91 protein-coding genes and 4 pseudogenes (1 of these 95 only partly in view) are annotated in these 114472 nt (G+C 75.0%); 40 read left to right on the forward strand and 55 right to left on the reverse strand.

Going from position 1 to position 114472, the window contains the following annotated elements; all coding sequences use genetic code 11:
* The 3 genes from ACIF8T_RS22430 to ACIF8T_RS22440 form a co-directional block, all read right to left on the reverse strand.
* On the reverse strand, positions 1-288 hold the start of the coding sequence (locus tag ACIF8T_RS22430; RefSeq protein WP_400037678.1) for a helix-turn-helix domain-containing protein. Its footprint begins 1380 nt before the window's first position; the window shows 288 of its 1668 coding nt (coding positions 1-288); its start codon is at positions 286-288; its stop codon lies off the left edge, out of view.
* Between the two features lie 183 nt (positions 289-471).
* Entirely contained in the window at positions 472-1608 is a 1137-nt protein-coding gene (locus ACIF8T_RS22435; protein ID WP_400037999.1) for a phosphatidylserine/phosphatidylglycerophosphate/cardiolipin synthase family protein, read from the reverse strand.
* Between the two features lie 487 nt (positions 1609-2095).
* The gene (locus ACIF8T_RS22440; protein WP_400037680.1) at positions 2096-2836 is read right to left on the reverse strand and encodes a PP2C family protein-serine/threonine phosphatase; all 741 of its coding nucleotides are present in this window, start codon (positions 2834-2836) and stop codon (positions 2096-2098) included.
* 499 nt (positions 2837-3335) lie between these two features.
* On the opposite strand from ACIF8T_RS22440, the gene ACIF8T_RS22445 reads away from it, so the two are divergent.
* The 3 genes from ACIF8T_RS22445 to ACIF8T_RS22455 all read left to right on the forward strand — a co-directional run bounded on the left by ACIF8T_RS22445 (position 3336) and on the right by ACIF8T_RS22455 (position 6130).
* Positions 3336-3623, forward strand: a complete 288-nt coding sequence (locus ACIF8T_RS22445; protein ID WP_400037682.1) for a hypothetical protein — start codon at positions 3336-3338, stop codon at positions 3621-3623.
* A complete protein-coding gene (locus ACIF8T_RS22450) occupies positions 3620-5167 on the forward strand; it encodes a polysaccharide lyase family 1 protein (RefSeq protein WP_400037684.1) in 1548 nt (515 codons plus the stop codon). The genes ACIF8T_RS22445 and ACIF8T_RS22450 overlap by 4 nt, the downstream gene beginning before the upstream one ends.
* A gap of 147 nt (positions 5168-5314) precedes the next feature.
* Positions 5315-6130 carry an SAM-dependent methyltransferase gene (locus ACIF8T_RS22455; RefSeq protein WP_400037686.1) on the forward strand — a complete coding sequence of 272 codons (816 nt, stop codon included), beginning with the start codon at positions 5315-5317 and terminating at the stop codon, positions 6128-6130.
* 91 nt (positions 6131-6221) lie between these two features.
* Here the strand turns inward: ACIF8T_RS22455 and ACIF8T_RS22460 are convergent, their stop codons facing one another.
* Both ACIF8T_RS22460 and ACIF8T_RS22465 read right to left on the reverse strand, forming a co-directional pair.
* The gene (locus ACIF8T_RS22460) at positions 6222-6491 is read right to left on the reverse strand and encodes a hypothetical protein (RefSeq protein WP_400037688.1); all 270 of its coding nucleotides are present in this window, start codon (positions 6489-6491) and stop codon (positions 6222-6224) included.
* A 169-nt stretch (positions 6492-6660) separates the two neighbouring features.
* Positions 6661-9609 (reverse strand): ABC transporter substrate-binding protein, encoded by a 2949-nt coding sequence (locus tag ACIF8T_RS22465; protein ID WP_400037690.1) that lies wholly within the window; start codon positions 9607-9609, stop codon positions 6661-6663.
* A gap of 336 nt (positions 9610-9945) precedes the next feature.
* Here ACIF8T_RS22465 and rox point away from each other — a divergent pair, with 336 nt between their 5' ends.
* Positions 9946-11373, forward strand: a complete 1428-nt coding sequence (gene rox / locus ACIF8T_RS22470; RefSeq protein WP_400037692.1) for a rifampin monooxygenase — start codon at positions 9946-9948, stop codon at positions 11371-11373.
* A gap of 50 nt (positions 11374-11423) precedes the next feature.
* Here the strand turns inward: rox and ACIF8T_RS22475 are convergent, their stop codons facing one another.
* On the reverse strand, positions 11424-12146 hold the full coding sequence (locus ACIF8T_RS22475; protein ID WP_400037694.1) for a DUF6250 domain-containing protein: 723 nt from the start codon (positions 12144-12146) through the stop codon (positions 11424-11426).
* The gene (locus ACIF8T_RS22480; protein WP_400037696.1) at positions 12130-14043 is read right to left on the reverse strand and encodes a hypothetical protein; all 1914 of its coding nucleotides are present in this window, start codon (positions 14041-14043) and stop codon (positions 12130-12132) included. The genes ACIF8T_RS22475 and ACIF8T_RS22480 overlap by 17 nt, the downstream gene beginning before the upstream one ends.
* A 245-nt stretch (positions 14044-14288) precedes the next feature.
* Between ACIF8T_RS22480 and ACIF8T_RS22485 the strand changes: the two genes are divergently transcribed.
* The 3 genes from ACIF8T_RS22485 (at position 14289) to ACIF8T_RS22495 (ending at position 17040) form a co-directional block, all read left to right on the forward strand.
* Complete coding sequence (locus ACIF8T_RS22485; protein WP_400037698.1) at positions 14289-15086, forward strand: glutaminyl-peptide cyclotransferase; 798 nt, start codon at positions 14289-14291, stop codon at positions 15084-15086.
* A gap of 105 nt (positions 15087-15191) precedes the next feature.
* Positions 15192-15641 (forward strand): spore-associated protein, encoded by a 450-nt coding sequence (locus ACIF8T_RS22490; protein ID WP_400037700.1) that lies wholly within the window; start codon positions 15192-15194, stop codon positions 15639-15641.
* A gap of 172 nt (positions 15642-15813) precedes the next feature.
* Entirely contained in the window at positions 15814-17040 is a 1227-nt protein-coding gene (locus ACIF8T_RS22495; RefSeq protein WP_400037702.1) for a cytochrome P450, read from the forward strand.
* A 54-nt stretch (positions 17041-17094) separates the two neighbouring features.
* Here the strand turns inward: ACIF8T_RS22495 and ACIF8T_RS22500 are convergent, their stop codons facing one another.
* The 6 genes from ACIF8T_RS22500 to ACIF8T_RS22525 form a co-directional block, all read right to left on the reverse strand.
* Positions 17095-18357 (reverse strand): cytochrome P450, encoded by a 1263-nt coding sequence (locus tag ACIF8T_RS22500; RefSeq protein ID WP_400037704.1) that lies wholly within the window; start codon positions 18355-18357, stop codon positions 17095-17097.
* Positions 18354-18971, reverse strand: coding sequence for a GTP-binding protein (locus ACIF8T_RS22505; protein ID WP_400037706.1), 618 nt, complete (start codon positions 18969-18971; stop codon positions 18354-18356). Before ACIF8T_RS22505 ends, ACIF8T_RS22500 begins: the two co-directional genes overlap by 4 nt.
* Positions 18952-19308: a DUF742 domain-containing protein gene (locus ACIF8T_RS22510; RefSeq protein WP_400037708.1), complete on the reverse strand. Its 357-nt coding sequence runs from the start codon at positions 19306-19308 to the stop codon at positions 18952-18954. Before ACIF8T_RS22510 ends, ACIF8T_RS22505 begins: the two co-directional genes overlap by 20 nt.
* Complete coding sequence (locus tag ACIF8T_RS22515; protein ID WP_400037710.1) at positions 19305-19724, reverse strand: roadblock/LC7 domain-containing protein; 420 nt, start codon at positions 19722-19724, stop codon at positions 19305-19307. The genes ACIF8T_RS22510 and ACIF8T_RS22515 overlap by 4 nt, the downstream gene beginning before the upstream one ends.
* Before the next feature lie 125 nt (positions 19725-19849).
* Complete coding sequence (locus ACIF8T_RS22520) at positions 19850-21622, reverse strand: sensor histidine kinase (RefSeq protein ID WP_400037712.1); 1773 nt, start codon at positions 21620-21622, stop codon at positions 19850-19852.
* A gap of 449 nt (positions 21623-22071) precedes the next feature.
* The gene (locus tag ACIF8T_RS22525) at positions 22072-23499 is read right to left on the reverse strand and encodes an MFS transporter (RefSeq protein WP_400037714.1); all 1428 of its coding nucleotides are present in this window, start codon (positions 23497-23499) and stop codon (positions 22072-22074) included.
* A 97-nt stretch (positions 23500-23596) separates the two neighbouring features.
* On the opposite strand from ACIF8T_RS22525, the gene ACIF8T_RS22530 reads away from it, so the two are divergent.
* The gene (locus ACIF8T_RS22530; protein ID WP_400037716.1) at positions 23597-24109 is read left to right on the forward strand and encodes a MarR family winged helix-turn-helix transcriptional regulator; all 513 of its coding nucleotides are present in this window, start codon (positions 23597-23599) and stop codon (positions 24107-24109) included.
* 201 nt (positions 24110-24310) lie between these two features.
* Here ACIF8T_RS22530 and ACIF8T_RS22535 read toward each other — a convergent pair whose 3' ends face one another.
* The 3 genes from ACIF8T_RS22535 to ACIF8T_RS22545 all read right to left on the reverse strand — a co-directional run bounded on the left by ACIF8T_RS22535 (position 24311) and on the right by ACIF8T_RS22545 (position 26920).
* Positions 24311-25240, reverse strand: coding sequence for an alpha/beta hydrolase fold domain-containing protein (locus ACIF8T_RS22535; protein ID WP_400037718.1), 930 nt, complete (start codon positions 25238-25240; stop codon positions 24311-24313).
* Between the two features lie 16 nt (positions 25241-25256).
* Positions 25257-26222, reverse strand: a complete 966-nt coding sequence (locus tag ACIF8T_RS22540; protein ID WP_400037720.1) for an amidohydrolase family protein — start codon at positions 26220-26222, stop codon at positions 25257-25259.
* A 137-nt stretch (positions 26223-26359) separates the two neighbouring features.
* Entirely contained in the window at positions 26360-26920 is a 561-nt protein-coding gene (locus ACIF8T_RS22545; protein ID WP_400037722.1) for a quercetin 2,3-dioxygenase, read from the reverse strand.
* A gap of 206 nt (positions 26921-27126) precedes the next feature.
* Between ACIF8T_RS22545 and ACIF8T_RS22550 the strand changes: the two genes are divergently transcribed.
* Entirely contained in the window at positions 27127-28032 is a 906-nt protein-coding gene (locus ACIF8T_RS22550; RefSeq protein WP_400037724.1) for a helix-turn-helix domain-containing protein, read from the forward strand.
* 123 nt (positions 28033-28155) lie between these two features.
* On the opposite strand, the pseudogene ACIF8T_RS22555 reads toward ACIF8T_RS22550, so the two are convergent.
* The 3 genes and pseudogenes from ACIF8T_RS22555 to ACIF8T_RS22565 form a co-directional block, all read right to left on the reverse strand.
* Positions 28156-28647: pseudogene (locus ACIF8T_RS22555) on the reverse strand (pentapeptide repeat-containing protein); the annotation flags it as partial.
* Between the two features lie 414 nt (positions 28648-29061).
* On the reverse strand, positions 29062-29676 hold the full coding sequence (locus tag ACIF8T_RS22560) for a hypothetical protein (protein ID WP_400037726.1): 615 nt from the start codon (positions 29674-29676) through the stop codon (positions 29062-29064).
* Between the two features lie 417 nt (positions 29677-30093).
* A complete protein-coding gene (locus tag ACIF8T_RS22565) occupies positions 30094-31473 on the reverse strand; it encodes a diacylglycerol/lipid kinase family protein (RefSeq protein WP_400037728.1) in 1380 nt (459 codons plus the stop codon).
* A 253-nt stretch (positions 31474-31726) separates the two neighbouring features.
* On the opposite strand from ACIF8T_RS22565, the gene ACIF8T_RS22570 reads away from it, so the two are divergent.
* Positions 31727-33499 carry a hypothetical protein gene (locus tag ACIF8T_RS22570; RefSeq protein ID WP_400037730.1) on the forward strand — a complete coding sequence of 591 codons (1773 nt, stop codon included), beginning with the start codon at positions 31727-31729 and terminating at the stop codon, positions 33497-33499.
* Between the two features lie 136 nt (positions 33500-33635).
* Complete coding sequence (locus ACIF8T_RS22575) at positions 33636-34379, forward strand: class I SAM-dependent methyltransferase (RefSeq protein WP_400037732.1); 744 nt, start codon at positions 33636-33638, stop codon at positions 34377-34379.
* 54 nt (positions 34380-34433) lie between these two features.
* Here ACIF8T_RS22575 and ppk2 read toward each other — a convergent pair whose 3' ends face one another.
* The 4 genes from ppk2 to ACIF8T_RS22595 all read right to left on the reverse strand — a co-directional run bounded on the left by ppk2 (position 34434) and on the right by ACIF8T_RS22595 (position 37088).
* Positions 34434-35393, reverse strand: a complete 960-nt coding sequence (gene ppk2 / locus ACIF8T_RS22580) for a polyphosphate kinase 2 (protein WP_400038001.1) — start codon at positions 35391-35393, stop codon at positions 34434-34436.
* Positions 35394-35511: 118 nt separating this feature from the next.
* Positions 35512-35754, reverse strand: coding sequence for a DUF6411 family protein (locus tag ACIF8T_RS22585; RefSeq protein WP_400037734.1), 243 nt, complete (start codon positions 35752-35754; stop codon positions 35512-35514).
* A 649-nt stretch (positions 35755-36403) separates the two neighbouring features.
* The gene (locus ACIF8T_RS22590; RefSeq protein WP_400037736.1) at positions 36404-36790 is read right to left on the reverse strand and encodes an SRPBCC family protein; all 387 of its coding nucleotides are present in this window, start codon (positions 36788-36790) and stop codon (positions 36404-36406) included.
* Positions 36791-36833: 43 nt separating this feature from the next.
* Positions 36834-37088 carry an HU family DNA-binding protein gene (locus tag ACIF8T_RS22595; RefSeq protein ID WP_400037738.1) on the reverse strand — a complete coding sequence of 85 codons (255 nt, stop codon included), beginning with the start codon at positions 37086-37088 and terminating at the stop codon, positions 36834-36836.
* 345 nt (positions 37089-37433) lie between these two features.
* Between ACIF8T_RS22595 and ACIF8T_RS22600 the strand changes: the two genes are divergently transcribed.
* A complete protein-coding gene (locus tag ACIF8T_RS22600; protein ID WP_400037740.1) occupies positions 37434-38423 on the forward strand; it encodes a Gfo/Idh/MocA family protein in 990 nt (329 codons plus the stop codon).
* Positions 38424-38573: 150 nt separating this feature from the next.
* On the opposite strand, the gene ACIF8T_RS22605 is transcribed toward ACIF8T_RS22600, so the two are convergent.
* The 4 genes from ACIF8T_RS22605 to ACIF8T_RS22620 all read right to left on the reverse strand — a co-directional run bounded on the left by ACIF8T_RS22605 (position 38574) and on the right by ACIF8T_RS22620 (position 43423).
* Positions 38574-40016: a GH1 family beta-glucosidase gene (locus tag ACIF8T_RS22605; protein ID WP_400037742.1), complete on the reverse strand. Its 1443-nt coding sequence runs from the start codon at positions 40014-40016 to the stop codon at positions 38574-38576.
* Between the two features lie 59 nt (positions 40017-40075).
* Complete coding sequence (locus ACIF8T_RS22610) at positions 40076-40996, reverse strand: carbohydrate ABC transporter permease (RefSeq protein ID WP_400037744.1); 921 nt, start codon at positions 40994-40996, stop codon at positions 40076-40078.
* Between the two features lie 13 nt (positions 40997-41009).
* Positions 41010-42005 carry a carbohydrate ABC transporter permease gene (locus ACIF8T_RS22615; RefSeq protein WP_400037746.1) on the reverse strand — a complete coding sequence of 332 codons (996 nt, stop codon included), beginning with the start codon at positions 42003-42005 and terminating at the stop codon, positions 41010-41012.
* A 92-nt stretch (positions 42006-42097) separates the two neighbouring features.
* Complete coding sequence (locus ACIF8T_RS22620; protein WP_400037748.1) at positions 42098-43423, reverse strand: ABC transporter substrate-binding protein; 1326 nt, start codon at positions 43421-43423, stop codon at positions 42098-42100.
* A 319-nt stretch (positions 43424-43742) separates the two neighbouring features.
* Between ACIF8T_RS22620 and ACIF8T_RS22625 the strand changes: the two genes are divergently transcribed.
* Positions 43743-44759, forward strand: a complete 1017-nt coding sequence (locus tag ACIF8T_RS22625) for a LacI family DNA-binding transcriptional regulator (protein WP_400037750.1) — start codon at positions 43743-43745, stop codon at positions 44757-44759.
* Positions 44760-44825: 66 nt separating this feature from the next.
* Here ACIF8T_RS22625 and ACIF8T_RS22630 read toward each other — a convergent pair whose 3' ends face one another.
* Together ACIF8T_RS22630 and ACIF8T_RS22635 are read right to left on the reverse strand one after the other, a co-directional pair.
* On the reverse strand, positions 44826-45371 hold the full coding sequence (locus ACIF8T_RS22630; protein ID WP_400037751.1) for a tellurite resistance TerB family protein: 546 nt from the start codon (positions 45369-45371) through the stop codon (positions 44826-44828).
* 612 nt (positions 45372-45983) lie between these two features.
* A complete protein-coding gene (locus ACIF8T_RS22635) occupies positions 45984-46361 on the reverse strand; it encodes a hypothetical protein (RefSeq protein ID WP_400037753.1) in 378 nt (125 codons plus the stop codon).
* 505 nt (positions 46362-46866) lie between these two features.
* Here ACIF8T_RS22635 and ACIF8T_RS22640 point away from each other — a divergent pair.
* Positions 46867-47580 (forward strand): hypothetical protein, encoded by a 714-nt coding sequence (locus ACIF8T_RS22640; protein WP_400037755.1) that lies wholly within the window; start codon positions 46867-46869, stop codon positions 47578-47580.
* A gap of 38 nt (positions 47581-47618) precedes the next feature.
* Here ACIF8T_RS22640 and ACIF8T_RS22645 read toward each other — a convergent pair.
* The 3 genes and pseudogenes from ACIF8T_RS22645 to ACIF8T_RS22655 form a co-directional block, all read right to left on the reverse strand.
* A pseudogene (locus ACIF8T_RS22645) lies at positions 47619-48653 on the reverse strand (zinc-binding dehydrogenase).
* An 89-nt stretch (positions 48654-48742) separates the two neighbouring features.
* Positions 48743-49231: pseudogene (locus ACIF8T_RS22650) on the reverse strand (flavodoxin domain-containing protein); the annotation flags it as partial.
* A 252-nt stretch (positions 49232-49483) separates the two neighbouring features.
* A complete protein-coding gene (locus tag ACIF8T_RS22655; protein ID WP_400037757.1) occupies positions 49484-50389 on the reverse strand; it encodes a universal stress protein in 906 nt (301 codons plus the stop codon).
* Between the two features lie 362 nt (positions 50390-50751).
* Here ACIF8T_RS22655 and ACIF8T_RS22660 point away from each other — a divergent pair, with 362 nt between their 5' ends.
* Positions 50752-51777: an alpha/beta hydrolase gene (locus tag ACIF8T_RS22660; protein ID WP_400037759.1), complete on the forward strand. Its 1026-nt coding sequence runs from the start codon at positions 50752-50754 to the stop codon at positions 51775-51777.
* 121 nt (positions 51778-51898) lie between these two features.
* Here the strand turns inward: ACIF8T_RS22660 and ACIF8T_RS22665 are convergent, their stop codons facing one another.
* Both ACIF8T_RS22665 and ACIF8T_RS22670 read right to left on the reverse strand, forming a co-directional pair.
* On the reverse strand, positions 51899-52828 hold the full coding sequence (locus ACIF8T_RS22665) for an RNA polymerase sigma-70 factor (protein WP_400037761.1): 930 nt from the start codon (positions 52826-52828) through the stop codon (positions 51899-51901).
* A gap of 112 nt (positions 52829-52940) precedes the next feature.
* Complete coding sequence (locus ACIF8T_RS22670) at positions 52941-54245, reverse strand: DUF3500 domain-containing protein (RefSeq protein WP_400037763.1); 1305 nt, start codon at positions 54243-54245, stop codon at positions 52941-52943.
* A 159-nt stretch (positions 54246-54404) separates the two neighbouring features.
* Here ACIF8T_RS22670 and ACIF8T_RS22675 point away from each other — a divergent pair.
* A pseudogene (locus ACIF8T_RS22675) lies at positions 54405-54638 on the forward strand (helix-turn-helix domain-containing protein); the annotation flags it as partial.
* 93 nt (positions 54639-54731) lie between these two features.
* Here the strand turns inward: ACIF8T_RS22675 and ACIF8T_RS22680 are convergent.
* Positions 54732-57116 carry a SpoIIE family protein phosphatase gene (locus ACIF8T_RS22680; protein ID WP_400037765.1) on the reverse strand — a complete coding sequence of 795 codons (2385 nt, stop codon included), beginning with the start codon at positions 57114-57116 and terminating at the stop codon, positions 54732-54734.
* Between the two features lie 697 nt (positions 57117-57813).
* On the opposite strand from ACIF8T_RS22680, the gene ACIF8T_RS22685 reads away from it, so the two are divergent.
* Both ACIF8T_RS22685 and ACIF8T_RS22690 read left to right on the forward strand, forming a co-directional pair.
* Positions 57814-58002 (forward strand): hypothetical protein, encoded by a 189-nt coding sequence (locus tag ACIF8T_RS22685; RefSeq protein ID WP_400037767.1) that lies wholly within the window; start codon positions 57814-57816, stop codon positions 58000-58002.
* Positions 57999-59060 carry a LacI family DNA-binding transcriptional regulator gene (locus ACIF8T_RS22690; protein WP_400037769.1) on the forward strand — a complete coding sequence of 354 codons (1062 nt, stop codon included), beginning with the start codon at positions 57999-58001 and terminating at the stop codon, positions 59058-59060. Before ACIF8T_RS22685 ends, ACIF8T_RS22690 begins: the two co-directional genes overlap by 4 nt.
* A 179-nt stretch (positions 59061-59239) precedes the next feature.
* On the opposite strand, the gene ACIF8T_RS22695 is transcribed toward ACIF8T_RS22690, so the two are convergent.
* The 4 genes from ACIF8T_RS22695 to ACIF8T_RS22710 form a co-directional block, all read right to left on the reverse strand.
* On the reverse strand, positions 59240-59854 hold the full coding sequence (locus ACIF8T_RS22695) for a cellulose binding domain-containing protein (RefSeq protein ID WP_400037771.1): 615 nt from the start codon (positions 59852-59854) through the stop codon (positions 59240-59242).
* A gap of 339 nt (positions 59855-60193) precedes the next feature.
* Positions 60194-61390 carry a mannose-6-phosphate isomerase, class I gene (manA, locus tag ACIF8T_RS22700; protein WP_400037773.1) on the reverse strand — a complete coding sequence of 399 codons (1197 nt, stop codon included), beginning with the start codon at positions 61388-61390 and terminating at the stop codon, positions 60194-60196.
* Between the two features lie 98 nt (positions 61391-61488).
* Positions 61489-62541, reverse strand: coding sequence for an ROK family protein (locus tag ACIF8T_RS22705; RefSeq protein ID WP_400037775.1), 1053 nt, complete (start codon positions 62539-62541; stop codon positions 61489-61491).
* A 290-nt stretch (positions 62542-62831) separates the two neighbouring features.
* On the reverse strand, positions 62832-63551 hold the full coding sequence (locus tag ACIF8T_RS22710; RefSeq protein WP_400037777.1) for a DinB family protein: 720 nt from the start codon (positions 63549-63551) through the stop codon (positions 62832-62834).
* A 307-nt stretch (positions 63552-63858) separates the two neighbouring features.
* Between ACIF8T_RS22710 and ACIF8T_RS22715 the strand changes: the two genes are divergently transcribed.
* The 6 genes from ACIF8T_RS22715 to ACIF8T_RS22740 all read left to right on the forward strand — a co-directional run bounded on the left by ACIF8T_RS22715 (position 63859) and on the right by ACIF8T_RS22740 (position 77944).
* On the forward strand, positions 63859-64596 hold the full coding sequence (locus tag ACIF8T_RS22715) for a S1 family peptidase (RefSeq protein WP_400037779.1): 738 nt from the start codon (positions 63859-63861) through the stop codon (positions 64594-64596).
* Positions 64597-64769: 173 nt separating this feature from the next.
* Positions 64770-65624 carry a DUF4132 domain-containing protein gene (locus ACIF8T_RS22720; protein WP_400037781.1) on the forward strand — a complete coding sequence of 285 codons (855 nt, stop codon included), beginning with the start codon at positions 64770-64772 and terminating at the stop codon, positions 65622-65624.
* Entirely contained in the window at positions 65621-70738 is a 5118-nt protein-coding gene (locus ACIF8T_RS22725; RefSeq protein ID WP_400037783.1) for a hypothetical protein, read from the forward strand. Before ACIF8T_RS22720 ends, ACIF8T_RS22725 begins: the two co-directional genes overlap by 4 nt.
* A 35-nt stretch (positions 70739-70773) precedes the next feature.
* Complete coding sequence (locus ACIF8T_RS22730; protein WP_400038003.1) at positions 70774-71949, forward strand: AAA family ATPase; 1176 nt, start codon at positions 70774-70776, stop codon at positions 71947-71949.
* A gap of 5 nt (positions 71950-71954) precedes the next feature.
* Complete coding sequence (locus tag ACIF8T_RS22735) at positions 71955-76124, forward strand: DUF5682 family protein (protein WP_400037785.1); 4170 nt, start codon at positions 71955-71957, stop codon at positions 76122-76124.
* On the forward strand, positions 76121-77944 hold the full coding sequence (locus ACIF8T_RS22740) for a hypothetical protein (RefSeq protein ID WP_400037787.1): 1824 nt from the start codon (positions 76121-76123) through the stop codon (positions 77942-77944). The genes ACIF8T_RS22735 and ACIF8T_RS22740 overlap by 4 nt, the downstream gene beginning before the upstream one ends.
* A gap of 82 nt (positions 77945-78026) precedes the next feature.
* Here the strand turns inward: ACIF8T_RS22740 and ACIF8T_RS22745 are convergent, their stop codons facing one another.
* Positions 78027-78536, reverse strand: a complete 510-nt coding sequence (locus tag ACIF8T_RS22745) for a serine hydrolase (RefSeq protein ID WP_400037789.1) — start codon at positions 78534-78536, stop codon at positions 78027-78029.
* An 87-nt stretch (positions 78537-78623) separates the two neighbouring features.
* Between ACIF8T_RS22745 and ACIF8T_RS22750 the strand changes: the two genes are divergently transcribed.
* The gene (locus ACIF8T_RS22750) at positions 78624-79181 is read left to right on the forward strand and encodes a DinB family protein (protein WP_400037791.1); all 558 of its coding nucleotides are present in this window, start codon (positions 78624-78626) and stop codon (positions 79179-79181) included.
* 511 nt (positions 79182-79692) lie between these two features.
* Positions 79693-80115 (forward strand): DUF350 domain-containing protein, encoded by a 423-nt coding sequence (locus tag ACIF8T_RS22755; protein ID WP_400037793.1) that lies wholly within the window; start codon positions 79693-79695, stop codon positions 80113-80115.
* A gap of 129 nt (positions 80116-80244) precedes the next feature.
* Here the strand turns inward: ACIF8T_RS22755 and ACIF8T_RS22760 are convergent, their stop codons facing one another.
* A complete protein-coding gene (locus ACIF8T_RS22760; protein WP_400037795.1) occupies positions 80245-83619 on the reverse strand; it encodes a pyruvate carboxylase in 3375 nt (1124 codons plus the stop codon).
* Positions 83620-83924: 305 nt separating this feature from the next.
* On the opposite strand from ACIF8T_RS22760, the gene ACIF8T_RS22765 reads away from it, so the two are divergent.
* From ACIF8T_RS22765 to ACIF8T_RS22780, 4 genes are all read left to right on the forward strand, one after another.
* Positions 83925-85391, forward strand: a complete 1467-nt coding sequence (locus ACIF8T_RS22765) for a serine/threonine-protein kinase (RefSeq protein WP_400037797.1) — start codon at positions 83925-83927, stop codon at positions 85389-85391.
* Positions 85392-85727: 336 nt separating this feature from the next.
* The gene (locus ACIF8T_RS22770; protein ID WP_400037799.1) at positions 85728-86918 is read left to right on the forward strand and encodes a glutamate--cysteine ligase; all 1191 of its coding nucleotides are present in this window, start codon (positions 85728-85730) and stop codon (positions 86916-86918) included.
* Between the two features lie 274 nt (positions 86919-87192).
* Complete coding sequence (locus ACIF8T_RS22775; protein WP_400037801.1) at positions 87193-88977, forward strand: N-acetylglutaminylglutamine amidotransferase; 1785 nt, start codon at positions 87193-87195, stop codon at positions 88975-88977.
* Positions 88950-91415, forward strand: a complete 2466-nt coding sequence (locus ACIF8T_RS22780) for a prolyl oligopeptidase family serine peptidase (RefSeq protein WP_400037803.1) — start codon at positions 88950-88952, stop codon at positions 91413-91415. The genes ACIF8T_RS22775 and ACIF8T_RS22780 overlap by 28 nt, the downstream gene beginning before the upstream one ends.
* A 24-nt stretch (positions 91416-91439) precedes the next feature.
* Here ACIF8T_RS22780 and ACIF8T_RS22785 read toward each other — a convergent pair whose 3' ends face one another.
* Complete coding sequence (locus ACIF8T_RS22785; RefSeq protein ID WP_400037805.1) at positions 91440-92267, reverse strand: transferase; 828 nt, start codon at positions 92265-92267, stop codon at positions 91440-91442.
* Positions 92264-93535, reverse strand: coding sequence for a glycosyltransferase (locus tag ACIF8T_RS22790; RefSeq protein ID WP_400037807.1), 1272 nt, complete (start codon positions 93533-93535; stop codon positions 92264-92266). The genes ACIF8T_RS22785 and ACIF8T_RS22790 overlap by 4 nt, the downstream gene beginning before the upstream one ends.
* Before the next feature lie 202 nt (positions 93536-93737).
* Between ACIF8T_RS22790 and ACIF8T_RS22795 the strand changes: the two genes are divergently transcribed.
* The gene (locus ACIF8T_RS22795) at positions 93738-95216 is read left to right on the forward strand and encodes a glutamate-cysteine ligase family protein (protein WP_400037809.1); all 1479 of its coding nucleotides are present in this window, start codon (positions 93738-93740) and stop codon (positions 95214-95216) included.
* Positions 95217-95233: 17 nt separating this feature from the next.
* Here the strand turns inward: ACIF8T_RS22795 and ACIF8T_RS22800 are convergent, their stop codons facing one another.
* The 4 genes from ACIF8T_RS22800 to ACIF8T_RS22815 form a co-directional block, all read right to left on the reverse strand.
* Positions 95234-96091: an MBL fold metallo-hydrolase gene (locus ACIF8T_RS22800; protein WP_400037811.1), complete on the reverse strand. Its 858-nt coding sequence runs from the start codon at positions 96089-96091 to the stop codon at positions 95234-95236.
* Between the two features lie 143 nt (positions 96092-96234).
* Positions 96235-96735: a GNAT family N-acetyltransferase gene (locus tag ACIF8T_RS22805; protein WP_400037812.1), complete on the reverse strand. Its 501-nt coding sequence runs from the start codon at positions 96733-96735 to the stop codon at positions 96235-96237.
* A 79-nt stretch (positions 96736-96814) separates the two neighbouring features.
* Positions 96815-98017, reverse strand: a complete 1203-nt coding sequence (locus ACIF8T_RS22810; RefSeq protein WP_400037814.1) for a glycoside hydrolase family 64 protein — start codon at positions 98015-98017, stop codon at positions 96815-96817.
* Positions 98018-98885: 868 nt separating this feature from the next.
* Positions 98886-99851 (reverse strand): YihY/virulence factor BrkB family protein, encoded by a 966-nt coding sequence (locus ACIF8T_RS22815; protein ID WP_400037816.1) that lies wholly within the window; start codon positions 99849-99851, stop codon positions 98886-98888.
* Positions 99852-100068: 217 nt separating this feature from the next.
* Here ACIF8T_RS22815 and rpmG point away from each other — a divergent pair, with 217 nt between their 5' ends.
* From rpmG to ACIF8T_RS22845, 6 genes are all read left to right on the forward strand, one after another.
* Complete coding sequence (rpmG, locus tag ACIF8T_RS22820; protein WP_400037818.1) at positions 100069-100233, forward strand: 50S ribosomal protein L33; 165 nt, start codon at positions 100069-100071, stop codon at positions 100231-100233.
* Positions 100234-100288: 55 nt separating this feature from the next.
* A complete protein-coding gene (locus ACIF8T_RS22825) occupies positions 100289-100549 on the forward strand; it encodes a type B 50S ribosomal protein L31 (protein WP_400037820.1) in 261 nt (86 codons plus the stop codon).
* Positions 100550-100584: 35 nt separating this feature from the next.
* Positions 100585-100707: a type B 50S ribosomal protein L36 gene (ykgO, locus tag ACIF8T_RS22830; RefSeq protein ID WP_365833344.1), complete on the forward strand. Its 123-nt coding sequence runs from the start codon at positions 100585-100587 to the stop codon at positions 100705-100707.
* A gap of 207 nt (positions 100708-100914) precedes the next feature.
* Positions 100915-101142: a DUF2945 domain-containing protein gene (locus ACIF8T_RS22835; RefSeq protein ID WP_400037822.1), complete on the forward strand. Its 228-nt coding sequence runs from the start codon at positions 100915-100917 to the stop codon at positions 101140-101142.
* Between the two features lie 7 nt (positions 101143-101149).
* Positions 101150-101485 (forward strand): DUF3140 domain-containing protein, encoded by a 336-nt coding sequence (locus ACIF8T_RS22840; protein WP_400037824.1) that lies wholly within the window; start codon positions 101150-101152, stop codon positions 101483-101485.
* Positions 101486-101629: 144 nt separating this feature from the next.
* On the forward strand, positions 101630-101890 hold the full coding sequence (locus ACIF8T_RS22845) for a GlsB/YeaQ/YmgE family stress response membrane protein (protein WP_400037826.1): 261 nt from the start codon (positions 101630-101632) through the stop codon (positions 101888-101890).
* An 85-nt stretch (positions 101891-101975) separates the two neighbouring features.
* Here ACIF8T_RS22845 and ACIF8T_RS22850 read toward each other — a convergent pair whose 3' ends face one another.
* Positions 101976-103154, reverse strand: coding sequence for a spore photoproduct lyase family protein (locus ACIF8T_RS22850; protein ID WP_400037828.1), 1179 nt, complete (start codon positions 103152-103154; stop codon positions 101976-101978).
* Positions 103155-103504: 350 nt separating this feature from the next.
* Here ACIF8T_RS22850 and ACIF8T_RS22855 point away from each other — a divergent pair, with 350 nt between their 5' ends.
* Positions 103505-104383 carry a hypothetical protein gene (locus ACIF8T_RS22855; RefSeq protein ID WP_400037829.1) on the forward strand — a complete coding sequence of 293 codons (879 nt, stop codon included), beginning with the start codon at positions 103505-103507 and terminating at the stop codon, positions 104381-104383.
* Positions 104384-104470: 87 nt separating this feature from the next.
* On the opposite strand, the gene ACIF8T_RS22860 is transcribed toward ACIF8T_RS22855, so the two are convergent.
* Positions 104471-104647 carry a hypothetical protein gene (locus tag ACIF8T_RS22860; RefSeq protein ID WP_400037831.1) on the reverse strand — a complete coding sequence of 59 codons (177 nt, stop codon included), beginning with the start codon at positions 104645-104647 and terminating at the stop codon, positions 104471-104473.
* Positions 104648-104980: 333 nt separating this feature from the next.
* Between ACIF8T_RS22860 and ACIF8T_RS22865 the strand changes: the two genes are divergently transcribed.
* Positions 104981-105403 carry an ATP-binding protein gene (locus ACIF8T_RS22865; RefSeq protein WP_400037833.1) on the forward strand — a complete coding sequence of 141 codons (423 nt, stop codon included), beginning with the start codon at positions 104981-104983 and terminating at the stop codon, positions 105401-105403.
* An 888-nt stretch (positions 105404-106291) separates the two neighbouring features.
* On the opposite strand, the gene ACIF8T_RS22870 is transcribed toward ACIF8T_RS22865, so the two are convergent.
* From ACIF8T_RS22870 to ACIF8T_RS22885, 4 genes are all read right to left on the reverse strand, one after another.
* Positions 106292-106738, reverse strand: coding sequence for a hypothetical protein (locus ACIF8T_RS22870; protein ID WP_400037835.1), 447 nt, complete (start codon positions 106736-106738; stop codon positions 106292-106294).
* Positions 106739-106972: 234 nt separating this feature from the next.
* Positions 106973-107590 (reverse strand): lipoprotein, encoded by a 618-nt coding sequence (locus tag ACIF8T_RS22875; RefSeq protein WP_400037837.1) that lies wholly within the window; start codon positions 107588-107590, stop codon positions 106973-106975.
* A gap of 363 nt (positions 107591-107953) precedes the next feature.
* Complete coding sequence (locus ACIF8T_RS22880) at positions 107954-108976, reverse strand: zinc-dependent alcohol dehydrogenase (protein WP_400037839.1); 1023 nt, start codon at positions 108974-108976, stop codon at positions 107954-107956.
* Between the two features lie 33 nt (positions 108977-109009).
* Positions 109010-109915, reverse strand: a complete 906-nt coding sequence (locus ACIF8T_RS22885; protein ID WP_400037841.1) for a universal stress protein — start codon at positions 109913-109915, stop codon at positions 109010-109012.
* A gap of 533 nt (positions 109916-110448) precedes the next feature.
* On the opposite strand from ACIF8T_RS22885, the gene ACIF8T_RS22890 reads away from it, so the two are divergent.
* On the forward strand, positions 110449-112191 hold the full coding sequence (locus ACIF8T_RS22890) for a VanW family protein (protein ID WP_400037843.1): 1743 nt from the start codon (positions 110449-110451) through the stop codon (positions 112189-112191).
* Between the two features lie 554 nt (positions 112192-112745).
* Here the strand turns inward: ACIF8T_RS22890 and ACIF8T_RS22895 are convergent.
* Entirely contained in the window at positions 112746-113102 is a 357-nt protein-coding gene (locus ACIF8T_RS22895) for a hypothetical protein (protein ID WP_400037845.1), read from the reverse strand.
* Positions 113103-113170: 68 nt separating this feature from the next.
* Entirely contained in the window at positions 113171-114232 is a 1062-nt protein-coding gene (locus tag ACIF8T_RS22900; RefSeq protein WP_400037847.1) for a hypothetical protein, read from the reverse strand.
* Between the last annotated feature and the right edge of the window lie 240 nt (positions 114233-114472).

Below are 114472 nucleotides of genomic sequence, written 5' to 3' on the forward strand. Positions count from 1 at the left end.
GGTGCCCGGGCCGAAGACCACTCCGGTGGCGCCTTCCTCGCCGGCCCGCCGTAAGACGTCCACGGCGTGCGCCGAGCGCGCGTCGACACCGACCGCGAGGAGCAACTGCCCTGGCCGGACGCCGGGTTCCAGCGGGTCGAGCACGGTCACGCCGGTGACGGGCGCCCCGAGGCCGCCCGGCGCGACGTGCAGTTCCAGCGATCCCGCCCCGACCACCGACAGCAGGCTCTCCAGCGTCACCTGTGCCGACGCCGCGGCCCCCCACTGCGCCCACGCGTCCGTTCTCATCGGCGATCCCCCTGTCCGCCGTGGCTTCCGCCGTCGGCGAGTGTCCCGCACCGCCCGCGCGCGGTGCCCGAGGACCGTACGACACCACACGGGTGCCCGGCGCTCAACGGCGCACGGCGGCGCGGACGGGGGCGGGGGCGGGCGCTCGGACCCGGGTGGCTCGGCGGGGCACCTGCCCGCGGGTCACAGGAAGCGGCGGATGGGGATGACGGCCGCCTCCCACAGGCGCCGCGAGACGGAGCGGCGGGCCCAGCGGCCCTTCTCGATCCGCTCGCTGACCCGCAGGTCCTCGTCGAAGTGCCGGTCCAGGGTGGCGGTGAAGTCCTCGTCCAGCACGGCGAGCATGACTTCCTCGTCGTGGTCGAGGGAGCGGCGGTTGAAGTTGGTGGACCCGATGAGGGCGGCGAACCGGTCGACGGTGATGACCTTGGCGTGCATCATCGTCGGCTGGTACTCGTGGATGCGCACGCCGCAGTCCAGCAGGTCCTCGTAGAAGTGCTGGCCGGCGAGCCGGCAGACCCGCTTGTCGGTGTGCGGGCCGGGCAGCAGGATCTCCACCTCGACGCCGCGCCGGGCGGCCGCGCACAGCAGGTCGACGAAGTAGGCGTCGGGGGCGAAGTAGGCGGTGGCCAGGCGGAAGCGGGTCTGGGCGGACTCGATCATGACCCGCAGCAGGGTCTGCATGTCCTGCCAGCCGAGGCTGGCGGAGCCGCGGACGACCTGGACGACCGCGTCGCCCTGCGGCGTGTGGCCGGTGAACCGGTCGCGCTCGTCGAAGAGGGTGTCGTGGCACTCGGCCCAGTTCTGCGCGAAGGCCGCGGCGATGCCGTCCACCGCGGGCCCGCACACCTGGACGTGGGTGTCGCGCCACTCGCTCTCGTCGCGGGCGTCCCCGCACCACTCCTCGGCTATGCCCACTCCCCCGGTGAACGCCGTTCTCTCGTCCACGACGAGCACCTTGCGGTGGCAGCGGTGGTTCTGCTTGAACGGGGTGAGGTACAGCGGCTTGCGGAACCACGCCACCTCGACCCCGGCCCGGGCCATCAGCTCCAGCAGGTCCCGTTCGATCAGGCGGCTGCCGAACCCGTCCAGCAGCAGCCGCACGCGCACCCCGTGGCGGGCCCGGTCGGCCAGCGCGGTCGCGAACCGGCGGGCTATCTCGCCGCGCCAGTACACGAAGGTCATCATGTCGACGGTGTGCTCGGCGCCGCGGATGCTCTCCAGCATGGCCGGGAAGATCTCGTCGCCGTTGCGCAGCGGCAGCAGGGCGTTGCCCTCGGTGGCCGCGATGCCGATCAGCCGTTCCAGCCGGCGCCGCATCCGCTGCTTCTGCTCCTCCACCGGCGAGGACGGCCCGGCGATCACCCGGGAGCCTTCCGACTCGCTGCACGCACTCGTCATGGTTCCCCCCTCGCTGCTCGAAAAAGGCGCCGCGTGCATCCGGCGCCGAGGCGACTGTACCCACGGACAACGGACTGGAACAGCGCGGAGGGGACCTGCCGCACCGGCGGCCGTCCGGGCCGCCCGGCCCGCCGCGCCGGCCACGGCCCGGCTCACGGCGGCGCGTTCTCCGTGACTACGGGCAACTCGCCGATCCGACAGGGTCGTTCGCGTCGGTGCACCGGCCTGCGGGGCGCACGCGTCACCGGCGCCCTCCGCCCGCCCGGAGCCGCGGGTGTTCCTCGCATCACGCCCGTCGCAGCGCCCCGGCGCAGCCCTCGCGCGCCGCCCCGCCGGTCGCCGCCGGCGCGGGCTTCCTCACCATCGCCGGCGCACGCGGCACCGGCCCCCTCCCTCGCGTGCGCGGTCAGCCGACGCGCACGAGCGCCATGGTGATGTTGTCGGGGCCGCCCGCCTCGATGGCGGCCTTCCACAGTTCGAAGACCGCCCGGCCGTCGTCGTGCTCCCGCAGCACCTCCTCCAGGGCCTCCGGCGGGACCGGATCGGTCAGACCGTCGGTGCAGACGAGGTACCGCTCGCCCGCCCGCAGGGGCTCGGACGTCACGTGCGGGCTGACGGAGCGGTAGCCCGGGCTGCCGCCCAGGCACTGCGTGACCAGGGACGTGGTGCGCTGCCCGGGTTCGAGGGGCGGGCTGTCGTCGACGCTCACCTGGCGCAGCCCGTCGCGGGAGTGGGCCAGGACACGGCTGTCGCCCACGTTGAACACCATGAGCGAGCCGGGCCCGACGACGACACCGGCCACGGTCGTCCCCATGGCGGCGAGCGCGCCGTCCGCGTCGCCGGCCGCCTGGTACACCGCGTGGTTGCAGGCGTGCAGGGCCGCGCGGACGGCCTCCTCGTCGGTCAGGGCGGAACCGATCGACGCGATCCGGCGGGCGGCCACCGCACTGGCCACGTCACCGCCGGGATGCCCGCCGAGCCCGTCGGCGACGGCGACGGCGAGGGGCGTACCGAGGGGGAAGACCAGGGTCTGGGGGCTCTCGGTCACGGTGGCGCACAGGGTCCACGGCCCGACGACGAGACTGTCCTCGTTCCGCTCGCGCAGCAGCCCGGGATGGCTGAGCGCGCTCACAGCGACGTAGGGCATGGAGCGCCACCGCCTTCCCGTACGGGACGTGCCACCGGGGCCGGGCACGGTCCCCAGTCTAGGAACCGACCGGAAAACGGCCGGAGTACGGCACACCACGCAAAGCGCTTTCTACGTTGCTGCACGAGTCTTGTCAGCCCGTCAGCAGCCGCCCTATTCTCACGCTCGGGACCCAGGGAAAGCGCTTTCTCACATGCGACAACCCGGCGGGGACGAACACCCCGGCGCCTCCCGCGCCGGTGTGCTCGCGCCGCCACCACCCCGGCGCGGGGCTTCACCCGGAAGCCGGCGCGCCCTGCACGACGGGCGCGCGGCGCGACGGCGCACCGCGCCCGCGCACCGCGCGGTCCACGGGTGACGGCCGCCAGGGACGGGGGGCCGTCACCCGGACGGCGCCACCGGTCCTGCCACGGACCGGCGCTGGCACCGCTCCGCACCACCCCGCACCGCTCCGCACGACCCGGCGACGGGGGCACCACCCGCTCACGGCGGTCCCGCCGTGAGCGGGCACCGGGTGCTCCCGGCGTCCGACCGCGTCCTCGCCGGGGTCTCGTACGACGGCGAGCACGGCACCCGCAGCACGGCCGGCCGGCGATCTGCCCTGCGGCAGGTCGGCCACCTCGACGGCCCGCCGAGCAAGTACAGCACGGAGTACGGCGCCCGGCACGACCACGGCCGGCGCCACCGCACCACCCCCGGTGTCACGGCCGGGCGGCGCCGCCCGCACCGGACCCGGCACCCCACCGGCACCACTCAGCAGGCTCGACGAAAGGGCAGACGAGGATGAGACGACCCAGGACGCTGCAGCTCTCCGCGGGGGCGGCCACGCTGGCCCTGGCAGCCGCGACCGGGGTGCTGCTGTCGACGCCCGAGGCGTCGGCGGCGGCCGGCGGCGCCACCGGCTACGCGACCCAGAACGGCGGCACCACCGGCGGCGCGGGCGGACAGACGGTGCGCGCCACCACGGGCACCGCGATCCACGCGGCCCTGTGCGGCCGCGCCAGCAGCAGCACCCCGATCACCATCCAGGTCGAGGGGACGATCAACCACGGCAACACCAGCAAGGTGTCCGGCGGCAGTTGCAGCACCGCCGACGGCGTGATCGAGCTCAAGCAGATCAGCAACGTCACGATCGTCGGGGTCGGCAGCGGAGCCGTCTTCGACCAGTTGGGCATCCACATCCGCGACTCCCGCAACATCATCATCCAGAACGTGACGGTCCGGAACGTCAAGAAGTCGGGCTCCCCCACGTCCAACGGCGGCGACGCCATCGGCATGGAGAGCAACGTCCGCAACGTGTGGGTCGACCACGTCACCCTGGAGGCGTCGGGCGGGGAGTCGGAGGGCTACGACGGCCTGTTCGACATGAAGGACAACACGCAGTACGTGACCCTGTCCTACAGCACCCTGCGCAACTCCGGCCGCGGCGGGCTCATCGGCTCCAGCGAGAGCGACACCTCCAACGGCTACGTCACCTTCCACCACAACCTGTACGAGAACATCGACTCCCGCACCCCGCTGCTGCGCGGCGGCATCGCCCACATCTACAACAACCACTACAAGAACCTCAACGAGTCGGGCATCAACTCCCGGGCCGGCGCCCGCGCCAAGGTGGACAACAACTACTTCGAGGACTCCAAGGACGTCCTCGGCACCTTCTACACCGACGCGGCCGGCTACTGGCAGGTCAGCGGCAACGTCTTCGACAACGTGACGTGGTCCGCCCGCAGCGGCGACCACAACCCCGCCGGGCCGAACCCGCAGTCCAACACGACGGTCGGCATCCCGTACGCCTACACCCTCGACGCCGCGGCCTGCGTACCGGACGTCGTCGGCCGGACCGCCGGCGCCGGCAAGGGCCTCCAGGTGTCGGACGGCAACTGCTCGCCCCAGACGCCGGCGCCGACCCCGACGACCCCGGCCCCGACGCCCACCACGCCCACCCCGACGCCGACCCAGCCCAGCGGAACCAACCTCAGCATCGGGGCCGGCGCCGACGGCTCCAGCAAGGCCGACGGGACGAGCTACGGCAACGTGCGCGACGGGAACATGAACACCTACTGGTCGCCGTCCGGTTCGACCGGTTCCGTCTCCGTCAAGTGGGGCTCCCCCACCGCGGTCTCCCGCGTCGTCATCCGCGAGGCGGCCGGCTCCACGGGCGGCATCGGCTCCTGGCGGCTGCTGAACGCCGACACCGGTGCCGTCCTGGCCTCGGGCAGCGGAGCGGGGACCATCTCCTTCGCCCGGACCTCGCTGCAGAAGATCACCTTCGAGATCACCGGCTCGAACGGCACGCCCCGCGTCGCCGAGTTCGAGACCTACGCCGGGTAGCCCGGCGCCCCGCCCGGGCAGCCGGGCCGCGGCGGCACCGCCCCGCGGCCCGGCTGCCCGGGCGCACCTGCGCGCGAAGGCCCGTGGCGCTCAACTCCTTGCTATAGGTTGCCGCTTGACACGCGCATACCGAACTGGAGTGCCCGCATGACCGACACCCCCACCTCCGACGACCCGTACGACCGGATCAGGACCGATCAGCCGCACACCGCACGGATCTGGAACTACTGGCTGGGCGGCAAGGACAACTACGAGGTGGACCAGCAGGCGGGCGAGCAGATCCGCGCGCTGCACCCCGGTATCGGCGAGTACGCCCGCGCGGACCGGCAGTTCCTCGGACGGGCGGTCGAGTACCTGGTGACCGACTGCGGCATCCGGCAGTTCCTGGACATCGGCACCGGGCTGCCCACCGCCGACAACACCCACGAGGTCGCCCAGCGCCTCGCGCCGGACTCCCGCGTCGTGTACGTCGACAACGACCCGATCGTCCTCGCGCACGCCGAGGCCCTGCTCTACAGCACGGCCCAGGGCCGCACCGCCTACCTCGACGAGGACCTGCGCAACGTCGACACCATCCTGGAGCAGGCCCGGGAGACCCTCGACCTCAGCCGGCCCGTGGCCCTGATCCTGCTCGGCGTCGTCATCTTCATCGAGGACGACGAGGAGGCCCACGGGATCGTGCGGCGCCTGATGGACGCCCTCCCGAGCGGCAGTCACCTGGTGCTGTCCCACACGATCACCCGGCCGGACCTGCCCGACGTCGACGCCGCGGTCGCCTTCTGGAACGAACACGGCACCCCCAGGCTGACCCAGCGCACCCCCGACGCGGTCCGCCGCTTCTTCGACGGCCTCGACCTCCTGGAGCCCGGCGTGGTCTCCTGCAACCGCTGGCGCCCCTCCGACGGCGGCGCCGAGCCGGCCGAGGAGGTCGCCATGTTCGGCGGTGTGGCCCGCAAGCCCTGACCGCACCCCGCCCCGGCCGGCGGCCCGGACCGGCCGGGGCCCGCTCCGTGCGGAGGTCCCGGCGCCGGCGGTCCGCCGGCCGGGCCGTGGCTCAGTCGGGCCCCTGCGGGAGGTAGAAGGTCTGCCGCAGGAAGGCGGCCATGTCCTCCAGCGCCTGCACGTAGCCGGACGTGTAGCGGGGGTCCGTGTCGGTCCGCCGGCTCTCGGCCCGCGCCCAGCGGTCCAGGTGGAGCGCGATCCGCAGGTGGTTGCGGTAGAGCACGCCGTACCGCCCGTCCAGCGCGGCCCGTGCGCGGTCCTCGTCCCAGTCCTCCAGGGCGCGGGTGTCGAAGTCCAGCAGTTCGTCGTCCGACGGCTCCACCGGTCTCCTCCTCCGCACTCCCCCGCCCGTGCCGCGATCGGTCCCTGTCTCCACGATGCCCCACGGACGGTGTTCCCTCAGCTCGGGAGCGGCCGGGCGGGGACCCGCCCACGGCGGTCCCCGCCCAGGGCGGTGCCGCCCGCCGCCCCCGGCCGTCGTCCGGCCGGACTCACCCGGCGTCGCACACCGTACGCGGATCGGCGCCCTTGGGTGCCGGTGGTGCGACCAGCGGATCGTCACTGCCCGCCGGGCGTCCGCACACGGTTTCCGACCGCACCTTGTGGCCCCGGTAGGTCACCCGCACGATCTTGTACCCGTGTCCTCGCTGGGGGGCGTACGGCTGGCTCCCGGCGAAGCTGACCGTGCCGACCGGCAGGTTGGGGTTGGGGCGCCAGCGCAGGTCGGCCCAGGTCTCCGGGGCCGTCTGCGGGGCGTCGCCCTTCTTCGCCGCCCGGTACAGCACGGCGGTGGCGCTGTACGCCATGACCGACTGGCCGCTGGAGAACAGCGCGTCGTTCCAGGGCCGGGCGGGGTCGGCGAGCGCCGGCGGCGTCACGCCCTCGGGGAGCAGCGCGGCGAGGGCCCGGCGGGCGTCCTCGTAGAAGCCGGTCGTGCCGACCAGGTCCATCGGCGCCAGGGCGAAGTGGTAGAGGGTGACCTCCTCCGGGATGCGCAGGCTCTCGCCCTCGTCGTAGTTGCTCTTGGTCAGGTCGTCGCCGGTGAACACGGTGATGTCCCGGCCGGAGCAGCCCGGGGTGGAGCCGAGCTGGGACATCAGGTTGGGCACGTCCTCCACGCGCCCCGCGAAGTACAGGGCCTTCGGCACCGGGTCGCTCGCGCAGATCTCCTCGACCGGCGTGGTGAGTTCCGGCTCGCCGTTGGGGCTCAGTCCGTACTTCTGGGCGGGCAGCAGGCCGAACCCGGCCCGGTCGAGCATGAGCTGGCCCACCCGCGCCTGCTCGGTCGTGTAGTAGTCCTTCTCGCTGCCGACCTTGCGGGACAGCACCACGGCCCGCGCGCCGGGCTCGTCGCGGGCCAGCTGCCGCGCGAGGACGAGCATCGCCTCGGCCTGCTCCTCGTCGGTGGCGGCCAGGCCGAACCAGTTGGAGAGCCCCTTGGCGAGGTGGCTGCCGGAGTTGGTGGTGCTCACCACGGGCAGGCCCGCGCCCTTGAGGACGGTCCCGGCGTCGTCGCTCTCGGTGGTGTCGCGCCCCATGCCGACGACGCCGACCACGGACCGGTCGCGGCGGGCCAGGTCCGCGACGCGGCGGGCCATGGGCATGGTGTGCAGCATGTTCTCGCCCGCGTTGGCGAGCAGCACCCGGATCTTGGTCGGCTGGTGGGTGCTGACGTTGGTGTAGTGCTGGTAGAGGTAGACGCCGGTGATCTCCTCCAGTCCCTTGCGGGTGTGGGCCTCGTCCTCGGCGGTGACGGGACCGGCGTAGATGATCGTCACGTACTTGTCGCCGGGGCCGATCCTCGCGTTCTCGTCCCTGATGGCGCGCTCGACGGCGTCGAAGGTGACCCCCTTGCCGGCCCCGTACAGCGACAGGCTGTTGCCCGCGGCCAGGCGCACGTCACCGGTGGCCACGCCCACGCACTCGCCGTCCACCAGGACGGAGTCCGTGTTGGAGCCCAGCAGCCGGCCCTGGCAGTACCGCTCGGCCATCCACCGGTTGCCGAGGAAGCCGAGGGCCAGGGCGATGGCGAGCACCACCGCCAGGCAGGGCCGGGACCACAGCAGCCAGGCCGCGGTGCGGCGGATCCGGGTGGTGGCGTGCTGCGCGGAGTGCCGGCGGCGCAGTTCGTCGGCGGGCAGCGGTATGCGCAGGATCCACGGCAGCGCCGCCGCCCGGCCGGGTGACTGGCCGGCGTTGAGGTTGGTGACCCACTCCTGGTACCGGACGTCGGCCGCGAAGGCCCGCTCCGGGTCGTCCCCGGTCTCGTCGGGCCGGGAAGGGGCGGGCTGTCCGGGGGCCTCGGAGCCCGGGGGCCGCAGCCGCTCGGCCGCCGGGGCCGCGGCCAGCACCAGCAGCGGATCCACCTCGCTGCGGCGGCTGCGCACGTTGCTGATGGCCCGCAGCAGCAGCAGGCCGCCGTCGTCCTCGGTGGCGCACGGCAGGTACACGACGGGAGGGACGGTGCGCTTGCGGCGGCGCAGGTCGAGCGTCCGCGGCCGGAAGTTCTCGCGCAGGTCCTCCAGCAGGGCCAGCACCCGCAGTTCCACGTGGAACTGACGGGCCGTCGGGTCGCCCGCCTGGGCGGCGACGACCTGCTGGGCGACGGCGAAGGCCCGGCCCCGGATGGTCTCCCACGACTTCGCCGGGCGCCAGCGGGACCACTCGGCGGCCTCCGGCCGGTCGCTCGCGGGGGCCAGGAAGGTGGTGGTCGCGAACCAGCGGCTGGCCCTGCGCAGCCACAGCAGCGGCGGCGCGCTGCGCGCCAGCAGGTGGACCGCGCCGAACGCCGCCAGCGCCAGCGCCCCGCCCCACACGGCCGTGCGCCAGCCGCCCTCGCCCAGCAGCACGCTCAGGCAGGCGATGAACATCGCCCCCACGAAGCCGGACGGGTTCGCCACGGCGCCGACGGTGTCCGCCAGCGCCGAGGCACGGCCCTGTCCGTCGGCGTCGTCCAGGTCCCGTCCCGGCCGCCAGCGCAGCTCGGCGAGGCGCCGCATCAGCCGCTCGCGGCGCTGGGCGGCGGACCACACCGTGGTCACCTCGCCGCCGACCTCGGGCGCGGCCTGCTCGATCGCGCGCAGCAGCCGGGAACGCGGGAAGTCGAACCCCTTGTACTGCGACTGCCTCTCGTTGTCCCAGGGGTGTTCGCACAGCTGGCGCACCATGTCGATCGCGGAGGAGTAGGCGTCCGACCCGCCTCCGCCGTCCAGCCGCTTGGCGATCAGCCCCCGCGGCTGATGGCCCTGCCGGACGAACTCCACGACCTGCGCCACCCGTCTGTCGAGCGCGCCGGACGCGTCCTCCTCCGCGGCCTGGAGGACCACCAGCGGTGTCACCGGCGGGTTGTCCCGGAAATTGTCGATGAGCCGTCTCATCAGCTCGAAGACCGCGTCGGCCGCGCCGATCCCGGCGCTGCCGCTCCACACCTCTCTCGTCACGTGCTCCGCCCCCGTCGCATCAGCCTTGTCCGGCACCCCCCGGATCCGATGGAGATACCCCGCACCGGACGGAACTGCACCGCACAGACGTTCCGAATCCCTCACGGACCTGTCACGGAACGGGACTTCGCGGGCGCCACCGGGATCGGTCCGCCCCGGGGCCGGCCCGTACGACGGCGGGCGGGCGGCGGGGAACGGCGGCGGAAAGAACAAAGGCAAGGAGTCACCGGCTCCTTGCCACTCTCAACGTATAGCGCACCGGGGGGCTTGCGGCAAGGCCCCCGGGGTGCCGCAGAATCGGCGGCCGAAGCCAGGACCAGCAGAAATGTGGTGCACATGACTGACGTGATCATCGTCGGCGCCGGACCGACCGGTCTGATGCTGGCCGCCGAGCTGCGGCTGCACGACGTGCGCGTGCTCGTGCTGGAGCGGCTGTCCGAGCCGACCGGGCAGTCCCGCGGACAGGGGCTGCACGCGCGCAGCGTCGAGATGATGGACCAGCGCGGCCTGCTGGACCGGTTCCTCGCGGTCAGTGAGAAGTTCCAGGTCGGCGGTCTCTTCGGCGGCATCACGAAGCCCTGGCCGGACCGCCTGGACACGGCCCACCCCTACGGCCTCGCCACCCCGCAGCCGGTCACGGAGCGGCTGCTGAACGAGCGGGCCCTCGAACTCGGTGCCGAGATCCGGCGCGGCAGCGAAGTCGTCGGACTGAGCCAGGACGCCGACGGGGTGACCGTCGAGCTGGCGGACGGCACCCGGGAGCGCTCGCGCTACCTCGCCGGCTGCGACGGCGGCCGCAGCGTGGTCCGCAGGCTGCTGGGCGTCGGCTTCCCCGGCGAGCCCGCCAAGGTCGAGACGCTGCTGGGCGAGATGGAGGTGACCGCGGACCCGGACACGATCGCCGCCGTCGTCGCCCGGGTCCGCGAGACCCAGCTGCGGTTCGGCGCCGCCCCGCTGGGGGACGGGACGTACCGCCTCGTCGTACCCGCCGAGGGGGTGTCCGAGGACCGTACGGCCCAGCCGACGCTGGAGGAGTTCCGGCAGCGGCTGCGGGCCACCGCGGGCACCGACTTCGGGGTGCACACGCCCCGCTGGCTGTCCCGGTTCGGCGACGCCACCCGGCAGGCCGAGCGCTACCGGGTCGGCCGGGTGCTGCTGGCCGGCGACGCCGCGCACGTCCACCCGCCGACCGGCGGGCAGGGGCTCAACCTCGGCATCCAGGACGCGTTCAACCTCGGCTGGAAACTGGCCGCCGAGGTTGCCGGCTGGGCGCCGGACGGGCTGCTGGACAGCTACCACGCCGAGCGCCACCCGGTGGGCGCCCGCGTGCTGGACAACACCCGCGCGCAGATCGCGCTGCTCGGGGCCGACCCCGGTGCGGCCGCGCTGCGGCGGCTGTTCTCGACGCTGATGGACTTCGAGGAGGTGAACCGGTACGTGACCGGCATGATCACGGCCGTCGGGGTCCGTTACGACCTCGGCGAGGGCCACGCGCTGCTCGGCCGCCGGATGCGGGACGTGCCCCTGGAGCGGGGCCGCCTCTACGCGCTGATGCACCGCGGCCGCGGGCTGCTCCTCGACCGGACCGGCCGGCTCTCGGTGACGGGCTGGGCGGACCGGGTCGACCACGTCGTCGACGCCGGCGGGGAACCGGACGTGCCCGCCGTGCTGCTGCGGCCGGACGGACACGTGGCCTGGGCCGGCGAGGACCAGCAGGACCTCCTCGGCCACCTGGCGAAGTGGTTCGGCGCCGCCGCGGGCTGAGCACGTGTGAGCCCGGGCCGGAGGGCGGCCGCCCTCCGGCCCGCGGCGGCTCAACGGGTCCGGGGCGGCAGTCTCCACACCCGGAAGTCGCTGATGCGGAAGTGGCTCCAGGTGGTCCGGAAGGCGAAGTGCCCGGCCGTGTACGGCTCCGGGTCCTCGTAGTCGAAGACCAGCCGGCCGTTGTTCCACCAGCGGACCGTCGGACCGTCGGAGAGGATCCGGACGTGGTGCGGCTCGTTCGGGACGAGCAGCGGCTCGGTGTAGTCGTACACCAGCGGGCGCACCCCCGCCTCGCCGACGTAACGGCGCAGCCGGGTCGTGGTGTTGGTGTTGGCGCCGTAGCCGACGTAGTAGGTGCGCAGGTGGTCGTACTCGGCGAGGGCGCCGCCGCGGCGGGTGGCGAAGAGGTCGTGCGGGGAGCGGCTGTCGGTGGCGTTCCAGAAGTTGTTGAGGTCCGAGACGCGGTCGTTGGCACCGCCCTCGGCGACCGGCGTGGCGGTGTACCGGAGCACGTACGGCCCCTCCAGGCGCTGCCTGAACCAGACGGTCGCGCCGCTCGGGACGTCGATCTCCAGGACGCCGCGGGAGGCGGTGACGGTGCCGCCGTCCTGGAGTTCGACGGCCCATCGGCCCAGGCCGTGGCGGAAGTCGTCGCGGGCGACGAGGCGTCCGCGGCGGCGTTCGCCGGGGGACGCCTGCGCGGTGCCCGGGGCGACGGCAGCGAGGGCGGCGCCGGCCGCCAGGGCCGTGAAGGCCCTACGCGTGGTGGTCACGGGAGACGGCTCCTTCGGGTGTGGTGATGAGGGGCCTCGGCACGCGGCGGGTCTCGGTGCCGAGGTAGTAGTCGGTGTACGTGGACTGCAGGTAGCCGCGCACGGTCCAGCCGAGGCGGTAGGCGGGGTTCTGCGCGAGGGTGTAGATCCGGGTCGAGGTCGGCTCGGTGGTGGTGTACAGGCGCAGGGCCGTGTGGTCGGTCGTCTCGGCGAGGATCTCCTCGCGCCAGTCGCCGACCAGGTCCCCGTAGAAGGGGGTGGCGTTGCGGGCGCCGGAGACGACGCCGGACGGAGCGAAGACCTTCGCGCCGGTCCCGGTCGCCGGGTCCCACTTCTCGACATGGGTGTAGTCGAGGAGTTCGGCAGCCTTGTCGCCGTCCCACCAGATGCGGAAGTTGACGCTCGGGGTGGTCGTGGCGATCCTGCCGTCCCGGACGTTGAAGACGCCGGCGCCGGGCCGGGTGACGTCGGCGGTGGAGGTCCAGTACTCGTAACCCGGGTGGCCGGGGTCGATGTCGGCGGCGTTGCCGCGGCCGACGTCCAGGTCGGCCTCGCTCACCGGGTCGGCCGGGTGCGCGCCGGTCGCGAGGCGCTCGCCGGTGCCGGCGTCGTAGTAGTACCAGGGGAAGCCGGACACGACGCCCAGTTCGGACTGCTGGACGGCGAAGCCCTCCAGGCCGGGGCGGGCGGGGTCGAGGTCGGCGATGTCGAAGCGGTCGCCGTGCCCGGCGCCGTCGACGACGTAGCGCAGGGTGCCGTCGTCGTCGACGACGTAGTTGCCGTCGGCGATCTCGTCCCTGCCGTCCTGGTCGAGGTCGACGGTGCGGATCTGGTGGAAGCTGGTCGCGCCGCTGTCGGCGGGCACCACGTACTTCCAGCGGCGGGTGAGGTCGGTGCCGTCGAAGTCCCAGGTCTGGAACAGGATGCGGAACGCGCCGCGCCTGGCGCCGACGCGGGTGACCAGCTTGGTGACCAGGCTGGGGTGCCGGCCGTCCAGGTAGGCGATGCCGAAGTGGCCGCCGGAGGGGCCGTCGGCGGTGAAGTCGCCGGGCACCGGCTGCCGGGTGCGTTCGGTGCCGGTCGCCCCGTCGACGACGGAGACGAACTGGTCGGCGGGCGAGGCCGCGTCGACCCGGGAGCCGTCGGCGAAGGTGGTGCCGTCGGCGGTGTGCAGCAGCACCTCGGCGCGGCCGTCGCCGTCGAGGTCGTGGACGGTGACGTTGTCGTCGTTGCGGTACCCGCCGATGGCCGTCGAACCGCTGATGGCGGCGGGCGCCGGGTCGTTGGCGCCGTTGCCGGGCGCCTGGGCGAGCGAGTTCGGCCCGAGGTCGACGCGCCACAGCCGTTCGCCGGTGAGCGCGTACGCCTCCAGCAGGTCGGTGCCGGAGCGGTCCGCGGACAGCCGGCTGACGACGAGCTCGTGGCGGCCGTCGCCGTCGAGGTCGCCCGGCCAGGCGTGCTGGACGGTGTAGCCGTCGGCGGTGGCGAGCGGGATCTCGGCGTACCCGCCGGCGAAGTCGAGCGCGGCCCGGCCCGCCCGGCGCTCCCGGCCGTCGACGACGGCCCGGACGGTGTAGGTGCCCTTGCCCCGGGTGTCGTCCTGGTAGGTCGTCGAGCGGGTGATCGGGGTGCGGTTGAGCCGGCGTCCGTTCTTGTACACGTTGAACGCGATGTCGTCGCCGTACCGCGCGTACTCGGTGCCGAGCAGGCGCCAGCTGAGGAAGGTGCCCTTGCCGGAGGGTACGGCGACCAGGCCGCGGTCGAGGTGCTCCACGATCCGGCGGGGGGTCTCGGGGGCGGCGTCGGCGGCGGGCGCGGTGAGCAGACCCGCCAGGAGGGCGGCGGCGACGGCGGCGACGGTTCTTCGGGGGTGCGGCACGGGCACGGTGATCTCCATGGTCGGATGGCGGAGCAGCGCGGGGAAAGCGCTTGCTGGCCGGGGAGATCACTGTCTCCCCAGCCTGCCCCGGGTGTCGACGGTCCGGGCCCTCCTGCCACAAGAACGCAATGAAACGATCATGAAAGTGCCGGGTGGGGCGGGGTGCCGGGGGGATCGCCCGAGAGGCGTGCCCGCTCACCGCGGTGGACCATGGGAGGGCGGCCCCGCGCAGGGCGCCGGAGACGGGCGGACAGGAGGAGCCGATGGCGCGCCTGGCGGCACCCCGCCCGTTCGGCACGTCCACCGTGGCCGTGGCGCTGTGCCTGGGCTTCCTGCCCGGCACGGCGGGAACCGGGCCCGACCAGGTGGAACGCCTGCGCGCCGAGGTGCACGAGGTCCTCCCGCACGACCCGCGCGCCTTCACCCAGGGGCTGGAGGTGCGGGAAGGCCGGCTGTACGAGAGCACGGGGCGGTTCGGGGAGTCCTCGGTCCGCTCGGGCCCGCCCGGCGGGCCCCCGAGCGTGGTGGCGAGGCTGCCGGAGCACTGGTTCGGCGAGGGCATCACCGTGGTGGGCCGCGGACTGTGGCAGCTCACCTGGAAGAACGGCGTCGCCGTCCGGCGCGACGCGCGCACCCTCGAGGAGGTCCGGCGCGTCCCCTACCCGGGCGAGGGCTGGGGCATCTGCTACCAGCACCGCCGCCACCGCCTCGTCACGAGCGACGGCTCGGCACGGCTCACCTTCCGCGACCCCGACGACATGACCGCGACGGGAGGGGTGACCGTCACGCTGCGGGGCCGGCCGGTCGAGAAGCTCAACGAACTGGAGTGCGTGGGCGACAGCGTCTACGCCAACGTGTTCACGACCGACCGCATCGTGCGGATAGACGCCGGCACGGGGCACGTCACCGCGACGGTCGACGCGTCGGGCCTCGGCAGGACCGCGCGGCCGGACGAGGTCCTGAACGGGATCGCCGCGCTTCCCGGCGGCAGCCAGTTCCTCCTCACCGGCAAGCGGTGGGAGGAGATGTTCCGGGTCTCCTTCGTCCCGGCCGCCCGGTGAGGAGCGGGGAGGCGGCCGGCCTCACCGACAGGGCACAACCCTTCGGATACTTCGCGAGTCACACCGGACAGGAGGAAACGCCTCCTGAATCCACAAGGGGGAAATATGGGATTCAAGCGTTCCGCACTGACCGCCGCCGCATTAGGAGCCCTGGCGGCCGGGACCACGACCGCCCTGGCGGCGCCCGCGTCCGCCGCGCCCGACACCACACCGCAGAAGGTCTGCGGCAGCGGTTACGCGACCGTGAACTCCGCGCCCATCGGCTCGCTGGGCACCGTCTACCTGACGTACAACGCCGCGAACGGCCAGAACTGCGTGGCGACGATCCGGAACAGCCCGGGCACCGCCCTGCCCATGTCCGCGTGGGTCTACGTGCCCGACACCGAGGAGAGCGACGCGGACTCCGGGCGGTACACGTCCTACGCGGGACCGACCCGGGTCTACGGCAAGGGCCACTGCGTGGACTGGGGCGGCAACATCGCCAACGTGTACGTGACGGTGTACGGCTCCAACTGTGAGGCCCTGAAGGAGCGGCGGGTCACCTACACCCGCTGATCCGCCCACGGGGAGGGCGCGTGACCGGAAACAGCCCCGACGGCCCGGCCGGGGGGCTGCTTTCGGCCAGCGCCTGGCCAAGACGCGTCACCGGGCCGGACTGCTCTGTTCCGGCCCGGTGATGATCAATAGCCTTGTGCGGTACGCATGTTCCTTGACCTGAAGGAGCTCCATGTCCACCGCGCAGCAGGTCCCCGACATCCTCTCGCCCGAGTTCGCGGCAGATCCCTACCCGGCCTACCGCGCGATGCGCGAGAGCGCGCCCCTCTTCTGGCACGAGGCCACCCAGAGCTACGTCGTCTCCCGCTACGAGGACGTGGAGAGGATCTTCAAGGACAAGAAGAACGAGTTCACCACCGACAACTACGACTGGCAGATCGAGCCCGTCCACGGCAGGACGATCCTCCAGCTCAGCGGGCGCGAGCACGCCGTGCGGCGGGCGCTGGTCGCCCCGGCCTTCCGCGGCAGCGACCTGCAGGAGAAGTTCCTGCCCGTCATCGAGCACAACTCCCGGGAGCTGATCGACGCCTTCCGGCACACCGGGTCCGCCGACCTGGTGGCCGACTACGCGACCCGTTTCCCGGTCAACGTGATCGCCGACATGCTGGGCCTCGACAAGGCCGACCACGCCCGGTTCCACCGCTGGTACACGTCGGTCATCGCCTTCCTCGGCAACCTCTCGGGCGACCCGGAGGTGACCGCGGCCGGGGAGCGCACCCGGGTGGAGTTCGCCGAGTACATGTTCCCGATCATCCGGGAGCGCCGCGAGAACCTCGGTGACGACCTGCTGTCCACGCTGTGCGCCGCCGAGGTCGACGGGGTGCGGATGAGCGACGAGGACATCAAGGCGTTCTGCAGTCTGCTGCTCGCCGCGGGCGGCGAGACCACCGACAAGGCCATCGCCAGCATCTTCGCCAACCTCCTGCTGCACCCCGAGCAGCTCGCGGCCGTACGGGAGGACCGCGGCCTGATCGCCCGGGCCTTCGCCGAGACGCTGCGCTACACGCCCCCCGTCCACATGATCATGCGGCAGTCGGCCACCGAGGTCGCCCTCAGCGGCGGCACCGTTCCGGCCGGCGCCACCGTCACCTGCCTGATCGGGGCGGCGAACCGGGACCCGGAGCGCTACCGGGAGCCGGACCGGTTCGACATCTTCCGCGACGACCTGACCACGGCCACCGCCTTCTCCGCCGCCGCCGACCACCTGGCGTTCGCGCTCGGCCGGCACTTCTGCGTCGGGGCCCTGCTCGCCAAGGCCGAGGTGGAGATCGGTGTCGGCCAGCTCCTCGACGCCATGCCCGACGTGCGGCTCGCCGACGGTTTCGACCCCGTGGAGCAGGGCGTCTTCACCCGGGGGCCGCAGTCCCTGCCGGTACGGTTCACCCCGGTCGCGCCCTGACGGCCGGCCGGGTCGGGCGCTCGGCGGCCGACCCGGCTCACCACGCCGGGCGTGCTACTGCACGACCGGCGTGAACTGCACCGGCAGCGCCGTCAGGCCGCGCATCCAGATGGAGGGGCGCCAGGTCAGCTCCTCCGGCTCCACCGCGAGCACCAGGTCGGGCAGCCGCTCCAGCAGCGTCTCGACGGCCGTGCGGGCGATGACGTCGGCCAGCAGCGGGGCCGGGTAGGGGCAGCGGTGCTCGCCGTTGCTGAACGACAGGTGCGCGGAGTTCTCCGCCCCGACGTGCGCCTCGGGCCAGATCAGCGGGTCGGTGTTGGCCGCGGCCAGTCCCAGCACCAGGCAGTCGCCCGCCCGGATCTGCCGCCCGCCGAGCTGGGTGTCGCGCACCGCCCAGCGGCCGATGAAGTTCTGCGTCGGCGTGTCGAGCCAGAGCACCTCGTTGAGCGCCTCGCCGACGCTCAGCCGGCCGCCCGACACGTTCAGGGCGAAGCGCTCGTCGGTGAGCAGCAGCCGGAGCGTGTTGCAGATCCAGTTCGCGGTGGGCTGCTGCGCCGCGGCGATGACGGAGATCAGGTCCTGCACGACCTCCTCGTCGGTCAGCCCCGCCGGATGCGTCAGCATGCGGGAGGTGACGTCGGGGCCGGGCCGCTCCCGCTTCTCCTTCACCAGCTGCGCGATCCGCTCCCCCACCCGCGTGTACGCGGCCACCGGGTCGTCGCCCTCGGCCGCGTCGAGGGAGATGCGCAGGTCCTCCACGAGCCGCTGGGTGTCCGTGCCGGTGGCCGGCATGCCGCACATCTGGACCGCCGCGCGCATCGGCAGGGCGTGCGCGTAGGCGCTCATCAGCTCGGCCTGGCCGCTGCCCGCGAAGGAGGCGATGAGCCGGTCGGCGATCTGCTGGCACTCGCGGCCCAGTTCGAACTGGTCGACGCCCTCCAGCGCCTGCGTGATCACCCCGGCCCGCCGCCGGTGCTCCTCGCCCTCGGTGAACAGCACCGACGGCTGGTAGCCCACGAACGGCATCAGCGGCCAGTCCGCGGGGATGTTCTCCCACTGGTTCCAGCGCCGCGAGTCGCGCGCGAACAGCTCGTCGTGCCGGGTCACGTAGGTGACCTCGGAGTAGCCGAGCACCAGCCAGGCGGGGATGTCCCCGTCCAGCAGGACCGGCGCCACCGCGCCGTGCCGGCGGCGCAGTTCGCGGTAGAGCTGCGACGGCGTCTGCTGGTACTCCAGACCGGCCAGGCGCACCGCGCCCGCGTGGGCGGGGCAGCCCGGCGGTGCCGCGTGCGGGGAGGGGGATCCGGTGTCGGTCACGGTGTCGTCTCCTGGGCCATGGCCCGTTCGTAGAGGTGGTCCACGAGGGTGATCAGTACGTCCTTGCCCGACGACCTGACCCGGGCGTCGCAGTCGACCAGCGGCACGTGCGCGGGCAGGGACAGCGCCTGGCGGATCTCGTCCAGGGAGTACCGGCGGGGGTCGTCGTCGAACCGGTTGACGGCCACGACGAACGGCGTCCGGTGGTGCTCCAGCCGGTCGATCGCGTACCAGGAGTCGTCCATGCGCCGGGTGTCGACCAGGACGACCGCGCCGAGGGTGCCGGAGAAGAGCCGGTCCCACAGGAACCAGAAGCGTTCCTGGCCGGGGGCGCCGAACAGGTACAGCACCATGCGGTCGTTGAGGCTGATCCGGCCGAAGTCGAACGCCACGGTGGTGGTGGTCTTCGCGGCGACCCGGTTCGTCTCGTCGACGCCGACCCCCGCCTGCGTCATCACCTCTTCGGTGTTGAGCGGCCGGATCTCGCTGACGGAGCGGACCAGGGTCGTCTTGCCGACGCCGAACCCGCCCACGATGACGATCTTCAGGCCGGTCTCGGCGGCGTCGGACAGGGGTGTGCGCCGGGCGGGCAGCTCAGAGGTTGCGGAGCCCATGGAGCACCTCCTTGAGAAGGGCGGAATCGGGGAGCGAGGCGGCGGAGCGGGCCGCGCGCGGGTGGCGGGCGGTGATGCGGCCCATGGCGAGGAGGTCGCCGAGCAGGATGCGCACCACCGTGATGGGCAGCTTCAGCTCGGCGGCGATCTCCACGACGGCCGTCGGATGCCGGCACAGTTCCAGGATCCGCGCGTGCTCCGACTGCATCCCGGCGCCGGGCTCGCACTCGGCCACCACCAGCGTGACCAGGTCGAACGCGTCGTCCGCCCGGCTGCGCCCGCCGGTGACCGTGTAGAGCCGGTGGGGGTCGCCGGTGTCCACGGGCCTGCGCATCACGAGGAGGCGCTCCCCTGGGTGCCCCCGCGCGGTTCGGCCCGCAGGTGCTCGCCGATCTGCTCGACCAGTTCGGTCATCTGGTGGCCGACGACGCCGGGGTCGGCGTTCTCCTCGGCGAGGACCGCCAGGTGGGCGCCCTGGCCGGCCTCCACGATGAAGAGCAGGCCGCCGTGGAACTCGGTCATGGAGTGGCGGACGCCGCCGCTGCCGTCGCCGAACTCGACGGACGCGCCCTGCGCGAGGGCCTGCATGCCCGAGCAGATCGCCGCCAACTGGTCAGCCTGGTCGAGCGTGAGGTGTTCGGTCCAGCAGAGCTTCAGGCCGTCCCGGGACAGGACCAGGGCGTGCCGGGTGCCGGGGGTGCGCTCCAGAAGGCCCTGCAGGAGCCAGGTGAGGCTGTTGTCGGTGGTCTGCATGGTGGGTGGTGGGGCCGTGGTGTCCAGGTGTCCGGACGTCCGCGGCCCGTTCCTCCAATCTGACGAACTCGAGCGGGGGGTGGGGGGCGCCGAAGCCCCGGGCGCCGTGCGGGAGGTCGGGGGACCTAGTCGGTGGCCGGCGGCTCGGCTTCGGTGCCGGTCCCGGAGGGCGCGGTGTCGCCGCCGGAGGGCGCGTTGTCGCCGCCGGAGTGGCGTCCGCGGTGGAAGGCGCCGAAGCGTGCGCCCGCGTCCCGCGCGACGGCCGGCGCCGGCCGGTGCGCCTCGTCGCCCGCGGGGGCCTCGGCCGTCTCCCTGCGCTGCCGGCGCTCCCGCTCGGCCTCGGCCATGGTGCGGCCGGGTGCGCGGACCGGCAGCCCGTTGGGCGTGGAGTCCGCGGTGCGCCGGTGGGCGTCCTGCTCGGGGGTTTCGGCGAGGGCGGCGGGACGCGGTGTGGCGACCGGGCGCGCGGCGGGGTCGGGCACTGCGGCCGTCGCGGGCGGGACGGCGGGGGCGGGCCCGGGCGTGGGCGCGGCGACGGTGGGACGGCGCGGGGTCTCGCGCGGCGCGGGTTCGCGCTTCTGGGCGAGCAGCTGCGGGGGCAGCAGGACGACGACGCCGGTGCCGCCGCGCGACGAGGGCCGGTAGTTGACGCTGATGCCGTACTTGACGGCCAGGCGCCCGACCACGGCCAGGCCGAGCCGGGTGCCCTGGAGCGAGGCGAGGTCGGTGACGCGTCCGGCCACCGCCTCCTCGGCGTGCCGCATGGCCGCGTCGGCCATCTTCAGGCCGCTGTCCTCGATGGTGACGACCAGTCCGGCGCTGCGTTCCTCGACGTAGACGTGGACCTCGTCGATCGGCGGCGAGAAGTTGGCGGCGTTGTCCATCAGCTCGGCGAGCAGGTGCATGACGCCTTCGGCGGCGAAGCCGGAGATGGCGGCGTCCGTGGAGCAGTGCAGCCGGACCCGCTGGTAGGCCGCGATCCGGCCGACCGCGCCGCGCAGGATGCTCTCCATGACGATCGGCTTGTTCCAGGCGCGGCTGGAGCGGCCGCCCATGAGCAGGGCCAGGCGGTCGGTCATCAGGCCCAGCTGGGAGGTGCTGTGGTCCAGCTTCAGCAGGTCGCCGAAGACCTCCTCGCCGTGCCGCTCCTGCATCTCGCGCAGGTCGGCGAGCATGCTGACGGCCTTGGCCTGGACGCGGCTGAGGGCCTTGGCCGAGGCGGCCTGCGCGGCGGCGGCCCGCCGCTCGCTGTACGCGAGTTCGCGGACGAACTGCTCGGCCGGCAGACGCAGCAGGGGCAGCCGCGGCAGGTCCAGCTCGGCGAGGACGGTGTCGGCGGACTGGCCCTCGCGCAGCCTGGCCACCGCGGCCGGCAGCGTCTCCGCGGTCAGCCGCTCCAGCTCCTCCCTGCCCCGGTCCACGTCCCGCTGGACGCTGCTGCGTTCGCTGTCCAGGGCGGCGGCGTACTGCACGACCTGCTCCAGCGCGGCGGCGAAGGTGTGCACGATCTGGCGGAGCTGGGGATCGGCGGGCGGGGCCACCCGGCCCACGGCGGCGTTCGCGCTCTCCCCGTCCCGCAGCCGCTTGGCGACGGCGGGCAGGGTGACGTTCACCAGGTGTGCGGCCTCGGCCGTCTGGTGCGCCAACTGCCTGCTGAGGTCGGCGACTTCGGCGCCCCTCGCGGCGGCGGAACGGCGGGCACGGCGGATCAGCGCGGTACCGGCCACGACGGCGACCGCCAGGAGGACCCAGACGATCAGGGCCGAAGCCGCCGCCCACGCACGGGCGTGGGCGGGTGCGGCCGCGATCGCGCCGCCGGCGGCCGCGGCGCTCACCAGCAGCACGGCCAGGGGAACGGCCGGCGAGGCGTGCCGCGCTGTGGCGGACCGATGTGGCATGGCCGGTGCAGGCTCTGACATTCCGCGGATCCTCGGTCTTGAGCGGGAGAGGTACGGGTCGACCGGCGTACGACGGCCGCACGTCGGGAGGAGGACGCCAACCCGACATGATCGTCCGGGCCCCGGACACTGGCTCATGCTAGTCACCCGGTCGAGTGCTTCGATCGGACTGAGTGGACAGTCCGCCGAGCCGGCGATTTCGTCGCGAACGTGCCGCGGGACCAGGGAGCCGTGGTAGAGGAACGATCTGCTCCGAACCGGGCGGCCCGCCTTCCGGATGTCCCGTTAGGTCGCTTTACACGACCCGTCCCGCCGTCAACTCCCCGGCCTTGCTTCACCGTTACGGGCACTGAAGTGCCGTCCCGGTGGCCGGTTTTCGGCCAACTCCCGGTCGGTCCGGCCGCATTGGCATATGCCGGAGCGCGGCCGTCGACCGGGAGGAGGGCGCCTCAGCCGCGGTCGCCGGTGCCGCTCGCGGGCCGGTCGTGGACGCGGACCCACAGCACCACCACGGCCAGCGAGACGAGCCCGACGGCCGCCGCGCTCCAGACGCCCGCGCGGACCCCGAGGGGAAGGAGCACCGCGGCGGCGAGCGCCGCGCCGAGCTCGCGGCCGCCGGCCGTGACCCCGGAGGCCACGCCCTCCTTGCCGCGGTGCGCACGGGCGAGGCCGGCCGTGGACGTCGTGGGCACCAGCAGTCCCCAGCCCGCGCCCAGCAGGATCAGCGGGAGGACGAGCGCGGCGTAGTGGCCGAACAGCAGCGGGATCACGACCAGGACCCCGGCGACGAGGACCGACCCGAGGATCATCGCCCCGCGGACGCCGAGCCGGCCGATGACCCGGCCCGCCGCGAGCGCCGCGACGATGTTGCCGCCCGCCAGGGGCAGCAGCGCCAGACCGGCCTGGAAGGGCGTCATGCCCAGCTCGTCCTGGAAGCCCATGCTGGTGAGGTAGAGGGTGCCGAAGAACGCGGCGGTCCCGACCACGGTGACCACGGCGTTGGCACTGAAGGGCACGTCCCGCAGCTGGCTCGGCGGCAGCATCGGCGCCGGCGAGCGCCTCTCCACGCGGCCGAAGAGCCAGGCGGCCGCGCACGCCGCCACGGCGCCGGCCGCGAGCACGGCCGGGGGCAGGGCCCGCCAGTCGTGGGCGAGGAAGGCCACGAGGCCGAGCAGCACCACCATCAGCAGCAGTCCCGGCAGGTCGAGGCGGGCCGCACCGCCGCGCAGCGGGGGCAGTACGGGCCTGCCGATCAGGGCGAAGACCACCGCGAGGACGGCCACGGCGACGAACATGGCCCGCCAGGAGGACACCGACACCAGCGCCCCGCACAGCACCGGCCCGAGGGCGGCCCCCAGGGCGTTGGCGCCGGCCCAGATGCCGATGGCCCAGGAGAGCCGCCCGGGGACGTCCTCGTAGACGAACTGGATCATGGCGAGCGCGGACGGCAGGACGAGGGCCGCTCCCACGCCCTCCCCGAAGGTGCCGACGACCACCAGGGCGACGGTGGGGGCCGCGGCGGCGACGAGGCTGGCGGCACAGAACACGCCCAGCCCGGCCAGGAAGACGCGCCGCGCGCCGAACCGGTCGGTCAGCGCGCCTCCGGTCAGCGACAGCATGGCGAAGGCCAGCGTGTAGCCGGAGAGGACCCAGCCGATCGCCGTGTCGCCGGCGTCGAAGGTGGTGCGGATGGCGGGGGACGCGATGTTGAGACCGGAGGTCAGCAGGATCACCAGGAGGGTGCCGAGGCTGGTGCTGGCCAGCACGGTACCGGGCGACCTGCGCCGGGGGGCCGGTGCGGCGCGGGCTCCGACGTCGCCGGCATGAGTGCCCGTGGCCGCGTCGGGGACGGGGGGTGAGGGATGTTCGCTGCGCATGCCCACCAGGATATAGATAGTTCGCGAACGAATTATCTATCGATTCCTTCCCCCGCTTGTAACCTGGGTCTCCTCAGGTGCGAAGGGAGCGAACGACATGCCTGAAGCGGACTCCGTCGACGTCGCGACGGAGCAGTGGGCGGCGGCCTGCCCGCGCCTGGACGTCTCGCCCGGCGAGGTCCTCGCCCGGGTCCAGCGCCTCGCCCAGCTGATCGACGAGGCCCAGACCCGGCGGCTCCGGCGGCGCACCGGCCTGGTCGTGAACAACCTCGGCGACTTCGACGTCCTGCGGGCCCTGCGGCGCGTCGGGCCCCCCTACGCACTGACCCCCACCCGGCTGCGGCAGGCCATGCTCGTCTCCGGGGCCGGGCTCAGCGGCCGTCTGAAGCGGCTGGAGAAGGACGGCTGGATCACCCGCGCGGCGTCCCCGGACGACGGCCGCTCCTCCCTCGTGCGCCTCACCCCCGAGGGCGTCGCCGACCTCGACCGGGACCTGGAGGACCACTACGCGTTCGAGTCGGACCTCCTGCGGTCCCTGGACCTCGACCGACGCGGCCGGATGGCCGACGACCTGCGCACGCTGCTGCTCGACTTCGAGAAGCGGTTCTGACGGGCACGCCGCCGGGTCCCCCGCCCGTCTGAGCGGCGGCCCTGCTGCGGCGGGGCCGGGGGCGGGGCCGGGGCCCCGGGGCCCCGCCCCCCCCCCCCCCCCCGGGGCGCCCCCCCCCCCGCGGGGGGGGCGCCCGGGGGGGGGGGGGGGGGGGGGGGGGCCGGGCCCCCGGGCCCCCGCCCCCGCCCCCGTCCCGCGGGGTCACCCTCCCCCGGCCTGTGTGCAGCGGCGGGCGAAGTCCGCCGTGCGGGTGTGGCAGTCCTCGACGTCCTCGTCGGAGAGGCCCACCCACAGGTGGTTGCCGCCGGTGAGGAGGCGCAGGTCGGGGTGGTGGCCGGCCTGCCTCAGGGCCTCGGCGAGACGGACGGACTGGCGGGCGGGGACCAGGACGTCGTCGGTGCCGTGCAGGAGGAGGAAGGGCGGCGCGTGGGGGCCCGCGTGGGCGACCGGACTGGCGTCGCGGGCCGCCTCGGCCCGGTCCGCCAGGGCTCCGCCGAGCAGCAGCGCCTCGAAGGTGCCCGCGTCCCGGATGTCGTACGCGCCGTCGGGGAGGTCCTCGGCGAGTGCGGGCAGGTCGCTGGGGGCGTACCAGGTGACGCAGCCGGTGACCGTGGCACTGCCGGTGCGGGTGTGCTGGGTCAGCGCGGTCAGGGCGGCGAGGTGGCCGCCCGCCGACTCGCCCCACAGGACGGTGCGCGCGGTGTCGAGGCCGAGATCGGCGGCGCGGGTGTGCAGCCAGGCCAGGGCGGCGGCCAGGTCGTCCGCCTGGGCGGGGTGGTGGGCCTCGCCGCTGAGGCGGTAGTCGGGGCAGGCCACGGCGAATCCGGCCCGGGCCAGGCGGGCGAACGGGCCGGGCCGCCAGTGGCGGAAGCGGGGGCCGAGATCGTCGCGCAGGCCCGTGCGCCAGGCGCCGCCGTGGACGAAGACGACGACGGGCACCGGCCCGGTGGTCTCCTCGGGCAGCCACAGGTCGACGGTCAGGGGGCGGCTGCCGTCCCGGACCGCGTAGACGGCGCCGCGCAGCAGCCGTACGCCGTCGGCGGGGCGGGCGGGGTGCGGCAGGGGCAGCGCGGCCGGGTCGGGCGGCGCGAGCAGGTGCGGAGGGAAGGGCGCGGGGGCCGTGCCGGTCATGGTCGGTCCTTGGTCGTCAGCGGGCCGTGCGGGGCAGGATGCGGTGGGCGTTGGCTGTGGTCAGGGCCCGCCAACTCGCCGCGCCCCCGGGTGCCGGGGCGGCGTCCAGGCCCGCCACGTGGGCCTCCACTCCGGCGGCCGGGGTCCAGCAGTGGTCACTGCCGTACAGCAGCCGGTCGGGGCCGACCAGGCCCAGCAGGGCGGGCAGCTGGCGCGGCAGGGCGGGGCCGGCGAGGTCGTAGTAGAGGCGGCCCAGCTGCTCCACCGCACCGGGTGCCTCGGTGCCCGCCGGCATGAACATCTTCATGAACCCGTCGATGCGGTCGGCGAGGACCGGGAGCGCGCCGCCGCAGTGCGGCACGATCACCGTCAGGTTCCGGTGGCGGTCCAGGGTGCCGGCCATGAGCAGGTCGGTGACCGTGCGGGCGGTGTCGAAGATGAACTCGACCATCGGGCGGGGCCGTCCGAGGGCGGACCGCTCCCAGCACACCGGGGACGTCGGGTGCAGGAAGACGACCGCGCCGCGCCGGTCCAGCTCGGCCCAGACGGGCTCCAGGTCCGGGTTGCCGAGGTAGGTGCCGTGGGTGTTGGTCTCCAGGACCACGCCGTCGGCGTCCAGGGTGTCGCAGGCGTACGCGATCTCCTCCAGGGCGCCGTCGACGTCCGGCAGCGGCAGGGAGGCGAACAGGCCGAAGCGGCCCGGGTGCGCGCGCACGGTGCCGGCCCCGGCCTCGTTGACCTCGCGGGCCAGGCGGCGGGCGGCGGTGTCGTCGCCGAAGTGGACGCCCGGGGAGGAGATCGACAGCATCGAGGTCCGGATGCCGCAGCGGTCCATCAGGTCCAGGTGCGCCTCGGCCGACCAGGTGGGCCAGGCGGGTACGCCGTCGGGCAGGGCGTGCCCGGCGTCACGGGCCTGGCGGACGTAGGAGTCCGTGACGAAGTGGGCGTGGACGTCGAGGTATCCGGGCGGGTCGAGGGGCACGGGGCGCTCCTTGTCTGCGGCGTGGCGGCGGGTCGGTGAGGTGCGCGACGGGCGGGGCGGGATGCCAGGGGGACGGGCGCGCGGTGCTCGGGGCCCCGGGACCCGTCATGTGGGTCCGGCCCGCCCCGGCGCGGTGGTCAGCCGCCGGTGCGCCACGTGTGGCCGGGCAGGAAGGTCACGTCGTACTGCCGGGGCACGGTGCCGAACTTGTGGGGCTCGGGGACGAACGGCCGCTGCGGCAGGCCCATCTCGTCCGTGGGCGTGCCGAGGTTCTCGAAGAACCGCTCGAAGGTGCCGTTCGGGCCGGCGGCCACGCCGACGACCCGGCTGTGGTGCCGCTCGATCCGGTACGCGTGCACGCAGTTCTTCGGGACGAACCCGAAGTCGCCCTGCGTGAGCAGCTTCTCGTGCTGCTCGCCCTCCAGGTCCTCGACGAACAGGCGCACCGCCCCGTCGGTGATGTAGAAGACCTCGTAGGTGTCCGCGTGGGAGTGGGCGGGGATCGTGTCGCCCTTGGGTCCCTCGACCGTGAAGAAGTTGAAGGTGTTCTCCGTCTGCTCGCCGCCGGCGTAGACGGTGATCAGGTCGGTGAAGAGGTGGGCGCGGTCGCCCATGCCCTTCTCGATGAAGTACGGCTTGCCCGGCTCGGGCGGGATGTGGGAGCGCTCGCGGTAGCGGGTGGCGAACTCGATGGTCATCGTGAGCCTTCCTTGGTCGGGGACAGCACTCGGCCGGACCTGGCACGTGAGGGGGTGCGGCCGTGGCGGCGGACCGCGGCCGGCGGCACCGCGCGCGGGCGGCGGGCCGCGCGCCCGCGGGACGTTCGCGGCTCGTCCTCGGCGCGGTCGCTCCGACCAAACTAGGACCGGCGGGCGGGGGTGGTCGGCATACACTCGGGCACGCGATGAAGAAAAACGGACAGTTCGCGGCCGGCCGCCGGGCGACGGGCCTTCCGACGGTGTCCTACCGCCCGACGCCGGGGAGGCCGCCGGGCCTGGAGGTCCTCGACCTGCCCGGGCTCGCCGTGCGCGCCGACGAGCGCGAGCTGCCCCTCACCCGGCCGGTGCGCCCGGCGTTCCACCTGGTCGTCGCGGTGCGGAGCGGGCGACTGGAATGCTCGGTGGACTTCACCGCGTACACCGTGGCCGAGGGCGACTGGCTGTGGGTGTGGCCCGGTCAGGTGGTGCAGTTCCCGGACGGGCCCGGGTCGGCCGAGGGCACCGTGCTGGTCTTCCCGACGGGTTTCCCCAGCGCCGCGACCGACGCCCTGATCCGGGACAGCGAGCACATCCCGTACCGCCTGGTCACGCCGGACGCGGCGCGCCAGGCCGCCCTGCTGCGCCTCCTGGACGCGCTGGTCGAGGAGCACCGCGACCTGTCCGGCCTGACGCTGGAGGCGCACGTCGAGACGCTGCGCGACCTGCTGTCCGTGGTCCTCATCCGCCTGGTCCACCTCGCCGACCCGCGCCGGCGGACGCGTGCGGGCCGCAACGAGCCGTTCCAGCAGTTCCGCCGGGCGGTCGAGGAGGACTTCGGCCGGACCCACCGGGTGGAGGACTACGCCGCCCGGCTCGGCTACAGCCCCCGCACGCTCACCCGCGCCACCCGGGCGGCCCTGGGCTGCGGGGCCAAGCGCTACATCGACGACCGGGTGCTGCTGGAGGCCAAGCGCCTCCTCATCCACACCTCGCTGCCGCCCGCCACCATCAGCGAACGCACCGGTTTCGCCTACCCCACCGTCTTCAGCGCCTTCTTCCGGCAGCGCACCGGGATGACGCCGACCGAGTTCCGGTCGCAGACGAAGGCCTGACCCGGGCCGCCCGGGCCGCGTCCCCCGGCGCGGTCGCCCTCGACGGCGCGGAGCGCAGACCTCCGGGGGGAGCCCCCGCGCGCCGGTGCGCCGGGCCTCCTGGAGGTTCACGCCGGTCAGCGTCGCGCCGCGGAGATCGCCCTTCTCCAGATCGAGGTAGTCCAGGTTCGCGCCGGTCAGGCGGGCCCGGCGGAGGTCCGCGTCGGACAGGTCCGTTCCGGAAAGCCTGATGGGGCCCTTCGGACGCGGGCCCCGCAGATCGGTGGTGTTCAGGTCGACGGCTGCCCCGGCGTCACGGTCGGGACGGCGTTCGGCCGGCGTGGTGACGGCCGCCCGGACGTCCGGCTCCGGCGTGCGGTCGAAGGCGCTGCCGGGCGGCTCCTTCAGACCCTCCGTGCTCGACCCGGCGTGCCGCTGTGCGAAGGCGGCCGGCACGGAGACGACCGTCGGGCGGTCACGGGGCGAGTCCTGCGTGATGCGCCGCGGGGCGTAGATGCCGCCCGGCCGGATGTCCAGGGAGGAGGACCCCGGATTGCCGACGGCGGCGTTGAACCGGCTCGTGATCTGCCCGTGCTCGGCGATCCGCAGCTCCTTGCGGGCCCGGCCGACCTGCATCCAGGTGAACAGCAGCGCGCCGAGCGCGGCGAGGCCGGGCAGGCCGGCGGCGATCGGGCCGATCCCCTGCGCCCGGTCCCCGCCTTCGGACCTCGCAGGCCCGGACGGTGCGTGTTCCCGGCCGTGGCCCCGTCCCCGGCGGGCACGGTGGCGACGGGCCACACGGCGCAGCCCTTCGGCGTTCGGTTTCCCAACCACCCGCTCATCGCAGCCCGCACGTCGGCGGCCGGCGACTCGCACTGGTCCGGCAGGGCGGGGACGTGCCCGGGACGGGTGGGACCGCACCTCCCGCGGCGGGCGTGCGCGCCTTCACCCCTCCCGTCGCCGCCGGGGACGCCGTACGACGGGACGCCTGCGGACGGCCGCCGGCATCGCCCCGGGTGCGCGCCGGATGTGCGCCGGATGTGCGTCGGGTCAGAACGGGGTCTCCGGGCCCTCGCCGTGGGGCAGGGCCAGGCCGAAGAGCGAGCCGGCCGCGGCGGTGAGTCCGCCCGCGCACGCGGCGGCCGTCCCGGCCGGTACGGCCGTGCGCCGCAGCGCACCGGAGACGGCGTCCTCCAGCAGGGCGAACCGGGCGGCGAGCAACCGCGGTCCCGCCAGGCCGGGCCGGCCCGGGTCGGCCACGGCGGTCAGGACCTCCTGGGCCCGCAGCTTCAGATCCGCGAGGGCCTGCCAGGAGTCGGCCTGCCGTCCGGTCGAGCGCGGGTCGGCGAGCAGTTCGCCCAGCCGGCGGCCGAGGTCCGCGTGCCAGGCCGTCAGCGCGCCGGACATCTCCGCGCGCAGGCCGTCGAGGCACATCTGCAGGGCGGCCGCGCCCGCCGCGACGCTCACCGGCGCCGGGCGCCTGACGGCGGGTGCCCTCGGCGCGGGCGGCCGCGCGCCCGCGCCGAGGTAGTTCCGCAGGACGACGGGCATCACCTCGGCGGGGGACGACGCGACGGGCTCGTCGGGCACCAGCACCGAGGACACGGGCGCGAGGCAGTGCGCGGCCCGCTCGGCGGCCGTGCGGCAAGCGTGGTCAGTGGGCACGGGACGCACCTCTCCTTTCGCCGGTCTCCGCGGTACCGGCCGGTCGGCTGTACGGGGACACGGCTGCCGGTGACGTTCGGTTCACCTCCCGTGGCGGGAAGTGCCGGCGCGGCCCGTCGGCCGAGGTGGTGCCCGAACCGCCCGGTTCCCCGTCGGCGACGGCAGGGAAGCCGTGGGAGGCGAACTCGGTGAGGACGTCGGAACCGGGTGCCGTCCGCGCGGCAGGCCCCGTCGCCTACGCCACGATCGGCGGCTTCTCCTCGTCCGGGAGGGTGCCGGGGCGGTGCACGGTACGGCCGGGCAGGCCGGGGACGGTCTCGTGGCCCGCCGGGTACGGGCCCTGCCACCGGCCGCCTCCGCCGCCGGGGCGGCCGCCGCGGGGCGCGGGACGACCCCCCGCGCCGCGACCGCCGCCGCTCACACGTGGACGCGCCCCTCACCGCGGGACCGGGCCGGGACGGCCGTACGTCCCACCGCGGCGGCCAGCTTCCGCAGCCGGCGCCAGTCCATCCGGGGCGGCGGATCGGGGATGCCGGGCCGTACGCGGGGGACGCGGACGCGCAGCGCGCGGCGTTCGATCCGGCAGCGGACGGGCGTGGGCAGCAGCAGGGCCTCGCCGTCGAGCCCGGCCTCCACCTCGGACGCGTCCGCGGTGATGACCACCTCGTGGGAGGTCGTCGTGGCGAACCCGCTCGGGTCCAGGAGCAGTTCCGCGGCGTCGACCGCGCTGTCGACCTTCACGGCGAGGACGCCGAGCCTCCCGGAGTCCAGCCGGGTGCGCCGGCCGAAGCCGAAGGGGTCGTCCAGGCGGTAGGGGTTGTTGCTGACCAGGACGGCCTGCGGATCGGTGAACGTGGTCCGTCCGGCCCGGACCGTCAGCCGGGGGCCGCGCTGCCGGGAGAGCAGGTCGGGCAGCAGTTGCAGCGCCGTACCGACCTTGTCGTCGCGGTAGCCGGGGCTCTGCACGACGGCCCCGTACACCCCGAACGAGGCGTTGTTGACGAACGGGCGGCCGCCCGCGAAGCACAGGTCCACCCGGACCTCGACGCCGTCGGTGAGCGCGTCCAGACAGGCGGCGGGGTCGTCGCGGTCCAGGCCCAGGTCCATCGCGAAGTGGTTGCGGGTGCCGGCCGCGATCACCATGAAGGGCAGGTCGTGCTCCGCGGCCACGGCGGCGACCAGCGCCTGTGTGCCGTCGCCGCCGCCGACGCCGAGGAGGTCGGCGCCGTCCGCGACCGCGGCCCGGGCCAGGGCGACCACGTCCTGCTGCTGCTCCGGGTCGAGCAGGACGACGTGCGCGCCGAGCCGCTCGGCCTTCTCCCGCAGCGCGAACCGCTCCACCTTCCCGCCGCCGGACCGGGGGTTGAGCAGCAGGAAGGGGCGTCGCGGGGCGGGCGTGCGGTACTCCTTGATGCCCCGCGTGCTCCGCAGCCCCGTGGTGCGCAGCGCGTACCGGCCGCTCCACACGGCCGCGGACCACAGCAGTGCGGACAGGACGACGACCCAGAGCAGGTTGGCCTGCGCGAAGAGCGCGACGACCCCGACGGGGGTGAGCAGGGCCAGGGCCGCGGCGGCCATCCGCAGGGCTCCGCGGCGCGACAGCGTCCACCACAGCGCGGCGAAGGTGACGGCGAGACCCGCGAGGCCCGCGGCGAGCAGCACCAGGCCGCCGACACCGCCCTCGACAAGAGGCAGCAGCAGCGCCGCCGCGGCGGCCACCAGCGCCGTTCTGGCCGCCCAGGCCTGACGGCGATGCGCCCGCTCTCCGACCACCGGTACCACTCGTCCCTCCCGCATGCCGCCGGACGGTCCCGGCGCTCTTCGTCCCCTGAACCATTGCCCAGAAAACTCCGCCAGTCCACTGTGGGCCGTACCGGGAGCGCGGGAGGCGCGTGCCCGGCCGTCGTGGGTGTGGCCGGGCGGACGCCGGCAGCCGGGCGCCGGGCGCCGGAAGGCAGACGCGGCAGGCGCCCCGGCGCGGTGCCGGTGTTCGTGCCGTTCGTTCACGGGTCCGCGGGCAGTGTCGGTGCCGTCCGTCATGATCGGAGGCATGAACACGACCGACACGGCCGCGCCCCGCGCGTGGAACGGACGCGCCGTATCCGCCGCCCTGCAGGGACTGGTCGGGGCCTCGGGCACCTGGAACGAGGGCTCCTTGCCCGGCATCCGGCGCTTCGGCCGCTATGTCGAGGGCAGTTGGGCGCCCGGGCCGGGCGAGCCGGAGATCCGTCCGCCCGCGGCGGGCAGTTGGACGGAACTCGTCGGGCGCACCGGCGCGCTCGCGCTGCGCGCGGCCGCCCCCGCGACCAGGCCGGAGCGGCGCGAGGTGCTGCTCGACTTCCTGGGGATGTGGGCGCGGACGCCGTTCGCCGACCCGGCCTACCGGTTCCGGCTGGGCCGGCTCGCGGGCACGACCTCGTTCTCCGTCCGCGACGAGCACGGCGCCTCGTTCGGCCTGCACCTGCCGGCCGCGCGCAGGACCCTCTACTTCGAGGCCCTGCTCCCCGGCGGCGAGGCCGCCCCGCGGCCGGAGGAACCGGTCAGCGTCGCGGACTGCCACCGCGGCTGGGGCACCCCGGGGCAACTGCTGCGCCTGGTGGAGCTCGTCCGGGAGCGCGGCCCGGTCGCCCAGGACGGCGACGCGGTCCTCGCCCTGAGCGAGGCGACCGGGATGAGCCGTCCCGCCGCGGCCCTCGTCCTGGCCGGCAATCCCGGTGCGGGCGGCTGGTCCGTGCCCTTCCTCGACGGGCACGAGCGTGCCGTGCTCGGGTTCGGGGCCGGGGAACTCGAAGCGGCGCGTGCCGAGTTGGCGGTGCTGCGGGACCACGACCGGCTCGCCCTGCTCGCCGATGTGCTGCCCGCGGACCCCGGGGACCTGTGGGAGCCGGGCGGTCTCGCCCGCGTCGCGGAGCGCACCGCCGCGGCCTGGACGGACCGGCGCGGTGCCCGGCCGAGCGCGCCGTGGAGCACCTGGCAGGCCGCGGTCGCCCTGCCGACCCGCATGCCGGCGACCCACCTGTGCGGGCTGTTCCTCGACCCCGCGCACGCACCCCTCCCGACGCGCTCCGATCCGTCCGGGCACCGCCCCGAACCCACCGGCCGGGACGCGCTGGGCGACCACGACGCCGGGACCGTCGCGGAGGCCGTCCTCGCCGGCCTGCCGTGGGCGTACGCGGACCTCCCCGCCGGGGACCCCGTACGCGCCGGTGCGCCGGAGGTCGTCCAGCGTCTGCGCGGAACCCTGGACCGGGACGACGCACCGGCCCGCACCCTGCGCTCGGCGCTGACCCGCGGCAGCCGGGGAAGCCGGCTGTGGGCCTGGCTGACGGACGGCACCTGCGACCGCGTGATGGCCCGCATCACCGCCGGTGACCTGCCCGCGGGCCGCTACGAGTCCGACCCGCGGGCCTGCGCGCCGGGCCTGGTCGCCGATGCCGCCGCCGCTCTCGGCCTGTCCGAGGACGCCGCCGCCCTCCACCTCCAGCTCCTGGTGCTCCCCGTGCCCTCGGACCGCAACGTACGGCGGTGGAACGCCTGGACACCGGCCCGCCACCGGGCGGCAGCGGCGGAGCTGGTGGCGCGTGGCCTGGTGGTGGAGGACCGCCGGGCCCGCGCGGGACGCGCCCTGTTCCTGCCCGGCCCCTGGGCGCACGCCAGGAAACCACTGCCGCCGATGGAGACCTGGAAGGCTCCCCTGCTGGCGGCGCGACTGAACCCCGGCGGGAGCGAGGTGACGGCCTTCGAGCTGCTCCCGGGCACGCTTCCCGAGCTGTTCACCGAGGCCTGGCGGCTGGTCCGCGACGGGAAGGGGCCGACGGCCTGACCGGCTCCGGCCCCCGGCCATGCCGGCGCGGGCGACTCAGCCGGGCGGTCCCTCTCCTCGTGCACCCCGCTCCGGAGTCCCCCTCGCACGCGTAAATCGCTGGACAGCGCGAGGGCGGACGACGACCGTGGGCGGGATGCGACAGAAGGACATCTGGGACGCCGACACCGCCCGGAACTACGACACGCCGGGGTCCGGCATGTTCGCGCCGGAGGTCCTGGGGCCGACGGTGGACCGCCTGGCCGAGCTGGCGGCGGGCGGAGCGGCGCTGGAGTTCGCCATCGGGACCGGCCGGGTGGCCGTGCCCCTCGCCGAGCGAGGGGTCCCCGTCACCGGCATCGAACTGTCACGGCCGATGGTGGAGCGCCTGCGGACCAAGGCGGACGAGGCGACGATCCCCGTGGTCGTCGGCGACATGGCGACCGCCGTCGCCCCGGGCGAATACACCCTCGTCTACCTCGTCTACAACACGATCTCCAACCTGCTCACCCAGGCCGAACAGGTCGCGTGCTTCCGCAACGCGGCCCGCCACCTCGCGCCCGGCGGCCGGTTCGTGATCGAGCTGTGGGTGCCCGAGCTGCGCGCGCTGCCGCCGGGCCGGGCGGCCACCGTGTGGCAGTGCGAGCCCGGTTACATCGGCCTGGACACCTACGACGTCCTGCGCCAGCACGTCGTCTCGCACCACTTCCGGTTCGACGAGACGCACGAGGCCCGGCTGTCCCGCAGCCCGCACCGCTACATCTGGCCGGCCGAACTCGACCTGATGGCCCAGCTGGCCGGCTTCGAGCCGGAGAGCAGGCACGCGGACTGGGAGGGCACGGCGTTCACCGCCGAGTCGCGCTCCCACGTCTCCGTCTACCGCATCCCGCCGGCGCGGTAGCCGGGCGCGGGAAGCCGCCGAGCGGAGAGCAGCCGAGCGGGGAGGCGCCCTCCGTCATGGCGTGGGGTGGTTCCCCGGGCCGTCGCCGGGGCCGGCGAGCGGGGTCGGCGAGAGGTCCGTGGGTTCCTCGCCGGCCTCCAGCAGGGTGTCGGCCGCGCCCACGATCAACGGGTCCGGCTTCCCGACGGCCTCGTGGTCCTTCGCCGGGTAGTCGCAGCGGTCCAGCAGACTGCGCATGGCCTCCAGCCGGCCCCGCCGCTTGTCGTTGTTCTTCACCACCGTCCAGGGCGCGTGGACGGTGTCGGTCGCACGGAACATGTCGACCTTGGCCTTGGTGTAGTCGTCCCAGCGGTCGAGCGAGGCGAGGTCGGTGGGCGACAGCTTCCAGCGGCGTACCGGATCGACCTGGCGGATGGCGAACCGGGTCCGCTGCTCGGCCTGGGACACGGAGAACCAGAACTTCACCAGCATGATGCCGTCGTCGGTGAGCAGCCGCTCGAACAGCGGCGCCTGCTCCAGGAACATGCGGTACTCGTCCTCGGAGCAGAAGCCCATCACCCGCTCGACACCGGCCCGGTTGTACCAGGAGCGGTCGAAGAAGACGATCTCCCCGCGGGCGGGCAGGTGCTCGACGTAACGCTGGAAGTACCACTGGCCGGCCTCCCGCTCCGTCGGCTTCTCCAGCGCCACCACGCGGGCACCACGGGGGTTCAGCCGCTCCATGAAGCGCTGGATGGCACCGCCCTTGCCGGCCGCGTCACGGCCCTCGCAGACCACGACGATCCGCTGGCCGGTGTCCTTCACCCAGCGCTGCAGCTTCAGCAACTCGATCTGCAGGACCCGCTTGGTCCGCTCGTACTCGCCTCTGCGCACCTTCCGGTCGTACGGGTAGTTCTCCCGCCAGGTGTCTATGGGCTGTCCCTCAGCGTCGAGGAGCAGCGGCTTCTCCGGGCGCCGCTCGTCGACCTTCAGGCCCGCGAGCAGACCCTCGTCGCCGGCGCCCTCACCGGCCATGCTCTCCTCGGCCTTCTGCTGCTCGGTGATCCTGTCCTCGGTCATGCCTTGCTCGATGATGTCTTCGGCCCGTTCCGCTTCGGTCGCGTCGTTGCGCTCGGACATGGTGGTCCTCCGGTCAGAAAGGCAGGCGGCCACGCGCCCGGCGGCCGGCGGAACCGCTGCGGCCGACCGCGCGCGAGCTGGAGCGGAAGGGCTTGCTGAACAGGCGGCCCAGCGGGCCGGGGGCCTTGGAGCCGGCGCGCGAGCCGAAGCCCAGGGTGCGCTGGGCGCCGTTCTGGGGGTGTCGGGACAGGCGCGGAAGGAAGAAGGCCAGCACGGCGAGCAGGACGCACAGGCCGATCACGGCGGCGATCATCATGACGGACTCCCAGCAGGTAGGCAGTGTGATGACGTCTTGGCGCGTTCCACCGACTGCCCCCTTCAACCATGAACACGCCCTCCCGCCGTGAATACCGTGCCCGGCGGACGCCGCGTCGCGCACCGGCCCGGTCCCCGCCGGACCGGGCCGGCACGACCGGGTGCCGGCTCCCGGCGTTCCGTCCCCCGTGGCCGACGACCCCGGCAACGCCCTGATCTCCTTCGCGGGGGAACGCGGGCTTCGTCCTGGCACCCGACGAGCGGACCGGGCAGGCGGCGCCGTTCGCGGACCGCCTCGCCGGGGTGCGTCCAGCCCCTGGACGCGTACCTGGCCCGGCCCACCCGGTGACCGGGACCCCATCCTCGGCGGGCCGTGACCGTACGGCCTGAGGGACGGCCGGGGACGGCTGCCGGGCCGGACGGGCGCAGGCCGGGCGGCGACCAGGACGGCGAGGCCGTGCTCGCGCGGGCGGCGCGGCCCGTACGGCTGCCGCACCCGTCTCTGGCTCTCCCGCACCCCGCCCTCCCGTACCCCGCTCACCCGCGGCCCCGGCCTCCCCGCCGCGGGTGACGAGGACGGCCCCGGCGCGTGGGGCGCCGCGCACGTGGACCGGTGACCGCCGGGATCGCCGAGTTCGCCGGCCGGCCGGTCAGGGCGCGACGAGCCGGCGCAGCGCCAGGCGGGCCAGGGGCGCGTAGGCGGCCAGCACGGGCGCCGGGCCCCGCATCCGGAGCCGGGTCTCGGTCCCCTCCCCGTGCGGCCGCACCTCGTGCGTGAGGCGCATCCGGAGCGGCCCGAACCGCACCCGCCAGGTCCAGCTGCGCTCCGCCTCGTCGACGGACTCGACGAGGAACGAGGCGGTGATCCCGAGGAAGGAGCGGACGGTCCCCCGCACCCCTTCCGCGAGGCTCTCGGCCGGCACCCGCACGCGGACGATGTACGGCGACCACGTGGGCCACTGCCGGAAGGACGTGTAGCGCAACCACACGGTGTCGGGGCGGGCCCCGCCCACGGCCCGCAGGTTCAGCTCCGCCACGCCCGCGCCCCGTGCGGCCGTGCGGGTCCGCCGGACCGCCGGGTCACCCGACCTGCCCCGACAGGAACTCGGTCAGGGCCCTGCCCGGCTGGAAGACGGGCGTGCCGTCGTCGCTGCGGAAGCTGCCGAAACTGCCCAGGACGACCGTCTCGCCGCCGCGCAGCGCCCGGGCGATCGCACCGGGGTGCTCCACGGTGCCGAAGACGGCGTCGAAGACCCGCTCGACGGCTTCCGGCGAGACCCCCTCGCTCCCGCCCGCCTCGCCGGCGGTCGTCTCGATCAGTTGCGCCTTGTCCATGAGCCGATACCCGTCCCGTTCGATCGGAAGGAACCCGTCCCACCAGCATCCTGGCGCTCCGCGCCCGGCGCACGTCGAGCGACGGCCGTGCCCGCGCCCGGGAGGGCGAGGGGCGAGGAGCGTGCCGGTCAGGCGGCTCTGGGCCTCGGCGCGGCGAGGACCCGGGGAAGGACTTCTCGACCCGGCCGGTGCTCGTCCTCCGGCCCTCGGGCTTCCGGCAGCCCACGCCTCCCGGCGGGCCCGGCACCGCCGCCCCGACCGGATCCCGGACCCCCCGCCCACCCGGTGGGAACGTACCCATAGAGTGCGGTCAGTCCCCGTACCACCGCCGAGCAGGAGAAGCACGTGAGTGAACAGCCCGTCCGCTGGGGCGTCCTGGCGACCGGAGGCATGGCCGCCGCCTTCACCGAGGACCTGCTGCGGATACCGGACGCGCGGGTCACCGCGGTCGGCTCCCGGTCGGTCGGGGCGGCGCAGCGGTTCGCGGCGCGGTTCGGCGTCCCCCGCGCCCACGGCAGCTGGCAGGAGCTGGCCGCCGACCCGGAGGTCGACGTCGTCTACGTGGCCACCCCGCACGCCCACCACGTCGCGGCCGCGACGGCCTGCCTGGAGGCCGGCAAGCCGGTGCTGTGCGAGAAGCCGTTCGCACTCAGCGGGCGGCAGGCCCGCACCCTGACCGAACTGGCCGGCAAGCGGGGCCTGTTCGTGATGGAGGCGATGTGGACGTGCGTCAACCCCACCGTGCTGCGCATCGCGGAACTCGTGGCCGACGGCGCCATCGGCGAGGTGCGCGCGCTGCACGCGTCCTTCGGGCTGCGGGTGACCGCGCCCGCGGAGCACCGGCTGTGGGACCCGGCGGCGGGCGGCGGCGCCCTGCTGGACCTGGGCACCTACCCGGTCTCCTTCGCCCACCTGCTCCTCGGCGCTCCCGACACCGTCACCGCCCACGCCCGCCTGTCCCCGCAGGGCGTCGACGAGCAGACGGGCATGGTGCTGGGCTACGCCGACGGGGCGATGGCCGTCCTGTCGTGCTCGCTGCTCGCCCAGGACGAGCACCGGGCGGCGGTGTACGGCACCGCCGGGCGCATCGAGATCCCGGCGGCCTTCTTCAACCCCCGTTCCTTCGTGCTGCACCGCGACGGCCACGAGCCGCGGACGGTGACCGCTCCGCCGCAGGAGGGCAACGGCTACGGGCACCAGGCGCGGGAGGTGATGCGCTGCCTGCGCGCCGGTCTGACGGAGTCGCCGCTGATGCCGCCGGCCCGCACCCTCGCCGTGATGGACACCCTGGACGCGGTGCGCGAGCGGATCGGGGTGCGCTACCCGGGAGAGTGAGCCCCGGGAACGGGCCCGCCCTCCGCCCCCGGTGTTCCGGGGGGTCGGAGGGCGGGCTCGCGGTGCGGCACCGTGCGGGGCAGGCGGTGGGGTGCCGCACCGGGTCCGGGCCGGGCGCCGCCGGTCAGGGGCGGGGCGCCGGGCTCGGGGTCAGGCGCCGGGCACGACCCCGGTGCGCGCGACGCGGGAGTACCAGCGGGCGCTGGCCTTGGGGATGCGGGTGCCGGTCGGGTAGTCCACGTAGACGGCGCCGAAGCGCTTGCTGTAGCCGTGGGCCCACTCGAAGTTGTCCAGCAGCGACCACAGGAAGTAGCCCCGTACGTCCGCGCCGTCCTGGATGGCCCGGTGCACGGCGGCCAGGTGGCCGCGCACGTAGGCGATCCGCTCCGGGTCGTTGACGTTGCCCTCGGGGTCGGCGTAGTCGTGGAACGCGGCGCCGTTCTCGGTGATGACCAGCGGCAGCCGGGGGAAGTCCGAGGAGAGCCGCTGGAGCAGCTCGTACAGGCCGGTCGGGTCGATGGCCCAGCCCATGGCGGTGGTCTCGCCCGGGGGCTGGTGGAAGGCGACCTCGTCGGCGCCCGGCCACGGGCTGTGCGCGCTCACGCCGTGGCCGTCGGAGTTGTGCGTGCCACTGCCGTCCGCCCGGGAGACGAGGGTCGGCGAGTAGTAGTTGACGCCGAGGAAGTCCAGCGGCTGGTGGGCCGCGGCGAGGTCGCCGTCGCGGACGAAGGACCAGTCGGTCAGGGAGGCGGTGTCCTTGAGGAGGTCCTCCGGGTAGGCACCGTTCAGCATCGGGCCGGTGAAGACCCGGTTGGCCAGGGCGTCGATGCGGCGGGCCGCGTCGGTGTCGTCCGCGGTCGCCGTGAGCGGGCGCACGTGGTGGATGTTGAGGGTGACCGAGCACTGGGCGTCGGCCGGGATGCGGTCGCGCAGCGCCTGGACGGCCAGGCCGTGGCCCAGGTTGAGGTGGTGGGCGGCGCGCAGGGCAGCGACCGGGTCGGTGCGGCCGGGGGCGTGCACGCCGGAGCCGTAGCCGAGGAAGGCGCTGCACCAGGGCTCGTTGAGGGTGGTCCAGGTCTTCACCCGGTCGCCGAGGGCGTCGGCGGCCAGGGCCGCGTACTCGGCGAAGCGCTCGGCGGTGGCGCGCTCCGGCCAGCCGCCCGCGTCCTCCAGCTCCTGCGGCAGGTCCCAGTGGTAGAGGGTGGCGACGGGCTTGATGCCCTTGTCCAGCAGCTCGTCGGCGAGCCGACGGTAGAAGTCCAGGCCCTTCTGCACGGCGGGGCCGCGGCCGGTGGGCTGGATGCGCGGCCAGGCGAGGGAGAACCGGTAGGCGCCGACGCCGAGTTCGGCCATCAGGGCGACGTCCTCGCGCCAGCGGTGGTAGTGGTCGGTGGCGATGTCACCGGTGTCGCCGTTGCGGACCCGGCCCGGGGTGCGGGCGTAGGTGTCCCAGATGGACGGTGTGCGGCCGTCCTCGGCGGCGGCCCCCTCGATCTGGTACGAGGCGGTCGCGGTGCCCCACAGGAAGCCCTTCGGGAAGGTGAGGGAGGCGTCCGGGGCGGACGCGGTCTGCTGCTGTGCTGCGGTGACCACGTAGGTCCTTTCGGGGTGGTGGAACGGTGGGGGTGGGGGTGGGGGTGGGGGCCGGCCGGTCAGCCCTTGACGGCGCCGGCCATGATGCCGCTGACGATCTGCCGGCCGAAGACGATGAACATCACCAGCAGCGGCAGCGTCCCGAGGAGCGCGCCCGCCATGATCAGGGACTGGTCGCGGATGTAGCCGGCGCTGAGCTGGGTGAGGGCGACGGGGACCGTCGGGTTGGTCATGTCGAGCACCACGAACGGCCAGAAGAAGTCGTTCCAGGCGTGCACGAACGTGATCATGAACAGCACCGCCATCGCGGGGCGGGCGACGGGCAGCACGATGCTCCAGAAGATCCGCAGCGAGTGCGCGCCGTCCACGCGGGCGGCCTCGACCAGCTCGTCCGGCAGGGCCTCCCCCAGGTACTGGCGCATGAAGAAGACGCCGACCGCGCTCACCAGGGTGGGGAAGATGACGGCGGGCAGCTGCTGGGACCAGCCCAGCTCGGACATCATCATGAACAGCGGGACGACGCCCAGCTGCGGGGGCACCATCATGGTGCCGATCACCAGCATGAGCAGGACGTTGCGGCCCTTGAAGCGCAGCTTGGCGAAGGCGAACCCGGCGAGCGTCGCGAAGAACACCGTGGACAGGGCGATGACCCCGGCCACGATCAGGCTGTTGATCATGGCCTTGCCCATCGCGGCCTCGTCCCAGGCGCGGGCGAGGTTGCTGAACAGGTTCGGGCCGGGCAGGAACGGCGGCGGCGTCTGGCTGACGCGGGTGTTGTCGGTGGAGGCCGCCACCATCGTCCAGTACAGCGGGAAGATGGACAGGATCGCGGTGATCACGAGCAGCACGTAGGCGAGCGGGCCGGCGTGGTGCTGGCGGCCCGCGCGCTGGCCCAGCAGGCGGCGGCCGCGGGCGGCGGTCTTCTTCGCGGGGGTCCGGCGCGGGGCGTCCGTCCGGACCGGGAGGCTTTCGGTGGTCATGGCGGACTCCTGGTCAGGACGTACGGGTGCGCAGGCGCTTGATGAGGCGCTGGGCCAGGAAGACGAGGACGAGCAGCAGGAACATCGCCCAGGCGACGGTCGCGGAGCGGCCCATCTGGTAGTTCTTCCAGCCCTCCTCGTACAGCAGCAGGCCCAGCGTCTGGTACTGGTTGTCGGCGCCGCCGGTCACGCCGTTGGGGCCCTGGCCGAAGATCAGCGGCTCGCCGAAGAGCTGGGTGGCGCCGATGGTCGACAGCACGATGGTGAAGACGATGGTGGAGCGGATCCCCGGCACGGTGACGTGCGTGAACTGCTTCCAGCGGGAGGCGCCGTCGATGGCGGCGGCCTCGTACCGGTCGGCGGGGATGGCCTGCATGGCGGCCAGGTAGAGCAGGGCGTTGTAGCCGGTCCAGCGCCAGATGACGATGGTGGAGATCGCCACCTGGGCGGGCCACTTGTCGGCCTCCCAGTTCACCGGGTCGAAGCCGACCGCGCCGAGCGCCCAGTTGATCATGCCGAAGTCGCGTTCGAAGAGCATGGTGAACACGAGGGCGGCGGCGCCGACGGAGGTGGCGTAGGGGACGAGCGAGGCGACGCGGAAGAAGAGGGAGCCGCGCGCCCGGTAGTTGAGCAGGTGCGCCAGGCCCAGCGCCATCAGCAGCTGCGGCACCGTGGAGATGACGCCGATGGTGATGGTGTTGAGCAGGGCGTTCCAGAACCGCTCGTCGTTCCACAGCTCGACGTAGTTGTCGAACGCCACCCATTCCATGAGGTCGAGGGTGGCCAGTTCCACCCGGTGCAAGGAGATCCAGGAGGTGTAGACGAGGGGGTAGAAGCTGAAGGCGGCGAAGACGACGAAGAACGGGGCGACGAACGCGTAGGGCGCGCCCTTGACGTCGAGCCGGTGCAGCAGCGCGCCGCGCCGCCGGCCGGCGCCGTCGCCGCCCGGCTTCGGGGACGGACCTCGGCGCCCCCCGTGGATCTGGGCCTTGGTGGTGGAGGTGGCCACCGGATTTCCTTCCTGAGAGCAGACGGTTGAGCCGGGCCGCCGGGCCCGCCGGTGTGTGGCCGGCGGGCCCGGGCGGCCGGGAGAGCCAGGGGTCAGCCGACCGCCTTCTCGATGCGCTCCGCGGTGGTCTTCCAGGCCTCGTCACGGGAGGCGCCCTGCTGCTCGATCAGGGTCAGGCCCTGGGAGAAGGTGTCCTTGATCGTGCCGTCCTTGCGGCCGAGGACCTGCTTGTCCGGGATGTCCTGGGCGGCGGCGCCGAAGATCTCGCCGATCGGGGCGTTGTTGAAGTACTCCGAGGTGACCTTCTTGACCCCGGCGCTCTCCAGCGCCTCCTGCGAGGACGGGACGCTGCCCTGCTTCTCGAAGATGTGGGCCTGCTGCTCGGGCGCGGTGAGCCAGGCGACGAGCTTCTTGGCCTCCTCCTTCACCGGGCTCTTCTCGATCACGCCGAGGAAGGAGCCGCCCCAGTTGGCGCCCTTGGGGGCCTTGGCGACGTCCCACTTGCCCTTGTTGGCGGCGCCGGCCTTCTCACCGATGTGGCCGAGCATCCAGGCCGGGCAGACGGCCGTGGCGAACGTGCCGTTGGCGAGCCCGGGGTCCCAACCGGGCTGGAACTGGCGCAGCTTGGCACTCAGACCGTCCTCGGCGGCGTCGGCGGCGAGGTTCCAGGCCTCCTTGACGGCCGGGTTCTTGTCGTAGATCAGGTCGCCGTCGGCGTTGTAGTACTGCTCCGGGTAGCCGTAGACCATGGCGTTGAACAGGCCGCTGGCCGCGTCCATGTACGCCACGTCACCGCCCTTGAAGTCCTTCTTGAAGGTGCGGCCGACCTCGACGTACTTCTTCCAGTCGCCCTCCCACAGCTTGGCGACCTCGTCGCGGTCGGTGGGCAGGCCGGCCTTCTCGAAGTAGTCCTTGCGGTAGCAGACGGCCATCGGGCCGATGTCGGTGCCGAGGCCCAGCACCTTGCCGTCCTCGGTGGTGATCTGGGACTGCTTCCACGGCAGGAAGTGGCTGGTGCCGGGCACGTCCGAGAAGTCGGCGAACTTGCCGGCCTGGGTGTCGACGATCTCCTTGGCCCGGCCGATCTCTATGCCCTGGATGTCCTTCAGGCCCTTGCCCGCGGCGAGCCTGGTCTGCAGGGCGGTGTAGTACGTCTGCTCGTCGCCGGCCACCTCGGCCTGGATGTCGACGTCCGGGTTCTCCTTCTCGTACTGCTCCAGCAGGCCCGTCTCCTTGAAGCCCATCACCCCGTACATGCCCATGGTGATGACGGTCTTGCCGTTCTTCTTGCCGCCGCCCGTCACGGAGTCGTCGTCGCCTCCGCAGCCGACGACGAGCGCGAGCGCACCGGCGGCCGCGACGGCGGCGACGGCTCTCGTCCGCGCCCTGGTGCGCGACGACCTCTGAACAGTGCCCATGGTTCTTCCTCCAAGCGACGGCGCTGACGCACCGGAGCGACGGCTTTGGACCGCCTATGCGGCTCTTGTTACGGCTACGACGGATTTATGCCGGTGGGCACGTTCCCACTCCGGAGTGGGAACGTGCCCACCGGCGCTAGGAAGACTCGTGGCAGCGAACCGCTATGTCAATGACTTGAAAACAATTCGTTGCCGAACGGCCGGTGCGGCGTTCGCTTCACGACCTCGGGAGGGTGCTGGCCGAGCCGTGGCGTCTGCCACAATTACCGCTGGTCACGTCCGCGGCCGGTGCCGCCGCGGTTGCCGCCGGGAGGAGCACATGACAGGGAACCGCCGTCCCACGATCAAGACGGTCGCCGCCCGCGCCGGGGTGGGGCGCACCACCGTGTCCCGCGTCATCAACGGTTCCGACCTCGTCAGCGCCGACGCGCGGGCCCGGGTCCTGGCGGCGATCAAGGAGCTGAACTACGTCCCCAACGACGTCGCCCGGGGGCTGGTGACCAGCCGCACCAACGCCGTGGCCCTGGTGATCCCCGAGTCGGAGAGCCGGCTCGGCTCGGAGCCCTTCTTCGCCGCCCTGATCCGCGGGGTGAGCGGTGCCCTGGCCGAGACCCGGACCCAGCTGCAGCTGATGCTGGTGCGCGACCAGTCCGAACGGGACCAGCTGACCGCGTCGGTGGCGACCCGCCGGGTCGACGGCGTGCTGCTGGTCTCGGTCCACGCGCACGACCGGCTGCCGGGCATGCTGGAGGAACTGGGCCTGCCCACGGTGCTGGCGGGCCGCCGCGACGAGCGGGAGCCGCTGAGCTACGTCGACTCCGACAACGCCGGGGGCGCCGCGGCCGCCGTGCGGCATCTGCTGGAGGGGGGCAGGAGGCGCATCGCCACCATCACCGGGTCCCTCGACATGGACGTCGGCCGCAGCCGGCTCGCGGGCTGGCGCGCCGCCCACGAGGAGGCCGGCGTGCCGGCCGACGCGTCCCTGGCGGAGACCGGGGACTTCACGGAGGAGGGCGGACGCCGGGCGATGCGTTCGCTTCTTGAACGAGCGCCGGACCTGGACGCCGTCTTCGCCGCCTCCGACCTCATGGCCGTCAGCGCCCTGACCGAACTGCGCCGCCAGGGACGGCGGGTGCCCGGCGACGTCGCCGTCGTCGGCTTCGAGGACTCCGTCCTCGCCCGGCACACCAACCCGCCCCTGACCACGGTCCGGCAGCCCGTCGAGGAGCTGGGCCGGACCATGGCCGGGATCCTGCTCGACGAGATCACCGGAGCGGTCTCGTCGCGGCAGCGACTGACGCTGCCCACCGAGCTGGTGGTGCGGGAGTCGTCGTAGGCCACCCGCCCGAAAGGGGCCGCCCGCGGCAGCCGGGGGCGGCCTACGGCCTCGTGTGCGCGTGGCTCACAGGCCGAACTCGGCGGGGGACACGCCCAGCGCCGTGCACGCCTCCCTGATGACGGACGCCTCGGCCTGGGAGAAGTGCCCGTCGGCGCCGGCGACGACGATGCCCGTCTGGATCACCGCCCGGGCCTCCGTCTGGTTCTTCGCCACCTTGGCCAGGGCCTGGAGCGCCTCGCTCCGGCCCGTCGCGAAGTCGCTCATCAGCTGGTTCACGTGCCGGTTGAACCGCTCGCGGAGCTGCTCGGGCGGGAAGTTCTGCAGCACCTCGTTGTTCAGGATCATCGACTCCACGTGCTGCCGCTCAGCGGCGTCGACGTGGCCGTCAGCGGCGGCCACCAGCGCGCACATCGCCATGCTCGCGTCGCGGTAGGCGCCGCTCTTCAGCTCCGCCTTGAGCGCTCCGAGCTGCGACTTCAGCACGCTCACCATCTGGGCCCGCGATCCGCCGCCGGACGGCCGGCCGTGTCCCGCGCCCGCGGCCCCTCCCGTGCCGGAGGGCTGCTGCAGGCCCTTGGCCTGTTCCTTGATCCGGTCCCAGATCGCCATGTGCGCCTCTCGTCGTACGCGACACCAGTCGTCGGGCGCACCCGGAGGGTGTGCCCCTGTGACAACGATCGCACCCGGTGGAGAAGTTCCGGCGCAACCAGGCCGACCCGGGCGGAACGGGCCGCCGCCGTCCACCGGCCGGTCGGCCCGCCCGGGAGGACACGGTCCCGCGGCCACGGACCCGGGCCGTCCGCGGAGTCGAGGAGTGCCCGGACACGTCCGCCCGGTGGCGGTCCGCCTGCCTGCGGCGGCGAACCCGGCGGCCGCGTCGGACCCGACGGGTTCCGCTCCGGTCAGGCGGACGCCGCCCGGCGGCCGAGGCCGTGCGCCACCGGCACGACCGGCCGTCGCGCCAGGAGGCGTCGTCGTCCGCCAGCCTCAAGGCCTCGGCCCGGTCCTCCCGGTCCGCGGCCGGTCACGAGGCGGGGGCGGTCCGCATGGCGGAGGTGCGCCGGTCCGCTCCCGCGGGCTCCGGCCCGGGTCGGACGGCCGGAGGAACGCGTCGAGGCACCGGCCCGCTGCGGCGCCGTCACCACGTCGCGCGTGCCGTGGACCCGCCCGCCTGGACCGTGGGTGTTCCGGGGGTGCGGGCGCCCGGTCCGCTCCTGACCGTCACCGGGTGGCGACGGCGTCGACGCCCGCCCCGCGCAGTCCGCGGGGCGGGAGCTCCCGCTCGGGCGGCGTTCCGGTGTGACGGCCGTCCGACACCCTGCGCAGCACGGCTCCCGCCTCCGTCAGGTCGACGCCGAACTCCGCCCGGAGTACCCGCATGACGACGACGTCGCCGCCCGGGGCGGTGTTCCGGGGCGTCGTCGGGCCGTGCTCGGCGGGCATCCGGGCCCGCAGGGCGGCAGGTATCCGGTCCCGCAAGTCGGCGGGCATCCGGGCCCGCAAGTCGGCGGGCATCCGGGCCCGCAGGTCGGCGGGCAGGTCGCCCCCGCACACGAACACGTGCGGCCGCAGGCCGGGCACGTCGACGCGACGTCCCACCGCAAGCGGCCGGCGCCCAGGGCCTGGACGCCGCGGCACGCCGGCTCCGCGCCGCGGTCCTGGCACACCGCCGAGTACGCGACGGCCTCGCTCCGGCCGTCCCGCCGACCCGGTCCGCGTGGCGGACCGGCCTCGTCGGGCGCGTCCCCGGACCGCTGCCCGTCATCACCGGGCACCTGACGACCGAGTGGCATCCGTCCCCCATGTTCGACCGGCCGCCGTCCCGTGCCCGGGGCGGCGGTCAGGTGGTTCGGTGACCGGCCAACAACTCCCTTGTACAGAAACCGAGTTCATCGACCCCAGTCGACAGGTGCGGTTCGAACGCCCGCCCGCGCGACGCGGGTGTCACCGCGTGCTGGGGCCCTGATCGGGCAAGACGCGTGGTAACAAGGCAACCCACCCGTATCATCACTGGACCAGGACCCTTATGCCGAATGCCCACTTTCTGACGTGTCGCGGCCGGCTGCCGAGTCACCGCGGTCCACGAGCCGAGGAGGAACACAGGATGTCCGAGAGCACCGTCCACTCCACCGAGTTGACGTCGCAGTACATCAACCAGGTGACCAGCGACCTGGAGCGCAACGTCAAGGAGCAGGAACGCATCACGGCGGAGATCGGCGCGCTCCAGCAGCAGTTGGCCACCCTGCAGCACGACCACACCGTGCTGGTGAACATGCGGCAGGCACTCGGCGCCACGGCGGCCGTCGAGAGCACGGCGGTCGCCGAGACCGCGTCCGTCGACGGCGCGACCGTGCCCGCTCCCCGCAAGAAGGCGACCGCCGCCGGCAGCCGCGCCGAGGCGGACACCCAGGGGAAGGCGAAGAAGGCCGCTCCCGCCCGGCCCGCGGCCAAGCGGCCCGCCAAGAAGTCCCCGTCCAAGAGCGCCAAGAGCACCGGCAGCACCGGCAGCGACAAGGCCGCCGCGCCGACGGCTCAGCCCACCCTCGTCGAACTGATCCGCCGCCACCTGTCGGAGCAGACCGAACCGCGCTCCGCGGCCGAAGTCGCCGCCGCGCTGGGCCGGTCGCACCCCGACCGCGGGGTCAAGGCCAACGTCGTGCGGACCAGCCTGGAGAACCTGGTGGCCAAGAACCAGGCCCAGCGGACCAAGCAGGGCACCTCCGTCTTCTACACCGCCACCGGGCAGGCCGAGCAGACGGCGGCCCCGTCCGAGGCCGGGGCCAAGGACGAGACCGAGAAGGCCGGGAAGGCCGAGTAGCCACCGGCCCCGGCAGCGCCACGGTCGGCGTCAGCGGCTCAGGACGCGAACAGCGCGACCTCGAGGGCCCCGCTCCCCTCCGGACGGGTGAACACGTCGTACGCCTCCCGCATCTCGTGCAGGACGGAACGGTGGGTGACGAAGCCGCGGACGTCCGGTCGACGGGCCGCGAGCATGCGCAGCAGGGTCGGTGGGGACGAGGTGTCCACCAGGCCGGTCGTGATCTTGACGTCGCGGATCCAGAGGTCCTCCGGGTGGAGGGCGGCCGGGCGGCCGTGGAAACCGACGTCGGCGACGCGTCCGCTGGGGCGGATCACCCGGGTACGGAGCTCGAAGGTATCGGGGATGCCGACCGCTTCGACGGCCACGTCGGCGCCGAGACCGTCGGGGAGTTCCCGGACCCGTTCGACGACGTCCTCCCCGGGGTCCGAGGTGAGGTGGGCGCCGTGCCGCTCGGCCGCCTCGCGGCGCGCGGGGCCGGGTCGACGGCGATGACGCGGCTCGAGCTGAGGAGCCGGGCCGTCCGGACGGCGGCCAGACCATGGGGCCGGCTCCGACGACGACCAGCACGTCTGCGGGCGCCACGTCGCCGTTGCGGACCCCACCTCGTACGCCGTGGGCAGGATGTCCGCGAGCAGCAGGCCTCCTCGTCGCCGACCCGCTCGGGCAGCGGGTGGGTGGAGGTGTCGGCGAAGGGCACGCGGGCGGACTCGGCCTGCACTCCGTCGATGCGGTGGCCGAGGATCCGGCCCCCGCCGCCCACGTACTGCTGTACCGGGAGGCGCGGCGGAAGCGGCACCGGCCGCAGGCGGTGATCAGGAGACGAGGACGCGGTCGCCGGAGCGCACGGTGGTGACGGACGGTGCCGCCTCGCGCACGGTGCCGACGGCCTCGTGGCCGAGGATCCGGCCCGGTTCGACGGCCGGCACGTCCCTCTCGGGGATGTGCGGGTCCGTCCCGCAGGTGGTGACGGCGTCGACGCGTACGGCGGCGTCGCCGGGGTCCCGGATCACGGGTTCGGGGACGTCCTCCCACGACCGCTTGCCGGGGCCGTGGAACACGAGGGCCTTCATGACGGCCTCCCCCGGTGAGGACGGTGCGGTGCCTGCCGTCCGGTCCGGCTCGTCCCGGGCGGGCCGGCTCGGTTCCCGGCCGGCACGTCCGTGAGCTCGTGGGCGACGTGTGCCGCCCAGTCTCGGATCCGGGGGACGTCACGGTGGTCCCCGCCCTTGCCGGAGCGGAGGATCATGCCCGCGACCACGCCCTTCGCGCCCTCTTCCAGGCAGCCGCCGAAGGTGACGTGGCCCTGCGGGCCGAGTCGGACCATCGCCCTGGCGACGCCGGGCACGGGCGGGATGTCCCGCTCCGAGGCGGACGGGTCGAGCGGGCCGCTGCTGAAGAGCCACAGGGGGTGGCGGGCGAGCGTCCGGCGGTGCCGGCGGAGGAAGCGGCGGGCGTCCTCGTGCCAGCGGCCGGCGTACAGCGCGCCACCGACGATCACGGCGTCGTACGGCTCCGCGCTCGTCACCGAGCGGGCGTCGGCCGTCCCGGCCGCCAGTCCCCGCCCGCGCAGCACCTCGGCGACGGTCTCGGCGATCCGAGCGGTCGATCCGTTGGTCGTTCCGTAGGCGACCAGCACGTGCGTGACCATGGCGGGCGCGCCTCCTCTCGCGGTCGTCGCGTCGGGTCCTCGGGGACCCCGGGGGCCGCCCGTCCGCCCGGCCGGGGGCGCCGGTCGTCCGGTCGGCGGGCGGGCCGTTCTCCGCGGCCCTCTCGTCGCCCTCCCGTCTCCCCGGGACCGGCGTCCGCCGGGAGCGGTGCGGTGTCCCGGGGGCCGCCCGGGCCACGGCACGGGCGGCCCCCGGGTGGGGTCCGTCCGGTCTTCCGGCCCGTGTCCGGCGGGTCAGTCGTGCGGGACCAGGACGACCGGCTCACGGACGTGGTGGACGAGGGCGTGGGCGACCGGCCCGGTGCGCGCGCCGATGGCCGCGCGGCGCACCCGGTGGCCCACCACCAGCAGGCCCGCCCCCGCGACGGCGCCGACGAGGACGTGGGCGGGGCGCCCTTCGCGCAGGTCCTCCTCGACCACGACGGAGGGGAACTTCTCGCGCCACGGCGCGAGCAGCCCGGCCAGTTCCTCTGCCGCCCGCGCCTTGGCCCGGGCGCGGTCGGCGGCGGCCGGAAGAGCGTGCGGGAACGGCGTGTGCCAGGCGTGCACGGCGCGCAGCGGCGCGCGGCGCGTCTCGGCGGCGTGGAAGGCGAAGCCCAGGACCTCGTCGCTCGTGCCGTCGACGTCGACGGCGACCGCCACGGCGCGGAAGGGCGTGCGGGACGACGGCCTGCCGTCGCCGTCCGGCAGGTGCTCGTCCTCGGCGGTCTGGCCGGCCCGTACCAGGACGAGCGGCCGCCGGACGCGGGCCGCCGTGGCCAGGGCGACCGACCCGGAGACGAACCCGCCGAGACCGCTGGGGCCCTGGCTGCCGATGACCAGGAGGTCGGCGTCCTCCGACTCGGCCAGCAGGGCGGGCACGGGTGGTCTGCGCACCTGTTCCGCGGTGATGCGCAGGTGCGGGTACCGCTCGCTCAGCCGGTCCAGCGCCGTGCGCAGGATTCGGCGGGCGTGGTGCTGGGGCGCGGCCAGTTCGGGCAGGGAGGGTTCGACGGCGTTCTCGGGCAGGCCCGCTTCCCAGGCGTGCACGAGCCGGAGCGGCCGTCCCCGCCGCAGGGCTTCCCTGGCGGCCCAGTCGGCCGCGGACAGGCTGCCGTCCGATCCGTCGACGCCCGCCACCAGCGGCAGGTCCTTGATCATCGTCCTCACCGTCCTTCGCGCTCCGGACGGCCGTGCGGGGGGCGCTTCGGGCCGCCCTGGGCTACGTCCAACGTCGCACCCCCGGTGCTGGGGGGACCAGGGCGGTTCGGCCCCGGCCGGGGGCCGTTCGGCCCCGCACCCGCGCGGGCCGCGTCGGGGAGGCGGGCCGCGCGGTTACACCGGGGCGGCAGGGGCCATGCGTAGGGGGAACGGTCCGTGATCCCGTGCGTCGGGGCGTGCGGAGGGCCGGGAGGTGGGCACCCACGGGGCAGCGCGCCCCCTGGACCGCCCTTGCGCCCGCCTCCTGCGCCCGGCCCCTCCCCGCTCGCCCGGAGGAGCCGGGCGACGACGAAAGGAAGCACATGACGCGTGCGACAACCGGCGGACCCGGTGCGGCCGCTCCCGCCGCCCTGCCGGCCGTCCGCCTCGACCCTGAACTGGCGGCCGTCCTGGACGCCCTCGGCGAGCAGCCCCCGCTCACCCCTGGGGACATTCCCGCGGTGCGCGCCACGGTGGCGGCCGGGGCGCTCGGCGACGAGGCGCTGAGGTGCGGCGGGGAGCTGGTCTGGGAGGAGCGGACGGTCCCCGGGCCGGCCGGGAGCCCGGGCGTCACGCTGCTGATCTGCCGCCCGGCCGGCGCCGGGACGGCCGCGCGGCTGCCGGTGCTGTACCACCTGCACGGCGGCGGCATGATCGCGGGCAGCCGGCGGCACCTCCTCTCCGACGTGCTGACCTGGACGCGGACCCTCGGGGCGGTGACGGTGTCGGTGGAGTACCGGCTGGCCCCCGAGCACCCCCATCCCGCGCCGCTGGAGGACTGCTACGCGGGCCTGGAGTGGACGGCGCGGCACGCCGCCGGACTCGGCGCGGACCCGGACCGGATCGTCGTGGTGGGAACCAGCGCCGGCGGCGGGCTCGCCGCGGGACTGACCCTGCTGGCCCGCGACCGCGGCGGCCCCCGCCCGGCCGCCCAGATCCTGCTCTCCCCCATGCTCGACGACCGCAACGACACCCCCTCCGGCCGGCAGATGGAGGGGCGCGGCATGTGGGACCGGGCCTCCAACGCGACCGGCTGGAACGCCCTCCTCGGCGGCGCCGCGGGCTCGGCGGACGTCCCTTTCTACGCCGCCCCGGCGCGCGCCGAGGACCTCTCCGGTCTCCCGCCGGCCTACCTCGACGTCGGCTCGGCGGAGACGTTCCGCGACGAGACCGTCGCCTACGCCGGCCGGCTGTGGCAGGCCGGTGTCCCGTGCGAGCTGCACGTCTGGCCCGGTGGTTTCCACGGCTTCGACGAGCTGGCGCCCGAGGCCCGTCTCTCCCGCCGCGCCAAGCGGGCGCGGCGGGAGTGGCTGAGCGCGCTGCTCGCCGGGGAGCGGGCGGACCGTTGAGCGGCGTACGGGCCGGGGGATCCCGGTGCGGGCTGACCGCTGAGCCCCGTACGGGACGCGACCCCTCGGTACGGGCCGACCACCGAGCCCCGTACGGTCCGGTGATCCCGGTGCGGGCGGCTCACCGGGTCATGGCGGTCTCCCGCCGGACGCGCGTGAGCTTCTCGGGGTTGCGGACGGTGTAGAGGCCGCTGACGAGGCCGTCGTCGATCCGCACGGCCACCACGCTGTCGACCTCCCCGTCGAGCCGCATGAGCAGGGCGGGGTGGCCGTTGACCTGCACCGGCTCGAAGGCCGCCCGTCCGGCGAGCCGTGCCGCGCCGGCGGTCAGCAGGCGGGCCACCTTGTCGGCGCCCACCACGGGGCGCGGCAGGGCGCGCCGGACTCCCCCGCCGTCGCCCAGGGCGACGACGTCCGGCGCGAGGATGTCGAGCAGGCCCTGCAGGTCGCCCGTCTCGACCGCGCGCCGGAACGCCGAGAGCGCGGCCCGGGACTCGGCGGGGGACACGGCCCCGCGGGGCCGGCGCGCGGCAACGTGCGCCCGAGCCCGGTGGGCGATCTGCCGTACGGCGGCCGGTGTCTTGTCGACCGCGTCCGCGATCTCGTCGTGGGCGAGGCCGAAGACCTCGCGCAGCACGAACACCGCCCGCTCGGTCGGCGCGAGGGTCTCCAGCACCAGGAGCACGGCCATCGAGACGCTGTCGGCGAGCTCGACGTCCTCGGCCACGTCGGGTGTGGTCAGCAGCGGCTCGGGCAGCCAGGGGCCGACGTAGGACTCCTTGCGGCGGCTGAGCGCGCGCATCCGGCCGAGTGCCTGGCGGGTGGTGATGCGCACCAGGTACGCGCGCCGGTCGCGCACCGTGCCGAGGTCGACGCCGGCCCACCGCAGCCAGGTCTCCTGGAGGACGTCCTCCGCGTCGGCCGCCGAGCCGAGCATCTCGTAGGCGACGGTGAAGAGCAGGTTGCGGTGGGCGACGAACGTCTCGGTGGCAGGGTCCGGCCGGCCCTCCCCGCTCGCGTCCCGGTCGTGCCGTCCGGCGTGCCCTGTCATGGGTGGCTCCCGTCTCCTCACCGCGGACCGTGTCTCCCCCAGGACGCCGGCCGCCGCCGTTCCGTGACATCGGGACGGCGACGAGGGCGGGGGACGGCGGCGGGCGGTCTGCTCAGTGGTCGTTCTCCAGGTGCAGCCGGAGCAGGTCCACGCCGTAGTCGTTGCCGTTGGGGGTGCGGACGACGGTGTGGATGTGCTGCTGCGTGGGGGTGCCGCCCGGCCCGCCCGTGCCGCCGCCCCCGCCGGAGGTGTTGCCGTAGGCCAGCGGCGACTGGGCGTCGTACTCGATGAGGACGACGGGGCTGTGCACGCGGTAGTAGAACGCGGAGGAGTCCTCGGCCTCGCCGATCCAGAAGAAGTAGGTGTCGTCCAGGTGGGCCTCCACCTCCTTCATCCTCACATCGGCGTGTCCGTCGGCCATGTACCCGACGTAGACGCGCACCAGGTCCAGCAGTTTCGCGCGCTGGGCCTGGGTGAACTCCGAGGCGGCCAGGCCCTGGTGGGCGAGCTGGAGGTTGTCCTGCCCGGCCCCGGCCTTCAGGTTGTCGCCCGCCTTCGCCTCGCCGGAGACGACCTTCTTGCGCTGTGCGGCGGTCAGGGCGCGCAGCAGGGTCAGCCCCGCCCGGGTCTCCTTCTCGAAGAGGGTGATCTCCTCCCCGTCGTACGTGGCCGAGGTCGGCTCGGAGCCCATGAAGGTCGGTGTCATGACGACCTGGTCGCCCAGGACGAAGTAGTTGACGGCCAGGTGGTGGCCCTCGTACTGGAATCCCCACGGCTCGGTGGTCGAGGGGGTGCCCATGAACGTGAAGCAGTAGGCGCCCTCGGTGAGGGTGTCCTTGCCCCCGCCGCTGTAGTCGCCGAGGAACGCGTTGAGCTTCATGATGTTGCGGGACCGGGTCAGCCCGTCGGCGGACAGGGCGGCGCCGAGCAGCGCGTAGCCCAGGTCGCGCTGCTTCTCGGTGAGGTCACCCATGCGGGCGCCTTCGCGCCGGTAGCCGTCGACGTTGCTCCAGGCCAGCCACTCGTCGGCGTCGACCTCGAAGACGGCGGCCCGTCGCTCCTCGGTCGTGAGCCCGTCGAGGAAGGCCTGCGCGGCCTGGACGACCGCGTCGGTGGAGACGCCCGTGGAGTGGATCGCGTACAGGTCGTCGACGACCGTGCCGTCCGTCGTCACGCCCACGAAGTCGGCGTACTTGACCTCGGTCGCCCCGGGTCCCATGCCCCCGGGACCGCCGGACGGCATGCCGCTCGGGACACCGCCGGACGCCGCGGACGCGGAACCGGCCGTCGTGGCGGAGCCCGCGGAGCAGCCGGTCATGGCCGTCACCGCGGCGGCACCGCCCAGCAGCAGCGATCTGTTCATGAACCAGCGGCGCGTGCGGTCGGCCTCGGGGGTGCGGGGCTTGTGTGTCTGCATACGCGACAGGATTGTTGACAATTATGTCGCGGAACTGGGATATACCTGTCAACATCTCCTGAGTCCGCCGCGCCGCCGGACCGGCCGCCGGGCGGGCCTCATCCCTGACCGGGACCTGCGTGTCCTTGCCGCGGGCGGGCCGGGACACGGGCGGAGACCATGGCCGCCCGCGCCCTGATGAGCCCGCGCCACTTCTCCCGCCGCTTCACCGAGGACGTCGGCACCACCCCGGGCCGGTGGTACGTCGGGCAGGTCCGCGTACGCGCCGCGCAGGCCCTCCTGGAGGCCGGCGACGACACCGCCCTGGAGGGCGTCGCCCGCCGGTGCGGCTTCGGCTCGGCCGAGACCATGCGCCGCGCCTTCCAGCGCGTCCTGCGCGTCCCGCCGGCGGCCCACCGCGAGCGCTTCCGCAGCGCCCGCCCCCTCGACACCGCCGCGCCGCCCGCCGGCCGCGGTTCACGACGGTCCGGTCCCGGGCCGGCCCGGTCAGGACGTCAGCCGCTGCTCGGTCCAGATGGTCTTGCCGGTGCTCGTGTACCGGCTGCCCCAGCGGTGGGCCAGCTGGGCGATGAGGAACAGACCGCGCCCTCCCTCGTCCATCAGCCGGGCGCGCCGCAGCCGCGGCTGGGTCTGGCTCGCGTCGGACACCTCGCAGATCAGGCTCTTGTCCCTGATCATCCGCAGCACGATGGGCGGCTTGGCGTACCGGATCGCGTTGGTGATCAGCTCGCTGACGATCAGCTCGGTCGTGAAGGCGAGTTCGTCCAGGCCCCAGTCGGCGAGTTGCCCGATGATCAGGCGGCGGGCCTCGCCCACGATGCTGGGGTCGGCCTTCAACTCCCAGGCGGAGGTGGCGCCTTCGGGCAGGGTACGGACGCGGGCCACCAGGAGGGCCACGTCGTCGGCCGGCGGTCCGGTCAGCGCCTGGTCGAGTGCGGCGCGGCCGATCCCCGCGGGCGGGCTGCCCGACACCGCGGCGGCCGCCATGCGCGCGTGCAGCGGCTCCGTGCTGCTGTCGTCGAGCCGGAGTTCCCTGGTGTGGAAGGCCAGGACGCTGTCCGGGGCGAGCGCCAGTTCCACCGGTTCGAAGGGCATGGTCCCCGTGCCGAGGGCCGGGCCCGGGGTGAGGTCCACGCCGGTGTGGCACCCGTCGGGGGTGATCAGGACGGGCGGCGGGTGGCCGGCACTGGCCATGACGCAGTGGCCGGCGACCGGGTCGTACACGCAGTACAGGCACGTCGAGCCGAGCACGCCGCCGTCCTGCGTCTGCGGTTCGGTGGCGCCCAGCCGCACGACGAGGTCGTCCAGGTGCGTGAGCAGCTCCTCCGGCGGGAGGTCCAGGTCGGACAGGGTCTGCACGGCCGTGCGCAGCCGGCCCATGGTGGCCGTCGCCCCCAGCCCGTGTCCGGCCACGTCGCCGATCACGAAGGCCACCCGGGCGGCCGACAGCTCGATGACGTCGTACCAGCACCCGCCGATGCCCGACGCGTTGCCGGCCGGCACGTAGATCCCGGAGGACTCGGCCGCGCTCAGCGCCACCCCGGACGGGGGCAGCAGGCTGCGCTGCAGGGTCTCCACGGTGCGCAGCTCGGTGGTGTAGCGGCGGGCGTTCTCCAGGCTCAGCGCGGCCCGCGAGGCGATGTCCTCGATCAGGGGGATGTCGCCGTGCGCGAAGGGCACGCGGTCCGGGGTGCGCCACAGCCCCAGCACGCCCAGCACACTGCCCTGGACGTGCAGCGGCACGAACAGCGCGGACGACGCGGCCGCCGGGAACAGCAGCCGCCGCCGTTCCGCGTCCGCGCCCAGTTCCTCGGCGAGGGCGGCCAGGTCGGGCACGTGCACGGTCCGGCAGTCGCGCAGGGCCCGGCTCTCCGCCTCGCGGGCGCGGACGGTGTCGCCGCGCTGGTAGATCTCGGGCGGCCAGGCGTCCACCGCGGCCGTGGCGACCCGGCGCAGCCGGGTGCCGGGGAGGAAGCCGCCGGGCTCGCGGCCCAGGAAGACCGTGTCGGAGAGGTCCACGCTCACGAGGTCGGCGAAGTCGGGCACGAGGATGCCGGCCAGCTCGTCGGCGTTGCGGGTCACGTCCAGGGTGCGCCCCAGGCGGGTGGCGGCCGCGTACAGCAGGGCGAGCCGCCGGCGGGCCGTGTGCTCCTCGGTGACGTCGGTGAACATCACCGCCACCCCGATCGCCCGCTCCCCCGCGTCGTGCAGCCGGAAGGCGGACACGGCCAGCACCCGTTCCCGGCCCGGTGCGGCCAGCGGCCGGGCCGGGTGCTCCCACCCGATCACCGACTCGCCGGTGTCCAGGACCCGCCGCAGCCGCTCCTCGATCGCGGCGGCGTCCTGCGGTACGAGCAGGTCCCCGAGGCGCAGGCCGGACGGCGGCACCTCCTGGTGGTCCGGGGTGAAGAAGCGGGGATCGAGGTTCGCCCGGGTGATGCGCAGGTCGGTCCCGTGGATCGCCAGCCCGATGTGGTCCTGGTCGAACAGGGCGCGGAGCAGCGACTCGTCCTCCACCCCGCACCGGGTCGCGGCCGCGGGGGCCACGTACACCACGAAGCGCGCGTCGCCGCCGGCGGGCAGGGGCAGCACCAGGGCGTCCACCTCGACCGGCGCGCCGTCCCGGTGCAGCAGGGACGCCCGCAGCGTCCGGCGGCCCTCCCCCTCGGCCCCGAGCGCCCCGGACCACACGTCCGGCTCGGTGACGAGGTCCGCGACGCGCCGCCCGTGCAGCTCCGTGGGCGGACAGCCCGCCAGGGCCGGTACGGCGCCCGCACACCGCAGCACGACACCGTCCGGGTCCAGCATGAGCACGGCCGCGGCCTCCCCCGGCGGCGGGCCGTTGCCGAAGGCGTGTGTCGTCGGAGTCACTCGGCTGCCTCGTTCTGTTGAGCACCACTCGTCGCCAGGGGGAACACGATGCCTCCCGGCCCATTGTGCGGGAGGCGGTCATCGGCGGCACCTGGAAGCGGCGGGGTCCCGTGCTCGGCCCCGGGCAGCCGTACCGGCGGGCGAGGAGGTCGTTCCGGGGGGCGAGACGGACCAGGACGTGGGGGCGGGCGTCGAGTGACGCGGGGCCTCCTCGCTCATCGCCGGCCGGTCCACCGCGCCGGAGAGGACGAGCGCGCCGGTCCGGACGAGCGCGCCGGTCCGGGCGGGCGGAGAGGTCCGCCACGGCGTCGGCGGTGCCGGGCGTCGTCACGCGGAGGTGCCTCCTCGGGGCGGGACGGGAACGGGCCGCACGGGAGGCGCGAGGAGTACGGCACGCGGCGGTCATCAACAGGCGGACAGCGCAGGCGAGTTGCCCGCCCGTTCGGCAGGGGCGCCGTACGGTCCCGGGACAGCGCCCCGGCTCCGCGGCCGTGACCGCGGAGCCGTCGGGGTCACTCGGCCGCGCAGGAGTTCCTGACCGCCGGCGCCCGGGAGTCCCCGCCCCGGTGGGGCCGGGAGCGGCGGAGGGCTGCGCGCGCCGCACCTCCCCGTCGCCGGCCGGGACTTCGCTTTTCCGCGGCCCGAGTACGACATCGCCGTGGAACCGGGGGCCGGGCAGGGGGATAGAGTCGGCGTCGTGGTGAGCGCCCGTACCCCCGTCAGAGACCTCCTGCTCCAGGCCGGCCGGCTCGGCCCGTCCGCCGCCCGCGACGGCGGCCCGCGGAACCCGCTGCCCGGCGAGCGCGCACGCATCCGGACCACCGGGCACGGCCCGGTCGGCGTCCAGGACGTCCAGACCGCCCCGTACCGCGTGGACGTGGTGTGAGCGGCCCGACGGAACGCGTCACCATCAAGGACGTCGCCGCCCGGGCCGGGGTGTCCAAGGGCGCGGTGTCCCTGGCGTTCAACCACAAGCCCGGCGTCTCCCCGGCCACCCGCGAGCGGATCTTCGCGGCGGCCCGGGAGCTGGGCTGGGTGCCGAGCGCCACGGCCCGCAGCCTGTCCAGCCAGCGGGTCGGGATCGTCGGGCTGGCGCTGTGCCGGCCCGCCCGGCTGCTCGGCCTCGAACCGTTCTACATGGACTTCGTCTCCGGCATCGAGAGCGTGCTGGCCGAGCGGTCCTGCTCGCTGCTGCTGCGGCTGGTGCGCGACCTCGACGAGGAGGTCGCCGTCTACCAGGAGTGGTGGCGGGGCCGGATGATCGCCGGGGGCATCCTGGTGGACCTCCGCGAGGACGATCCCCGCGTGCCGGCCCTGCAGGGCATCGGACTGCCCGCCGTCGCCGTCGGGCACCCCTCCCTCACCGGCCCCTTCCCGGCGGTGTGGACCGACGACGCCTCCGCGGTCACCGAGGTCATCCGCTACCTGGCGGCCCTCGGCCACCGCAGGATCGCCCGGGTCGGCGGTCCGGCCGACCTCGGGCACAGCGCCATCCGGGCGCGCGCCTTCGCGGACACGACGCGTGAACTGGGGCTGGAGGAGGCCCGGCAGATCGCCACGGGCTTCGACGAGAAGGAGGGCGCCCGCGCCACCCGCTCCCTGCTCCTCGCCGCGGACCGGCCCACGGCCATCGTCTACGACAACGACATCATGGCGGTCGCGGGCGCGGGCGTCGCGGCCGAGATGGGCTTCACGGTCCCCGACGACCTGTCCCTGGTCGCCTGGGACGACTCGCAGTTGTGCCGCATCACCCACCCCACGCTGTCCGCGATGAGCCACGACGTGCACCACTTCGGCGCCGAGGTGGCGCGCGTCCTGTTCGACGTCGTCAACGGCACGCACAGCGGGGCGCACCAGGCGCCGACGCCGGTGCTGACCCCGCGGGGGTCGACGGCGCCGGCGCCCGCGGCCGGGGGGCCGGGCCGGTCGTCGGCCGGGGCGTAGGGCCGCTCTTCGGCAGGGACGCAGGACCGCTCTTCGGCAGGGGCCGGCTTTCCCTCCGCCGGGGCGGCGGCCGTCCGGCCGGGCCCGTGCGGGTGGTCCGCGGCCGGTGTGGAGGCGGGTGAGTGCGCGCGTGGAGCCGCGCCCCGGGGCGCGGCCCTTCGTCCGCTGCGGTGGCGTGCTCAACTCTTCGCGTAGGCGGTGCCGTTGAGGGCGGAGGAGGCGGGGGCCCCGTTCGGCCCGGCGGAGGATCCGTTGATGCCGAAGCTCGCCGGGCCGCCGGCCGGGATGGTCCCGGTCCAGGACTCGCGGAGGCCCGCACCCGGTTCGCCCTGCCGGACCGGCTCGGCGTGCGAGGCGGAGCCGGCCTCCCGCTCTCCGGGGAACGCGTAGCCGGGCTCCCCGCCCCGCACGGCCGTGGTGCCGGTGTCGCGGACGGTCGCGTCCGCGTCGAACCGGTCGCCCCGGCCGCCGGGCCGGTGGCCGGCCGCGCGGCCGGACGCGGTCGAAGCGGCCCTGGTGGTGGGCCGGACCGTCGTGGAGCGCGCCGACCGGTTGCCGGCGGCGTCACGGGCGTGGACGGCCAAGGCGTACTCGGTGGACAGGGGCGGGCCCGTGACCGTGGCGCCCGCCGAGCCGGTGGTGGCCACCCTTGTCTCCCGCTTGCCGTCGGCGCGTACCACGTCGTGAACGGTGACCGCGGTGCCGTCGGTGGCGGCGCCCCGGGAGAACGGCGCGGAGGTGACACCGGCCCGGGAGAACGGCACGGACGTGACGCCGACCCGGGAGAACGGCACGGACGTGACGCCGACCCGGGAGAACGACGCGGACGTGACGCCGACCCGGGAGAACGACGCGAAGGTGACACCGACCCGCGTGGCGGTGGGACTGCCGGGCGCGGTGGGGGCCTTGGTGCCGCCGGGGGACGCGGAGACGCCCGCCTCGCTCGCGGTCCGCTCGATGCCGTCGGCGCCGTCGAAGACGCGCCGGCCCCAGGGGCAGTTGCGCGGCGTCGAAGCCGGCGGACGCGTCGAGGTGTCTCGACGCGTCCGCCGTTGCCGCTCCCCGACCGGCCCGTGCAGCCCACGCCGAGTTGCCGGGAGGTGGCCGTGACGGTGGTCGAGTTCAGCTGCGGTTCAGTTCTCCGGGGGGATGGCGACCGTGGCCCGGAACACGGTTCCCTCGCCCGAGACCGTGATCTCCTCCCCGGCCGGTGCGTAGGCGGACCGGCCCGGTTCCAGCACCAGTTCCTGTCCCGGGCCGGCGAGGCGGACCCGGCCCCCGGTGCACACCAGGACCTGCGGACCGGCCCCGCGCAGGGTGCGCGGGGGCGCCTGCGCGTCCAGCACCAGCCGGGAGAGCCTGAAGTCGTCGACGGGAGCCGGGTAGACCTCCTCGCCGTCCGGGCCGGGGGCCGGGCGGAGCACCGGCGGGGCGGGAGCGGTGAAGCGGACCACGCGCAGCAGCTCGGGAACGTCGACGTGCTTGCCGGTCAGACCGCACCGCAGCACGTTGTCCGAGGCGGCCATGACCTCCACGCCCAGCCCTTCCAGATAGGCGTGCGGAACGCCCGCTCCGAGGAACAGCGCCTCGCCGGGCGCCAGCCGGACGTGCCGGATCATGAGCGCGGCCGGCACGCCCGGATCACCCGGGTGGAAGCGGGCGATCCCCGCGTACGCCGCGCAGTCCTCCCGCCACGGACCGGGCCGTCCGGCCGCCGACGCCAGGGCATCCGCGACCTCGGCCGTCAGGTCCGGCGGGGACGCGAGGAAGGCGGAGAAGACCTCGCGCAGCGCCCGCTCCTCCGGGGCGGAGCGGAGGACCGCGGTGTACGGGGCCAGCCCCGGGACGCCCAGCGCGTCGAGCAACTCGGCGCACTCGCGCGGCGGACGGAAGCCGCACAGCCCCGCGAACGGCGTGAGGGCGACGATCATCTCGGGCTTGTGGTGCGCGTCCCGGTAGGTGCGGTGCGGGGCGTCGAGCGGGACGCCCCGGGCGTTCTCCCGCGCGTGCCCGGCGGCCGCCCGGTCCTCGTCGGGGTGCACCTGGAGGGACAACGGGGCGGCGGCCGCCAGCAGTTTGACCAGGAAGGGCAGCCGCGGCCCGAAGCGGCGGACCGATGCGTCGCCCAACTCCCCTTGCGGATCGGCCTCGATGACCTGGTCCAGGGGTTGCAGGCGCCCCGCGCGCTGCACCCGGGACGGGGCGGCGGGATGGGCGCCCATCCACAGCTCGGCCTGGGGGGTGCCGTCCGGTTCGGTGCCCATCAGGTGGGGCAGCGCGGTCGTCGAACCCCAGGGGTAGGGGCGGATGGTGGTGGTGAGGCGGTCCACGGGGTGGGCTTTCTGCTCGGGAGCGGGCGGGCCGGGGCGGCGGTGTCGTCGGGCGGCGGCGCGGTGACCGGAGCCGGGCCAGGTCAGGTCAGGTCAGGTCAGGTCAGCGTGGGGGCGGGCGTGGTGCGGTCCGTCCTGGCGGTGCTGCCGGCTGCCGGACCGACCGCTTCCTTCCGGCCGCCGGGGACTCCTCCGCCGGCGACCGGGATGGTGCCGGCGGGCGCGGCGGAGGCCGCGGCGGCGGCCGCCCCGATCAGCCCGGCGTCCAGGGCGAGTCCGGCGGGGACGATCGGCACGCCGCGCGCGAAGTCGAGGACCGCGTAGTCCGCCATCCGCCGCCGCAGGGGGGCGAAGAGCGTCTCGCCCGCCTGCGCGACCCCTCCCCCGATGACGACGACGTCGAGTTCCACCAGGGCGATCGTCGCGGCGATCGCCGCCGCCAGTGCCTGGGCCGCCCGCTCGTACGCCGCCTGCGCGGCACGGTCGCCCCCGCGGGCGGCGGCGGCGACGGACGCGGCGGTCGCGGCGACCCCCGCGGGCGGTGTCCAGCCTGCCGCCAGGGCGTGTGCCGCGATGGCCGTGCCGCTCGCCATGCCCTCGACGCAGCCCCGGGCGCCGCACGGGCAGACGGGCCCGTCCAGGTCCACCGAGATGTGCCCGATGTGGCCCGCGTTGCCGGACCGCCCGGCGTGCAGCCGCCCGTCGAGCACCAGCCCGCCGCCGACGCCCGTGGAGACCACCATGCACAGGGCGTTGTCCTTGCCCCGGGCGGCCCCGAGCCAGTGCTCCGCCGCGGTCATGGCGACGGCGTCGCCGACCAGCACCGGGGCGACCCGGCCGGGCACCCGCGGATGCGACCCGACCTGCTCGACGAGCGGAAACCCGCGCCAGCCGGGGATGTTGACGGGGCTCACGGTCCCGGCGGCGGTGTCCACCGGGCCGGCGCAGGCGATGCCGAGGCAGGTGAGTCCCTGCCACGCGGGGTGCGCGGCCAGTTCGTCCAGCACGGCGGTGACCGCGGCCATGAGGACCGCCGCCGGTTCGCGGGCCGGGGTGGGCCGCTGCGCCCGTGCGACCAGTCGGCCGTCAGGGTCGACGAGCGCCCCGGCGATCTTGGTACCGCCTATGTCGAGTGCTCCGTACACAACCATCACGTCAGCCCTTCCCTGAGCGGAAACGGGATCCGGCGTCCCGAGGAAGGACACTGTGCACGGCTCATGACAACGTTGTCCAGCCAAGCGGGCGGGTTCAGCGGTGGTTTAGTGGATCCGACGGGAAAAGAGCGCTCTCAACTGCACGGAACCGTTTTAGCTCAGAGGCGTCCCGCCGAAGCCGTCACCCCTCTTCGGACACCGAGGTCGGCAGCGGGTGCCCCCGTCCGGTGGCACGGGCACCAGCGGCGGCGACGGCACCGGCGGGAGTGGCCGCGGCGGGGCCGGTCCTACCCGGACGTGGTGCGACGGGCCCGCCACAGGTCGCGGAGCAGCGCGATCTCGGCCATGTGGTGGATGAATTCGAGGTTCGACCCCGCCAGCACCCCGATGTACGGGTCGTCGAGGTCGGAGCCGTACGGGTACTGCGAGAAGCCGACCGTGTCGAGCTGCTCCTCGGTGACGGTGGCGATGCTGTCGCGCCAGCGGCCGACCGCCTCCCAGAACCGCTCGAGCGCCAGGGCGGCGGAGGGGGTGAAGTCGACCATCAGCTTCGGGTCCTGCCGCCGTGCGCCGAAGGTCCACTCCCAGCCGCCCGCGAACTGGTGGTGCAGATGCCCCAGCCGCCACGCGATGGTCGTGAGCGGCGTGTCGTCGGGCTCCGGGTCGCCGGTGCGGGCGAGGACCTCCTCGACCCGCTCGACGCTCACGCTCCAGTCCTCGGCGATCCTCTCGACGCTCATGCCGGCGGCGACCTGGCGGCCGACCTCGGCGTACTCGCTCGCCGGGATGTCCGGGGCGCCCAGGTCGAGCACCCACTCGCCCGGCCCGAACGCCCTGGGTGTCGTCGCCTCGCCCCGGCGCCGGATCGACCAGCACCCGGGCGCCGGCTCCCACAGGTACTCCTCGTCACCGAGCCCGGCCAGCCGGGCCCGGGCCATGTCCGTGGCCTTGTCGAACTGCTCCAGCAGCACACCCAGACGGTCGGTCCGCGCGCCCTCGCTCCCCATGCCCGGCACCCTTCGTGGTCGCGTGTCGCCCCTGCCGGCGCTCAGGCGGAAGGTAACGGCTCGACCCGTGAAGGGCGACTGCTTTTCCGGGCCGGGGAGTTCGGCCGTGATCCGTCGACGGATTTGGTCCAGACCAAGTTTTCCCCGTCCGCGTCTTGCGTGTCCGACGGGGCGTCTGCCACATTCACCGCAGCCGAAATGGCATGTACGCGCCAGCGCTACCCCGGCGGCGCGTGCTCCCACCACCGCATACCCGTGCGGTGTCGTCCTCGCAAGGACGCTCCAACCCCACACAATGGAGACGAACGTGCGAACGATCAGACTGGTCCCCGCCGTCGCGGCAGTGGCCCTCTCCCTCCTGGGACTCGCCCCGTCCGCCGCCGCGCAGGCCTCGGCACCGCCGAGCGCGTCCGCGGTCGTGCCCGGCACCGACGCACAGCCGATCATCGGCGGCGGCTACGCGAGCAACGCCCCGTGGGCGGCCCGCCTGTTCTCCAACGGGCGGCAGACGTGCAGCGCCACCATCATCGCCCCGACCTGGATCCTCACCGCCAAGCACTGCGTCTCGGGCGGCGGTCTGTCGTTCCGCATCGGCAGCCTCGACCAGACCACGGGCGGCACGGTGGCCAACGGCGTCAGCGTCCACAACCACGCCTCCTCCGACCTGTCGCTGGTCAGGCTCGACCGTTCCGTGGCGGGCACGTACGCCCGTCTCGGCCAGCCGGGCTCGGTGTCGGTCAACCAGACCGTCCAGGTGTACGGCTGGGGCGCCACGTCCCAGTGCGGTTCGGAGATCAACTGCCAGTCCCAGTACCTCAAGGTCGCCAACGTCGTCGTGACCGGCGGCTGCCGTGACGCGTACAACGGCTCGGCCATCTGCGCCCGCCGCGGCGACGGCATCACGGCCGGCGGCGACTCGGGCGGCCCGATGATGGCGGGCGGCGCGCAGGTCGGCGTCGCCTCCACCAGCGACCGCCAGACCACCACGGCGTACACGAACGTGACGGCGTACCGCTCCTGGATCCAGAGCGTCGCCGGCGTCTGACCGCCCGCCGGGGGCGGGTGCGCCGCGCGGTGCGGCGCACCCGCCCCCGGAACCCGCACGTGGAGCGCTGTCCGCCCGCCGCCGGCACCCGTCCGGCCACCGTCCGGACCCCGTTGTCAGAGGCCTCCCCTACAGTTCCCGGCACATGATCACTGCGGGTGCGGGAGGCACGCATGGGGTGGGTGTCGGCCGGCGGCTACGAAGTCGCCCTCGACGACGGCAAGGTGGTGTGCCGCAACGCGGCCGGACGGCGGTTGAAGACCGTACCGTCCAAGATCGCCGACGATCCGGCGGTGGTGGGGCTGCGTCAGCTCGTGGAGTGGCTGGAGCGGCACGAACGGCAGTGCCTGGCCGACGTGGAGCGGTGGATGGTGCGCTCCCTGCCGGTGCCGTTCGCCGTGGTGGCGCGGGTCTGGCCGGACCCGGCCTGGCAGGCCGCCCTGCGCGACCTGGTCGTCACCGGGGCCGACGGCGAGGTGGCCGGATTCCTGCGGGACGCCGACCCCGGGCGCGGCCTCGGCCTGGTCGACCTCGACGGCGACACCGTCCGCGTCGCCCCCGACCTCGTCCGCCTGCCGCACCCCGTGCTCCTCGACGACCTGGAGGAGTTGCGGGAGTTCGCCGTCGAACTCGGCGTCGAGCAGCGCGCCCGGCAGCTCTTCCGCGAGGTGTGGCACCGGCCCGCGGCGCTCGACGCCGAGGCCGCCTCCGTCGAGGACTACGCGGGCGGCGTCTTCAAGGAACTGCGTTTCCTGCACGGCCGGGCCACCCAGCTCGGCTACCGCGTGCGCGGCGGCCACGCCGTCTGCTCCGTGCCGGAGGACGGCCGCACCGTCGAGGCCCGGGTGTGGGTCGGCGACTACGAGGGCTACGAGGAGACGGAGACCGGCCCCCTGGTCTTCACCGACTCCGCGGGCCGGGCGCTGAGGCTCGGTCAGGTCGGGCCGGTGGCCTGGTCGGAGGGGATGCGCATGGCGGCCGCGCTGTACGCCGGGCGGGACATCGAGGACGAGGAGCGGGCGGCATGACGACGTACGACGGGACCACGGCGGCCGCGCTGCTCGACGCCGGAGCCGTGCTGCCGCCCGGCACCACGGAGCGGGAGGACGCCGACGTCCTCACCGTCCGCACGTACACGCACCCCGCGCTGGAGGGGCGCACCGTCGTGCGGCTCGTGCCGGGCACCCTCGGCGAGGCCGAGGACCTCGCCCTGGACTTCCTGGGACTGGTCCGCGCGCCGGAGACCCCCGAGGTCGGGCAGGTGCGCCGGGAGACGCTCGGCTTCCCCGCCTGGGCGCTGGTCAACGACCCGGCCAACGGGCACCACGCGCTGGCGCTGGTCAAGGACGTCGAGCGGCTCGCCCGGCAGGCCAAGTCCCGCCCCGGCACCGCCAAGGAGGGCTTCGAGGCGCTCGGCGAGCGGCTCGGCCGGGCCGTGCCGCACTTCCTGCCCACCTTCTACGAGCAGGCCGCCCGGGTCTTCCTCCAGCACGACAACACCACCTACGCGGCCGCCTTCTTCGGCAAGGCCCGCGAGGCCGAGCGGGTGCACGCGCTGGCCGTCGACGAGGAGCGGCAGCGGGCCGTGTTCCTGGAGTTCGCCTTCGCCGGGGCGCTGACGGTCAAGGCGCTCAAGGAGCACGTGAAGGCCCTCGCGGCGCGGCTCGCCCCGGCCGCGGCCTGGGCGCAGTTCCGGCAGCTGACCGTGGAGCGCTGCGCGGCGGGTATGCCGCCGTACGCGTCGCTGCCGCAGGACGCGCGCGCCCTGATCAAGGCGGCCGGGCTGGACCGGGTCACCGAGGAGTGCGCCTTCGTCGCGGACCTGCTCGCCTCCCCCGCGGCCGTCCGGGCCCCCGCGTCCTTCTGGAACGCCTACCGGGCGACGCTCGTCGTCCTGGCCGGCGAGCGGCCCGCCGTACGGGTCCGGCTGCTGGAGATCATGCCGGCCGGGCTGGGCCGCTCCACCGAGGACGACGAGTTCTGGCTGGCCCTGCTGGCGGAGACCGGCGCGGACCTGCTGCTGACCGGGGAGGCGGCGGACGCGGGTGCGGTGGACGCGGACGCGCCTGCGGCGGGTGAGGGGGCGGCGCGCGCGGGCACGCCGGCGGACGGGGTGGATCCGGCGGACTGGCTGAGCCGCTGGGCGCTGCACCGCAAGCACGGCACCTCGTTCACCCGCCGCTCGCCCGCCACCCTCGCGCTCGTGGCGCGGATGGCACCGCGCCTGCGCGCCCTGGGCCGCCCGGTGGACCTCTTCACGGGCCGCTGGCACGCGAGCGCCGACCTCGACCTGCTGGACCTGTGCGCGGCACAGGGCGTGCCGCTGACGCTGCCCGCCGACGACGAGGTCTTCCTCGGTCTGCCCCAGTGGCTCACGGAGACCCGGCCCGGCGGACGCGATCTGACGGCTGTCGCGGCGGACCCGCGCTGCCGGCGCCTGCTGTACGGCTCGGTCGGGAAGCTGAGCGGCCACCGTCCCGACGCCGCGCTGCTGGAGCGGCTGGCCGGTCATCCGGTCCTCGCCGACGTGCTGCGCGAGTGGCTGGACGACGCGGCCGGCGAACTGACCGCCGCGGCCGGCCTGCCCGCCGCGCGCGCCGCCCTGGAACGGCTGCGTCCGTTCCGTACGGTCGCCGCCCGGATCAGCCCGGACGCCGTCGCCCGGGTCGCCGCGCACCAGGTCGCGCCCCTGCTCGGCCGCACCCTGCGCGCCGGCATCCCGGACGAACTGGGCTGGCCCGCCCTCGACGAGGCCCTGCGGCGCCTGGACGCCGAGACCCGGCGCGGCCGCGAGGACTCCCTCGCCGTCGACGAGGCCTGGCCGGCGCTGATCCTCTCCCGCCGGCACAAGGCGATCGTCGTCGGCCCGGAGGAGATCCTGCTGGAGCACGATCTGCGGCTGCCCGTGGAACCGGACCGCTGGCAGCGGCCGTCGTTCCGTTACACCGACGGCGAGCTGCTGGTGATGTGGCGGCAGGACGGCAAGCAGTACGGGTACTGGTCGGCCCGCCCGTCCGAGGTGTTCCCGCTCGGCGGGGAGAGGCTGCCGCACTGGTACGGCAGCGGCGACGCGGGCGAGACCTCGATCCCGCTGCCGGGCGGCGGCCGCGCCACCGGCGGGCGCGCCCTGCACGCCGGCGACACGGTGCTGCCGCCCGCCCGCCGCATCCTCGGCGACGGCACCTCGTACTGGCGGCAGGGCCGGCAGGGACGGCAGCAGGTGTGGCTGGAGTACGACCCCGCCACCGGCACGCACGGGCGCGCCTCGCTGCCCGCGTTCCTCAGGGACGGCATCCGCGAGGACGCGACCCTGCTCCAGCAGCACTGCGCCGTGCTGCCGCTCCGGCCCGGTCTGGAGCACAGCCCGTGGGGCACGGACGGCACGGTCCTCGGCCGCTGGGTGCGCACCGAGGGCGAGGGCGACGGGGCGCGCACGACCGTCGGCACGCCGGACGGCCGGACCGTCACCCTGCCGACGCCGCACGGCCGGATGCCGGGCGTGCCGCTCGGCGCGCTGCGGCTGCCCGGCGGCGCCGAGCCCGTCGTCGTCGCCCAGCACCGCCAGGTGGCCTGGTACACGCGGGACGACGGCACCGGCGTGCGGGAGCTGGGCCGGGTGACGCCGCTGGAGCGGGGCGGCGAGTTCGCCGCGGGCACCCGGCTCGTCGTGCCGGCCGACTTCTGGCACGCCCTGCGGCCGCGCGACGAGGAGGCGTCGGCGCTGCTGCGGGCGCTGGACGACGAGCAGGCCGACGCCTTGCTGCGCGCCGGGGAGCAGGCACTGGCGGAACACCGGGCGAGGGCGCTGCGGCGGGCCGAGGCGGAGCGCCGGGCGAAGGCGGCGGCCGGGGGCCGAGCCGCCGGGGCCGGGAACTCCGCGGGAACCGCCCCCGCCGGGCCCGCCGTCCCGACCGCCGACGAGGTCCTGCGGGACGTCGTCTCCCGGTGCCTGCCCGCGCTCACCGAACCGCATCTGCTCACCGGTGTCGCCGCGCTGGTGCACGCGGTGCTGCGCCTGGCGGAGTCGGTCCGCGCGTTCGTGACGCCCCCGGTGGAGCGGCCGGGGACGGACCGCAAGCGGACCGAGGGCATGTTCGCCGACCACTGCCCCGAGGACGGCGACGACCAGACGCTGCGCGAGGCGACCGCCGGTCTCGCCGACCTGCAGGGCTGGTGGGGCGGCGTACGGCGCTGGAGCGCCCTGCGCCAGATCCGCGCGGTCAACCACGTGCTCGCCGGGAAGCCCGCCGACGGCGCGCCCCTGCCCGGCTCCGCCCGGCTCGGCGAGTCGGCCGACGGGTGGCACAGCGACGAGTTCACCGTGCCGCGCTTCGACGCGCGGTGGCCGTCGGTGCTGGACGCGCTGCGCCCGCTCGCCTACCGCGCCGCCTCGCCGGCCGTGCCGCAGGCGCACCGCGAGGCGCTGCTCCTGCTGTTCGAGGCGATCACGGAGGGGCCGCTGGCCGAGCCCGGGGGCGCGCTGCGCGAGGTCGTGCTGAGCGAGCCGCGCAAGGGGCAGGAGCGGTCCGGGCAGGTGCTGCGCCGGGAGGGCCGCACCGTCGTCGTCCTCGGCTGCCTGACCGCCGGCCATCACGGCGACCGGGTGAACTGGCTGGCCCTGGACCACGACCCGGCCGGGGTGTTCGGCGCGGTCGCCCACTTCACCCTGCGGGAGACCGCGCACCCCCCGGTGTTCCCCGCCGACGCGCTCGCCGCCGTGACCCGGCTGGTCCGGGACAAGGGCGCGGCGCCCTGGCAGCCCGGGGCGCCCGCCGCGCTGGCCGCCGCGACCCGGGGCGGGGTGGGGCCCGTACAGGCGGCCCTGCTCGTGGCCGCGAAGCCGGCGCAGCTCACCGACGAGGTGATCGCCGCGACCGGGCTGAAGCCCCGGCAGAAGCAGCTCGGCGACGCACTGCTGGCGTCGCTCGACGCCGCCGACCGGGCGGCGCTCGTCGGCGCGCTGCTGCCCGACGACCCCGCCGACCTGTGGACGGCCGGGCCGGACACGGCCGCGGCGGGCCGGGTGTGGGCCGAGCGGCTCGGGGAGGTCGTCCGCCTGCCCGAGGACCTCGCCGGGGAGCTCTCGCTCGGCGGTCTGCCCACCGGCACCGCCGAGGAGGTGCTCAACCCCGGCCGCACCCCCTGGATCAGCCGCACCACGGTGCAGCGGCCCGGCAAGGACGGCGAGCTGGTGCCGGAGGACGCCGCGGCGCTGCCCGGCCGGTACGACCTGACGCGTGCCGTGGCCGCCCTGGCCGGGCTCGCCTACTCCCTGCCGTACGGGCACCCCCTGCGCGCCGCGCTGCCGGAGGGGCTGGCCGCGCTGCGCCGCCGCGTCGCGGACCCGGGGCTGCTGCTCGACCTCGACCTCGGGTGGACGCAGAGGGGCACCTCGACCGCCGCCGAACTGCGCAAGGCGTACGGGCTGCCCGCCACCGGGGGCGCCGGCGCCGACGGCCTGACCCGCGTGGGCGAGGCCTTCGTGCTGCGTCCCTGGTACGGCGACCAGGAGGCCGTCCTGGTGCGCACGGGAGCGCTGCGCGGCCCGGACGACCCGGTGTTCGGACTGGTCGAGGGGCTGGTCGGGGCCGGACGGGGCGGGGGCATGGACGCCCTGCGCACGCTGCTGGGCGACGACCTCGCCCGCGCGCTCGCGGCCGGCACGGACCCCGAGGGGCCCACCGGGTACGCCCAGGACCCCACCGTCAGCGTGCCCGGCCTGGTCGCCGAGGTCGCGCGGACCCACGGTCTGGGCGAGGACGCGGCCGCGCTCTACCTCCAGTTGCTGGCCCTCCCCGACCCGACGGACCGCAACTGCGTGCGCTGGACGGGCTGGAAGCCCGCCCGTGCGAAGAAGGCCCGCGCCGGACTGGCGGCCACCGGCCTGGTCGTCGAGGCGAAGCGGGCGCGCGCCGGACGCACCCTGTTCCTGCCGTGCGGCTGGCTCGACCTGAAGTCGCCCGCGCTGCCGGTGGAGCTCTGGAAGCAGGGCCTGTACTCCGTGCCGGACCACGCCCGGGCGGTGCCGCCGATGCCGGTGCCCGAGCTGTTCACCCGGGCGTGGGACCGCGTCCGCGCCGGTGACGCCCCTGCCTACGAGGAGCTCACCACCCGCGCCACCCGCAAGGGCCGCCGCCGATGACCACCGTCCACCCGCACCAGGAAGAACCCGCACCGATGACCACCACCCTCTCCCCCGCCCCGGCACCGGCCCGCCAGGTCGTCCCGCCCGAGGACCGGTACGCCACCGAACTGGCGTTCCTCGCCGCGTACGACGACGGGCCGCGCCCGCCCGCCTGGCGGCTCACCCCGCGCGCGGTCGTCACCTTCGTCATGGGCAGTGCCGGCGTGGCCCTGAAGCTGCCCGACGGGGCGGAGGTGCCCGACGGGGTGCCGCGCCGCCTGGTGGTCGAGGACAAGTTCATCGGCGACCGCTCCCTGGTCGAGCGGTGCGTGGTGACCCTCGCCGGGGAGCGCGGCCTGCTGCTCGTCGGCGAGCCCGGCACGGCCAAGTCGATGCTCTCGGAACTGCTCGCCGCCGCCGTGTGCGGCACCAGCGGCCTGGTGGTGCAGGGCACGGCGGGCACCACCGAGGACCAGCTCAAGTACGGCTGGAACTACGCGCTGTTGCTGGCGCAGGGCCCCAGCCGGCAGGCGCTCGTGCCCTCCCCCGTGATGACCGCGATGTCCCGGGGCGCCGTCGCGCGCGTGGAGGAGGTCACCCGCTGCCTGCCCGAGGTGCAGGACTCGCTGGTGTCGCTGCTGTCCGAGCGGCGGATCGCGGTGCCCGAACTGGCGGGCACCGAGGACGCCCTGGCGCACGCGGCGCCCGGCTTCACCCTCGTCGCCACCGCCAACCTGCGCGACAAGGGCGTCTCCGAGATGTCCGCAGCCCTCAAGCGCCGCTTCAACTTCGAGACGGTCGGCCCCATCCCGGACCTCGACGCGGAGACCGCGCTGGTGCGCGGCCGGGCGCGGACGTCGGTGGAGCGGGCCGGGGCGCCGTTCCGGGTCGACGACGCGGTGCTGGAGGCCCTGGTGACCGTCTTCCGGGACCTGCGGGAGGGCCGGTCGGCGGAGGGCTGGGAGGTGGAGCGGCCGTCGACGGTCATGAGCACCGCGGAGGCCGTGTCCGTCGCCGGGGCGCTCGCCCTCGCGGCAGCGTACTTCCCGGGCGACCGTGACGTGCTCGGACTGCTGCCCGGGCACCTGCTGGGCGTGGTCCGCAAGGACGACCCCGCCGACGCGGCCCGGCTGCGCGGCTACTGGGACGGTCCCGTCCGGCGCCGCGCCGAGCAGGGCTCCGCCACCTGGCGCACCCTGTGGGACCTTCGTACGGTCCTGGAGGGCTGACCGCCGTGTCCCACCCGCACAGGAGCGTCCCCGTCCCGGCCGGTACCGGTGGCTCGCCCGCCGCGCCCGGCCCGGAGGGGTCCGCACACCGGCCCGGTCCGCACGGTTCGCCCGAGGCGGCCCTCGCCGCCCTCACCGGCCCCGCCGCGCCCTACCTCGTCGGCGTACGGCACCACGCGCCCTCCCTGGCCGCCGCCCTGCCCGCGCTGCTGGAGGAGGCCGGGCCGGACGTGCTGCTCGTCGAACTGCCGGCCGAGATGCAGCCGTGGCTGCCCTGGCTCGCGCACGAGGAGACCCGGGCCCCGGTCGCGCTGGCCGCCGCACCCGGCGACGGGGGCGGCGGCCAGGGCCCGGCGTTCTATCCGTTCGCCGACTTCTCGCCCGAACTGGCCGCCGTGCGCTGGGCCGCCCGGCGCGGTGTGCCGGTGATCGCCTGCGACCTGCCCCTCGCCGACCGCGCGTGGGGCCGGGAGCGGCGGGCCGCCGGGCGGCAGGACGGCGGCCCCCGTATCGCCACCGCCCTGCGGGCCCGGCTCACCGGCCGCCCCGGGGACGACCTGTGGGACCGGCTCGTCGAGGCCGCCGCCCCCGGTTCCCCGCCCGAGGCCCTGCGCCGCGCCGCCCTGCTCACCGGGTGGGCCCTGCGCGAGGACGCGGTCGCCTCGGGCGGGGTGCCCGAGCTGGACCTGCGGCGCGAGCGCTGGATGCGGGCACGGCTGGCCGAGGCGACGGCGCGCGGGGAGCGGGCCGCCGTGGTGGTGGGGGCGTTCCACGCGCCCGCGCTGGTCGGCCCGGCACCGGCCCCGGCGGGCTCCGGGGGTGCCGCGGAGACAGGGGCCGGAGGGAGCGCGGGGGGAGCGTTCGGGGCTGACGCCGGAAAGCGTGCCGGGGACGATCCCGGGAAGGGCCGCGCGGCTGACGGCGGGACGGGAGACGAGGCGGACGCCGGGAGGGCCCCGGGGACCGGCGCCGGGACGGTCGCCGAGCCGCGGGGATCCGCCTGGACGACCTCGCTGATCCCGTACACGTACGCCCTGCTCGACGAGCGGTCCGGTTACCCGGCGGGCATCCGCGATCCGGAGTGGCAGGACATGGTCCTGCGCGCGGCGGGCGATCCGGCGGCGCTGGAGGAGGCGCTGACCGGGGCTGCCGTCCGCGTCTGCGCGGAGCTGCGCGGCCTCGGTCACCCCTCCGGGCCGGCCGACGCGCGGGAGATCACCCGGCTCGCCCGCGACCTGGCCCGGCTGCGGGGGCTGCCCGCGGCGGGCCGGGGCGAGCTGGTCGAGGCCGTGCAGACGGTGCTCGCGCAGGGTGAGCCGTACGGGCGGGGGCGGGCCGTGGCGCGGGCGATGGAGCGGGTGCTCGTCGGCACGCGCACCGGGCGCCCCGCCCCGCAGGCCCCGCGCAGCGGTCTCGCGCCCGCGGTGGAGGCCGAGGTGGCGCGGCTCGGCCTGCCCGGCCCGGAGGCGGGCGGCCCCGGCACGGCCCGGGACCTGCGGCTGGACCCGTTGCGGTCCGACCTCGACCGGCGCCGTGAACTGCTGCTGCGCCGGCTGGCGGTGTGCGGGGTGCCCTACGGGGAGGAGAAGGAGGTCGTCGGCGCCGGCGGTGCCGAGGCGCTCACCTCGCGCTGGGAGCTGCGCTGGACGCCCGCCACGGCGGCCATGCTCACCGCGGCCGGGGTGCGCGGGGTCACTCCGGCGCAGGCGGCCGAGGGCGTCCTGCGCGAACGGCGGCGCGCGGAGCGGGACGAGGGCGGGCCGACCGCCGCGCAGGCCCTGGAAGGGCTCGTGCGGGCGGCGGAGTGCGGCCTGGAGGCACTCGCGGACGAACGGCTCGACGACGTCGCCGACGTGCTGCCCCGGGCCGGCACCCTGCCGGAACTGCTCGCCGGTCTGGCCCTGTTGGACCGGCTGCGGGCCGGTCACGTGCCCGGGCTCGGCGCCGGACCGGACCGTACGGCGCGGGCGTCCGCCGCGGCCGAGCTGCTCACGGCGGCGGCGGTGCGGCAGGTGGACGGCCTGACGGGGTCCGAGGACCCGGCCGACGCCCACGCCCTGCTCGAACTCGCCCACCGGGCCGACCTGTCGGGCGGTATCCGGCTCACCGACGCCCTGGCCCGCCTCGCCTCCGGCGGCTCCCCGCTGATGCGCGGCGCCGCCGGGGCGGTGCGCGTCCTGCTCGGGCAGGAGGAGGCGTGGGCCCTCGGCGACCGGGTGGCCTCCTGGGTCGACGGGGCGACCGGCCCCGACTCCCGCGCGGCGCTCACCGCCCGGCTCAGCGGGCTGCTGACCGCCGCGGGACCGCTCCTGGAGGCGGCGCCGCCCGCGCTGGAGCCCTTGCTGGTCCGGGTGTCCGAGCTGCCCGACCGGGAGTTCCTCGACCGTCTCCCCGCCCTGCGCGGCGGCTTCGACACCCTGAGTCCCGCGGCCCGCGACCGGTTGCTGGCGGCCGTCGAGGAGCGCTTGGACACCGTGCGCGTGGCCGACACCGGCGGGGTCGACCCGGCCGCGCTCGCCGCCTGGACCGGGGCGGACCTCGCGGCCCGCGAGGCGCTGCGGTCGCTGGGGCTGCTGCCCGCGTCGGGGTCCGGCGCGGACAGCGCGACGGCCACGGGCGTCACCGCCCGGCACACCCCCCGGGAGGGCACGGCCGCATCGGCGGACGCGGCCACGGAGGGCACGGCCCGGTCGACGGGCGCGACCACGGAGGGCACGAACGCGTCGGCGGGCACGGTCGCGTCGGCCGGCACGGTCGCAGCGAGCGCGACTGTGTCGGCGGGCGCGACCGCGGAGAGCGCCTCCGCCAAGAGCCCGACCGCACAAGGCACAGTCGTAGAGAGCACCGCCACCTCGACAGGCACGACCGCAGAGAGCCCCTCCGCAAAGAGCCCGACCGCACAGGGCACGGTCGCAGAGAGCACCGCCACCTCGACAGGCACGACCACGGAGAACCCCTCCGCAAAGAGCCCGACCGCCGGAAACGTGCCCCTGGGCGGCGGCGCCGCCCGGGAGGGCGCGTCCCCTCGAACCGCCGCAGAGCGTCGGCCCGAGGAGCACCGCCTCGCCCCCGCCGACCGCTGGCGTCTCCTGCTCGGCCGCCGTGCGGACCGGCTGCCGCCGTCCGCCGGGCCGTTGGCGACCGCGCTGGACGAGCTGTACGGCAGCGGCCGGGGCGAGGGCAGCCGGGGGGACCTGACGGGCCCGGGTGCCCCGGGGGCCGGTGGAGGGCGCGAGGCGCCCTACCCCGGGGTACGGGAGTGGTCGGAGGAACTGGCCGCGCTGTTCGGGCCGGGCATCCGGGAGGAGGTGCTGGCGGCGGCCGCCGCGTCGGGCCGCCGGGACGTCCTCGCCGAGCTGGACGCGGACAGCGTGCGCCCCTCGGTCGACCTGCTGCGCACCGTGCTGCGGCACGCGGGCGGACTGCCGGAGGCCCGGCTGGCCGCGCTGCGCCCGCTCGTGCGGCGGCTGGTCGACGCGCTGACCCGGCAGCTGGCCACCCGCCTGCGCCCCGCCCTGCACGGCACGGCCCTGCCGCGTCCCGGCAGGCGGCCGGGCGGCGGACTGGACCTGCCCCGCACCCTGCGGGCCAACCTGGCGACCGCGCGCCGCGGTCCGGACGGCACGGTCCGGGTGATCCCCGAGCGGCCGGTCTTCCGCACCCGGGCGCGCCGGTCCGCCGACTGGCGGCTGGTGCTGGTCACGGACGTCTCGGGGTCCATGGAGGCGTCCACTGTCTGGGCCGCGCTGACCGCGTCGGTGCTGGCGGGGGTGTCGACGCTGTCCACGCACTTCCTGGCGTTCTCCACGGAGGTCATCGACCTCACCGGGCACGTGGAGGACCCGCTGTCGCTGCTGCTGGAGGTCAGCGTGGGCGGCGGCACGCACATCGCGGCGGGGCTGCGGCACGCGCGCGAACTCGTCACCGTGCCCTCGCGCACCCTCGTCGTGGTGGTCAGCGACTTCGAGGAGGGCCGTCCGCTCGGCGGTCTCCTCGCCGAGGTCCGCGCGCTGGTCGGAGCCGGCTGTCACGTGCTGGGCTGCGCGAGCCTCGACGACACGGGCCGGCCCCGCTACTCCACGTCGGTCGCGGGCCAGCTCGTCGCCGCGGGCATGCCCGTCGCCGCCCTCAGTCCGCTCGAACTCGCCCGCTGGGTAGGGGAGAAGATCGCATGAGCCCGGACCTGCCTCCGGTCGTCCCGTCCGTCACCGCCGAACTCGTCGCGGCGCTCTCGCCCCGGCTCCGCAAGCGGCTGGACGCGGGCGTCGCGAAGCTCGCGGCGCGTCCGGCCGTCCGCGACGGCGACACCGTGCGGATCGCCGTCGACGACGACACGGACGTCGTCCTGCACGCCCCCGGCGGGACGGTGACCGGTGCGGACGCGATCCGCTGCGGCTGCCTGCTGGCTCCGGGCTGTCTGCACCGCGCGGCGGCGGCCTCGGCAGCGCCGATCGCCGACGACGTTCCCGTCCCCGGTCCCTCCGGGGCGAGCGGACCGCCGGAGGGGACACCGCAGGCGGCGAAGACCGCGGGGCCGGCAGGGCCCGCGCCCCGGACGGAGCCGGCCGCGGCCGACGTCGCCACCGCCGGACAGCGCGACGCCGCACGGGCGGTGTCCGCCGCGGCCGCCGCCGTCCTGGAGGCCGGCACGGACGGTGCCGGGGCCGTGCTCCAGGCGGAGCTGCTGCGCGCCGCGCACACCGCCCGCCTCGCCGGTCTCCCCCGGGCCGCCGCCGGGGCGGTCTCCGTGGTCACGGCGGTGCGCGCGGCCCGCTCCGCCGACCCCGGGTACCGCCTCGCCGACCTCGCCGGCGCGTTCCGCGACGTCCTGGGCGTCACCCACCGCCTGCCGCACGCCACCGGCCCCGACCTGGCGGAGCTGCGCGGCACGGTCCGGCAGCCGTACCGTCCGGACGGCTCGCTGCGTCTGTACGGGCTGTTCTCCGAGCCCGTCCTCACGGCGACCGGCTACGCGGGCGCGGTCACCTGGACCGCCGACGCCGAGGGACGCCTGTACACGGTCTCGGACGTGGCGCCGGGCGGTCCCGCCCGGGCGACCGGCGCCGCCGACCGGACCGTACGGATCGGCGACACGGCCCTGACCCACCGTGAACTGTCGCGCGCCGGGCTGGCGGTGTCCGGTGCCACCGTCTCCCCGGCGGGCCGCCTCGGCGCGGGGGCCGGGGTGCGGGCGGTGCGCGCGTCCGGCGCCGCGTGGCACGGCGAGCCGCTGGACCGGCTGTGGGCCGTGCCCGTCGCCGAGCAGGCGGCGCGGGCCCTGAACGGCGGACACGGCCTGCTCTTCCTCGACGTCACCGTCACGGGCACCCTGCGGGAGACCGCGGGCGAGTGCCTGCTGGCCGACTGCGCGGGCCTGACCCTGCGGCTGGGCACGGCCCACGACGACCCGGCCCTCCCCTGCCGCGACAACCTCCGGCTGCTCGCCGCCGCCCGGAGCGACCGGCTGCGGATCGTCGCCCGTCTGGTCCCCGGCCCGCTCCCCCGGGCCGTGCTGCTGGCCGCCGGGCACCCCGCCGACCCCGCCGCCCGGGTGGACCTCGGCCTGGACCGCCTCCAGCACGCGGACCTGCCCTCCGGCGCGGCGGCGCACGGCGGCCCGGCCGCGCCACCGGCCGGCCCCGCGCACGCCGTGGACGAGGCACCGCTGCACCTGCTGCGCCGCCGCCTGCACCAGGCGGTGTCCGGAGGCCGCCGCGTCCTCGCCTTCTCCCCCGGCGGGCCGGGCGACGCCGCCCGCCTGCGCGGGCTCGGCCTGGGCACGGCGGGCGATCTCCTCGACGACCTCCACGCCGCCGCCGCGGACCGCTCCCGGGACGCGTTCGGCCGCCTGCTCCCGGCCGACACGGACCGCTTCGCCCGCGCCTGGCTCGCCGCCGCCGTCTACACGGACCTGGTCGAACGGGCGCTGTGCGCGGCGGCCTGGGGGGCCACCGCGGCCGACGTGTCCTCCGCGGTCCCTTCGCCGCGTCCCTAGGGGCTGTCGTTCGGATCACGTCGCGGACGCGGGGCCGACAACACACAGTCGATTCCCCGCGACCTGATCCGAACGACAGCCCCTAGCGCGCCCGGTGCCCGAAGCGCCTCCGCGCGGACCGGCGGCGACCGTGCCGGAGGCTCCGGATCGCGGTGGCTCCTCCCTGTCGGCGCCGCGCGGTCCGATCCGGAAGCCGGCGCCGAGCGGCGCGCGCCGGGCGGTACGGACCGGACGGGCCCGAGCCGTGCGACAGCGGGTGCCGGACCTCGACGTGCCGTGTGCCGTTCGCGGCGGACGCGGGCCGGTGGCGGGCGACCGGTGCGCGGACGTCCGGCTCTCCGCCGTCGGCCGGCAGCGAGGCGGCCGGACGGGTCGCGGTGTTCGTGACCGGCCGCACGTGGGTGACGGTGTCGCGCCGCCAGGGCCGCGTGCGCGCCGCGTCGCGGTGGCCGCCCCGCAGGTCCACCGCGTGGTGGCCGTCGGCGTCGACGGCCGGCGGCAGGCCCGCTTCGCCGCCGTGGCGCAGCCGATGCTCCACGGCGGCGCGGACGGGTTCGGACCCCGGGCCGACGGTTCCGTTCAGTTCGGTCATGCCGGCCTCGTCTAGGTCAGGATCCGGCCTACATGCCTCCTAGCGTGGTGCTCGTCCACGGAACACCGCCGACGGAGGCCGAAGACGATGACCACGACGCACAGCACTCCCGCCGCCGCCCCGGCCGCGCCCGCCGCCACCGGCGAGCGCGCCGACCTCCTGGAGTCACTCGCCCGCCAGCGGTACTTCCTGCGCTTCACCACCCGCGACCTGACCGACGAGCAGGCCGGGTTGCGGACCACCGCCGGCGAACTGTGCCTGGGCGGGCTCGTCAAGCACGTCACCTCGGTCGAACGGGGCTGGGTGAAGTTCATCCTGCGAGGCCCCTCGGCGCTCGGCGACTTCACCCGCATGACCGAGGCCGACTGGGCCCGGCGGGCCGACGAGTTCCGCATGCTGCCCGGCGAGACGCTCGCCGCGGTACTGGAGAAGTACGCCGAAGTGGCCCGCCGCACCGACGAGTTGATCGGCACGCTGCCCGACCTGGACCTGACCTGGCCGCTGCCCCCGGCTCCCTGGCACGAGCCCGGCACGTGCTGGTCCGCACGCCGGGTCCTGCTGCACCTCATCGGTGAGACGGCCCAGCACGCCGGTCACGCCGACATCCTCCGCGAGTCCCTGGACGGCGCCAAGACCATGGGGTGAGCGGGGCGTGCGCCGGGCCGCCCGGGCGTCACCGCGGCAGTGCGGCGGTGACGCAGTGCGGCGACGAACGCGTGGGCGGTGAGCCGGAGTCCGTGCCGGCGTCGCGCACCGCGGGGGCCGCGGGCGGGCGTTCGGGCCGTGCCGCCGCCGGGACGACGTCGGCGGTGCGGCCCGTGCGGCGGACCCCGGAGCCGCCGTCGGAGCGCGCGGTGGCACGGCGGCCGCGCGGGGCGGGTGAGGGCGGCCGAAGGGGCCGTGGTCACGCCCCTGGGGCACAGGCGGGCGGCGAGGGGCGGACCCGGTCGGCCCGTCGAAGAACAGGGGCCTGACTGCCGTGCGGGGTCGGGCAGTTGACGCGCGGGCCGAGCCCCGGCCCCGGCACGGCGGCCGGTCGGCCACGGCCCGTGCCCGCCGGCCCACGTGCCGGTCAGCGGGGTGAACACGTGCGCTACATTGCCTTGCCTTGACCGCGATCACTCACGATCTCTCACGCTACGGAGTCGGCAATCCCATGAGCGACATCGTCAACGGACTCGGCCGGGCCACCGCTTACGGCGCCCTGGGCCTGGTCCTGCTGGTCCTCGGTATCGTCCTGGTCGACGTGCTGACGCCCGGAAAGCTCGGCCGGCAGATCTGGGAGCAGCGCAACCGCAACGCCGCGCTCGTGCTCAGCTCCTCGCTGCTCGGCATCGGCGGCATCGTGTTCACGTCGATCTGGACGACGTACGAGGACTTCGGCAAGGGGCTGGTGTCCACCGCGGCGTTCGGGCTGCTGGGCCTGGTGATGATGGCCCTGGCGTTCCTCGTGGTGGACCTGATCACGCCGGGGCGGCTGGGCGCGACGCTGGTCGACCCGGAGCCCCACCCGGCGGTGTGGGTGACGGCGTCGTGCAACCTCGCCGTGTCCGCGGTCGTCTCGGCTTCCATCGCCTGACGCGGGCGGCTCGCCGGAAGCCCGGCCCGGGAGGTTCCCCGGAGCCGTGCCCCCGGAGGTTCGTCGACACGCGGCCGGGACGGGCCCAGGGGGACCGTCCCGGCCGCGTCGTCCGGCCCGGCGTCCTCCTCAGGCGAGTTCGACGAGCAGGTCGCCGCCCTCGACCTGCTGGATCCGGTTGATGGCCAGCCTGGCCACGGTGCCGGACTTCGGAGCGGTGATCGCGGCCTCCATCTTCATCGCCTCGATGGTGGCCACCGTGGCACCGGCCTCCACCTGGTCGCCCTCGGCGACCGCGAGGGTCACCACGCCGCCGAACGGCGCCGCGACGTGGTTCGGGTCGGTCCGGTCGGCCTTCTCGGTGACCGGGACGTCGGAGGCCGCCGCCCGGTCGCGGATCTGGATCGGGCGCAGCTGGCCGTTCAGGGACGACATCACCGTCCGCATGCCGCGCTCGTCGGCCTCGCCGACGGCCTGCAGCTCGATGAGCAGCCGCACACCGGGTTCCAGGTCGACGGCGTACTCCTTGCCGGGGCGCAGCCCGTAGAAGAAGTCCTTGCTGTCCAGCACGCTGGTGTCGCCGTAGGACTGGCGGTGGGTCTCGAACTCGCGCGTCGGCGCGGGGAACAGCAGCCGGTTGAGCGTGGCGCGCCGGTCCTTGGCCAGGCCGGTGCGGTCGTCCGCGGTCAGCTCCTGCACGGGCTTGGGTTCGGCGCGGCCCCGCAGCGCCTTGCTGCGCAGCGGCTCGGGCCAGCCGCCGGGCGGGGTGCCCAGCTCGCCGCGCAGGAAGCCGATGACGGAGTCGGGGATGTCGTAGCGGTCCGGTGCCGCCTCGAAGTCCCGCGGGGCGACGCCCGCGCCCACGAGGTGCAGCGCCAGGTCGCCGACGACCTTCGAGGAGGGCGTCACCTTCACCAGGCGGCCGAGCATCCGGTCGGCGGCGGCGTACATCGCCTCGATGTCCTCGAAGCGGTCGCCGAGGCCCAGCGCGATGGCCTGGGTGCGCAGGTTGGACAGCTGCCCGCCGGGGATCTCGTGGTGGTAGACGCGGCCGGTCGGCGAGGCCAGGCCCGCCTCGAAGGGCGCGTAGACCTTGCGGACGCTCTCCCAGTACGGCTCCAGGTCTCCGACGGCCTGCAGGCTCAGGCCGGTGGGACGGTCGGAGTGGTCGGTGGCGGCCACGATCGCCGACAGGGACGGCTGCGAGGTGGTGCCCGCCATGGACGCCACCGCCCCGTCCACGGCGTCCGCGCCGGCCTGGATCGCGGCGAGGTAGGTGGCGAGCTGGCCGCCGGCGGTGTCGTGGGTGTGCAGGTGGATCGGCAGGTCGAACTCGCGGCGCAGCGCCGACACCAGCTTCGCCGCGGCCGGGGCGCGCAGCAGGCCCGCCATGTCCTTGACGGCCAGCACGTGGGCGCCCGCGGCGACGATCCGCTCGGCCAGGCGCAGGTAGTAGTCGAGGGTGTAGAGCCGCTCGGCGGGGTCGGACAGGTCGGAGGTGTAGCACAGGGCGACCTCGGCGATCGCCGTTCCGGTCTCCCGTACGGCGTCGATGGCCGGCCGCATCTGGTCGACGTCGTTGAGGGCGTCGAAGATGCGGAAGATGTCGATGCCGGTGGCCGCCGCCTCCTGGACGAAGGCGTCGGTGACCTCGGTCGGGTACGGGGTGTAGCCGACGGTGTTGCGGCCGCGCAGCAGCATCTGCAGGCAGAGGTTGGGCACGGCCTCGCGCAGGGCGGCCAGCCGCTCCCACGGGTCCTCGGCGAGGAAGCGCAGGGCGACGTCGTAGGTGGCGCCTCCCCAGCACTCCAGCGACAGCAGCTCGGGCAGGGTGCGGGCCACCAGCGGGGCGACGGCGAGCATGTCCTTGGTGCGGACCCGGGTGGCGAGCAGCGACTGGTGGGCGTCGCGGAAGGTGGTGTCGGTGACGCCGACGGTCGGGGAGGCGCGCAGCCAGCGGGCGAAGCCCTCCGGGCCGAGTTCGACGAGCCGCTGCCGGGAGCCGGCCGGGGGCTCGCCGGCGGGCAGCGGCGGCAGCTTGGTCAGCGGGTCGACGAGGTCGGGGCGCTCGCCGTGCGGCTTGTTCACCGTGACGTCGGCGAGGTAGGTCAGCAGTTTGGTGCCGCGGTCGGCGGAGTGCCGGGCGGTCAGCAGGTGCGGGCGCTGCTCGATGAACGACGTGGTGACCCGGCCGGCCCGGAAGTCCGGGTCGTCCAGGACCGCCTGGAGGAACGGGATGTTCGTGGCGACGCCGCGGATGCGGAACTCGGCCACGGCACGCCGGGCGCGGCCCACCGCGGCGGTGAAGTCCCGTCCCCGGCAGGTGAGTTTGACCAGCATGGAGTCGAAGTGGGCGCTGATCTCGGTACCGGCGTGGGTGGTGCCGCCGTCGAGGCGGATGCCGGAGCCGCCGGGCGAACGGTAGGCGCTGATGCGGCCGGTGTCCGGGCGGAAGCCGTTGGCGGGGTCCTCGGTGGTGATGCGGCACTGGAGGGCGGCGCCGCGCAGGGTGACGGTGTCCTGGGACAGGCCGAGGTCGGCCAGCGTCTCGCCGGCGGCGATCCGCAGCTGCGCCTGCACGAGGTCGACGTCGGTGACCTCCTCGGTCACGGTGTGCTCGACCTGGATGCGCGGGTTCATCTCGATGAAGACGTGGTTGCCGTCGCGGTCGAGGAGGAACTCGACGGTGCCGGCGTTGCGGTAGCCGATCTGCCGGGCGAAGCGCACGGCGTCGGCGCAGATCCGGTCGCGCAGCGCGGGGTCGAGGTTGGGCGCGGGCGCGAGTTCGATGACCTTCTGGTGGCGGCGCTGCACCGAGCAGTCCCGCTCGAACAGGTGGATGACCTCGCCCCGGCCGTCGGCGAGGATCTGCACCTCGATGTGACGGGGTTCGACGACGGCCTTCTCCAGGAAGACGGTGGGGTCGCCGAACGCGGACGCCGCCTCGCGGGAGGCCGCCTCGATGGACTCCCGCAGCTGGGCGGGGTCCTCGACGCGGCGCATGCCGCGTCCGCCGCCGCCCGCGACCGCCTTGACGAACACCGGGAACCCGATGGCGTCGGCGGCGCGGACGAGTTCGTCGACGTCGGTCGAGGGGGCGGAGGAGCCCAGCACCGGGACGCCGGCCTCGCGGGCCGCGGCCACGGCGCGCGCCTTGTTCCCGGTCAGCTCGAGGATCTGCGCGCTCGGTCCGACGAACGTGATGTCCGCCTCCTCGCACGCCCGGGCGAGGTCGGGGTTCTCCGACAGGAAGCCGTACCCCGGGTAGACGGCGTCCGCTCCCGCCCGGCGTGCCGCGCGGACGATCTCCTCCACCGAGAGGTAGGCCCGCACCGGGTGGCCCGGCGCGCCGATCTCATAGGCCTCGTCCGCCTTGAGCCGGTGCAGCGAGTTGCGGTCCTCGTACGGGAAGACGGCGACGGTTCGCGCGCCCAGCTCGTAGCCGGCGCGGAACGCGCGAATCGCGATCTCACCCCGGTTGGCGACCAGCACCTTGCGGAACATTCTTGATCCCTTCAGCCCGCCGGTAGGGAGGTCCCATGGTGTCGGGGGCGGCCCGTTCACGCCATGTGAGCCGGGCCACTCACGGCGTGCCGTACGGGGTCCCGGCGTCACGGCGGGTGCTCCGCCGACCGGCCGCGGGGGGCGGGGCGACGGGCGGCGGCGCCGCCGGGGGCCGCCGCCGCGGGGATAACGGGACGCGTCGGGGGAACACGGACGTGGCCCGCGGACCGTGGAGCCGCGCCCGCACGGCACCGTCACGGCGCACGCCGCCGGTCACCACACGCCATTCGTCACAAGGGGAAGACATGCCGGTACGCCCATGGCCCTCGGGGCCGGAGACCCGTGCGCGGGGCAAGGTGCTGGCAGGCCGGTACCGACTGGACGGCGTCCTGGGACGGGGCGGTGCCGCCGACGTCCACGAGGGGTACGACCTGCGGCTCCGGCGCCCGGTGGCGGTCAAGGTGTTCCGGGCGAACAGCGACACGCAGACGGAGGAGCGCTTCACCGAGGAGGCCGTCCTGCTGGCCCGGCTGCGGCACCCCGGGCTCGTCACCGTGTACGACGTGGGACGGGAGAAGGGGGTGCCCTTCCTGGTCATGGACCTCATCAAGGGCCCGACCCTGCGCCGGCGCATCGCCGACGGCCCCCTGCGCCCCGCCGAGGCCGCCGCGATCGGCGCGGCCCTGGCCGGGACGCTCGCCCACGTGCACGCCGCCGGGGTGGTCCACCGGGACGTCAAACCCTCCAACGTCCTGATGACGGAGGCCGGTTCCCCGCACCTCACCGACTTCGGGATCTCGCGGCTGATCGACAGCACCGCCCACACCGCCACCGGCGCCCTGGTGGGCACCGCGGCCTATCTGGCTCCCGAGCAGGTCCTGGGCCGTCAGGTCGGACCGGCCGCCGACGTCTACGCCCTCGGCCTGACCCTGCTGGAGTGCCTCAAGGGCGAACTGGAATACGACGGCGCCCCGTTGGAGGCGGCGATCGCACGGCTGCACCGCCCGCCGGTGATCCCCGCGTCCCTCGGGGACGAGCTCGCCGGTCTGCTCACGGCCATGACCGCCCTGGACGAGGACGCCCGTCCCGACGCCGGGACGTGCGCCGGGGTCCTGGCGTCCCTCGGCACCGGGGGGACGGCCTCCGTGGTCGCGGCCGGGCCGTACCCCGGCCCGGTGGAACGGGACCGTGCCGCGGTGCCGCTCGCCGGGCACTCCGGCGCGGACGGCACCTCGGTGACGCTGCGGGGGGCCTCCGCCGCCCGGCGGCGCAACCGGCGCGCCCTGGCGACCGTCGGCACCGCGCTGGCCGCCCTGCTCGGCACCGCCCTGACCGGTTCCCTCGGCGATCTCCCCGGGCACGGCACCGACACCGCCTCGGGCGCCGGCGGACACCGGCCGGCCGCTCCCGTCGCCGAGCCGTCGGAGGAGGGAGCGGGGTCGGCCGTCGAGGACCGGCCCGGGCCGAGCCCGACCGCCCCCGTCACCTCCGCGGCCCCGTCCTCCTCCGCGGCCCCGTCCTCCTCCGCTCCCCGGGCGACCGGCCCGGCCTCCGCGCGCGTCGCCGGGGACCCCGTGCGGGACGTGCGCGGGCAGCAGGCCGAGCAGGGGAAGGACCAGGCGCGGACCGAGCCGGGGAGCCCGGGTGAGCAGGACACCGCCAAGGGCGGGCAGGACACCGCCAAGGGCAAGAAGGCGAAGGGGCAGGAGCAGGGCCAGGGGCAGGAGCAGGGCCAGGAGCAGGAGCAGGGCCAGGGGCAGAAGGCGCGCTGAGCCGTCCACGGCCCCTGCCGCGCCCACCGCGCCGCGCCACGCCCCGCTCGCCGACGGCACCCGGCACCCGGCCGACCCCGTTGGAGCCGCATCCCGCGCACCGCGCCGCGCCTCACCGCACCGCGCCGTACCCCTCCGAGGTGCCGCCCGAGGCGCCGCCCCGCCGATCATCCGTGCCGCAGTCGCTCATCTGAGAGGCCTGCGCCACATGGTGCGATCTTCGGGCGTGTTCGAGCCGAGAAAGGGCACTCGACATGCGCGGATCGGTCTCCGCCCGGGCCACGAGGGCCGCGAGCCGCGGCGACCGGTCGCAGGACAGCGCAAAGGGGAGACACCGTGACGGTGCGTATCGGGGCAGAAGAAGAATTCCACGTGCTGGACGTGGAGAGCGGGCGGCTGGTGCCACGGGCCCGCGCCGTACTGGACCGGCTGGACAGACCCGGGTTCACCACCGAGCTCCAGCAGTCGGTCGTCGAACGCAACAGCGGGGTGCACGACACCCTGGACGGCCTCCACGCGGACCTGGCGGAGGCCAGGCGCCGGCTGGACGCGGCGGCCTCCTCCCTCGGCCTCGCGGCGGTCGCGGCCGGCACGGTCCCGCTGGCCCGGGTCAGCTCCCGGGACGTCACCGCCGACGCCCGCTACCGCCACATGGTCGACGAGTACCGCAAGGTCGCCGACGAGCAGCTGATCTGCAGCGCCCAGGTGCACGTCGACGTACCGGACCGGGACACGGCCGTCCGCGCCATGTGCCGGGTCTCCCCCTGGCTGCCGCCGCTGCTGGCCCTGTCCGCCAGTTCGCCGTTCTGGCTGGGCGCGGACACCGGGTACGCCAGCTGGCGCACCATGCTCTGGCAGCGCTGGCCCACCGCGGGCCCGGCCGGCTGCTACGCGAGCGCCGCGGAGTACGACGCCGGCATCGAGGAGCTGATCCGCTCCGGTGTCATCAGCGACGCCGGGATGGTCTACCACGACGTACGGCCCTCCGCCCACCAGCGGACCCTGGAGCTGCGGATCTGCGACGCCTGCCCCCGGGTGGAGACGGTCGTGCTGATCGCCGGGCTCTTCCGCGCGCTGGTGCGCGACGCGTGCGAGGGGCTGGTGCGGTCGGACGAGCCGCGCTGCGACGGGCACCACGACTGGCTGCGGGCCGCCGCCTGGCGCGCCGCCCGCTCCGGCCTGGAGGGCACCCTGGTGGATCCGGTGACCCGGCGGGCGGAACCGGCCCCCGTGGTGCTGCGCCGCATGCGCGACCGGCTGCGCCCGGCGCTGGAGGCGTCCGGCGACTGGGACACCGTGTCCGCGCTGCTGGAGGAGGCCCTGGCCGCCGGCAGCGCCGCGCACCGGCTGCGGACCGCGGCCTCGGCCGAGGACCTGCTCGCGAGTGTCGACCTGATGGTCGCCGAGACCCGGGGCGGGCGCGCCGGACGCGCCGCCCGGACCGTCCGGCGGCCGGCCGCCCCCACCGGGGCCGGCGACGACCGGCCGTTCCTGCACAGCACGGCGGCCGGCGGCCCGCTCGGCTGAGAGCGCCCGTCGTGCCGCCTCCCCCCTCACCGCGTACGGCCCCGGCGGCCCGCCCGACGGGCAGGCGCCGTACCGGTCCCGCCGCCGTCCCGGTCGCCGACCGCGGCCCCGGTTCCCGCGGCGGCCGAACACCCGGCTATGTGATCAAGGAGAGTTCCACCGTCATGTCCAGCACGCCCACGTCACCGTCCCCTTCCGCCGCGCCGCCGCGCGCGGCGGCCTCCGTGCGGCTGTTCCCGCGCCCCGCGGGCACGGCGGGAAGGAGGTCCGCCTGATGTGCGGTCTCAGCGGCGAGATCCGCTTCGACGGCGGGCGGCCCGACATGGCGGCGGTCGAGCGCATGACCGACCGGCTCGCCCCGAGGGGCCCCGACGGCCGGGGGCTGTGGTCCCAGGGACCGGTCGCCCTCGGTCACCGCAGGCTGAAGATCATCGACCTGTCGGACAGCGGCGCCCAGCCCATGGCCGATCCGCACGCCCGTCTGACCGGTGTCTTCAACGGCTGCATCTACAACTACCGCGAGCTCCGCGACGAGCTGCTCGGACGCGGTCACCGGTTCTTCTCCGACTCCGACACCGAGGTCGTCCTCAAGGCGTACCAGGAGTGGGGCACGGACTGCGTCGACCACTTCTACGGCATGTTCGCCTTCGTCGTCGTCGAGCAGGACACCGGCCGGGTGGTCCTGGCCCGCGACCGCCTCGGCATCAAGCCGCTGTACCTCACGCAGACCGCGGAGCGGCTCCGGTTCGCCTCCTCGCTGCCGGCGCTGCTGGCGGGCGGCGGCGTCGACACCTCGCTCGACCCGGTCGCGCTGCACCACTACCTGAGCTGGCACGCCACCGTGCCCGCGCCGCGCACCGTGCTGAGCGGCGTGCGCAAGCTCCCGCCGGCCACCGTCCGGGTGATCGAGCCGGACGGCAGCCACCGGGACCACTGCTACTGGCAGCCCTCCTACACCCGCCGGCCCGAGCACGCGGGCCTGAGCGCGGAGGACTGGACGGACGCCGTGCTGGAGGCGCTGCGCAAGGCCGTGCGCCGCCGCATGGTCGCCGACGTGCCGGTCGGCGTGCTGCTGTCGGGAGGTCTCGACTCCAGTCTCATCGTGGCCCTGCTGGCCGAGGAGGGGCAGGAGGACCTGGCCACCTTCAGCGTCGGCTTCGAGTCCGAGGGCGACGAGGAGGGCGACGAGTTCCGGTACTCGGACCTGGTGGCGCGGCACTTCGGCACCGACCACCACCAGCTGATGGTCCCCTCCGACCGGGTCTCCCAGGCGCTGGACGGGGCGGTCATGGCCATGAGCGAGCCCATGATGAGCCACGACGTGGTCGCCTTCCACCTGCTGTCCGAGCAGGTCGCCAAGGAGGTCAAGGTCGTCCAGAGCGGCCAGGGCGCCGACGAGGTGTTCGCCGGCTACCACTGGTACCCGGCCATGGCCGGGGTGCCCCGGCAGCGCGCCGCCGAGGCGTACGTCGACGCCTACTTCGACCGGCCGCACGCCGAGCTCGCCCGGATCCTGCGGCCCGGTCTGCTGACGGACACGGACGTCTCCGGGGAGTTCGTCCGCGCGCACATGGCGATGCCGGGCGCCGAGAGCGCGCTCGACGCGGACCTGCGGCTCGACACCCACGTGCTGATGGCCGACGACCCGGTCAAGCGGGTCGACAACATGACCATGGACTGGGGTCTGGAGGCCCGGGTGCCGTTCCTCGACCACGAGCTGGTCGAGCTGGCCGCGGCCTGCCCGCCCGACCTGAAGCTGGCGGACGGCGGCAAGGGCGTGCTGAAGGCCGCCGGGCGCAAGGTCCTGCCGCGGGAGGTCGTCGACCGGCCCAAGGGGTACTTCCCGGTGCCGGCGATCAAGCACATGGCCGGTCCGGTGCTGGAACGGGTCCGCGCGGCCCTCACCGCCCCGGAGGCCAAGGAGCGCGGTGTCTTCCGCGAGGAGTACGTGGCCGAACTGCTCGCCGCGCCCAACGCGCACCGCACCCATCGCGGGGCGAACACGCTGTGGCAGGTAGCTTTGCTGGAGATATGGCTGCAGACGCACGGGATCAAGTGACCGGTCGGGGAGCTCCGGGCCCGTCGGCGCCGGCCGGGCGGGGCCCGGCCCGGACGCCGGACGCGCGCACGGCGGACGCACGGACGGCGGGGCCCGCGGAGCCGGGCCTCCGGGCCTCGTCGCCCGCGGAGGCCGGGCTCCAGGCTCCACCGCCCGCGCAGGCCGGACTGCGGACCTCACCGTCCGCCGAGCCCTGGGCCGCCTGGCCCACCGCCACCGCCCAGGGCCCCGCGACCGCCCTGACCGGCACCGGCACCGGCCCCGACGCCGCGGCCGCCGGACCGGGCGGCGACGCCCCGGGCCTGGTGCGGGACTTCGGGGGCGGCGGCACCGCGGAGCCCGCGGCGCCGCCGCCGAGGCCCGCGCCCGCGCTCGTCGTCCTCCCGGACAGCGCGGCGGTCCTCGACGACTCCCAGCTCCTGACCACGCACGGCTGCTGGTACCCGTCGGTGGACCCCACCGGCCGGTACGCCGCCTTCATCTGCGACCGGGGCGGTGTGCCGCAGCTGTGGACCGGGCCGGTCGACGGCGACGAGGTGCACCTGCTGGACGCCGACCGGGACCCGGTCACCGAGGTGTCCTGGTCCCCCGACGGCCGGTGGATCGCCTACACCACCGCGCCGGGCGGCGGGGAGCTCACCCGCGTCCTGTGCGTGCGTCCCGACGGCACCGGGCGGCGTGTCCTGGCGGGGGCCGAGCCGGGCAGCTCGGCGCACCTGGGCCGCTGGCGGCACGACGGCTCGGCCCTCGCGGTGACGGTCGCCGAGCCGTCCCCGGTCACGGACCCCGCCGAACCGGAGGCCGGTCCCGCGTGGGCCGACACGGGCGGTCACCCGCCCGGCTGGGCCAGCCGGGACGGCCGGGCCGTGCTGCTGGGCGGGGCACCGGCCGGCGCGCGGCCGCGTCCCCACGCCGTCGTGGACGGCACCGGCACGGCCCCGGGCGGCGACCGGGCGGCCCTCGACGAGCCGGTGCCGCTGACGCTGTCGGCCTACCTCGTCGACCCGGAGGGCGTCTCCGCGCCCGTGTTCCTGGCCAGTGAGCGCGGCGCGGCCACCCTCCGGGTGTGCGACCTCAGCCGGGACGGCCGGCTCGCCCTGCTGCGGCGGGGCCCCCGGGGCCGCCGCGAGGCACTCGTCGTCCGCACGGACGACCTGCGGGTGACGTGCGCGCTGCGGGTGGCCGACGGCGATCCCTGGATCGGCGGGTTCGCGCCGGACGGCCGCACCCTGTGGCTGCGCAGCGACGAGGGCCGCGAGCACGCCGCCCTGGTCGCGCTCCGGCTCGGCCCGCGGGGCGAGCGCCTGGACCTCACCGTGGCCGCCGAGCGCGCGGACTGCGGCCTCGAACTGCTCGCCCTGGACCGCACCGGGCACCGCGCCCTGCTCTCCTGGAACGTCCGCGGAGCCAGCGACCTGCGGATCGCCGCCCTCGACACCGCCCGGGGCGGCACGGCGGACGGCGTCCCGCCCCGGCACCTGGAGCTGCCGCACGAGGTCGTCACCCGCGTGGTGCCCACCGCCGACCCGGACAGCCCGGTCGTGGCGCTGTCCGGGTCGCAGCGCCGCCCCGGCGTGTGGTGGCTGCCGGGCGGCACGGCCCTGCGCACCCCGTGGTCCTCCCGCGACGAGGACGTCGTGGCCCCCGGCAGCCACCCTCCCGTCCGGCCCGTGCCCCTGCGGCCGGTGGCCCGCGACGGGCTCCACCTGGGCGGCTGGTACTACCGGGCGCCGGGCCGCTCGCCCGGCGAGCCCGCCCCCTGCGTCGTCCACCTGCACGGCGGGCCGGAGGAGCAGGAACGCCCGGTGTTCGACCCGCTGTACCACGAGCTGCTCGGCCGCGGTCTGGACGTCTTCGCCCCGGACGTGCGCGGCTCGTCCGGCTACGGGCGTTCCTTCGTCGACGCGGACCTGGGCACGGGCCGCTTCGCCGCCCTGGACGACGTCGCCGACTGCGCGGCCCACGCGGTGCTGGCCGGACTGGCCGATCCGCGCCGGCTGGCCGTGATGGGCCGCTCGTACGGCGGCTATCTGGTGATGGCCTCCCTGGTGTGGCACCCGGAGCTGTTCCGCACCGGCGTGGCGGTGTGCGGCATGTCGGACTTCGCGACCTTCTTCGCCGGCACCCAGCCGTGGATCGCGCAGTCGGCGGCCCACAAGTACGGGCATCCCGAGCGCGACCGCGACCTGCTGCACGCGCTGTCACCGATGGGCCGGATCGACGCCCTGCGCGCCCCGGTGCTGGCCGTGCACGGCGAGCACGACACCAACGTGCCGCCGGGCGAGTCCGAGCAGTTCGTCCGGGCGGCCCGGGAGCGCGGGCTGGAGGCGGAGCTCCTGGTCCTGCGCGACGAGGGCCACGACTTCCGCCGCGCGGACAACCGCCGTCTCTTCCGCCGCGCCGCCGCGGACTGGATCCAGCGCCACCTGAGGGGCTGACCCCCGGAGGGCGCCCCCCGGGGGTCAGCCCGGCCGGGTCACCTGGACGGCGAGGTCGTTGTCGACGGTGTAGTAGGGGCGCAGGACGGCGCCGCCGGCGCGGGCGGCCGGGCAGACGAACACCGCCTTGCGGTCCGCCAGGTCGTCGAGCAGCCGGCCGACCCTGACCGGCGGCGCGTCGGCCGCGGGCCGGACGAACACGTCCCAGACGTGGTCCGCGGCGGTTCCGGCCCGGAGCAGGTCCTCGTGGCCGACGGTGAACCGGAAGCCGCGGTGATCGGCGTCGGGCACCGGCCGGACGCCGTGCTCGACGCCGCCGCTCCCCCGCAGCCGCAGGCGTACGGAGGCCCCGTCGCCGAGGGCGGCGCCGTGCAGCCGCGCCGTGACCGTCGTGGCCCGGTCCGTGACGTCGATACGGCCGGCCTCCGCGTGGACGGTGCGCAGCCACGCCCGCAGTGCGAGGAAGCCGTCCTTCGTGGCGTAGGGGATGCGCACCGCGACCGGGGACGGGCGGTCCAGGCGGTCTCCGTCGACCAGGGCCCGCAGGTCGCGCAGGCCGGGGCGGAGCCGTTCGCGCGCGGCGTCCGGGTCGCGCAGCAGGTACACGTCCCAGCGGCCCTCCGCGAGCGCGGGCCGCGGTGCGAGCACCGCCTGCCACGGGCCGTCGCCGGTGGCCTCCAGGTCGAGCGGCAGCAGTGTCGTCTCCGGTTGTCCCTTCCCGGGCCGCAGCCGCAGCAGCAGCCGGGGGCGGGTGGCGTCCGGCGGCGGCCGGAGGCGGAAGGTGATCCGGCCGTCGGGGTCGGCGGTGCAGTGGAGGCGGGGGTCGAAGCCGTCGCGGGGGCTCGTCGTCATCGTCGTTCCTTCGCTTTCCGTACCGAGCGCAGCACGCCCGCGGCGGCGGCCTGGGCGAGGTCGCGGGCGGCGAAGCCCCGGCTCACCAGGGCCCCGGGCACGCCGGCGGCCTCGGGGACGGGCCGGTGCCCGCCGCTCCTCGCCGCGAGCGCCTCGGTGAAGAGGCTCTCGGCCCGGGCCACCACGGGGGCCGGGCCGAAGCGCCGCGCGTTCTCCAGGGCCGCGCGTCCCATGCGGCGGCGCCGTCCGTCGTCGCGGACGAGGTCGAGCAGGGCGGCGGCCAGTGCGTCGCGGTCCCCGACCGGGACCAGCCGTCCGTCCACGCCGTCCGCGATGATCTCGCCGGGCCCGTGGGGGCAGTCGGTGCTCACCACCGGCAGTCCGCAGCGCATGGCCTCGACGATCGTCATGCCGAACGGCTCGAAGTCCGACGTGGCCGCGCCGATCGAGCCCTTCACCCATTCGGCCTCCATGGGGGCCGCCGCTCCCATGAGGAACGCGTGGCCGCTGAGGCCGAGCCGCTCGATCAGGGCACGGAGCCGGTCGTGCTCCTCGCCCTTGCCGTAGATCCGCAGCCGCCAGTCGGGGTGCTCGGCGGCGACCGCCGCGAACGCCTCGATGAGCAGGTCGTAACGTTTCACCCGGACCAGCCGGCCGGCCGCCACGACCAGCTTGGCGGTGCCGTCGGCGGGCGGCAGCACCGGGTCCGGGACGCTGTTCGGGAGCGCCGCGACCCGGACGCCGGGCAGCCGCATCTTGCGCCGGTAGGCGGCGGCGTCGGCCTCCGTGACGGTGGTGAGCACGTCCAGCCGGCGGTAGGCCCGGCGCAGGGCGGTGCGCAGCGCCGGCGGGTGGTTGTCGAGGGTGAGGTGCTCCTGGCCGACGCGGGCGACGTGCGGCGGGGCCTGGAGGGCGAGGTGCACGTTGAGCCCGGGCCGGGTGCCGACGACCACGTCCGCCTCGGTCGTCCCCAGGCACTCGGCGATCCGCCGGTCGGTCAGCTCGCTGTACTGGTGGTAGCGGTACTCCGCGGCGGGGAACACCCGTGCCGGCCGGGCGTGCAGGTCGTGGTCCTTCTCCCGGCGCAGGTCCACCAGCGGCCGAAGTCTCACCCTGGAGTCGAGGGTGAGGTTGGGGTGCTCCCGATGGCGTAACACGGAGACGATCTCCACGTCGTGCCGCTCGGCCAGCGCCCCGGCCAGGTTGAAGGTCGTGGTGATGGTCCCCCCGATGCCGTAGGCGTTGTGTATCAGGAAAGAGATCCTCATGGTGGACCAGACGGCCCCGGGCGCGCGGCAGTTGTCCGTCGTTACCACTTCGTGGCCGTGATCGGAAGGGTTCCGGCGTGAACGGCGGGCGACGCCCGGGTCCCGCGGTGCGTGCCGGGCCGGTGGTCCCCGTCCCGCGTGGTCGGCCCCGCCCGGTGGTGCGACGCTGGGGTGAGAGGTGTCCAGGACCCCGGGAGGGCCGATGGGACGGGACGTCCCGGCACTGGTCTTCACCCGCGAGGACCGCCGCCGGTACCGGAGCAAGATGCAGGGGTGCCTCGACGCGTTGGCGCAGATGCTGCGCGAGGCACGGTTCGAGTCCGAGCGGCCCCAGGTGGGGCTGGAGATCGAGCTGAACCTGGTGGACGACGAGGCCGAGCCGGCGATGCGCAACAGCGACGTGCTGGAGGCGATCGCGGACCCCGCGTGGGCCACCGAGCTCGGCCGGTTCAACCTGGAGATCAACATCCCGCCCCGCCGTCTGACGGCCGGCGGCCCCGACTCCTGGGAGTCCGAGATCCGCGCCGCGCTCAACCACGCCGACGAGCGGGCCCGCTCGGTCGGCGCCCGGCTCGTCATGACCGGCATCCTCCCCACGCTGCGGCAGGAGGACGTCGGCGAGGCCGCCCTGTCGGAGAACCCCCGTTACCGGCTGCTCAACGACCAGATCTTCGCCGCCCGGGGCGAGGACCTGCACATCGAGGTCGACGGCGTCGACCGGCTGCGGACCTACGCGGACACGATCACCCCCGAGGCCGCGTGCACCAGCACCCAGTTCCACCTGCAGGTCTCGCCGGACGAGTTCGCCGCCTACTGGAACGCCGCGCAGGCCATCGCCGGCGTGCAGGTCGCGCTGGCGGCCAACTCGCCGTTCCTGTTCGGCAAGGAGCTGTGGCACGAGACCCGCATCCCGCTGTTCGAGCAGGCCACCGACACCCGGCCGCACGAGATCAAGGTGCAGGGGGTGCGGCCCCGGGTGTGGTTCGGGGAGCGGTGGATCACCAGCGTCTTCGACCTCTTCGAGGAGAACCTGCGCTACTTCCCCGCCCTGCTGCCCCTGTGCGACGACCAGGACCCCCGGGAGACCCTGGACCGCGGCGACATCCCGGAGCTCGCCGAACTCACCCTGCACAACGGCACGATCTACCGCTGGAACCGCCCGGTGTACGCCGTCGCCCACGACCGGCCCCACCTGCGGGTGGAGAACCGCGTGCTGCCCGCGGGCCCGACCGTCGCCGACACCCTCGCCAACGGCGCGTTCTACTACGGGCTGACCCGCGCCCTGGTGGAGGAGGACCGGCCGGTGTGGTCGCGGATGTCGTTCTCGGCCGCCGAGGAGAACCTGCACACCGCGGCACGGCACGGCATCGAGGCACTGCTGTACTGGCCCGGCATGGGCGAGGTGCCGGTGCCCGAACTCGTCCTGCGGCGTCTGCTGCCCCTGGCGCACCGGGGCCTGGAGCGCTCGGGCATGGACGACGCCTGGCGTGAGCCGCTGCTCGGCATCATCGAGCAGCGGTGCGTCACCGGCCGCAACGGGGCGGTCTGGCAGAAGGAGATGTTCCACCACATCGACGCCTCCAGCCGCTCCACCCGCCACGAGGCCCTGCGGCAGATGACCCGGCTGTACATCGACTACATGCACCTCAACGCCCCGGTGCACACCTGGCCGGTGGACTGACGGGGCCCGGGACGGTCTCAGCCGACGACGGGCGCCGACCCGGGGCTCGGGGTGAGGCGGGCCCGCTCGCCGTGGCCGCAGCGCACGACGCGGTCGCCGAGCCCGAGCCGGTCGGCCTCGGCCAGGAACGCGGAGAGCGGCGAGCGCATCACCGTGTAGTCGCCGTAGTGGACGGGCAGGACGAGCCGGGGCGCGAGCCGGCGGGCGAGTTCCGCTCCCTGCACGCCGTCCATGGTGACGACGAAGCCCCCGGGCAGCCGGGTGCCGCCGAGGTGGAGCACGGCCAGGTCGGCGGCCGGGAAACGGTGCGTGATCTCGTCGAGGCCGTCGTACAGCAGGGTGTCGCCCGAGACGTACAGCCGCAGGTGGACGGGGCCGCCGGCGGGACCGAACTCCAGCATGCTGCCCATCACCGGCGGCAGCAGGCCGCGCAGCACCCGGTGGCCGGCGTGCCGGCCGGGCAGGGCCGTGACCGAGACCTGTGACCCGCCGCGCGCGAGGGTGAGGGACTGCCAGGTGCGCAGCCCGGCGGTGCGGCGGAAGCCGTGCACCACCTTCAGGCGGCGCGCGGCGTGCGGGGTGGTCAGGAGGGGCACCGCGTGGTCCAGGTGGCGGCGGGCCCGGCGGTCCCAGTGGTCGCCGTGCAGGTGCGACAGGACGATCCCGTCGAGGCGGGGCAGGTCGTGCACGTCGAGGGCGGGCTCGGTCAGGCGCCGGCTCAGCAGCCCGTACCCGAGGTAGGCGTACTGCCCGCGGTGCAGGAAGTTGGGGTCGGTGAGCAGGGTGAGCCCGCCGTACCGCAGGAGGACGGTCGCGTTGCCGACGAAGTGGATGTCGAGCGTGCCGTCCGCGGAGTCGTCCGTGATCGGGGTCATGGTCGCCCGCCCTTCGACGGGGCCGGAGGGTTCCCCGTCGCGCCGGTGGTGTGCGTGGTCGTTCTCCTCCGGCGGACGGAGTACCCCGCGTCCGGACGGTCACTCCGCCGCGGCGGCGGACGGTCCGGGGACGGCCGGGCCGGTCACACGGCGCGCTCCATGCACACCAGCCGCTCCCTCTCGTCCCAGGACTCGGCGACGGTGAAACCGAGCCGCTCGTACAGGGCGATGGCGGCCGCCCGCCAGCGCCACACCGTCAGCCGCACCGTGTCGGCGCCGCTGTGCGCGGCGTGCGCGAGCGCGGCGCCGACCAGGCCGGCGGCGATGCCCCGGCCCCGGAACGCCGGGTCCGTCCAGAGCCGCTTGACCTCGCACCGCCCGCCGGCGGGGGCGGTCACCACCAGGCAGCCGACGGCGCTCCGGCCGCTCAGGGCGACCAGTACGGTGTCCCCGGCGAACGCGGTGCGCGGGTCCAGGACCTCGGCCCGGTAGCGGTCCGGCAGCGCGGCCACGTCGGACACGGCCTCGCCCTTCTCGGCCTGCGTCCGCAGGTGGTAGGCCGCCAGCAGTCCGGTCAGTCCGTCCGCCGCGGCCGGGTCCGCACCCGGCCAGCGCACGACGGCGACCTCGTGGTGATCACTCATGGGGCCAGCATCGGGCATGACGCCGGGAAAGGGCAGGTCCTGCGGCCGGGACCGGCCGCAGGGCCCGGGAAGGGGCTCGTCAGTCCAGCGGGTCGAGCGTCAGGTAGGCCTGCGCGGGGTTGCCGTCGTGGACGAGCGACTCGTGGTGGCCGACGTCGTCGAAGGCGAAGGCGTACGCCTTCCCGTCGGCCATCTGGGCGTGGATGCCGCGGGCGTAGTGGTTGGTCACGGCGTCCTGGTAGAAGGACGCCGAACCGGTGTCGGGCTGCTGGGAGTTGACCAGGAGCGTCGACCGGTTGAACCCGGCGCACAGCGTGCGGGAGATCGGGCCGCGCACCGAGTCGTTGGGCGCGTCGAGCTTCTTGAAGCAGCCGAACACGGAGGCCGAGTCGGGCTTCTGGAAGCTGGTGACCACGGCGCCCGCGCTGTTGGTGAAGTGCATGACGTCCCCGCTCACGCGGCCGTAGTACTTGACCGAGGGCTGGTCGGCGAAGGGGGTCACCGTCAGGGTGGAGGTGCTGTACTTGCTCCACACGCGGTTGATGTAGTCGTCCATCGCCGTGGCCGGGAGCGCGCCGGTCTCCAGGCCGTACAGCGGGGAGAGCGCCCGCAGCACGGTGCCGTCGGAGCGGGTCTGGATCAGGTTGGACCAGCCGCCCGGCTGTCCTCGCAGCGCGTTGAAGAACCCGCGGTACCCGCCCGGCTTGAGCCGGCCGGTGCTGGCCGTGCTGCCGTCGGCGCGCTGGACTCCCACCGCGTACGGCACGGAGAACATGTCGACCTGGGTGCTGTTGAACCACAGCCCCGCGTCGTTCAGCGTGTACTCGGCCCAGTTGAACAGGATGTTGCGGTTGGGGTCGCTGGGGTTCTGCACGGCGGGCTGCACCAGACCGCCGGTGGTCAGCTTGAAGACCAGCTTCTGCCCGTACGAGAAGTAGATGCGGCCGGACAGCTTGGGGATGCGGATGGTCGCCGACTGGCCGGCGGCCGGGCCCGGTATGGAGGCGTCGGGCGCGGGCGTCGGGGGGTTGCCGCCCGCGGGCCAGGGGTGGAAGGTGCCGCCGGCGTCGGCCCAGCCCTGCTGGCCGGTCGACAGCAGCGTGCCGACGACGTACACGTACACCGGCTCGCCGCGGCCCGAGTTGTTGCTGATCTTCAGGGGGATGGTCGCGGGGACCGCGGCCCGGGCGGTCGAGGTCAAACCCGTCGCGAGCAGTAAGGCCGCCAGCATCACGACGGTCGTCAGCCCTGCCAGGGCCCGGCGCGGGAGAGTGCGCCCCATGCTCTGCCTCCGTTCTGACTGTGGGGGTCGGGCAGTATGAGAGCGCTCTCAGATTCCCTCTCTGGTACAGACCTGTCAACGGTTCCGGTTGCGCGCCCCTGATCGCCAGGCCGGGCGACGGCCGTGGGGGGACTCGGGGGCCGGTGCATCGGGTTCGGGCCCCGTGGTCTTCCGGGGGCCGTTCCGCTTGTTCCGCCCACAGGGGGCCTCTCATCGTCATGTCCGCGCCCGGTACGTCCCGGGCTCCGCGTCCGCTTCCGCCGTTGCCCGCGCCGGCTCCCGTGCGGTCGGCCGGCCGGCGGGAGCCGGAGGCCGCCGCCTCGCTGTGCGGGACGGCCGGCAGGTGCCGGGTGTCGGCGTGTCCGGCGTGCGCGGCGGACCTCGCCGTCCGGTTCTTCCGGGCGCGCCGCGGCACCGGGGGCCCTGGCCCCGGACCGGCGGTTCCGCAGGAGGCCCGGGCGGGCCGCGGGAAGCCGGTTCCTCCCCCTGGCATCCCCTGGCATCCCCTGGCTCCCGTACCGCACCGCCCTGGAGGTGCGGCCGGCCGCGGCCTTCCCACCGTCCGGCGGCGAGCGGCGGCGGGGGCGGACCCGGCCGGTGAACGTGGTGGGGGCCGTTCGTCGCCGGCGGCCTGCTCGGCCGGTACGCCGGCGCCGCGCACCGGAGGGCCGAGAGACTCGCGGAGATCAGAGACGCGGTGACGCGGTACCCGGTCGCCGCCACCGCAGCAGCCGCGCACTTCGTCGTCCGGCCGACCGCCGCGCAGCGGCGCACGACGGTCGAGGGTCCGTACGGCCACGGGGCCGCGCCTGCCGGGCGGGCGGCCGTCCGACGGAGCCGGGCGTCCGCCCGGGGCGGGGGCGGCCGGTCAGGAGCCCGGTCCGGGGTCCGGGCGGACCGCGTCGTGGATGCCGGCCCGGGCCGCCTCCAGCTGGGCGGCGAACGCGATGCCGAGGAAGAGGGCCACCGCGGTGAGGTACGCCCACAGCAGCAGGGCGACGAAGGCGGTGAGCGGGCCGTACAGCGCGCCGAAGGCACCGCTTCCCTCGACGTACAGCGCGAGGAGCCCCGTCGCCGCCACCCACAGCAGCAGGTGGACCGCGGAGCCGAAGGCCAGCCAGGTGTAGCCGGGCTGGACCCGGCGGGGCGCCCACCGGAAGAGCACGGCCGAGGCGATCCACGCCAGGGCCAGCCCGACCGGCACCTGCAGCGCGTTCCACCACGCCGGGGCGTCCCCCGGTCCCCCGGTGGTGTCGGAGAGCGCGTCGCCGACGGCCTCCCCCGCGACGAGGACGACGAAGCCCAGCACCATGGGCAGGCCGGCGGCGACCGCGAGGGCCAGGGCGCGGCCGTACTTGCGCAGCGCCGGGCGGTCGCGCTCGATGCCGTAGATGCGGTTCGCGCCCCGCTCGACCTGCCCCATGGCGGACGCCAGGTTCAGCAGGGCGAAGGCCAGGCCGAGCCAGAGCGCGAGCGTGCCCCACACGTCGCCCTGGGCGCTGCGCCGGGTGCCGTCGAAGGCCTCCTCGACGACCTCGGTGCTGGCGCCCGGCACGATGCGGCCGAGGGTGCCCTCGATGATCCGGCCGACGCCCTCGGTGTGCGTGGAGGTGGCCAGGCCCACCAGGGCCACGGTGAACGGCACGAGGCCGAGCACCACCTGGAAGGCGAGCGCCCGGGCGTTGGTGAAGCCGTCCGCGTACCGGAACCGCGCGAAGGAGTCGGTGGCCAGTTGCAGGCGCCCGTAGTGCCGCAGGGCGGCGAGCGCCTCGTCGCCGGAGAGCTCCTCCCCGATCATGTCCCTGGTCTGGGGGACGTGGACGACGGTTCCCATGATGCGGACGCTCCTCGTTGTGCCTCGGTCCCGCCGGCCCGGCGGTCGCCGCGTGGTCGCGATCCGTCTGCCCTGGTGTTCCCCGCGCAACCCCGGCGCACCGCGGGCGGACGTCCCGGCCTGGCGGGAATGCCCCGGCACACCCCGCTGTTGTACCGCACGTGACTGACATGAACCGATCAAGAAGGGCCGTGTCGGTCGGTGAGAGGAGAGTTCCATGGCACGCAGCACCGCGCGTCCCGTCGTCCGGCTGAAGTCGTCGGCCGGCACCGGCGTCACCTACGTGACGCGCAAGAACCGTCTCAACGACCCCGACCGGCTGGTCCTGCGCAAGTACGACCCGGTGGCCGGGGAGCACGTCCTCTTCCGCGAGGAGAGGTAGGACCGGCGGCCCGCGCGGCCAGGCGCGGGCCGCCGCGAGGCAGGAAGGACATCCCATGAGGCCCGGCATCCACCCCGTCTCCCGCCCGGTCGTCTTCCGCGACCGCGCCGCGGGCGTCGCGTTCCTCACCCGCTCGACCGCCGGCTCACCGCACACGGTCGCCTGGGAGGACGGCAACACCTACCCGGTGATCGACGTCGAGATCTCCTCGGCGAGTCACCCGTTCCACACCGGCAGCGCGCGGGTCGTGGACACCGCGGGCCGCGTCGAGCGGTTCGCACGGCGCTACGGCAGCGCCTCCCAGGCCCGCCGCTGACCGCGGCCCGCCGCAGGCACCACGAGAGGACCCCCATGAAGGTGCGCAAGTCCCTGCGCTCGCTCAAGGCCAGGCCCGGCGCCCAGGTGGTGCGCCGACGGGGCGTGACCTTCGTCGTCAACAAGAAGGACCCCCGTTTCAAGGCCCGCCAGGGCTGAGCGCCCGGACAGGACCCGCCGACGGGCCCGGCCCCTCCCCCCGGAGGGGCCGGGCCCGTCGGCGCGTGCGGGCTCCGGCCGAGATGCGGGACGGGCCGGCAGTCCGCAGGGTGGAGGGACGACCACCCCGCCGGACGGCCGGGCGGAGCCCGTGGACGGCGGGTCGTGTCCGCGCGCCGGCCGTCCCCGGCCGAGAAGGAGAACCCCATGGCGAAGCAGGGCAAGAGCGGCAAGGACATGGAGAAGGGCGACAAGGTCGCCTGGAAGAGCCACGGCAGCGAGACCACCGGCGAGGTCGAGAAGAAGATCACCGAGCGGACCGAGGCGTCCGGGCGCACGGTGGACGCCTCGCCCGACGACCCGCAGTACGAGGTGCGCAGCGACAAGTCCGGGCGGACCGCCGTCCACAAGCCCTCCGCCCTGAGGAAGAAGTGAGGCCCGCGTGTCGGCGAACGATCGGCAGACGTGGGAGGACTTCCGCGCGTTGGTCAACATGACCCCGTCCGCGCTCGACGACTGGCTGGAGAGCGAGGAGTCCCGGAGCGCCGGACAGCACAAGGACGGCGGCGAGTCGACGGGCCACGCCTCGGGCCGCCGGATCGTCGCCCTCCTGCGCACGAAGAAGGACGACCTGTCCGAGGACGACTACGCGCACATGCGCAAGGTCGTCGGCTACATCCGCCGTCACCTGGCGCAACGGCCCTCCGGCGAGGTGCGCGACTCGCGCTGGCGGCACTCGCTGATGAACTGGGGCCACGACCCGCTCCAGGACTCCTAGGCCCCGGCTCCCCCGTCGCGGAACGCGGTGCCCGTTTCGGATTGCAGCCCCGACAACGGGGAAACCGCACGACTACGCACGCATGTGACGGCCTTCGGAGTGGTAACCGGAAGCCGGTTGCATACCAAAGTGGAAGGAGTCGTTGTGTCGTTTCTCTGGGCCATCATCGCGGGTCTCATCATCGGTCTGCTGGCGAAGCTCGTCCTGCCCGGGCGCCAGCCCATCCCCCTCTGGATGACCGTCCTGCTCGGCATCCTCGGCGCCGTGGCCGGAAACGCGCTTGCCTCCGCCGTCGGTGTCCGTGACACCGGGGGCATCGACTGGATCCGTCACATCTTCCAGATCGGCATCGCGGCCGCCCTCATCGCCCTCGTCACCCCGATGTGGGCGCGACGACGCGCCTGACGGCGCCTCACCGACCCCCCGCACCTTCAGCCCCGTCGGCCACGGCCGACGGGGCTCGGTGCGTCCGGGGCACCCTGCCGGGCCGTCAGAACGCGTAGCGGACGCGCAGCCAGGGGGCGCGTCCGGCGATCAGCTCGCGCAGGGCGCCGATCGCCTCGGCCTTGACCTGGTTGCGGTAGCGGACGTTGAGGGCGCCGTTCTGGGAGCGCTTGGCCTGCTGCACGTCGGGCCGCCACAGCACCTGCTCGGCACGCGGGTGCCAGCCCAGGTTCACCTCGTGGAGGTCCTGGTTGTGCGTGAGCATGATCACCTCGGCGGCGGCCTGCTGCTTGACGCGCTGCGGCAGCACGTCGTCGAGGTGCGTGAGCAGCTCCGCCCACGCCTCCCGCCAGCCCGGGCGGACGACGACCGGGGAGAGGTTGAACTGGACCTCGTACCCGGCGTCGAGGAAGTCGGCCGCCGCGGCGACGCGGTCGGCGACGGGCGAGGTGCGGATGTCCAGCAGCCGGGAGTCGTCCCCGGGCATCAGGGAGAACCTGATGCGCGTACGGCCGCGCGGGTCGAGGGCGAGCAGGCCGCGGTTGACGAACTTGGTGGCGAAGGACGCCTTCGCGGTGGGCCACTCCCGGAAGGCGTGCACCAGGTCGGCGGTGTTGTCGCAGATCAGCGCGTCGACCGAGCAGTCGCCGTTCTCCCCGATGTCGTACACCCACGCCTCGGGGTCGCACTGGTTCGGCTCGGGCTTGGGTCCCTGCCGGGCGACGTGCCGGCCCAGGTGGGCGATGATCCGGTCGATGTTGGTGAAGACGGTGATCGGGTTGGCGTACCCCTTGCGGCGCGGCACGTAGCAGTAGGCGCAGGCCATGGCGCAGCCGTTGGAGGGGCTCGGGGCGATCCAGTCCGCCGACCGGCCGTTGGGGCGGGTGGTCAGGGACTTCTTCTCGCCCAGCACGAGCGTCTCGCCCTTGACGCGGACCCAGCGGTCGACGTTGCCCTCGTTGCCGTGCAGCCCGGGGATCCGCCAGTGCGAGTCGACCTCGACGAGCCGGGCGCCGGGGAAGCGCGCGATGACCTGCCGGCCGCGCGGCGACACGGCGGCGGCGGGCTCCGCGTAGATCTCGCGCACCGGCAGCAGACGGCGGGCTTCGGGGTCGGCGGGCCCGGCGGCCCCGCCCCGCGCCGGGGCGGTCGCCCCGGGGGTGAGCGCGTCCAGGCCGAAGAGGGTGCCGGAGCCGTCGTCCGAGCCGGTGGACGGGTGGGACATGAGCGCTCCGCGAGGGGTGAGGAGGCCGCGGACCGTACGGCCGGACCGGTGGTCGTGATCCGCCGGCGAAGCGGACCCAGTCGTTCCACTGTATGCGCACCGGACGCGTGGCGGTCCGGGCCCGCCCCGCCGCCGGGGCCGCCGCCGCGCGGGGCCCTCGGGGGTCACCGGGACCAGCGGAACGCCGGTGCCTCACTTCCCAACTCCCTTCTCCAGCAGGTGTGTTGGTGCCGCAAAAGGGAACTTGCCGCACCGGACCGGGACCCATCGGACCGGTCGTACGTCTGTGAGCCGGCCGGGAGCCGGCTGCGAGCCGATGGTGCGTCGCAGGTGAGGAGAGGAGTGCACCCATGGGCAGGGCAGGCAGGGGCAGGACGGTGGGCGCGTTGACCGTCGCCGGCGTGCTGGCGGGGACCGCGCTGACCGGCTGCGGGAACGGCGGGGACGCGGCCGGGCATGCGCAGGCGTCCTCGGCCACCGGGAGCTCCGGCGCCCGGGAGCAGGGCACGCGGGCGGTGCGGTCCGCCTACGACAGGACGGCCGAGGAGGACACGGCCCGGATCACGCTGCGGGTGCGGACCACCGCCGGGGGCCGGACGGTCGCCGCGAACGGGCAGGGCGCCGTCGACCTGGGCGACGGGGACAGCGTCATGACGGTGACCGCGCAGGGGCAGCGGATCGAGCAGCGGGTGGTCGACCAGGTGCTGTACCAGAGGGTGCCGCGGGGGCAGGCGCCGGACGGCAGGCCGTGGATCAGGATCGACCTGCGGAAGGCCGCCGCCGGGCAGGGGGCCGGTGCCGGGTCCGTGAGCGACCCGGCCCGGTCGGCGGCGTACGCCAAGGCGATCAGCGACAAGGACGTGACCAGGAAGGGGACGGCCACGATCGACGGCGTCGAGACCACGCACTACCGGGTCGCCGTCGACGTCGCCGACCTCCCGGACGGGGCCGCCCTGCGCCGGCAGGTCGGCCCGACCCTGCCGATGGAGGTGTGGCTCGACGAGCAGGGCCGCATCCGCCGGCAGCAGACCGACATGACGCTCCGCGCCGCCCCCAGCCCCTCGGACCGGGCCTCCGCCGGCGCCTCGCCGTCCGCTCGGCGGGTGACGGTGCGCACGGTCGTGGACTTCACCGACTTCGGCACGGAGGTCGACGCCGAGGCGCCCCCGGCACGGCAGGTGGCCGACATGACCGGGAAGGCGACGGAGCAGGGCGGGACCCGCGGCTGACCGGTCCGCCGCCCGGCGCGGAACGGCCCGGTCGACGCCGCGACGGCGTCCCGGGCCCGTACCGCCGGTCCCGTCCCGACCGGGACCTCACCGACGGCGGCCGCGCGCCGACCAGCCGCTGCCGATGCCCGCCACGTGCAGCGCCAGGAGCGCGAGCCCGACGAGCATGAAGTTCGTCGAGGTGAAGGTGTCGTTGGTCGAGATGTCCGCCGCATTGATCAGGAAGGCGATGAAGAACAGAACCGCGGAGACGATGGCCAGCACGGTGTGACTCCTCTCGGTCGGGTCGGGTGGTGCGGGGTCCCGCGCCATCCGCATGCCCCCGACCGGCCGATGAACGCCCCGTGCGCACAAGGCCGTTGACCCCTCCCCCGCGGACCGCCGGGCCGGAGGGCACCGGCACCGGGACGGAGTCGCCCCGGCGTCCGCTCCCCTCGTCCCCGTGCGGCCGGGCCGCGCGAACGCGGCGGCCGCACGCCGTGCCCGCGCGGCAGACACGGACGGGTGAAGCACGGCCCGATTCCCCGGGCCCGCGGCGTCACCCGGCCGCCGGAGGGTAGATGCACACAACCGCGAGCCGGAACCGAAAGGAACACCGTGGAACGATCATCACTGCGCGCAGTGGGCTGGGCCCGCTCCCTGCCGATCGACAGCGAGGTCAAGGCGGCACGGGACTGGGCGCGCGAGCACCTGGAGTCGCTGGGCTGGACCACCACCGCCCCGGAGGCCGTGGACGCCGTGCTGCTGACGGTCTCGGAGCTGGTCACCAACGCCCACACCCACGCCCACAGCAGCGCGCAGCTCATCATGGCGTGGGACAACCGCTGCCTGCACATCGCGGTCCACGACGCCTCCACCGACCTGCCCGCGCCGCGGGCGCCCAGCACGGAGCGCGTCGGCGGGCGCGGCATGTTCCTCGTCGACGCGCTGGCCGACACGTGGGAGTCCCGGCCCTGCCCGCACGGCAAGACCGTCATCGCCTGCTTCCGCGCGCCCGCCGCGGCCGAGGAACGGCGTTGAGCCGAACACCCGACGGGCGGACGTGCACGCGGCGCCGCCGGCGGGGCTGAGCGGGCCGGGCGGGGCGGCACGCGGCACCTCCGCCGCACACGCCCCGGAGGTCGTCGCCCGCTGGACCCGGCCCGTGCCCCGGCGCTCTCCGCGGACGTGGCGGCCCGGCGCCGCCCGAGGCGTCCGGGTGAGCGGCCGCGCAGACGCCCTCGCGGGCGGCGCGTCAGGACACGGCGGGCGCGGAGCGGGCCGCCGGCAGGCCCCGGGAACACACGGGCGCCGCGGCACCGGCTCCTCCGCCCTCACGTCCGGGGCACGCCCGGCGGCGGCACGGCGGCACGGCGGTCACGCTCCGGCTCCGGAGCCGGGACGCGGCTCCGGGTCCGCGCGACCGCCCGCGCCGTCGCCTCGTTCGTCACATCCCTTTCCGGAATATCTCCCGCGGGGACGCATCACGTGCCGCGGGCGTTCCCGGGCCTGCCGCCGTCGTCCGCCGTGCCCGCGGTCCGCACGGGCGGGAGAACTCCGGCGGGGCGCAGGCATGTCCGCCCGGTCCCGGGGCAGAGGAGCTGCGCGGAGCACCCCGTCCCACGTGCGGCGGAGGTGGTCGGCCGGGCTCCACGGGGTGCCGGGCGGGTGGCGGATCCACCCGGGTCGTCGTGGTGGTGGGAAGCGGGGGGGGGGGGGGGGGGGGGGGGGGGGGGGGGGCGCCCCGCCCCCCCCCCCCCCCCCCCCCCCCCGCCCGCTGGACCGCCACGACGCCGCGAGCGTCCGGAACACGTACCGCTCTCATCTACGGATACGGAGAGCAGCCCGGCGGGCGATCCCGCTCCGTAGGGATCGCGGACTCCTCGCCGGCCGGGGTGCTCCCGGAGCCGAGGGACGAGGAACCCGCCGTCAGGCCGGGCGGCAGGAGTCACAGACATGACCGTCGATGGCCGCCGCCAGTTCGCTCGCCGCCGCCCGCACCGCCGGATCCTCGTCACCGGTCAGCAGGGTGACCGTCCTCTCGCCGCTCAGCACGGCGCGGTGCGCCGCGTACTGCACCTCGTGCTGCGCGGCGCCGTGTTCGAGAATCGCCTGGAGCAGTTCGATCACTCCGGGCCGGCAGGTGACGGCCGGGGCCACCGCCAGGTCCCACAGGAACGGAACCGCCGCGACCGTCGCGTCGAAAACGGCCAGCTCACCGAGCCACAGGCCGAGATCACCCAACGCGTCGGTGCTTGTCCGAACGTCCCCCCACGCCACTCGGGACAGCAGGCCCGGAACCCTTTGCGCGGATCCGTACGCGTGCGTCAGCTCATGCCACGGAACGCGGTTCATTCCCTTCAGGACCGTCCCCACCGCACCCTCCGTCTCCCGGCTCCGCCCCCGGGACCCGGACGCCCGGCCGCCGCGTCCCGCTCCCCCGGGTGACCGGCCGGACCGTGCGGCAGCACGACGGGCGTGCCCGGTCCGCCCCGGTCCCGGCGGACAAGTCGCTCGCCGTCGCGCATCATCGCACGCATCCCACGCTCGGACCGAGCCGTGCGCGTCCCCGACCCGGCGGGCCTGCACCGCCAACACTGCTGGCGGCGCTCAGGAGTTGAGGACCAGCGTCCGCTTCGCCTGCTCGTACGCCGGGAGCATCGCCCGGTGCTCCGCGGAATCCAGCCCGCCCAGGTGGACGACCACGGGACCGCGCGGTGTCATGACGGCGAAGGCACGCTCGTCCTTGGGACCGTCGGTCCACTCCCCGTCGACCGTGTACGTGACCTCCGCCGCCGGCGCTCCGCCCGCCTCCGTCTCCCGGTAGCGCTTCTCGCCCGCGTCCCGCTCGGCGTCCACGAACGACTCCAGCGCCGAGCGCGCGGTTCCCCCCTTGCCGGTGCCGGTCCACACCCGGAGGAACCCGACGTGACCCGCGGGCTTCGCGTCCACCTCGCAGACGAGGGTCACGGAACCCTGCTTCAGGACGAACTCCGGATCCGAAGTGTCCACCTCTTCCGCGGTCCAGTCCTGCGCGGTCTCGAACGACACGGGCAGCGCACACGGCGTACCCGCGCCCCCGAGCGGCTCGCCCTTGCCGGGCGACGCGACGGGCTGCGACGCGGCCGCCTCCGGTGACGCCGCCCGGCCCGTGGCCTCCTGCTCCGGCGAACACCCCACGAGCACCAGCCCGGACACGACCGCGCCCACCGCCCAGTACCGCTCCACGAAGCCCCCACCCTGCGCTCGATCGAACAGCGCACGCTACCGCACCGCCCCCTCGCCGCCGCGCCCGCCCGCCGACCGGCCGGCCCTCCGGCGCGGCCCACGAACCGGGCCGGGACACGGCCACGGGAAGCCCCTCCACCGAGCGCGCCCGGCGGCGCACCGGGAGTACGCGCGGCGCAGGATGGCCGGCCGCTCCCCCCGGTGCCCCGTGCCCGACGGCATCCACCGGCGCGCACGCGTCGTTCGGGAACCGCCCGCCGTCGAGGGCGAGCGTCGCAGTGGGCGTCCCGCCGCCCCGCTGGTCGCCGGCGGCAGCCGCGCCACGCGCTCGGGGGCGCGGTCGCCGGGGCGGGCGCGCCATCCTCAGTCCTCCGCGCCGAGGTCGAAGACGATGCGGGCCTTGACCTGACCGCGCAGGACCTCGTCGATGGATTCGTTGACGGCGGTGAGCGGGCGGGTCTCCTGGATGACCCGGGTACGGCCGGCCGCGTGGAGCCGGAAGACCTCGGCGAGGTCCTGGCGGGTGCCGACGATGGAGCCGATCACCGAGGTGCCGTTGAGGACGGTGTCGAAGATGGGGACCTGGAGGGTGCCGTGCGCCGGCAGCGCCACCATCACCAGCTTGCCGCCGCGCCGCAGCCCGGAGTTGACGGCTTCGAAGGCGGCCGGGTTCACGGCGAGGGCCAGGGCCGCGTGGGCTCCGCCGTGCCGCCTCAGCTCCGCGCCGACGTCCTGGGTGCGGGCGTCGATGAGGATGTCCGCGCCGAGCTCCCGGGCCAGTTCGAGCTTGTCGTCGGTGACGTCGACGGCGGCGACGGTGGCACCGGCGATCTTCGCGTACTGCACCGCCAGGTGGCCGAGTCCGCCCACACCGGAGACGGCGACGAGCTGGGCGGGCCGGACACCGGCGACCTTCAGGGCCTTGTACGTGGTGACGCCCGCGCAGGTCAGCGGAGCGGCGTCGACGGCGCTGACACCCTCGGGCACGGGCTGGGCGAAGTCGGCCCGGGCCAGCATCTTCTCGGCGTACCCGCCGTCGCAGCCGTAGCCGGTGTTGACCTGGCTCTCGCAGAGCGTCTCCCAGCCGGACAGGCAGTGCTCGCACCGCCCGCACGCGCTGCCGAGCCACGGCACGGCGACCCGTTGACCGACGGTGAGATGGGTGACGCCCTCGCCGAGCTTCTCGACGAGGCCGACACCCTCGTGACCGGGCACGAACGGCGGGGTGGGCTTGACGGGCCAGTCCCCGTGCGCGGCGTGGATGTCGGTGTGGCACAGCCCGGACGCCTCGACGCGGACGCGGACCTGCCCGGGGCCGGGCTCGGGATCGGGGCGCTCCTCGATGACCAGGGGCCTGCCGAATTCCCGTACGACCGCTGCCTTCATGATGTCCTCGCTTCTCGTTCGTGGTGGGGCGCGTCAGCCGTGGGCGACGACGGCGACGGGGGCGGTGGCGTGGTGCAGCACCGCGTGTGCCACGGAACCGATGTGCACACCGAACGGACTGCGGCGGACGCGCCGGCCCACGACGACGAGGGAGGCGTCGCGGGAGGCGTCGACCAGGAGGCCGGCGGGGCTGCCGAGGCGGGAGACCTCGACGACCTCGACGTCCGGGTACTTCTGCCGCCAGGGGTCCAGGGTGTCGGTGAGTTCGGCGGCCTGCTGCCGGGCGAGCGCGTCGGTGGTGTCGACTCCGGCGGCCAGGCTGTACGCGTAGTACGCCGGCAGGTTCCAGCCCTGGACCGCGTACAGGGCGCTCCCGCGGCGCTGCGCCTCCTGGAAGGCGAAGGTGATGACGGTGTCGTCGGGACTGCCGGTGTCCAGGCCCAGGACCACGGGCCGGAACGCGGTCGCGGCGGACGGGACGCCGGTCGGGTCCGCGACGTGTTCGTCGGCGGCCTGCTCACCGGCCCGCACCAGGACCACGGGCACCTCGGTGCGGGCGACCACGGACTGGCCGACGGAACCGACCAGGAAACCGCCCAGTCCGCTCAGCGCACGGGACCCGAGAACCAGCAGTTCCGCGTCACGCGCCGCTTCCACGAGGACGTCGGAGGGCGTGCCGGCGTGCTGCTCGGTCCTCACCTCGACTCCGGGGTGGCGCAGGCGCAGGCCCTCCGCGGCCTCGCGGGGGATCCGCTCGGTCCAGTGCTGCTGCGTCTCCGCGCCCAGGAGCGGGGCCTGCGCCATCGGCTCCGGCACGGGCTGCCACACGTGGACCAGCCTGACCGGCAGGTCGCGCAGCTTCGCCTCACGGGCCGCCCACTCGGCGGCGGCCCGGCTCTCGGCGGAGCCGTCGAGTCCTACGGTGATCGTGCGGGCCATGGTGCCCTCCTCCTGCATCGGGTGATCTGGTTCCAGCCTCCCGTCCGGCGCGTTCCCGGGGCAGGGGCCGCTGGTCCCCGGCAGGGACCGACCGGCCCCATCGGCGCGGCGGGCCCACCGCGCCGGTGGTGTTCGACACAGCCGCTGCGTCACCCCGGCGGCGGTCGCCTCCACGGCCTGCGCGGCCTGCGCGGCCACAGTCCCGACGACAGGACCCGCTGCCTGAAGATCGACCGCAACGACTGCGGACGGCTGTCCCGGCGGTCCGGCCGCCGTCGGGCAGGCCGGCCGTCCACGTGCCCGGGCTTCGGCCCGTCGCCGGGGGCTCCGGCAGCCGCACGGGGCGAGCGCCGGTGCCTCGGGGCCTGACCGGTTCCGGGGGCCGGACGGACAGATCTCGGGGAAGATTCCGGAACGTCGGACGTGACCTGGGATATACCTTTTAGCGCCCGGTTGCGTGTAGCTTGACCGACTGCTCTCGCACGCAGTGCCGCGGCATCGGGTGCGCGCTACATCGATCGTTCAGGAGACCCATGCTCCCCCGAGTCCCCTCCGTCCCCCGCATAGCCTCCCTCCCGCCCGTCGCCTTGGCGGGCGGTGCGCTGACCGTCGGCATAGGCGGCCTGTACCTCGCCGGGCTGCTGCTCACCGGCGGTGAGATCGAGACGGGTACGACGGTGCGCGGCGTGGACATCGGCGGCCTGACCCGCGAGGAAGCCACCCGGAAGCTGGAGCGGCACCTGGTGGCGGCCGGCCCGCGAAAGCTGGCCGTGCGGGTCGGCGACCGTACGGATGCGGTCGATCCGCGGCAGGCTGGGCTCTCCTTCGACATCGGGGAGACCCTTGACCGGGCGGCGTCCACCGGCGCCGATCCGGTCAGCGTGATCGGCGGGCTGTTCCGCTCGGGCGGTGAGCTCGAACCGGTCGTGCGGATCGACGAGGACAAGGCCCGGGCCGCCGCCGGGAAGCTGGCGAGGACGCTCGACCAGAAGGTCCGCGACGGCGCCGTCTCCTTCACCGAAGGCCGTGTCGAGCAGGTCGCCCCGCGCACCGGGTACGCGCTGGACGTGAACAACGCGATCGGCGCCCTGCGCGGTCCCTTCCTGCGCGGCGATGCCGACTCGGTCACGGTGCTGCCCGCACGCGAGACCAAGCCGGGAGTCACGGCGGAGGAGGTGCGGCGGGCGGTGCGCGAGTTCGCGCAGCCGGCGATGTCGGCACCGGTCACGCTCACCGCGGGCGGCAAGCGGTTCACGATCACCCCGGCCGTGCTGGGCGAGCACCTGACGATGCGGCCGGACGACACCGGCGGACTCACACCGGAACTCGACAGCAAGGGCCTGCGCGCCGCCCCCGCGGTGACCGGCGCCCTGAACGGCCTCCCCACCACACCCCGGAACGCCCGGCTGGGGCTCGAGGGCGACAAGGTCGTGGTCGCCGCCGACGCCGAAACCGGTGTGAAGGTCACCGACAAGGCCCTGAGCAAGGCCGTCCTGCCCCTGCTCACCAGGTCGGGCGCCGCCCGCACCGGCACGGTGGCCACGGAGCAGATCCAGCCGGAGGTCACCCGTGAGAACGCGGCACGCCTGGGGCTGACGGAGAAGATGTCCTCCTTCACCGTCAACTTCGAACCGGCCGCCTACCGCACGACGAACGTCGGCCGGGCCGTGGAACTCATCAACGGCTCCGTCGTCATGCCGGACGAGACCTGGAGCTTCAACCGGACCGTCGGCGAGCGCACCGAGGCCAACGGCTTCGTCGAGGGCATCATGATCCTCGACGACCAGTACACCAAGGCGCCCGGCGGCGGTGTCTCCGCGGTGGCCACGACCGTCTTCAACGCGATGTTCTTCGCGGGCGTCAAGCCCGTCGAGTACGGCGCCCACTCCTTCTACATCGAGCGCTACCCCGAGGGCCGCGAGGCGACGGTCGCCTGGGGAAGTCTGGACCTGAGGTTCACCAACGACTCCGGCAAGGCGGTCTACATCCAGGCCGAGTCCACCGACACCTCGGTCACCGTCACCTTCCTCGGCACGAAGAAGTACGACGAGATCACGTCGGTCAAGGGGCCGCGCACCAACGTGCAGCAGCCGGCGAAGAAGGTGAGCACCGACGAGAAGTGCGTGCCGCAGACCCCGCTCGAAGGCTTCGACGTCACCGTGGAGCGGGTCTTTCACGACGGCGGCCGGGAAGTGAAGCGGGAGCCGTTCCGCACGCGCTACACCCCGCGTGACGAGATCACCTGCGAAGAGGTGCCGAGCGGGTCCCGGCCCTGAGGAGGCGGCCCGTCGGCCCGCCCGGCGCGGCGGCGTCCCGGACCTCGCCCGCTCGGCCTCCCCCGGCCGGCGGGCCCCGGACGGAGCGGCGCGGACGCTGCCCGGCGTGGCCGCAGGGCCCTCCGGTGCGTGACCGGGGGCCCCGCCCCGTGGCCTCTCCGCCACCGCTGGACGGACGAGGAGCGTTCCGGCACCGCCGCCGGCCGTTCGCCGGAGTGCCGCAGCGGCCCCCGCGCCGACGGGCCCGAGCCGGTTTCCTCCGGCATCGGAGCGCACGCGAGGGCGGCGCGTACTCTTCGCAGGTACGCGCCGCCCTCGCGCTTCACTCCCCAGTCGAGCGCCGTCTACCCGCGGCCGGGCAGCTCACACCTTCCCCGCCCGGCACGGGAATCCGCAGAGCCGAGCGCTCCGCACGGCCGGCCGCCCGCCCGGGACCGCACCGGCGGGCGCGGCCGGGCAGGTCACGGCCGGTCGGCGGTGCGGTCCCGGGCGACAGCACCCGTCGACGACGTGCGTCCGGCGGCCCGTCCGCACGAAACGTTCACGCCGGAGGATCAGGCGGCCCGGCGCGCGGAGGCGGTCGTCGTCTTCCGGCCGTCGGCGCTGTGGCCGGCCGTCTCGCGCCGGGTACGGGTGACGGCGACGACGGAGTCGTATCCGACGACGAGGCTGGTCAGGCCGAAGGCCATGAGGCTGTCGCCGGAGCCGATGGTGCCGGTGAAGTGGAGGCCCGCCGTGGTGGCGATCGCCGGCAGGGCGAGGCTCCCGGTGGGGCGGCGCAGGCTCTTCAGCTTGCGGGCCCAGCGGCTGCGGACCTCCTTGGGCGGGAGGATCCGGAACCAGTTGCTGCCGGGCGGCTGTTCGCCGTTGTTCCCGTCGTTGCTGATCAGGGTGAGGGATGTGTCGTTCACTGTTCTGTCCTTGAGGGTGGGGTCGGCGCACAACGGCTGGGCGGGGAGGCGCGTGAGGGCGAAAGGGTTCACACGTCGTCGAGGTCGAAGTCGTCGTCGAGGTCGCCGAACGGGGCCAGGGGGTCGGGGTCCTCGACGAGGATCTCGTCGAGGAGGATGCGGCGGATGCGGCGGGCGGCGAGCAGGTTGCGGGCGATGATGAAGTCGCCGAAGGAGGTTTCGCCGATGACCGCCTTGTACATGTGACGGCTGGCGGCCCAGGGCTTTTCGAGGAGTTCGCCGCTGTCGAGGAACATGACGATCATGCCGTGGCCGATGGCGACCGGGATGACCGCGGAGTTGAGCACCGGCTCGGTCAGGTGGAAGGCCACCGGGACGGCGCCGCCGAGGACGGCCTGGGCGACCGCGGAGCTGGTGTCGAAGGGGAAGAGCGGTTCGCGGTAGTGGCGGCGCATGCGGGAGGCGCTGTCCATCATCGCGTGCGGCAGGACGACGTAGTTGGGGTCCTCGTCGGCGACCGTGGGCTCGCCGGTCATGGCGAGCCAGCCGTCGTCGCGGCTCAGCCGCCAGGATCCGGAACAGTCCGACAGCAGGGCGGTGTCCGTGGTCACCTCGGCGGCGTAGAGGGGACGGCCGGGAATGAACGTGGTGACCGAGACCGACGTCGCCTGCGGGTCGCCCGTCGCCAGCCAGCGCCTGGGCGAGCCGGTGAACGAGACGGAGACGACGGGCTGTTCGGCGCGTACCAGGGCGCGGAACTCGGCCTCGCGTTCCCGGGGGGTGCCGTCGGCGCCCAGCACCGTGGGCGTGCGGCCGCTCTCGTTCTTGATGCCGGTCACGGCCTCCTGGACGGCTTCGGCGAGGCGGCGCCGGCAGGCGTCGGCCCGCGCCGCCCAGTAGGCGTCCTGGGTGGCGAAGCCGGGGGGAATGTATCGCTGGCCGAGGAGGGCGAAGACCTTGGCGTCCCGTTCGTCCTGGCTGAGCTCCTCCCCCATGTCCTGGCCGTAGATCTTCTCGCGGCCGAAGGTGCCGAGCATGCGCAGCGTGGTGTCGCAGACGTGGGCCGTGACGCCGCCGGCACCGAGGGGCGCCTGGGGGCCGTTGCTGAGGGCGTCGGGAAGCTCGTGCACGAGGACTCCTCTATATAGGTGTCGTGGTCGACCCGCATGCGCGGGGCGTACGCGGTCGTGTGCGCTGCGCAGCCATCCCCCGAAGGAGGGAAGCCTGTAGTCCAGTTGGAGGATTTCACGTGCGGCTACATCGCGCACTCGACACGCCGTATTTTCGGAAGTGTCGAAGGACACACCAGAACTTGCACAGCTAGTGACCGGTAGTCGACATGCGACACAACACACATCGGGTAGTCACTA

This window comes from Streptomyces sp. NPDC085946 (genome assembly GCF_044540485.1).
Taxonomy (GTDB): Bacteria; Actinomycetota; Actinomycetes; order Streptomycetales; family Streptomycetaceae; genus Streptomyces.

Excerpts from the sequence above, each read along its gene's own strand:
- ACIF8T_RS22435 (WP_400037999.1), bottom strand. The coding sequence starts at position 1,608 with ATGCGGCGCCGGCTGGAACGGCTGATCGGCATCGCGGCCACCGAGGGC.
- ACIF8T_RS22440 (WP_400037680.1), bottom strand. The coding sequence starts at position 2,836 with ATGCCCTACGTCGCTGTGAGCGCGCTCAGCCATCCCGGGCTGCTGCGC.
- ACIF8T_RS22450 (WP_400037684.1), top strand. The coding sequence starts at position 3,620 with ATGAGACGACCCAGGACGCTGCAGCTCTCCGCGGGGGCGGCCACGCTG.
- ACIF8T_RS22455 (WP_400037686.1), top strand. The coding sequence starts at position 5,315 with ATGACCGACACCCCCACCTCCGACGACCCGTACGACCGGATCAGGACC.
- rox (WP_400037692.1), top strand. The coding sequence starts at position 9,946 with ATGACTGACGTGATCATCGTCGGCGCCGGACCGACCGGTCTGATGCTG.
- ACIF8T_RS22480 (WP_400037696.1), bottom strand. The coding sequence starts at position 14,043 with ATGGAGATCACCGTGCCCGTGCCGCACCCCCGAAGAACCGTCGCCGCC.
- ACIF8T_RS22485 (WP_400037698.1), top strand. The coding sequence starts at position 14,289 with ATGGCGCGCCTGGCGGCACCCCGCCCGTTCGGCACGTCCACCGTGGCC.
- ACIF8T_RS22490 (WP_400037700.1), top strand. The coding sequence starts at position 15,192 with ATGGGATTCAAGCGTTCCGCACTGACCGCCGCCGCATTAGGAGCCCTG.
- ACIF8T_RS22495 (WP_400037702.1), top strand. The coding sequence starts at position 15,814 with ATGTCCACCGCGCAGCAGGTCCCCGACATCCTCTCGCCCGAGTTCGCG.
- ACIF8T_RS22505 (WP_400037706.1), bottom strand. The coding sequence starts at position 18,971 with ATGGGCTCCGCAACCTCTGAGCTGCCCGCCCGGCGCACACCCCTGTCC.
- ACIF8T_RS22515 (WP_400037710.1), bottom strand. The coding sequence starts at position 19,724 with ATGCAGACCACCGACAACAGCCTCACCTGGCTCCTGCAGGGCCTTCTG.
- ACIF8T_RS22520 (WP_400037712.1), bottom strand. The coding sequence starts at position 21,622 with ATGCCACATCGGTCCGCCACAGCGCGGCACGCCTCGCCGGCCGTTCCC.
- ACIF8T_RS22525 (WP_400037714.1), bottom strand. The coding sequence starts at position 23,499 with ATGCGCAGCGAACATCCCTCACCCCCCGTCCCCGACGCGGCCACGGGC.
- ACIF8T_RS22530 (WP_400037716.1), top strand. The coding sequence starts at position 23,597 with ATGCCTGAAGCGGACTCCGTCGACGTCGCGACGGAGCAGTGGGCGGCG.
- ACIF8T_RS22535 (WP_400037718.1), bottom strand. The coding sequence starts at position 25,240 with ATGACCGGCACGGCCCCCGCGCCCTTCCCTCCGCACCTGCTCGCGCCG.
- ACIF8T_RS22545 (WP_400037722.1), bottom strand. The coding sequence starts at position 26,920 with ATGACCATCGAGTTCGCCACCCGCTACCGCGAGCGCTCCCACATCCCG.
- ACIF8T_RS22550 (WP_400037724.1), top strand. The coding sequence starts at position 27,127 with ATGAAGAAAAACGGACAGTTCGCGGCCGGCCGCCGGGCGACGGGCCTT.
- ACIF8T_RS22565 (WP_400037728.1), bottom strand. The coding sequence starts at position 31,473 with ATGCGGGAGGGACGAGTGGTACCGGTGGTCGGAGAGCGGGCGCATCGC.
- ACIF8T_RS22570 (WP_400037730.1), top strand. The coding sequence starts at position 31,727 with ATGAACACGACCGACACGGCCGCGCCCCGCGCGTGGAACGGACGCGCC.
- ACIF8T_RS22575 (WP_400037732.1), top strand. The coding sequence starts at position 33,636 with ATGCGACAGAAGGACATCTGGGACGCCGACACCGCCCGGAACTACGAC.
- ppk2 (WP_400038001.1), bottom strand. The coding sequence starts at position 35,393 with ATGGCCGGTGAGGGCGCCGGCGACGAGGGTCTGCTCGCGGGCCTGAAG.
- ACIF8T_RS22585 (WP_400037734.1), bottom strand. The coding sequence starts at position 35,754 with ATGATGATCGCCGCCGTGATCGGCCTGTGCGTCCTGCTCGCCGTGCTG.
- ACIF8T_RS22595 (WP_400037738.1), bottom strand. The coding sequence starts at position 37,088 with ATGGACAAGGCGCAACTGATCGAGACGACCGCCGGCGAGGCGGGCGGG.
- ACIF8T_RS22610 (WP_400037744.1), bottom strand. The coding sequence starts at position 40,996 with ATGACCACCGAAAGCCTCCCGGTCCGGACGGACGCCCCGCGCCGGACC.
- ACIF8T_RS22620 (WP_400037748.1), bottom strand. The coding sequence starts at position 43,423 with ATGGGCACTGTTCAGAGGTCGTCGCGCACCAGGGCGCGGACGAGAGCC.
- ACIF8T_RS22625 (WP_400037750.1), top strand. The coding sequence starts at position 43,743 with ATGACAGGGAACCGCCGTCCCACGATCAAGACGGTCGCCGCCCGCGCC.
- ACIF8T_RS22630 (WP_400037751.1), bottom strand. The coding sequence starts at position 45,371 with ATGGCGATCTGGGACCGGATCAAGGAACAGGCCAAGGGCCTGCAGCAG.
- ACIF8T_RS22640 (WP_400037755.1), top strand. The coding sequence starts at position 46,867 with ATGTCCGAGAGCACCGTCCACTCCACCGAGTTGACGTCGCAGTACATC.
- ACIF8T_RS22655 (WP_400037757.1), bottom strand. The coding sequence starts at position 50,389 with ATGATCAAGGACCTGCCGCTGGTGGCGGGCGTCGACGGATCGGACGGC.
- ACIF8T_RS22660 (WP_400037759.1), top strand. The coding sequence starts at position 50,752 with ATGACGCGTGCGACAACCGGCGGACCCGGTGCGGCCGCTCCCGCCGCC.
- ACIF8T_RS22665 (WP_400037761.1), bottom strand. The coding sequence starts at position 52,828 with ATGACAGGGCACGCCGGACGGCACGACCGGGACGCGAGCGGGGAGGGC.
- ACIF8T_RS22670 (WP_400037763.1), bottom strand. The coding sequence starts at position 54,245 with ATGCAGACACACAAGCCCCGCACCCCCGAGGCCGACCGCACGCGCCGC.
- ACIF8T_RS22705 (WP_400037775.1), bottom strand. The coding sequence starts at position 62,541 with ATGGTTGTGTACGGAGCACTCGACATAGGCGGTACCAAGATCGCCGGG.
- ACIF8T_RS22710 (WP_400037777.1), bottom strand. The coding sequence starts at position 63,551 with ATGGGGAGCGAGGGCGCGCGGACCGACCGTCTGGGTGTGCTGCTGGAG.
- ACIF8T_RS22720 (WP_400037781.1), top strand. The coding sequence starts at position 64,770 with ATGGGGTGGGTGTCGGCCGGCGGCTACGAAGTCGCCCTCGACGACGGC.
- ACIF8T_RS22725 (WP_400037783.1), top strand. The coding sequence starts at position 65,621 with ATGACGACGTACGACGGGACCACGGCGGCCGCGCTGCTCGACGCCGGA.
- ACIF8T_RS22730 (WP_400038003.1), top strand. The coding sequence starts at position 70,774 with ATGACCACCACCCTCTCCCCCGCCCCGGCACCGGCCCGCCAGGTCGTC.
- ACIF8T_RS22740 (WP_400037787.1), top strand. The coding sequence starts at position 76,121 with ATGAGCCCGGACCTGCCTCCGGTCGTCCCGTCCGTCACCGCCGAACTC.
- ACIF8T_RS22745 (WP_400037789.1), bottom strand. The coding sequence starts at position 78,536 with ATGACCGAACTGAACGGAACCGTCGGCCCGGGGTCCGAACCCGTCCGC.
- ACIF8T_RS22750 (WP_400037791.1), top strand. The coding sequence starts at position 78,624 with ATGACCACGACGCACAGCACTCCCGCCGCCGCCCCGGCCGCGCCCGCC.
- ACIF8T_RS22755 (WP_400037793.1), top strand. The coding sequence starts at position 79,693 with ATGAGCGACATCGTCAACGGACTCGGCCGGGCCACCGCTTACGGCGCC.
- ACIF8T_RS22760 (WP_400037795.1), bottom strand. The coding sequence starts at position 83,619 with ATGTTCCGCAAGGTGCTGGTCGCCAACCGGGGTGAGATCGCGATTCGC.
- ACIF8T_RS22765 (WP_400037797.1), top strand. The coding sequence starts at position 83,925 with ATGCCGGTACGCCCATGGCCCTCGGGGCCGGAGACCCGTGCGCGGGGC.
- ACIF8T_RS22775 (WP_400037801.1), top strand. The coding sequence starts at position 87,193 with ATGTGCGGTCTCAGCGGCGAGATCCGCTTCGACGGCGGGCGGCCCGAC.
- ACIF8T_RS22780 (WP_400037803.1), top strand. The coding sequence starts at position 88,950 with ATGGCTGCAGACGCACGGGATCAAGTGACCGGTCGGGGAGCTCCGGGC.
- ACIF8T_RS22785 (WP_400037805.1), bottom strand. The coding sequence starts at position 92,267 with ATGACGACGAGCCCCCGCGACGGCTTCGACCCCCGCCTCCACTGCACC.
- ACIF8T_RS22790 (WP_400037807.1), bottom strand. The coding sequence starts at position 93,535 with ATGAGGATCTCTTTCCTGATACACAACGCCTACGGCATCGGGGGGACC.
- ACIF8T_RS22795 (WP_400037809.1), top strand. The coding sequence starts at position 93,738 with ATGGGACGGGACGTCCCGGCACTGGTCTTCACCCGCGAGGACCGCCGC.
- ACIF8T_RS22800 (WP_400037811.1), bottom strand. The coding sequence starts at position 96,091 with ATGACCCCGATCACGGACGACTCCGCGGACGGCACGCTCGACATCCAC.
- ACIF8T_RS22805 (WP_400037812.1), bottom strand. The coding sequence starts at position 96,735 with ATGAGTGATCACCACGAGGTCGCCGTCGTGCGCTGGCCGGGTGCGGAC.
- ACIF8T_RS22810 (WP_400037814.1), bottom strand. The coding sequence starts at position 98,017 with ATGGGGCGCACTCTCCCGCGCCGGGCCCTGGCAGGGCTGACGACCGTC.
- ACIF8T_RS22815 (WP_400037816.1), bottom strand. The coding sequence starts at position 99,851 with ATGGGAACCGTCGTCCACGTCCCCCAGACCAGGGACATGATCGGGGAG.
- rpmG (WP_400037818.1), top strand. The coding sequence starts at position 100,069 with ATGGCACGCAGCACCGCGCGTCCCGTCGTCCGGCTGAAGTCGTCGGCC.
- ACIF8T_RS22825 (WP_400037820.1), top strand. The coding sequence starts at position 100,289 with ATGAGGCCCGGCATCCACCCCGTCTCCCGCCCGGTCGTCTTCCGCGAC.
- ykgO (WP_365833344.1), top strand. The coding sequence starts at position 100,585 with ATGAAGGTGCGCAAGTCCCTGCGCTCGCTCAAGGCCAGGCCCGGCGCC.
- ACIF8T_RS22835 (WP_400037822.1), top strand. The coding sequence starts at position 100,915 with ATGGCGAAGCAGGGCAAGAGCGGCAAGGACATGGAGAAGGGCGACAAG.
- ACIF8T_RS22850 (WP_400037828.1), bottom strand. The coding sequence starts at position 103,154 with ATGTCCCACCCGTCCACCGGCTCGGACGACGGCTCCGGCACCCTCTTC.
- ACIF8T_RS22855 (WP_400037829.1), top strand. The coding sequence starts at position 103,505 with ATGGGCAGGGCAGGCAGGGGCAGGACGGTGGGCGCGTTGACCGTCGCC.
- ACIF8T_RS22880 (WP_400037839.1), bottom strand. The coding sequence starts at position 108,976 with ATGAAGGCAGCGGTCGTACGGGAATTCGGCAGGCCCCTGGTCATCGAG.
- ACIF8T_RS22885 (WP_400037841.1), bottom strand. The coding sequence starts at position 109,915 with ATGGCCCGCACGATCACCGTAGGACTCGACGGCTCCGCCGAGAGCCGG.
- ACIF8T_RS22890 (WP_400037843.1), top strand. The coding sequence starts at position 110,449 with ATGCTCCCCCGAGTCCCCTCCGTCCCCCGCATAGCCTCCCTCCCGCCC.